This window comes from Paenibacillus sp. PvR133, from assembly GCF_017833155.1.
In the GTDB taxonomy this organism is placed as follows: Bacteria; Bacillota; Bacilli; order Paenibacillales; family Paenibacillaceae; genus Paenibacillus; species Paenibacillus polymyxa_B.
On record NZ_JAFIBS010000001.1, the window covers coordinates 2759215 to 2874557 of the forward strand.

Annotated in this window: 103 protein-coding genes, 6 tRNA genes, 1 pseudogene and 3 riboswitches (2 of these 113 only partly in view); of the genes and pseudogenes, 79 read left to right on the forward strand and 31 right to left on the reverse strand. The window is 46.7% G+C overall.

Annotated features, from left to right (window positions below; translation table 11 throughout):
• The 6 genes from JOE49_RS12070 to JOE49_RS12095 form a co-directional block, all read left to right on the forward strand.
• Positions 1–809, forward strand: partial view of a carbohydrate ABC transporter permease gene (locus JOE49_RS12070; RefSeq protein ID WP_023987573.1) — the 3' portion only. Its footprint begins 157 nt before the window's first position; only the last 809 of its 966 coding nucleotides appear in the window; the start codon falls outside the window, past its left edge; it ends in the stop codon at positions 807–809.
• Positions 806–1627, forward strand: a complete 822-nt coding sequence (locus tag JOE49_RS12075; protein ID WP_023987574.1) for a carbohydrate ABC transporter permease — start codon at positions 806–808, stop codon at positions 1625–1627. The genes JOE49_RS12070 and JOE49_RS12075 overlap by 4 nt, the downstream gene beginning before the upstream one ends.
• 124 nt (positions 1628–1751) lie before the next feature.
• Positions 1752–3116, forward strand: coding sequence for an ABC transporter substrate-binding protein (locus tag JOE49_RS12080; RefSeq protein WP_209941311.1), 1365 nt, complete (start codon positions 1752–1754; stop codon positions 3114–3116).
• A 254-nt stretch (positions 3117–3370) separates the two neighbouring features.
• Positions 3371–3955, forward strand: a complete 585-nt coding sequence (locus JOE49_RS12085; RefSeq protein WP_023987576.1) for a TetR/AcrR family transcriptional regulator — start codon at positions 3371–3373, stop codon at positions 3953–3955.
• A 23-nt stretch (positions 3956–3978) separates the two neighbouring features.
• Complete coding sequence (locus tag JOE49_RS12090; protein WP_023987577.1) at positions 3979–5343, forward strand: HlyD family secretion protein; 1365 nt, start codon at positions 3979–3981, stop codon at positions 5341–5343.
• A gap of 1 nt (position 5344) precedes the next feature.
• Positions 5345–6568: an ABC transporter permease gene (locus JOE49_RS12095; protein WP_023987578.1), complete on the forward strand. Its 1224-nt coding sequence runs from the start codon at positions 5345–5347 to the stop codon at positions 6566–6568.
• Positions 6569–6664: 96 nt separating this feature from the next.
• On the opposite strand, the gene JOE49_RS12100 is transcribed toward JOE49_RS12095, so the two are convergent.
• Both JOE49_RS12100 and JOE49_RS12105 read right to left on the reverse strand, forming a co-directional pair.
• On the reverse strand, positions 6665–9262 hold the full coding sequence (locus JOE49_RS12100) for a glycine betaine ABC transporter substrate-binding protein (protein ID WP_245248373.1): 2598 nt from the start codon (positions 9260–9262) through the stop codon (positions 6665–6667).
• A complete protein-coding gene (locus JOE49_RS12105; RefSeq protein ID WP_028543061.1) occupies positions 9237–10460 on the reverse strand; it encodes a quaternary amine ABC transporter ATP-binding protein in 1224 nt (407 codons plus the stop codon). Before JOE49_RS12105 ends, JOE49_RS12100 begins: the two co-directional genes overlap by 26 nt.
• 514 nt (positions 10461–10974) lie before the next feature.
• Between JOE49_RS12105 and JOE49_RS12110 the strand changes: the two genes are divergently transcribed.
• Entirely contained in the window at positions 10975–11538 is a 564-nt protein-coding gene (locus tag JOE49_RS12110; protein ID WP_028543060.1) for a GbsR/MarR family transcriptional regulator, read from the forward strand.
• A gap of 153 nt (positions 11539–11691) precedes the next feature.
• Complete coding sequence (locus tag JOE49_RS12115; protein ID WP_209943608.1) at positions 11692–13173, forward strand: carboxylesterase/lipase family protein; 1482 nt, start codon at positions 11692–11694, stop codon at positions 13171–13173.
• Positions 13174–13318: 145 nt separating this feature from the next.
• Here JOE49_RS12115 and JOE49_RS12120 read toward each other — a convergent pair whose 3' ends face one another.
• From JOE49_RS12120 to JOE49_RS12145, 6 genes are all read right to left on the reverse strand, one after another.
• A complete protein-coding gene (locus JOE49_RS12120; RefSeq protein WP_028543058.1) occupies positions 13319–15349 on the reverse strand; it encodes a methyl-accepting chemotaxis protein in 2031 nt (676 codons plus the stop codon).
• 240 nt (positions 15350–15589) lie between these two features.
• Entirely contained in the window at positions 15590–16537 is a 948-nt protein-coding gene (locus tag JOE49_RS12125; RefSeq protein ID WP_023987584.1) for a DMT family transporter, read from the reverse strand.
• Positions 16538–16709: 172 nt separating this feature from the next.
• A riboswitch (FMN riboswitch) is annotated at positions 16710–16854 on the reverse strand.
• Positions 16855–16975: 121 nt separating this feature from the next.
• Positions 16976–17671 carry a hypothetical protein gene (locus JOE49_RS12130; protein ID WP_023987585.1) on the reverse strand — a complete coding sequence of 232 codons (696 nt, stop codon included), beginning with the start codon at positions 17669–17671 and terminating at the stop codon, positions 16976–16978.
• Positions 17664–18587: an ABC transporter ATP-binding protein gene (locus JOE49_RS12135; protein WP_209941315.1), complete on the reverse strand. Its 924-nt coding sequence runs from the start codon at positions 18585–18587 to the stop codon at positions 17664–17666. The genes JOE49_RS12130 and JOE49_RS12135 overlap by 8 nt, the downstream gene beginning before the upstream one ends.
• Before the next feature lie 108 nt (positions 18588–18695).
• Complete coding sequence (locus JOE49_RS12140; protein ID WP_023987587.1) at positions 18696–19640, reverse strand: sensor histidine kinase; 945 nt, start codon at positions 19638–19640, stop codon at positions 18696–18698.
• A 1-nt stretch (position 19641) separates the two neighbouring features.
• A complete protein-coding gene (locus JOE49_RS12145) occupies positions 19642–20349 on the reverse strand; it encodes a response regulator transcription factor (protein ID WP_023987588.1) in 708 nt (235 codons plus the stop codon).
• Between the two features lie 268 nt (positions 20350–20617).
• On the opposite strand from JOE49_RS12145, the gene JOE49_RS12150 reads away from it, so the two are divergent.
• The 3 genes from JOE49_RS12150 (at position 20618) to JOE49_RS12160 (ending at position 23374) form a co-directional block, all read left to right on the forward strand.
• Entirely contained in the window at positions 20618–21121 is a 504-nt protein-coding gene (locus JOE49_RS12150) for a DUF6933 domain-containing protein (RefSeq protein ID WP_028543055.1), read from the forward strand.
• A gap of 100 nt (positions 21122–21221) precedes the next feature.
• Entirely contained in the window at positions 21222–21530 is a 309-nt protein-coding gene (locus JOE49_RS12155) for a hypothetical protein (RefSeq protein WP_013309242.1), read from the forward strand.
• A 212-nt stretch (positions 21531–21742) separates the two neighbouring features.
• On the forward strand, positions 21743–23374 hold the full coding sequence (locus tag JOE49_RS12160; RefSeq protein WP_209941317.1) for a formate--tetrahydrofolate ligase: 1632 nt from the start codon (positions 21743–21745) through the stop codon (positions 23372–23374).
• Positions 23375–23398: 24 nt separating this feature from the next.
• On the opposite strand, the gene JOE49_RS12165 is transcribed toward JOE49_RS12160, so the two are convergent.
• Together JOE49_RS12165 and JOE49_RS12170 are read right to left on the reverse strand one after the other, a co-directional pair.
• A complete protein-coding gene (locus tag JOE49_RS12165) occupies positions 23399–25129 on the reverse strand; it encodes an ABC transporter substrate-binding protein (protein ID WP_076158231.1) in 1731 nt (576 codons plus the stop codon).
• Between the two features lie 109 nt (positions 25130–25238).
• Entirely contained in the window at positions 25239–26231 is a 993-nt protein-coding gene (locus JOE49_RS12170; RefSeq protein ID WP_209941319.1) for an ABC transporter substrate-binding protein, read from the reverse strand.
• A gap of 307 nt (positions 26232–26538) precedes the next feature.
• Here JOE49_RS12170 and JOE49_RS12175 point away from each other — a divergent pair.
• The 6 genes and pseudogenes from JOE49_RS12175 (at position 26539) to JOE49_RS12200 (ending at position 33271) form a co-directional block, all read left to right on the forward strand.
• Positions 26539–27094, forward strand: a pseudogene (locus tag JOE49_RS12175) (LysE family translocator).
• A gap of 110 nt (positions 27095–27204) precedes the next feature.
• The gene (locus JOE49_RS12180; RefSeq protein ID WP_028543051.1) at positions 27205–28482 is read left to right on the forward strand and encodes an outer membrane lipoprotein-sorting protein; all 1278 of its coding nucleotides are present in this window, start codon (positions 27205–27207) and stop codon (positions 28480–28482) included.
• Between the two features lie 258 nt (positions 28483–28740).
• Positions 28741–29937, forward strand: a complete 1197-nt coding sequence (alr, locus tag JOE49_RS12185; RefSeq protein ID WP_028543050.1) for an alanine racemase — start codon at positions 28741–28743, stop codon at positions 29935–29937.
• Between the two features lie 293 nt (positions 29938–30230).
• Positions 30231–30512: a CopG family ribbon-helix-helix protein gene (locus JOE49_RS12190; protein WP_007429334.1), complete on the forward strand. Its 282-nt coding sequence runs from the start codon at positions 30231–30233 to the stop codon at positions 30510–30512.
• A 6-nt stretch (positions 30513–30518) separates the two neighbouring features.
• The gene (locus JOE49_RS12195; RefSeq protein ID WP_007429335.1) at positions 30519–30869 is read left to right on the forward strand and encodes a type II toxin-antitoxin system PemK/MazF family toxin; all 351 of its coding nucleotides are present in this window, start codon (positions 30519–30521) and stop codon (positions 30867–30869) included.
• A gap of 179 nt (positions 30870–31048) precedes the next feature.
• A complete protein-coding gene (locus tag JOE49_RS12200) occupies positions 31049–33271 on the forward strand; it encodes a Tex family protein (protein WP_209941321.1) in 2223 nt (740 codons plus the stop codon).
• A gap of 104 nt (positions 33272–33375) precedes the next feature.
• Here JOE49_RS12200 and cmpA read toward each other — a convergent pair whose 3' ends face one another.
• Positions 33376–33510: a cortex morphogenetic protein CmpA gene (gene cmpA, locus JOE49_RS12205; protein ID WP_007429337.1), complete on the reverse strand. Its 135-nt coding sequence runs from the start codon at positions 33508–33510 to the stop codon at positions 33376–33378.
• A gap of 144 nt (positions 33511–33654) precedes the next feature.
• Between cmpA and JOE49_RS12210 the strand changes: the two genes are divergently transcribed.
• From JOE49_RS12210 to JOE49_RS12220, 3 genes are all read left to right on the forward strand, one after another.
• Positions 33655–34179: a SprT family protein gene (locus tag JOE49_RS12210; protein ID WP_209941324.1), complete on the forward strand. Its 525-nt coding sequence runs from the start codon at positions 33655–33657 to the stop codon at positions 34177–34179.
• 44 nt (positions 34180–34223) lie between these two features.
• A tRNA-Asn gene (locus tag JOE49_RS12215) sits at positions 34224–34299 on the forward strand.
• Position 34300: 1 nt separating this feature from the next.
• A tRNA-Ser gene (locus JOE49_RS12220) sits at positions 34301–34389 on the forward strand.
• A 178-nt stretch (positions 34390–34567) separates the two neighbouring features.
• Here the strand turns inward: JOE49_RS12220 and JOE49_RS12225 are convergent.
• Both JOE49_RS12225 and JOE49_RS12230 read right to left on the reverse strand, forming a co-directional pair.
• Positions 34568–35443, reverse strand: a complete 876-nt coding sequence (locus tag JOE49_RS12225) for a Cof-type HAD-IIB family hydrolase (RefSeq protein ID WP_209941326.1) — start codon at positions 35441–35443, stop codon at positions 34568–34570.
• A gap of 69 nt (positions 35444–35512) precedes the next feature.
• The gene (locus JOE49_RS12230; protein ID WP_068939853.1) at positions 35513–36274 is read right to left on the reverse strand and encodes a DeoR/GlpR family DNA-binding transcription regulator; all 762 of its coding nucleotides are present in this window, start codon (positions 36272–36274) and stop codon (positions 35513–35515) included.
• Between the two features lie 244 nt (positions 36275–36518).
• On the opposite strand from JOE49_RS12230, the gene JOE49_RS12235 reads away from it, so the two are divergent.
• From JOE49_RS12235 to JOE49_RS12260, 6 genes are all read left to right on the forward strand, one after another.
• Positions 36519–36590, forward strand: a tRNA-Glu gene (locus JOE49_RS12235).
• A gap of 86 nt (positions 36591–36676) precedes the next feature.
• A tRNA-Lys gene (locus JOE49_RS12240) sits at positions 36677–36752 on the forward strand.
• Between the two features lie 15 nt (positions 36753–36767).
• A tRNA-Leu gene (locus JOE49_RS12245) sits at positions 36768–36850 on the forward strand.
• A 163-nt stretch (positions 36851–37013) separates the two neighbouring features.
• Positions 37014–37469 (forward strand): MarR family winged helix-turn-helix transcriptional regulator, encoded by a 456-nt coding sequence (locus JOE49_RS12250; RefSeq protein ID WP_053324898.1) that lies wholly within the window; start codon positions 37014–37016, stop codon positions 37467–37469.
• Between the two features lie 185 nt (positions 37470–37654).
• Positions 37655–38029, forward strand: a complete 375-nt coding sequence (locus tag JOE49_RS12255; protein WP_023987599.1) for a helix-turn-helix domain-containing protein — start codon at positions 37655–37657, stop codon at positions 38027–38029.
• Positions 38030–38122: 93 nt separating this feature from the next.
• Positions 38123–38506, forward strand: a complete 384-nt coding sequence (locus JOE49_RS12260; protein WP_013309253.1) for a helix-turn-helix domain-containing protein — start codon at positions 38123–38125, stop codon at positions 38504–38506.
• Positions 38507–38630: 124 nt separating this feature from the next.
• Here the strand turns inward: JOE49_RS12260 and JOE49_RS12265 are convergent, their stop codons facing one another.
• Both JOE49_RS12265 and JOE49_RS12270 read right to left on the reverse strand, forming a co-directional pair.
• Positions 38631–38852, reverse strand: a complete 222-nt coding sequence (locus JOE49_RS12265) for a Rha family transcriptional regulator (RefSeq protein WP_023987600.1) — start codon at positions 38850–38852, stop codon at positions 38631–38633.
• A gap of 296 nt (positions 38853–39148) precedes the next feature.
• On the reverse strand, positions 39149–39886 hold the full coding sequence (locus tag JOE49_RS12270) for an urease accessory protein UreF (RefSeq protein ID WP_028543043.1): 738 nt from the start codon (positions 39884–39886) through the stop codon (positions 39149–39151).
• A 263-nt stretch (positions 39887–40149) separates the two neighbouring features.
• On the opposite strand from JOE49_RS12270, the gene JOE49_RS12275 reads away from it, so the two are divergent.
• Positions 40150–40232 (forward strand) — tRNA-Leu (locus tag JOE49_RS12275).
• A gap of 144 nt (positions 40233–40376) precedes the next feature.
• Here JOE49_RS12275 and JOE49_RS12280 read toward each other — a convergent pair.
• Positions 40377–40862 (reverse strand): glutathione peroxidase, encoded by a 486-nt coding sequence (locus JOE49_RS12280; RefSeq protein ID WP_023987602.1) that lies wholly within the window; start codon positions 40860–40862, stop codon positions 40377–40379.
• A gap of 466 nt (positions 40863–41328) precedes the next feature.
• Positions 41329–41501: riboswitch (cyclic di-AMP (ydaO/yuaA leader) on the forward strand.
• 115 nt (positions 41502–41616) lie between these two features.
• Between JOE49_RS12280 and JOE49_RS12285 the strand changes: the two genes are divergently transcribed.
• The 6 genes from JOE49_RS12285 (at position 41617) to JOE49_RS12310 (ending at position 47962) form a co-directional block, all read left to right on the forward strand.
• Positions 41617–42012, forward strand: a complete 396-nt coding sequence (locus tag JOE49_RS12285; RefSeq protein ID WP_023987603.1) for a hypothetical protein — start codon at positions 41617–41619, stop codon at positions 42010–42012.
• Between the two features lie 183 nt (positions 42013–42195).
• The gene (locus JOE49_RS26900; protein WP_071559652.1) at positions 42196–42273 is read left to right on the forward strand and encodes a potassium-transporting ATPase subunit F; all 78 of its coding nucleotides are present in this window, start codon (positions 42196–42198) and stop codon (positions 42271–42273) included.
• A gap of 139 nt (positions 42274–42412) precedes the next feature.
• Positions 42413–44089 carry a potassium-transporting ATPase subunit KdpA gene (gene kdpA, locus JOE49_RS12295; RefSeq protein ID WP_068939857.1) on the forward strand — a complete coding sequence of 559 codons (1677 nt, stop codon included), beginning with the start codon at positions 42413–42415 and terminating at the stop codon, positions 44087–44089.
• Positions 44090–44126: 37 nt separating this feature from the next.
• On the forward strand, positions 44127–46157 hold the full coding sequence (kdpB, locus tag JOE49_RS12300) for a potassium-transporting ATPase subunit KdpB (RefSeq protein ID WP_069080983.1): 2031 nt from the start codon (positions 44127–44129) through the stop codon (positions 46155–46157).
• Positions 46158–46176: 19 nt separating this feature from the next.
• Positions 46177–46905, forward strand: a complete 729-nt coding sequence (gene kdpC, locus JOE49_RS12305; protein ID WP_209941335.1) for a potassium-transporting ATPase subunit KdpC — start codon at positions 46177–46179, stop codon at positions 46903–46905.
• Between the two features lie 166 nt (positions 46906–47071).
• Complete coding sequence (locus JOE49_RS12310; RefSeq protein WP_209941337.1) at positions 47072–47962, forward strand: GNAT family N-acetyltransferase; 891 nt, start codon at positions 47072–47074, stop codon at positions 47960–47962.
• A 78-nt stretch (positions 47963–48040) separates the two neighbouring features.
• On the opposite strand, the gene JOE49_RS12315 is transcribed toward JOE49_RS12310, so the two are convergent.
• Positions 48041–49360: an Nramp family divalent metal transporter gene (locus JOE49_RS12315; RefSeq protein ID WP_023987609.1), complete on the reverse strand. Its 1320-nt coding sequence runs from the start codon at positions 49358–49360 to the stop codon at positions 48041–48043.
• A 642-nt stretch (positions 49361–50002) separates the two neighbouring features.
• On the opposite strand from JOE49_RS12315, the gene JOE49_RS12320 reads away from it, so the two are divergent.
• From JOE49_RS12320 to JOE49_RS12330, 3 genes are all read left to right on the forward strand, one after another.
• A complete protein-coding gene (locus tag JOE49_RS12320) occupies positions 50003–50422 on the forward strand; it encodes an organic hydroperoxide resistance protein (RefSeq protein ID WP_013309264.1) in 420 nt (139 codons plus the stop codon).
• Between the two features lie 123 nt (positions 50423–50545).
• Positions 50546–50872 carry a hypothetical protein gene (locus JOE49_RS12325; protein WP_025722703.1) on the forward strand — a complete coding sequence of 109 codons (327 nt, stop codon included), beginning with the start codon at positions 50546–50548 and terminating at the stop codon, positions 50870–50872.
• 130 nt (positions 50873–51002) lie between these two features.
• Entirely contained in the window at positions 51003–51428 is a 426-nt protein-coding gene (locus JOE49_RS12330; protein ID WP_023987611.1) for a thiol-disulfide oxidoreductase DCC family protein, read from the forward strand.
• Between the two features lie 192 nt (positions 51429–51620).
• Here the strand turns inward: JOE49_RS12330 and JOE49_RS12335 are convergent, their stop codons facing one another.
• Complete coding sequence (locus tag JOE49_RS12335) at positions 51621–52397, reverse strand: DUF3153 domain-containing protein (protein ID WP_075153921.1); 777 nt, start codon at positions 52395–52397, stop codon at positions 51621–51623.
• 236 nt (positions 52398–52633) lie between these two features.
• On the opposite strand from JOE49_RS12335, the gene JOE49_RS12340 reads away from it, so the two are divergent.
• The 15 genes from JOE49_RS12340 to JOE49_RS12410 all read left to right on the forward strand — a co-directional run bounded on the left by JOE49_RS12340 (position 52634) and on the right by JOE49_RS12410 (position 69943).
• Positions 52634–53605, forward strand: a complete 972-nt coding sequence (locus JOE49_RS12340) for a metal ABC transporter solute-binding protein, Zn/Mn family (protein WP_209941339.1) — start codon at positions 52634–52636, stop codon at positions 53603–53605.
• 14 nt (positions 53606–53619) lie between these two features.
• Entirely contained in the window at positions 53620–54384 is a 765-nt protein-coding gene (locus JOE49_RS12345; protein ID WP_023987614.1) for a metal ABC transporter ATP-binding protein, read from the forward strand.
• 5 nt (positions 54385–54389) lie between these two features.
• Positions 54390–55319 carry a metal ABC transporter permease gene (locus JOE49_RS12350; protein WP_028543034.1) on the forward strand — a complete coding sequence of 310 codons (930 nt, stop codon included), beginning with the start codon at positions 54390–54392 and terminating at the stop codon, positions 55317–55319.
• Positions 55316–56203, forward strand: a complete 888-nt coding sequence (locus JOE49_RS12355; protein ID WP_209941342.1) for a metal ABC transporter permease — start codon at positions 55316–55318, stop codon at positions 56201–56203. Before JOE49_RS12350 ends, JOE49_RS12355 begins: the two co-directional genes overlap by 4 nt.
• 219 nt (positions 56204–56422) lie before the next feature.
• Positions 56423–58750, forward strand: a complete 2328-nt coding sequence (locus JOE49_RS12360) for a histidine kinase (RefSeq protein ID WP_209941343.1) — start codon at positions 56423–56425, stop codon at positions 58748–58750.
• Positions 58751–59276: 526 nt separating this feature from the next.
• On the forward strand, positions 59277–60434 hold the full coding sequence (locus JOE49_RS12365; protein ID WP_209941345.1) for a P-loop NTPase family protein: 1158 nt from the start codon (positions 59277–59279) through the stop codon (positions 60432–60434).
• A gap of 15 nt (positions 60435–60449) precedes the next feature.
• Entirely contained in the window at positions 60450–61697 is a 1248-nt protein-coding gene (locus JOE49_RS12370; protein ID WP_071559011.1) for a TadA family conjugal transfer-associated ATPase, read from the forward strand.
• Positions 61694–62485, forward strand: a complete 792-nt coding sequence (locus tag JOE49_RS12375; RefSeq protein WP_028543029.1) for a type II secretion system F family protein — start codon at positions 61694–61696, stop codon at positions 62483–62485. Before JOE49_RS12370 ends, JOE49_RS12375 begins: the two co-directional genes overlap by 4 nt.
• A gap of 6 nt (positions 62486–62491) precedes the next feature.
• Complete coding sequence (locus tag JOE49_RS12380) at positions 62492–63376, forward strand: type II secretion system F family protein (RefSeq protein ID WP_081047457.1); 885 nt, start codon at positions 62492–62494, stop codon at positions 63374–63376.
• Between the two features lie 13 nt (positions 63377–63389).
• Positions 63390–63581, forward strand: a complete 192-nt coding sequence (locus JOE49_RS12385; RefSeq protein ID WP_023987623.1) for a Flp1 family type IVb pilin — start codon at positions 63390–63392, stop codon at positions 63579–63581.
• Positions 63581–64249, forward strand: coding sequence for a TadE family protein (locus JOE49_RS12390; RefSeq protein WP_075153925.1), 669 nt, complete (start codon positions 63581–63583; stop codon positions 64247–64249). The genes JOE49_RS12385 and JOE49_RS12390 overlap by 1 nt, the downstream gene beginning before the upstream one ends.
• Positions 64250–64289: 40 nt before the next feature.
• Positions 64290–66506: a DUF5702 domain-containing protein gene (locus JOE49_RS12395; protein ID WP_209941347.1), complete on the forward strand. Its 2217-nt coding sequence runs from the start codon at positions 64290–64292 to the stop codon at positions 66504–66506.
• Positions 66475–67470: a TadE/TadG family type IV pilus assembly protein gene (locus JOE49_RS12400; RefSeq protein WP_209941349.1), complete on the forward strand. Its 996-nt coding sequence runs from the start codon at positions 66475–66477 to the stop codon at positions 67468–67470. Before JOE49_RS12395 ends, JOE49_RS12400 begins: the two co-directional genes overlap by 32 nt.
• A 94-nt stretch (positions 67471–67564) precedes the next feature.
• Entirely contained in the window at positions 67565–68077 is a 513-nt protein-coding gene (locus tag JOE49_RS12405; protein WP_209941351.1) for an A24 family peptidase, read from the forward strand.
• Between the two features lie 63 nt (positions 68078–68140).
• Positions 68141–69943, forward strand: a complete 1803-nt coding sequence (locus JOE49_RS12410; protein ID WP_209941353.1) for a DUF6382 domain-containing protein — start codon at positions 68141–68143, stop codon at positions 69941–69943.
• A gap of 201 nt (positions 69944–70144) precedes the next feature.
• Here the strand turns inward: JOE49_RS12410 and JOE49_RS12415 are convergent, their stop codons facing one another.
• Entirely contained in the window at positions 70145–71059 is a 915-nt protein-coding gene (locus JOE49_RS12415) for a TIGR01777 family oxidoreductase (RefSeq protein ID WP_028543022.1), read from the reverse strand.
• Positions 71060–71356: 297 nt separating this feature from the next.
• Between JOE49_RS12415 and JOE49_RS12420 the strand changes: the two genes are divergently transcribed.
• From JOE49_RS12420 to ppnP, 4 genes are all read left to right on the forward strand, one after another.
• Positions 71357–72484, forward strand: a complete 1128-nt coding sequence (locus tag JOE49_RS12420; protein WP_209941354.1) for a deoxyribonuclease IV — start codon at positions 71357–71359, stop codon at positions 72482–72484.
• Positions 72485–72506: 22 nt separating this feature from the next.
• Positions 72507–73406, forward strand: coding sequence for a formyltetrahydrofolate deformylase (gene purU, locus JOE49_RS12425; protein WP_023987631.1), 900 nt, complete (start codon positions 72507–72509; stop codon positions 73404–73406).
• 416 nt (positions 73407–73822) lie between these two features.
• Positions 73823–75868: a transketolase gene (gene tkt, locus JOE49_RS12430; RefSeq protein ID WP_069080966.1), complete on the forward strand. Its 2046-nt coding sequence runs from the start codon at positions 73823–73825 to the stop codon at positions 75866–75868.
• A gap of 216 nt (positions 75869–76084) precedes the next feature.
• On the forward strand, positions 76085–76399 hold the full coding sequence (gene ppnP / locus JOE49_RS12435; protein WP_023987633.1) for a pyrimidine/purine nucleoside phosphorylase: 315 nt from the start codon (positions 76085–76087) through the stop codon (positions 76397–76399).
• 108 nt (positions 76400–76507) lie between these two features.
• Here ppnP and JOE49_RS12440 read toward each other — a convergent pair whose 3' ends face one another.
• Positions 76508–77407 carry an NAD(P)-dependent oxidoreductase gene (locus tag JOE49_RS12440; protein ID WP_160789835.1) on the reverse strand — a complete coding sequence of 300 codons (900 nt, stop codon included), beginning with the start codon at positions 77405–77407 and terminating at the stop codon, positions 76508–76510.
• Positions 77408–77658: 251 nt separating this feature from the next.
• On the opposite strand from JOE49_RS12440, the gene JOE49_RS12445 reads away from it, so the two are divergent.
• From JOE49_RS12445 to JOE49_RS12455, 3 genes are all read left to right on the forward strand, one after another.
• Positions 77659–79014 (forward strand): glucose-6-phosphate isomerase, encoded by a 1356-nt coding sequence (locus tag JOE49_RS12445; protein WP_013369975.1) that lies wholly within the window; start codon positions 77659–77661, stop codon positions 79012–79014.
• 148 nt (positions 79015–79162) lie between these two features.
• On the forward strand, positions 79163–79795 hold the full coding sequence (locus tag JOE49_RS12450) for a YigZ family protein (RefSeq protein ID WP_023987635.1): 633 nt from the start codon (positions 79163–79165) through the stop codon (positions 79793–79795).
• 5 nt (positions 79796–79800) lie between these two features.
• Complete coding sequence (locus tag JOE49_RS12455) at positions 79801–80382, forward strand: TetR/AcrR family transcriptional regulator (protein ID WP_023987636.1); 582 nt, start codon at positions 79801–79803, stop codon at positions 80380–80382.
• 172 nt (positions 80383–80554) lie between these two features.
• On the opposite strand, the gene JOE49_RS12460 is transcribed toward JOE49_RS12455, so the two are convergent.
• Positions 80555–80956: a secondary thiamine-phosphate synthase enzyme YjbQ gene (locus JOE49_RS12460; RefSeq protein WP_061829625.1), complete on the reverse strand. Its 402-nt coding sequence runs from the start codon at positions 80954–80956 to the stop codon at positions 80555–80557.
• 219 nt (positions 80957–81175) lie between these two features.
• Here JOE49_RS12460 and JOE49_RS12465 point away from each other — a divergent pair, with 219 nt between their 5' ends.
• On the forward strand, positions 81176–82237 hold the full coding sequence (locus JOE49_RS12465) for a sulfate/molybdate ABC transporter ATP-binding protein (RefSeq protein ID WP_023987638.1): 1062 nt from the start codon (positions 81176–81178) through the stop codon (positions 82235–82237).
• Positions 82238–82402: 165 nt separating this feature from the next.
• Complete coding sequence (locus JOE49_RS12470) at positions 82403–83173, forward strand: MBL fold metallo-hydrolase (RefSeq protein WP_165176278.1); 771 nt, start codon at positions 82403–82405, stop codon at positions 83171–83173.
• A gap of 15 nt (positions 83174–83188) precedes the next feature.
• Here the strand turns inward: JOE49_RS12470 and JOE49_RS12475 are convergent, their stop codons facing one another.
• Entirely contained in the window at positions 83189–84682 is a 1494-nt protein-coding gene (locus JOE49_RS12475) for an aminotransferase-like domain-containing protein (RefSeq protein ID WP_209941356.1), read from the reverse strand.
• Positions 84683–84814: 132 nt separating this feature from the next.
• Here JOE49_RS12475 and JOE49_RS12480 point away from each other — a divergent pair, with 132 nt between their 5' ends.
• Entirely contained in the window at positions 84815–85726 is a 912-nt protein-coding gene (locus JOE49_RS12480) for a DMT family transporter (protein WP_013309297.1), read from the forward strand.
• 136 nt (positions 85727–85862) lie between these two features.
• On the opposite strand, the gene JOE49_RS12485 is transcribed toward JOE49_RS12480, so the two are convergent.
• Positions 85863–86663, reverse strand: a complete 801-nt coding sequence (locus tag JOE49_RS12485; protein WP_023987642.1) for a Cof-type HAD-IIB family hydrolase — start codon at positions 86661–86663, stop codon at positions 85863–85865.
• Between the two features lie 162 nt (positions 86664–86825).
• Positions 86826–87827, reverse strand: a complete 1002-nt coding sequence (lplA, locus tag JOE49_RS12490; RefSeq protein ID WP_053324908.1) for a lipoate--protein ligase — start codon at positions 87825–87827, stop codon at positions 86826–86828.
• Between the two features lie 164 nt (positions 87828–87991).
• Between lplA and cobD the strand changes: the two genes are divergently transcribed.
• The 10 genes from cobD to JOE49_RS12540 all read left to right on the forward strand — a co-directional run bounded on the left by cobD (position 87992) and on the right by JOE49_RS12540 (position 98459).
• A complete protein-coding gene (gene cobD, locus JOE49_RS12495; protein WP_160789839.1) occupies positions 87992–89095 on the forward strand; it encodes a threonine-phosphate decarboxylase CobD in 1104 nt (367 codons plus the stop codon).
• Positions 89085–90056: an adenosylcobinamide-phosphate synthase CbiB gene (cbiB, locus tag JOE49_RS12500; RefSeq protein WP_209941358.1), complete on the forward strand. Its 972-nt coding sequence runs from the start codon at positions 89085–89087 to the stop codon at positions 90054–90056. The genes cobD and cbiB overlap by 11 nt, the downstream gene beginning before the upstream one ends.
• A 38-nt stretch (positions 90057–90094) precedes the next feature.
• Positions 90095–90853, forward strand: coding sequence for a histidine phosphatase family protein (locus tag JOE49_RS12505; RefSeq protein ID WP_481856234.1), 759 nt, complete (start codon positions 90095–90097; stop codon positions 90851–90853).
• A 122-nt stretch (positions 90854–90975) separates the two neighbouring features.
• A riboswitch (cobalamin riboswitch) is annotated at positions 90976–91169 on the forward strand.
• 208 nt (positions 91170–91377) lie between these two features.
• Positions 91378–92385, forward strand: coding sequence for an ABC transporter substrate-binding protein (locus JOE49_RS12510; RefSeq protein WP_160789903.1), 1008 nt, complete (start codon positions 91378–91380; stop codon positions 92383–92385).
• Entirely contained in the window at positions 92382–93428 is a 1047-nt protein-coding gene (locus JOE49_RS12515; protein WP_209941360.1) for a FecCD family ABC transporter permease, read from the forward strand. The genes JOE49_RS12510 and JOE49_RS12515 overlap by 4 nt, the downstream gene beginning before the upstream one ends.
• The gene (locus JOE49_RS12520) at positions 93425–94258 is read left to right on the forward strand and encodes an ABC transporter ATP-binding protein (protein ID WP_209941362.1); all 834 of its coding nucleotides are present in this window, start codon (positions 93425–93427) and stop codon (positions 94256–94258) included. The genes JOE49_RS12515 and JOE49_RS12520 overlap by 4 nt, the downstream gene beginning before the upstream one ends.
• Before the next feature lie 43 nt (positions 94259–94301).
• Entirely contained in the window at positions 94302–95372 is a 1071-nt protein-coding gene (cobT, locus tag JOE49_RS12525; RefSeq protein WP_209941364.1) for a nicotinate-nucleotide--dimethylbenzimidazole phosphoribosyltransferase, read from the forward strand.
• Positions 95369–95935 carry a bifunctional adenosylcobinamide kinase/adenosylcobinamide-phosphate guanylyltransferase gene (cobU, locus tag JOE49_RS12530; RefSeq protein ID WP_053324914.1) on the forward strand — a complete coding sequence of 189 codons (567 nt, stop codon included), beginning with the start codon at positions 95369–95371 and terminating at the stop codon, positions 95933–95935. Before cobT ends, cobU begins: the two co-directional genes overlap by 4 nt.
• Positions 95932–96801, forward strand: coding sequence for an adenosylcobinamide-GDP ribazoletransferase (cobS, locus tag JOE49_RS12535; RefSeq protein ID WP_209941366.1), 870 nt, complete (start codon positions 95932–95934; stop codon positions 96799–96801). The genes cobU and cobS overlap by 4 nt, the downstream gene beginning before the upstream one ends.
• Before the next feature lie 38 nt (positions 96802–96839).
• Complete coding sequence (locus tag JOE49_RS12540) at positions 96840–98459, forward strand: cobyric acid synthase (RefSeq protein WP_209941369.1); 1620 nt, start codon at positions 96840–96842, stop codon at positions 98457–98459.
• A gap of 219 nt (positions 98460–98678) precedes the next feature.
• On the opposite strand, the gene JOE49_RS12545 is transcribed toward JOE49_RS12540, so the two are convergent.
• Positions 98679–100379, reverse strand: coding sequence for a methyl-accepting chemotaxis protein (locus JOE49_RS12545; RefSeq protein WP_209941371.1), 1701 nt, complete (start codon positions 100377–100379; stop codon positions 98679–98681).
• 502 nt (positions 100380–100881) lie between these two features.
• Between JOE49_RS12545 and JOE49_RS12550 the strand changes: the two genes are divergently transcribed.
• The 5 genes from JOE49_RS12550 to JOE49_RS12570 all read left to right on the forward strand — a co-directional run bounded on the left by JOE49_RS12550 (position 100882) and on the right by JOE49_RS12570 (position 107849).
• The gene (locus JOE49_RS12550) at positions 100882–102147 is read left to right on the forward strand and encodes a PTS transporter subunit EIIC (RefSeq protein ID WP_209941374.1); all 1266 of its coding nucleotides are present in this window, start codon (positions 100882–100884) and stop codon (positions 102145–102147) included.
• Between the two features lie 205 nt (positions 102148–102352).
• Positions 102353–103186, forward strand: coding sequence for a BglG family transcription antiterminator LicT (gene licT, locus JOE49_RS12555; protein ID WP_068939930.1), 834 nt, complete (start codon positions 102353–102355; stop codon positions 103184–103186).
• Positions 103187–103356: 170 nt separating this feature from the next.
• Positions 103357–105261, forward strand: coding sequence for a beta-glucoside-specific PTS transporter subunit IIABC (locus tag JOE49_RS12560; RefSeq protein ID WP_209941376.1), 1905 nt, complete (start codon positions 103357–103359; stop codon positions 105259–105261).
• Positions 105262–105504: 243 nt separating this feature from the next.
• A complete protein-coding gene (locus JOE49_RS12565) occupies positions 105505–106902 on the forward strand; it encodes an L-cystine transporter (protein WP_025724316.1) in 1398 nt (465 codons plus the stop codon).
• A 248-nt stretch (positions 106903–107150) separates the two neighbouring features.
• Positions 107151–107849, forward strand: coding sequence for a queuosine precursor transporter (locus JOE49_RS12570; protein WP_209941378.1), 699 nt, complete (start codon positions 107151–107153; stop codon positions 107847–107849).
• Positions 107850–107914: 65 nt separating this feature from the next.
• On the opposite strand, the gene JOE49_RS12575 is transcribed toward JOE49_RS12570, so the two are convergent.
• Together JOE49_RS12575 and JOE49_RS12580 are read right to left on the reverse strand one after the other, a co-directional pair.
• Positions 107915–109003 (reverse strand): M24 family metallopeptidase, encoded by a 1089-nt coding sequence (locus JOE49_RS12575; RefSeq protein WP_209941380.1) that lies wholly within the window; start codon positions 109001–109003, stop codon positions 107915–107917.
• A gap of 72 nt (positions 109004–109075) precedes the next feature.
• Positions 109076–109804: an MBL fold metallo-hydrolase gene (locus JOE49_RS12580; RefSeq protein WP_028543006.1), complete on the reverse strand. Its 729-nt coding sequence runs from the start codon at positions 109802–109804 to the stop codon at positions 109076–109078.
• A gap of 197 nt (positions 109805–110001) precedes the next feature.
• Between JOE49_RS12580 and JOE49_RS12585 the strand changes: the two genes are divergently transcribed.
• Entirely contained in the window at positions 110002–110514 is a 513-nt protein-coding gene (locus JOE49_RS12585) for a GNAT family N-acetyltransferase (RefSeq protein ID WP_209941387.1), read from the forward strand.
• 121 nt (positions 110515–110635) lie between these two features.
• On the opposite strand, the gene JOE49_RS12590 is transcribed toward JOE49_RS12585, so the two are convergent.
• The 3 genes from JOE49_RS12590 to JOE49_RS12600 form a co-directional block, all read right to left on the reverse strand.
• Positions 110636–111070, reverse strand: coding sequence for a threonine/serine exporter family protein (locus JOE49_RS12590; RefSeq protein ID WP_013309318.1), 435 nt, complete (start codon positions 111068–111070; stop codon positions 110636–110638).
• 20 nt (positions 111071–111090) lie between these two features.
• Positions 111091–111846 carry a threonine/serine exporter family protein gene (locus JOE49_RS12595; RefSeq protein WP_013309319.1) on the reverse strand — a complete coding sequence of 252 codons (756 nt, stop codon included), beginning with the start codon at positions 111844–111846 and terminating at the stop codon, positions 111091–111093.
• Positions 111847–111959: 113 nt separating this feature from the next.
• On the reverse strand, positions 111960–112814 hold the full coding sequence (locus JOE49_RS12600; RefSeq protein WP_209941389.1) for a hypothetical protein: 855 nt from the start codon (positions 112812–112814) through the stop codon (positions 111960–111962).
• Between the two features lie 358 nt (positions 112815–113172).
• Here JOE49_RS12600 and JOE49_RS12605 point away from each other — a divergent pair, with 358 nt between their 5' ends.
• Positions 113173–113904: an HAD family hydrolase gene (locus tag JOE49_RS12605; RefSeq protein ID WP_209941391.1), complete on the forward strand. Its 732-nt coding sequence runs from the start codon at positions 113173–113175 to the stop codon at positions 113902–113904.
• Between the two features lie 136 nt (positions 113905–114040).
• Positions 114041–114721, forward strand: coding sequence for a serine/threonine-protein kinase (locus JOE49_RS12610; RefSeq protein ID WP_023987697.1), 681 nt, complete (start codon positions 114041–114043; stop codon positions 114719–114721).
• Between the two features lie 85 nt (positions 114722–114806).
• Here JOE49_RS12610 and JOE49_RS12615 read toward each other — a convergent pair whose 3' ends face one another.
• On the reverse strand, positions 114807–115343 hold the final stretch of the coding sequence (locus JOE49_RS12615; RefSeq protein ID WP_023987698.1) for an NAD-dependent malic enzyme. 882 nt of this gene lie beyond the right edge of the window; only the last 537 of its 1419 coding nucleotides appear in the window; the start codon falls outside the window, past its right edge; it ends in the stop codon at positions 114807–114809.

Genomic DNA, 115343 nt, shown 5'->3' on the forward strand with positions numbered 1-115343 from the left:
TATTTATGTTTTATCCGATGATCAAGTCCGTTTATCTCAGCTTGCATTCTACAGATCCCGCAGGAAACGTTGCAGCTTATGTGGGATTAGATAATTTCACTACACTTTTCAGCTCGGGACTGTTTTTGCAAGGGATTAAGGTGACACTCCTATTTGCACTGCTAACAGTACCAGTAGGTATTTTATTGGCGCTGGTACTGGCTGCACTTACACACAGTAAATTACGGGGAATGCGTATCTTCCAGTTTGCCTTTTCGCTGCCGATGGTGTTGTCGGTCGGTTCATCTGCGGTCATTTGGAAATTTCTTTTTCATCCGACACTGGGGATGTTCAACTATGTGCTTTCCCTGCTACATATCAATCCGGTTCCATGGCTGACCAGCCCGGATTGGGCGCTGTTCTCAGTAGCCATGATGACCATCTGGATGAATCTAGGCTTCAATTACATTATCTTATCAAGCGGACTTCAAGGGATTCCAGATGATATGTATGAAAGTGCCAAAATGGACGGAGCTGGCCCGCTCGTCACGTTCTGGCGTATCTCCATGCCACTGTTATCACCGACGATCTTTTTTGTGACTGTAGTTTCCATCATTGGAGCCTTCCAGTCTTTTGCTCAAATTAACATTTTGACCAAAGGCGGCCCGGTGAACAGTACGAATGTATTCGTGTATTCCATCTATCAGGAAGCTTTCGTTAATTTCCGGTTCGGAACGGGGAGCGCGCAGGCGATTGTCTTGTTTGCTGTCATTCTGCTGCTCACGATGATTCAGTTCAAATGGGTGGAAAGAAAGGTGCATTACCAATGAAAAGACACCTGAATTCAACATTGCTGTATGTGCTGCTTACGATTGCAGCTGCTCTCATTTTGTATCCGGTTATATATACGTTTTTTATGGCAGTCATGTCGCCGGAGGAAGCAAGCGCTTATCCACCAAGCTTTCTTCCACATTCTTTTCATTTGGCGAATTTCACTGAAGTGTTTGAAATTGTACCGATTGCAGCCTTTATTGGAAATACATTTCTCATTTCGGGTCTAACCATGATTGGGCAGCTGATTACAGCCAGCTTGGCGGCCTACGCCTTTGCCAAAATGGAATTCAAGGGGAAAAACTTCATTTTCAGCATGTTTGTAGCGACGATGATGATCCCTTGGGAAGTGACCATTATTCCAAACTACCTGACGGTACGAAGCTGGAACTGGCTTGATACGTATCAAGGATTGACGGTCCCTTTTCTGGCGACGGCATTCGGGACATTCCTATTAAGGCAATTTTTTCTCCAGCTTCCCAAGGAACTGTTTGAGGCGGCTCGTATGGATGGGTGCGGGCATATCCGTTACTTTCTGTTCCATGTGCTTCCGTTATCGCGCCCTGCGCTCGGAACACTGGCTGTGTATTCGTTCCTGAATATGTACAATTCGTACCTCTGGCCTTTACTGATCACCAATAGCGAGAATATGCGTACGGTACAGATCGGAATATCCATGCTCGAATTTCAGGAATCGACTTCATGGAATCTGGTATTTGCGGGTACGGCCCTAGTCATTTTACCGTCTCTGCTTCTGCTGATCTTTGGACTAAAACAGTTGGTTCGTGGAATGGCAGCGGGTGCGCTTAAAGGCTAAGCACATATGTCAAATGAAAAGCAACACCTGCGCAAGCAGCCCATATACAGAGCTTCAACACACAAGAATACGCAAGAGAATGCCAATTCAAGAATCATTTAATCAAAGGGAGAGAAGAGAGATTATGGGATTTTTTCGTCTGAAAAGTGCATTGACCCTGCTTATTCTGACTGCCATGGTGGTTGCAGCAGGTTGTAGCAATAATACTGCTGCAGAGAAGCCGAGTAATGGTAGTGATGGGGGAGCAGCGGCTTCTCCAGTGAAGCTGACTTGGTGGCATTCGATGTCCGGTAACGGTGAAAAAGCAATCAAGCAGATCGCTGCTGACTTTAACGCCAGTCATAAGGACATTCAGGTAGAGCCAGTATATCAAGGCAAATATGATGACAGCTTGAACAAGCTGAAAGCGTCGCTTGGATCCAATAGCGGACCGGACATCATTCAGGTATACGAAATCGGCAGTAAATTTATGATCGACTCCAAAATGATCACACCCGTACAACAATTTATTGATGCAGATAAGTTTGATCTGTCGCAGCTAGAGCCGAATATTACACGATACTACACGATTGATGGTAAATTGAACGCCATGCCGTTCAATACGTCAAACCCGATTTTATATTACAACAAGGACGCATTCAAAGCCGCAGGACTTGATCCAGCTAATCCTCCGAAAACGTATGCTGAGTTCGAAAAGGCTGCAAAAGCCTTGAGCAAGGATGGTAAATCCGGTGCTTCCATTGCCATCTACGGCTGGTTCATGGAGCAACTGTTTGCCAATCAGAACGCGGATTATGTGAATAATGGCAATGGTCGTGATCAAGCGGCAACGGAATCCATGCTGAATTCGGATGCCGGTGTAAAAACGCTGACGTGGTGGAAGAAAATGATCGATGAAAAGGTTGTATCCAATCTGGGACGTAACTCGGACGATACGGCAAAGGCTTTTTCCGCAGGACAAATTGCGATGACGCTGGATTCCACCGCTTCGCTGCGTAATATTGTGGAGCAGGTTGGCGATAAATTTGAAGTAGGCACAGGATTCCTGCCAAGATCCAATGAAGCTAAAGAAGGCGGCGTGGTTGTAGGCGGCGCAAGCTTGTACATCATGAACAACAAGCCCGAAGCTCAGCAGAAGGCAGCATGGGAGTTCATTAAATTCGTCGCTTCCCCAGCTGAACAGGCACAATGGAGTGTAAATACTGGGTACTTCCCGATCACGAAAGCAGCCTATAACGAGAAGGTACTCAAAGATAATATGGTAAAATATCCGCAATTCCAGACGGCGGTTGACCAATTGCACGCATCGGCGCAATCCACCGCTACACAGGGCGCGGTGATGGGCGTATTTCCAGAAGCGCGTCAAATCGTAGAAGGTGCAATTGAGGCCGTGCTGAGTGGCCAGCAACAGCCAAAACAGGCATTGGATCAAGCTGCACAAGAAATTACAGGCAAAATTGCTCAATACAATCAAACCGTAAAAAAATAGTCGCCTTCCCTTAAAATCGGTTGATAATCTGTAGAATGGCCCCCTTATCATCCGATTTTATGACATAACGGATCGAATGAGTGACCCCCTCACTTATTCGATCCGTTTTTGCATTATCATTTTTAGAATGAGTGTTTAGACGAAATGTCTAAAATGTATTATTTTCATTTTTCCTATTGCTGGATAACTAAAAATGGGCTTATAATAAATACATAATTTTTGTACTGGACGGTCAGTTCAAAAAAGGAGGAAGCATGAAACAGCAGACAAAGGAAATTATTTTTAACGGCGCACTCAAAGCTTTTTCCGAACGAGGCTTTAATGAAACAAATATGGAGGAAATCGCCAAGGTATGCGGCATAGCCAAGGGCACCCTGTATTACAATTTTAAAAACAAGCAAGATTTGTACATTTACATTTTGAAGATGGGGATGGAGCGTTTTGTCCGGGATATCCATGAAGCAATGGCTCATACTCCTAAAGATCAGGTGGAGCTTAGGGTTCGTAAGCTGATCCAAGTACATATTGAGTTTATTGTGAGAGAGCCGGACTTTTGCCGTCTATTGGTCAGTAAGGGCTGGGTTTCACAAGAGCAGCATTTTAATATTAGGCAGGTGCTGGCTGATTATTTTGATTTTATGGAGGCAGAGATCGATTCCGGTAAGTTATATGGGAAAATTTCAAGTAAGCTGGATGCCAAAACAACAGCCAATTGCTTATTTGGGATTTACATTTTCGCTCCAATGCGGTCTATGGTTTGGGGCGAAACGATGAATCTGCAAGAGGTTCGAGAAAGTATTGAAGTATTTGTGTGTAATGCATTGGGCATGCAACATTAATAGACAGATGGAGTGATGAGAACATGAAAGCTAAAAAATATACGATTTACGTCGTACTTATTATTTTAATCGCGGTTGGAATATATGCCTTGACTGCTTTTCCACGGGGTGGAAGCAGCTTGTCTGCGGATCAGTCTTCTTCCATTCCTACGGCTTATGTGGAGTCGGATACCCTCAATGCCAGCTTTAAAATGGCAGGACGGATTGACCAGATGCTCGTCAAAGAAGGCGATCAGGTTAAAAAGGGGCAGGTGTTAGCCCATCTGGAAAGTCGCGAGTTGGAAGATAAGGTGAAGCAGGCACAGGCGGCGTTGCTGGCAGCTAAGAGTAATGTCTCCAAAGCAAAAGCCGGTGTGTTGCAGGCTCAAGCAGGCGTAGGTCAGGCACAGGCTACTGTGAGCGCCGCTCAGGCCAAGAAGAGCCAAGGTACGACATCGGTCAGTGTGACCGCAGAGGCTTCCTCCAGCCAGATTGAACAGGCCAAAGCGGCTGCAAACGCCGCCAAGGCAAAACTGGATGCCCTCAAGAGCGGGGCAAGACCGCAGGAGCTTGAGCAATTACAAGTATCTGTGAAGATAGCCAAGGAAACGCTGGACCTGACCGTTAAAAATTTGGAGCGTGCCAAAAAGCTTCAAGAAGCCGGAGCAGCAACCCAGGCATCTTTGGATCAAGCGACATTGGAACATCAACAGGCAGTGGCCAAATATAATGCAGAGTCGCAAAAATTGGATATGGCACGGGAGGGAAGCCGCAAGGAGGAAATTACGGCGGCTGAAGCTCAATACCGTCAAGCCTTGGCTGCGGTGAAGGAAGCACAGGCAGGAGCGGGCAAAGTTGCTGTGCAACAGGAAGACGTCAAAGCTGCTCAGGCTTCGGTAGAGCAAGCGCAATCCGCTGTGAAGGCGGCGCAATCCACAGTTGAGCAGGCACAATCTGCGGTTGCAGGTGCCAATGCTCAGGTAGCCCAAGCGGAAGCCGCGCTTCAAGAGGCTCAGACCTATTTGAGCTACACTACGCTATATGCGTCAGAAGATGGAATCATAAAATCCAAGTCGCTTAGCTTAGGTGAAATGGCTAGCGCAGGATTCCCGGTCTATACCATTGAAACTTCGACACAACGTTGGGCTAAATTCTATGTACCTGAAACGTCTCTGAACGGTCTTCAAGCAGGGGATACAGTCCAAATTAAATTGCTGTCTGGCGGTAAGGAGCTGAAGGGTAAAGTCATTCTGTTAGAATCGGCTGCGGACTTTGCCATTCAAAAACCGAGCCAAAGCTCCGGTGACAAGGATGTCCGTTCCTTCGGTGTTAAAGTAGCATTGCCAGACCTTGCTGCTTCGGTTCCAACAGGCTCCACGGTTCTGTTTACAGGCAAAGGGGCGCAGTAATATGCAGGATTCACAGGAAAGACTTCGTATCCGCGATGTGTTTCGCGAGGAATGGCTGAGCATCTTCCGGGACCGCCGCTTTATGGCTATTCTGCTGATTACGCCGATTGTGTATACGATACTATTTGGCTTCCTGTATTCACATCAGCGGATTACCGAGATGCCTGTCACAGTGTACGACGGAGATAATTCGCAGCTCAGTCGCCAGATCATTCAGGCGTTTGATTCGACCGATTCATTTGCCGTTACACGGCAAGCGACCAATCAGGAAGATGTTGTCCGTCAGGTAGAGACCGGGGAAGCTAAGGTCGGAATCGTCATTCCCGACAACTTTACGACTCGGCTTAAGCATGGGGAAAATCCACCCGTGCTCACGCTGATTGACGGCAGTAATATGATGTATTCCAACAGCGCCAGTCGGATTGCGAATCAGGTTATTAGCAGCGTGAGTGCCGGAGTATCGGTCAATTCCATGAAGCAAAAGGGAATGAACTCCGATCAGGCTGCCGCGACGCTGACTACCATCCCGTTCCGGTCCAGAGTGTTGTTTAACCCGGTATATGATTATAAACTTTTCATGCCACTAGGGGTTATTTCTGCGGCTCTCCAGCAGTGTTTGCTGCTTGGTATTGCGTTGTCTTGCACGCGTGATAAGGAAGCAGGGACTTGGGGGAGATTTGGTGCATGGAGAAATACCCCTTGGCGTATGGCTATTGCCAAACTGGCACCGTATTATGCAGCGGGAGCTTTCAATGTGCTGACTGTATTCAGTATCAGCGCTTTATGCTTCGATATTCCGTTTAGGGGACAGGTATTACCGTTGATTTTAGTGTCGCTGGCCTTTAACTTTGCACTGTGCGGGTTAGGATTCCTATTCAGTCTCTTTTCCAAGACTAGAGTGGATGCGACCCAAACCCTGATGTTGATTGCTGTTCCTTCCTTTATGCTATCAGGCTATACGTGGCCATTAGAGGCAATGCCCGGCTTCTTGCGGGGGCTTGCTGAAATATTGCCACTGACGTATTACCTGGATGCTGTACGGAATATCACGCTCAAAGGACTGGATATCACATACATCTTCAAAGATATGATTGCCTTGGGCGTCATTGGTTGTGTGAGTCTGCTGGTGTCCTTCGCGATCTATCCGTTATTCTTTAGACAGCACCAGACGACAGGCCAGCATGCCGATGTGCCTGCTCAAGAAGGATTCACGCTAAAAGGCTGAGAGCAACTTTAAATATGGATATCGTAAAAAGGCAGATCAGGAGTAAACCCTGATCTGCCTTTTGCTTATTCATATGGTTTAAAAGTGGAAAAAATATTATTGCGGCGGCTTAAGATCCTCGATAGAATCAATCGGTACATAGGATGGAACGACAAGCCCGGACATAACGCCAGTCATGCTGGTTCCGATGTCATCCACCTTATCCTTGTATTGAGCCCAATAATCAACATGCGTCAATGGAAGCCAAGCAGCAGCAGTAGCATCTACACTTCCGCCGGCCACGCCAGTCCACATTGGGCCGATTTCCACTTGCAGGGCTGTTACTTTATAGCCCAATTTTTGTTCCAATACATATTTCAATACGTTCGTACTAGCAATTTCAGAATCCCAAGCAGCGTAGCTCAGCTTCAAAGGATCACCGTTGACGGGCTGTAGACCCTTGATCCATTCCTGAACCTTGTCAGGATGTTTATCAGCCCAGTTCTTAGCAGCCTGCTGTGGGGCGGTACCGTCCTGAATCGCGATCATCACTTCACCCATATCTTCAGCAGTCCACTTAAATCGGCTTAGAAATTCATAAGCCACAGGAGCATCCTGCTTCAAGCCTTTGCGGGCGATGGTATGAATTTCTTCCTTATCACCGTATGCTTTTTTAGGATCTTTCAAGTATTTTAAATCATATTTATTAAACATCCAGTGAGGAGTCCAACCTGTTACGACGATAGGCTGCTTGGCTTTGATAGCTTTATCCAGTGTAGCGGTCATAGCAGCTCCAGAGCTTTCAAGCAGCTTCCAGTCGGATAAGCCATAGTCATTCATAGCTTTAGCGGTTAGCTTCATTAGTCCGGCTCCAGGGTCGGTACCGACAATGCGGTAGCCGACCTCTTTGCCAAAGTCCCCAGTTGTGGCGGAAGCCGGAGCCGCTTCGGCTCCGTTATCCTGCAAATCAGTAATCGATTTAACATCCATGTAAGCTGGAACGACCAATCCGGTTTTAACACCACTCATATTAGCCCCAAGATCGTCGAGCTTATCCTTGTATTTAGCCCAGTAATCCGCATGGGTTAACGGCAGCCATGCCGCAGGTGAAGCATCTACATCACCACTAGCGACACCCGTCCACATAGGACCTGCTTCCACTTGCAGTGCGGTTACTTTATAACCTAGTTTGTTTTCCAAAATATATTTCAGCAAATTCGTGCTGGCAATTTCAGAATCCCAAGCCACATAACTTAGCTTGAAGGTATCACCATTGACAGGTTGCAGTCCTTGAGTCCATTCCTGAACCTTGTCGGCATGTTTCTCCGCCCAATCCTTGGCAGCTTGCTCAGGACTGGTTCCGGCTTGAATGGCGACCATCATTTCACCCATATCTTCTGGTGTCCATTTGAAACGTTTCAGAAACTCATAAGCGATAGGAGCATCCTGTTGCAATCCTTTACGGGCAATCGTATGAATACCCTCGGCTTCACCATAAGACTTCTTAGGGTCTTCCAAATATTTGAGATCATACTTGTTGAACATCCAGTGAGGAGTCCAACCTGTAATAATGATCGGTTTTTTCGCTTTAATGGCTTTGTCCAGTGTGGCCGTCATGGCTGCACCGGAACCTTCAACGAGCTTCCAATCAGACAAATTGTAGTCTTGAATTGCTTTGGCAGTCGATTTCATAATGCCTGCCCCGGCATCAATACCGATAATTTTGTAACCGACTTCTTCGCCAACCGGGTTGGCAGCAGCGTTACCTTTGCCAGATGCGGAATGATCCGTACCAACAAAATATTGAGATGCACCAGCGATCAAAATGACAGCAGTAACTGCAGAAGTAATCCATACTTTTTGCTTGCTGGATACGCGGCTTTTGCCTTTTTGCGTAGGTTTAAACAGGTTTTGCGTAAAACGGTCAAGCACAATAGCCAGAACGACAACAGCTAGGCCGGCTTCAAAACCTTTACCGATTTGCAGCTGTGTCACAGCACGGTACACAACAGCACCGATGCCTTCTGCACCGATCATGGAAGCAATAACAACCATGGACAGTGACAGCATAATCGTCTGGTTAATACCAGCCATTAAGGTAGGCAATGCCAGTGGAAGCTGAACTTTGAACAGCTTTTGCGCAGATGTTGAACCGAAAGCGTCTGATGCTTCGATCAGCTCACCTGATACTTGCATAATCCCCAAGTTGGTCATACGAATGGTTGGGGGGATAGCAAAGATAACAGAAGCGATAACACCTGGTACAACACCTAGGCTGAAAAAGGTAACCGCTGGGAGCAAGTACACGAACGCAGGCATCGTCTGCATAAAATCAAGTAAAGGCGTGATAATGCGTGATGCGGATTTACTGTATGCACACCAGATCCCGATGGGAATCCCGATAACAATGGATACGAGCGCAGACGTGATGACCAGTCCCAGCGTATTCATTGTTTCACTCCAATAGCCGAGATTATCAATTAGCAGGAAGCCGATGACAGTAAACAGCGTAAGCTGAACCCGCCCGATCATAAAGGCGATAATCCCGATAATCACGATGAACACCAGAGGGTGCGGAAGCATGAACAGGCCTGAGAAAAAGCCTACTACAGCTTCTATAATGGAAGAAATAACATTAAACAATCCAGCCAGATGAATACCCATCCAGTCGACAATGGATTGAATCCACTCAGCGATTGGCAGTTTCGGTATCATGGGCATTCACCTCCTTCATAGTGGTAACATCTCCACCAAGTGCGCCGAGCAATGCTCCACGGACGATAACGCCCAGTAGCTTCTGCTTATCATCGACTACAGCCAGCGGTACCTTGGACGAGCTTGTAATTTCAAACAAATCATTAATGACAGTCTCGGCAGGAACCTGCGGTCCGTCAGTGATCAAAATATCTTCAATCTTCAAATTGTTGCGCAGTGCATGAACAGCATCCTCGGCGTTAATAACACCCAGTAGCTTTTTGGTGCGGTCAATGACGAACAAATTGGAAATCCCACGCTCCCGCATCAATTCCAGAGCCACACGCGGACCACGATCCATGGTAATGGTTTCTGGACGAAGCATGACATGAGCAGCCGTCAATACCTTGGACAGATCCACATCCTCGACGAAGCGGGCTACATAAGAGTTAGCCGGTTGGATCATAATTTCTTCCGGTGTACCGATTTGTACGACCGCACCGTCTCGCATCAATGCAATCCGGTCACCAATCCGCAACGCTTCATCCAGATCATGGGTGATAAACACAATTGTTTTCTTCATTTTATCTTGAAGCTCCAACAGCTCATCCTGCATGTCACGGCGAATGAGAGGGTCCAATGCACTGAACGCTTCATCCATCAGGAGCACTTCAGGGTCATTAGCCAGCGCCCGTGCTAGACCGACACGCTGCTGCATACCGCCACTCAATTCATCGGGCATTTTATCGCCCCAGTTTTTAAGACCAACTAGTTCCAGCGCTTGTTGTGCTTTTTCCTGACGCTGTGCTTTTTCTACCTTTTGAATTTCAAGACCATATTCTACATTTTCTAGTACAGTCCGATGTGGGAACAGGGCGAATTTTTGAAAAACCATGCTGATGGTTTTACGACGAACTTCACGAAGTTGTTCTTTGTTCATCTTACGGAGATCTTTGCCGTGGACCAGAATTTCACCGGAGGTAGGCTCAATCAAGCGATTTAGCATTCGCACCAAAGTGGACTTGCCACTGCCCGATAGACCCATAATTACGAAAATTTCACCTTGCTTAATTTCCATGTTGGCCTTATTGACACCAACAGTAATCTGTTTTTCTTTGGCCAACTTTTCCTTGCCCCAGCCTTGCTCCAGGAGCGGAACACCTTGCTCTGCGTGAGGACCAAAGAGTTTGCTGACATTTTTGACTTCCAAAATCGTCATACATACACCTCTTCTTTCTATACTTTGCTTGGTATTAACCCCATGTTGCATTAAGGATTGAGTATAAAAATCATAATTCTGAACATCCTGAACGGTTAATGACAAAATTAATTGTAACAGAAGCATTGCTTACATTTCAAACAAAAAAACTGTTCATAAAGTACGTACAGAAAAAACTGTACAAAGTTTCCTTTGATATGCTCCTTCGTTCTATAGAATGCTCAAACATTCGGAACTTTACAACCGATAGTGCTTTTTTTAAAATAGACAATGAAATATAACCATAAGAAAAAGATTTATGTATATCCATAATTTTAAAAGTTTACTATCATTAGCAATTTTGCGAATTATGATTTTGAACGATCCATGCTGTTGTAATATAGACAGAAGCTTTGTTTTTGAAACATTTCATTTATATTGAAAGATTTCATACATTGCGTCAAAGCTAATCTTTTACGGGTAAATCGTTCATACTAGGTTGTGCAAAATGCTCTAAAATTAGGAGGTTGCAAGCATGAGCTTGTACCAGTTAGGTGATGAGCAGCAGGCTTCGCTGCAAAAAATTCGCAAACGTGTTATAGAAGCTATAGGTAAAAACATGGACCTGTATGGGATCACTTTGTCTGCGGGGCATTTATACGGTTTGCTTTTTTTTGCGGATAAACCGATGACGCTGGACGAGATGGGCCGTGAAATGGAAATGAGCAAAACGAGCATGAGTACAGGAGTTCGAACATTATTGGATCTGAAAATGGTAAATAAGGTATGGAGCAAGGGCTCACGCAAAGACTTGTATGAAGTCGAATATGACTGGCATCAAACCTTCACTGATTTCTTCGCTATTAAATGGAGAAAAGCGGTAGAAACAAATTTACTGGTGTTGCGCAAAGCCATTGATGAGCTGGACAGATTGATGAATCAGGGGGAAGAGTACGAGGAATTTAAGGCGATTCTTCAGCAAGATCGTATGAAAATGAAGCAGGCCGTCGCTTATTACAAGTGGCTAGACCGACTAATTGACTCTATGGAAAGCGAAGAAATTTACAAGCTGATTCCCAAAGAAGAAGTTCGGGATTAATCGCTATTTCTCTATCTTGTTTATAAAAATGCCGGAGCGCAAAAGTGCTTCCGGTATTTTTTGGTTTGGCCGTGTGCAAAGGGTATAATAGAGATATGTAAAGATTGATATTATACCGTTGTGTTGAACATACGAAATAAAGGAGGCTTCATGATGGAGAGTATTACAGTACATACTCGTTTAGGTCAATTACGTGGGGAAACGGGGAATGGATATCATGTATGGAAAGGTATCCCATATGCACAGCCTCCTGTTGGAAAACTACGTTTTCACGCGCCCCAGCCTTTGGAGTCTTGGGAGGGTGTACGGGCTGCGACGAGTTTTGGGCCAATCTGTCCGCAACCTATGCCATCCGCTGAAAGCATGACTGGAAATCTGGTGGAACCGCCTAAGCAGTCAGAGGATTGCTTATACCTGAACGTTTGGACACCTGCTTCGAAGGCACCTGAGAAGGGACGCCCGGTGATGGTGTGGATTCATGGCGGTGCCTTTGTCACGGGGTCCGGGATTATACCTTTATATGACGGGGAACGCATGGCGAAGAATGGCGATGTTGTGGTTGTTACGATCAATTATCGATTGGGGCCGTTAGGATTTTTGCATCTGACTCCAAAGGGAGATGGCCTGACCTCTAATGCGGGACTGCTGGATCAGATCGCTGCGCTGGAATGGGTTAGGGATCACATCTCTGCCTTTGGCGGTAACTCGGACGAAGTAACGGTGTTCGGTGAATCGGCAGGGGCGATGAGTATTGCCGCTTTATTGGCGATGCCAGCAGCTGAGGGACTGTTCCAGCGTGCGATTTTGCAGAGTGGTGCGTCGCAGGTATTGTCAACTTCACAGGCTGAACAAGTGACGGCTGTGTATCTGCAGCAGCTGGGTGTGGACACTCAGCATCCAGAACGGTTGTTTACACTGCCGACAGATGCGCTGATGCTAGCTATGGCGAAGACGCATGAAGTCATCGGACCAGGGATGGCGATGATCTATCAACCTGTCGTGGACGGTGTGACCTTGCCAGATGTACCGCTGTCTGCAATCGCGCAAGGTTCAGCAAAGCAGGTATCCGTTTTGATTGGAACGAACTTGCATGAGGGGGCCTATTTCATCCGAAAAGAATCCCATCTAATGAACAAGTCAACAGCGAGTCAGGCATTGGAGATGATGACGGGCATGTCAGACATCGGCGACCTGATAGAACCATTTCCGGTTACGATTGAGGGACAGGCGCAAATGTTGACTGATCTATTTTTTTGGCGTCCTGCGTTGGCTCTTGCTGTTGCGCAGTCGGCGCATACGCCTGTATGGATGTATCGTTTTGATTGGACATTGCCGGGGCATCCTACCTTTGGACAAGCGGTTCACGGTGCCGAAATTGCGTTTGTTTTCGATAATCTGGAGCTGCTAGGTAAGCTTGGATTAGAGATTCAACCGTCGATGCAGAAGCTGGCTCAAGCTATGCAGCAGGCATGGGTTGCTTTTGCACGTGATGGGAAGCCTGTGCTGTCGGAGGGGGCTTGGCCAATGTACGACAGGGAAGAGCGGACTACAGCTATTTTCCATCAGGATATTAAGGTAGAGCACGACCCCGAAGGAGATAGACGCCGTCAGTTAATCGGTCAGATGACCCTATAAGTAGACAAGAGAGAGAGCATCCTAAGAACTCTAATGTAAAAAGCCTTCGCCCGTAATTTGTATACGGACGAAGGCTTTTGTTAGTCATAAGATGTATTGCTGTTCATTCTTACTTGCATGAAATTGCAACGATGCAATGTGTAAGTTAAATCTTAAATCGCTTAACCAGCTGTTGCAAATCCTGCGCCATGTTGGACAACTCCTGAGACGAAGATGCGATTTCCTCCATAGCTGCCATTTGCTCCTGAGCGGCAGCAGATGTTGTCTGCGAACTGTCCGCCGAATTGCGAGACAGACTAGCCAAATGGGTGACAGTAGCGGAAACTTCCTCTGTACTGGCTGAGATTTGTTCAGCCGCAGCGGACACGCTTTGAATTTGTTCCACGATATGAGATGTAGAGCGTTCAATATTCGTAAATGCACCTTCTGCATCTTGGCTAATACGTAATCCTTCACCTACCTGGTTACGAACATTACCGTTCATGGTAGCGGTGGAGCGTTGAATCAAATCGAGCATCTGAGTAATGATCTGACTGATGGAATCCGCGCTTTCCTTGGATTGCTCAGACAGCTTGCGTACCTCTATAGCGACTACGGCAAATCCACGCCCGGCTTCGCCTGCTCTGGAAGCTTCAATAGACGCGTTCAGAGACAACAAATTGGTTTGCTTGGCAATGGCGGCAATAGCTGTATTCATCTGCTTCGCATCGTCTGAGAGCTGGGATAGCTCATCCATCAGGCTAGCTGTTTGGCTTACAGCTTCCAGAATACGGTCCATTTGTGTCCGCACATGGCTGATCATTTGACTGCCTTGAGCCACATCATGCTCGGTTTGTCCTGCTGAATCCACGATGGAGCTTGCCGATTCGGCAATGGTGCTGACACCCTTCGCCATTTCTTCAACGGCATTAGCGGTTTGCTCGGATGCCTCGGCGCTGGTGGCTGCATTTTCTGCGGATTCCATAACCGTTTCCGCTACGTGTTGTACGGACTCCGTTGTTTGCTCTGTGCTTTCCTTGATCATCAGAGAAGAGGAAGCAAGTCGGGAGGACGTTTGATTGACCTCGGAAACCATCGTATGCAAGGAATGCGTCATTTGGTCAAAATTCTGTGCCAGTTCGCCGAACTCATCCTTGCTGGATAGATTAACACGTTCGGTCAGATTTCCGTCACGGACGATGCGTGTTCCTGCTTGCAGCTTGCGCAGCGGAATTAAGAACGAGCGGACCATAAGCACAATGATGATTGCAGCGGCAAGTATGGAAATGACAATCACAATCAGGCTTTGCTTCAGAATCGGTTGGGCTGCATCACTGTAATCCTCCAGATCCGACAGTGCGATAATGTTCCAACCGGTGAGAGGGTCCTTAAGTGTAAAGGCCAGCATATCTCGATTCATAAATTGAATTTGCGACATGGAAGGAGTATCATTTTCGACGGTTGTCGCCACTTCGGGAAGTCCCTCTATGGCGTCAGCAGGTTTTTTGCCTGCCTTGTTAAAGGCTGTTCCAGTCCCAGATACAACTTTATGTTCAGAATCAACAATAATGAGTCCTCCGCGTTCACCAATCTTAACAGACTGCAGACTTTCACCCATCTTGTCCAGATTCAAAGCCAATGAAACAGCTCCTTCACCGTCCTCCAGCGTTCCCGATATATTAACGACTAAATTCCCTGTCGTGACGCTGGCAACTGGAACACCGACGAATACCTTGCCCTTTTCCAGCATTGCATTTTTGTACCATTTTCTCTCCCGGGGGTCATAATCGTCCTCCTGTTTTTTCGGCGAACGTATGTATTGCCCTTTCGCATTGCCGAGAAGCGCGGCATCTAGCTCGGGATGAGCCTTGACGATGACATCCAACTTTTTCTGAAGGGCCTCTTGGTTGGTACCAATGGAATCAGATTTGATTTCAGTGGTAAGCACGTCCAGGTCTTTCATAATGGGCGCTACATACTGATTGACATTGCTTCGGATCAGATACAGATTCGTGTATACGGAACCGCCCATTTGCTGACTGAGTTGTGTCGTAGCCCCCTGATAGGAAAAGTACCCGATAAGTACGCTCGGAATCAATAACACAGCCAAAAAAGATATTATTAATCTTGTCCTCATTAAATAAAACTGCTTGAGAAACCTGTTCCACCACGGAACTGTTTGTTTTGTTTTAGTCATAGTTATTGCTCCTCTGTGTCTGATGATCACTACATTGTTTTATTCGACAGAAACCGACGAATTTTATAGATGTAATCTTTGAGAAACGAGGAATAATTGCTTGTTTTAGACACTTTTTTCGGAAAATAGGTCTAAAGAACTATGATTTATATGAATACGAATACATAAAAAGCCAAATCAGAGATGCAAAAGCATCTTCACGATTTGGCTTGGGTAAGTCATGAAAGGGACATTGAACTGTTAATTTTTTTGCTGACGTGAAATCATAAAGAGCGTAATCCAGATGAGCATAAAACCAGTCAATTGCGCTACAGTGACAATTTGCTGAAATGCGATCCAGTTAATCACGACACCAACCATGGGAAAGCTTAATTCTGCCATCGTAGCATAAGACGCTTTGGTCGTACTTAAGCCTTTGTAATACAACAATAAGCTAAGAAGACCCGGAAGCAATGCCTGCAATAGCAGATTGATAATCACAGCTGCGCCCGCCCATGTACCGGCAGGCATATTCCATGGCGCATGCTCTACAGAGGTGAGGACAATCAGCAGAGGGAGCGCGACCATGAAGCGGAGGGAGGTTACCGTTTCATATTTCATTGAACGAAGCAAGTAACTTCCCATGACTGTCGAACCGCCCCACAGAACTGCTGCACCGAGTGCAAGTAGACTACCGACCTGGACAAAATCACGAACATGTCCGAAGGGGAGCGACCAACCGAAGGTCAGAAGATACGTCCCGAACAGAGCGACGACAATTAATAATCCAAAATGACGCGGCAACATTTCCTTCAAAATAATACGAGCTAGAATAATAGCGACCAAGGGTTGAAGCTTCTGGAGTAAGAGTACAGCATTCAAATCACCATTGCTGAGTGCCATGGTGAAAATTACGCTGGCCAGAGCCGAGCCACCCCACGAGACGAACAAAATAGCGAAAACTTGACGAAGCCGTACCGCTTTGAGCTCCTCACGATGCTTCCACAACATCGGTGTCAGAGCGAGGAAAAGCAGCACATGCTCCATTAGTACAATTTGTGTTGAGGTAAATGACTTTAACAAAATAATACGAAACAGCGGGTCTGCGCCCCACAAGGCTGCTCCAATTGCGACCAGCCAAAAACCACTTTTCATGTGGGAGCTACGATCAAAACCTTTGGATGTTAGTACAGTAGAAGATTGACTCATACTCAATTAGCTCCTTGCGAATACAGGACCGGTGGCACAAAAACCCCCGTCCATGGCGAAAGGCCATGCAAGACGGGGGTTGATCAAATAAACTTGCCGCTTTACGCAAGTTAAATGAAGTTACTGCAAAACCAATAACGCAGTATTCATCCACTTCGCGGCATGTTGATATTTCGATCTTCTTCCATCCGGACTTTACCGTCGGCTTTGGCATCTCACCAAATCAGTCCGTATCCTGTTGCCAGATACAGAGTCGCGGGCTTAGCTCCATGAGCCATACCGCCGGTTGGGAATCTCACCCTACCCCGAAGATCCTTATTCCGTTTTTAATTTCTCCTATAGGATATACCTGTTTTAGAATGAAGTCCAGTGAAAAATGTGTGTATATCGAACAATGATTTTCATCTGTTTTTTGAAAGCGCTCTACGAAATTACATATTACGAGGTAATATCCTTATACTCAATACCTCGAATCGCCGCATAAGCCACAAGCATTCCCAGTATAGAGAAGCCGATTTGCACGGGGGCAATGGAGCTAAGGGTAGCGCCGTTATTATTGGAGAAAAGCAATGCTACAATCAGGATTGAGGTCACAATGGTGGTGGGTACAGAGTATCTTCGCATCCCCATATACAGCGGAACCAATCCCATAAAGCTGGCAGCAACGGCATTGATTAACGTCCGTGCTGATTGTTGACCCAGTATCGAAAGAGTAAGGTTATCCGGTACAATCAAAACAAACTGGTTGAGCAGATGAATAGCAGCCGTAATGATTATTTCCGAAATAATAATGGACAAGAACGTGAACAGTAATACGACTAAGAGTTTGGCGATCATCAGCTTTTGACGATGAATCGGATACATGAACAAGATCGTAATCGATTTGGACTTAAATTCCCCGACGATAAAGCGGCATAGGAGAACGGAAGCAAACACAATAAATGTAGCTCTTACAAAATTGTCTATTAGATCCAATAGTTGAGTGTACTGTGTGAATTCAGGTATTCCTTCGCTTTGACTTTCCAGCGCAATAACACAGAGCAGCCCAAGAATGCATGCATTGGCGATCAGTGCTGAACGGATATAACCCGTCAGATGAAATTTTTTCAGCTCCAACTGCATCAATTTAAGCATGGAGATCACCTCCGTTTAACAGGCGAAAAAAGTAGTCTTCCAGCGTGCTGCTTTTCTGATGAATGGAATCCACCTCTATATCATTTAAGATGAGCGTCTTCGTAATTTGTTTCTGCGGTACATTTGTATCGTAAATACGTATACTCTGTTCATTTATCACCTTTATATTATTCAGGCTCAAATGATGGGAGAGGACGTAGGCCGCCTTCTTACAATCGTTGGTCGTAAATTCGATGTATTCCGTATTGGTTTCCCGCACCTGCTCCATCGATACTTCCTCAATCAGTCGTCCGTGATTAATCACGCCTACCGTATCCGCAATCTGCTCTATTTCCGCTAAAATATGACTGGACACGAGCAGGGTCATCCCATATTCCTTGCATAGCATGTGGAATAGTTGGCGGATTTCCTTGATTCCCACTGGGTCCAGACCATTAATGGGTTCATCCAAAATGAGTAACTCTGGCTTAGTCGCAATAGCGCGCGCAATCCCGAGACGTTGTTTCATTCCTAGCGAAAAATCCTTTACCGGCTTGTCATCTACATTTCGCAAATTCACTAATTCCAGGGCATCCCGAACAGCCTGCTTATTATAGTAGCCCATATATTCACAATGAAGTTCGAGATTTTGCTGTGCCGTCAGCCTGTCATAAAAAATCGGGTATTCAATAATCGAACCCATCCGTCCGAGCAGATGATACGATTTTGGCGTTAATTTCTCACCGAATAATTCAATTTCACCCGATGTCGGCTTGAGTAAATTCGTAATCATTTTCATCATCGTCGTCTTGCCTGCCCCGTTAGGACCGAGAAAGCCATAGGTTTCTCCCTTGCGCACATTCATACTGACTCCCGCTACAAGTTCGTTGCCCTTCAGGGCCTTTGTCAACTGATGTGTACGTATTACGTAAGTCATGGGTGTTCTCCCTTCGTATACTGCTGATAATTCAAGGATAAAGGGCGAAATGTTCATTTTTCTTTCGTGATTCTTACAAATTTATTAAGTTAAGCATGTTTAGTTCGACTAATAGTTGATTTTCTTCAATGTAAAAGAGAAGACCGTCCGCTCATATGGTCTACTAGTTAATTGAATTTCTCCGTTCATCGCTTCAACCAGGCGTTTGGCAATCGTAAGGCCCAGTCCGCTGCCTTGTACCGCCTTATTGCGGGAGTCCTCCAGTGTGTACATGCGTTCAAAAACTTTATCTTGCTCAGATTCCTGTATGCCTTTGCCACGATCCCATACCTCTATACGCACCGTATCCTGCTGTTCCGATAGAGCCAGACCTAGCGTCCGTCCATCTGCCCCGTAGCGAATGGCATTCGAGATCAGATTGTTCAGCACCCGCGCAATCGCTCCTTCGTTCCCCAAGGCATGAATGGGGTGCTCCGGGATCTCAATATGCACAGTAAATCCCTGTGCGGTCAGCAGGTCATAAAACTCCAAAATGCTGCGTCTGCACAGTTCTCCCACTTCCAGTCGAGTCAACGGAATATCCGTATCATTAGCCTCCAGCTTCGCCAAGCTAAAAAAGCTGCCGATCAGCTCAATCGCTTCGCTTGTCTTTTGATGAATTTTGGATAGCAGCTTTATACGTTCTTCTGGCAAAATAGTCGGATCGCCATCCAGCATCTCGGCATATCCAAGCACAACCGTAAGCGGGGTCTTGAGATCGTGGGAAATGTTCGAAATCATTTTGCGCATAGCGATTTGGCTACGGTTGTAATCTGCAGACACTCTGAGATTCAAGTCCAGTAGTCGGTTAATTTCCGTCATGAGTCGTTGCAGTTCAACGTCACCTGTGACATATAGCAGTTTTTCCGCATGATTCACCGTCACGATCCGCTCTAGTAGGGTTCGGATATCCTTTATTTTGCGCTTATAGGCCACACGCTCCCGCCAAAGCCATACTATAACGATTGACATGATGAGGACGATAATCCATTGAGAAATGTTTTCGATGTTCATATCAACCATTCTCCCATTTGTAGCCAATGCCCCATAGCGTTTTAATGTGGACAGGATGAGAGGGATCTTCTTCGATTTTCTCGCGCAGGCGGCGAATATGGACGTTAATCACGTTCTCGTCGCCCATATAATCGTCTTTCCAAATAAATCCGTATAATTGTGCTTTTGTAAATACTCGATTCGGATTGGCTACAAACAGCTTCAAAATATCGGACTCTTTGGCTGTTAGCTGAATTTCATTTTCATTGCGTATGACTGTAAAATGATCAAAATCAATGCGCAGACTGCCGTAGGTCAAAACTTGTGCTTGCGGCTGTTCCTCCTGCTGTTGCTGACGGGCATATGTAGTAGATCTGCGGATCGCGGACTGAATACGAGCGGTCATTTCCAGCATTGAAAAAGGTTTGGCAACATAATCGTCTGCCCCAAAGCCCAGTCCAAGCGCTTTATCCACATCGCTGTCCTTGGCTGACATAATCAGAATAGGTACGGCGCTGTGGGTACGGATTCGGCGGATCACCTCCATACCGTCCACCTTCGGCATCATCAAATCCACCAGTACCAGATCATAGGTATGACGTTCAAAGGCAAGAAGCCCCTCTTCCCCGTCATAGGCAGTGGTTAGACTGTATCCTTCCTTAGTGAGTGCTTTGAGTAGCATTTCGGCGATGGATAGATCGTCTTCAATAAGTAAAATATGTTGTGACATAGGTGTGGAACACCCCTAATTTTTAGATTAAGCTCGCGTGACGAACTGTACCTGAATTATATAGAGCAGTGGAGGGGATTTCCATAAAAAATATCCAAAGGGAAAATTAATGTGTCTGGTAATATATCATTCCCCTATATTATACTGAAAGAGTTTATAATCGGATGTTTGGAATACGGTGTTATAATATCCGGGACATGCCTCATGTGAGAGATTAGGTATGTCGAATCACGCTGCGGTACAGGACCGTCAATAAAGGAGAGCAACGATGTTTGTTATACGAGGAACACAAAAACTGCTGAAGGAATGGGAGACTGAACCACTTCAAGTTGATATTTATCCGCCTTTGAATAGTTGGCATGCCAGCTTGTTTTTACTTAATCGAAGAAAAAATATAGTGTTTATGCATGATATATCCCGCTTAAGCATCACGCTTTTTGGGATCAAAAAATCGCAGTACAACAACCTGCCAGTTCTTTTTGTGCAAGCTTTGAAGGAATTAATGATCAGTGAATGCTTTGATGAACAGATTGTAAAGGCATACACACAGGAAGGCGAGCAGATGCTGGCTACGACGACGAATAGTCATAGTGTAATGGGAACCTTGGATGAGATTATTTTTATCATGAAGGAACTGGATATGGAGCATGGGTGCGAGCTGGAAAAAAACCAGTGGAATAACCGGATTGTTTTCAAAACTGTTGAATACAAGTACCCTGTTGATGTTTTTAAAGAAATGCTAGAAAAGCATTATAAACTAGAGAGTATTTGAGAAATTTATGATTTTACCGAAATTAAGTTCCATTTATTCCCTCTGTCCTATATAATCTAATATAGTTCTAAAAGACTATATAAAGAGAGGTAAGGGGTAAATGAAGATTAAATTAAGAAATAAAACTGGAATGATCAAGGAACGCAAAGTAGGTTTTTCATGGACTACGCTCTTTTTCGGTTTTTTCCCTGCGTTGTTTAGAGGGGATTGGAAGTGGGCAGTTATTATTTTTCTGGTATCGATCCTTACGAGTGGGGCGTCCAACTTTGTATTTTGCTTCATTTATAACCGCTTACATATTAATGATCTGCTGTCCCAAGGCTATGGTCCTGCTACTAAGAAATCCCAAGCTATCCTGATTTCCAAGGGATTTATTGCTGAAAATTACGCTGCTAACTTTGCAGGTTAATTTGAGAGCTGCTTGTTAAACGAGACGTATCAAAAGAGCATCCACCAAAGTCCATGCGGGCGGGGAATGCTCTTTTTTTATAACTCACATGATAGCAACGCTTGCGATGAAATGAATCATAGCGCAATAAGCGGCACACTTTGGTAAAATAAAACGATACAGGGTTTGGCACCATCAGTCAGACTTATAAAACGGGGGGTACATAACGAAAGATGAAGAGGATTATTGATATAGCCAAAGAAGCAGGAATTGAAGAAGAACATTTGGAGACGTATGGAAAATATAAAGCGAAGCTGAACCCGTCCCTGTGGGAGCAGTTAAAGGATCGCCCGAATGGAAAGCTGGTGCTGGTTACGGCGATGAATCCCACACCGGCGGGAGAAGGAAAAACGCTGACAACCATCGGGCTGTCACAGGCGCTGAATGCGCTGGGGCATAAAACCGTTGCTGCGTTGCGTGAGCCGTCCCTTGGCCCTTGCTTCGGCATGAAAGGAGGAGCAACCGGGGGAGGACAAGCCCAGATTGTTCCGGCAGAAGACATTAACCTGCATTTTACAGGTGATATTCACGCGATTTCAGCTGCGCATAATTTGCTGGCAGCGATGATCGATAATCATTTGTTTCATGGAAATGCTTTGCGGTTGAAACCGGAGCGGATCGTGTGGAAACGCGCTGTCGATATGAACGACCGGAGTTTACGAAATATTGTGACCGGATTGGGGTCAGGTAATGGAGCGGTGAGAGAAAGTGGCTTTCTGATTACCTCGGCTTCAGAAGTGATGGCGGTATTATGTTTAAGTGAAGATATGGACGATCTTAAAGTGCGATTGGGTCGGATGGTGATTGGTTATAACGAAGATGGCGAAACGGTAACAGCTGAGGAACTACATGCGGTGGAAGGTATGGCTGTGCTGCTTCGGGAAGCATTGAAACCCAATCTGGTGCAAACGTTGGAGGGAACTCCAGTTATTGTGCATGGCGGACCTTTTGCGAATATTGCGCATGGATGCAGTAGTTTGATCGGTACGAAGCTAGCCCTGAAGCTGGGAGAGGTGGTCGTCACGGAGGCTGGATTCGGGGCTGAGCTGGGGGCAGAAAAGTTTTTTGACATCAAGTGCCGTCAATCCGGTTTGCAGCCAGATGCGGCTCTGTTGGTCGTAACCGCCAAAGCGCTGAAATATAACGGCGGTGTAGCTAAAAATGAGCTGGACGCAGAAAATCTGGAGCAATTGCAACTTGGATTAGCCAACATGAACCGGCATGTACGGAATTTGCAAAAGTTTGGCGTGCCAGTACTGGTAGCGGTCAACCATTTTGTAACAGATAGCGAGGCCGAGCTGGAACTAATATTCTCGGAATGCCGCAAGCTGGGTGTACCCGCAGAGCTGTCACAGGTGTGGGCACAGGGAAGCCAAGGGGGAGAAAAGCTAGCCCAAAGCCTGCTCAACCTGCTCCAGGAGGACAAAGCCCATTTTGCACCATTGTATGAGCATACACTTGATTTGCAAGCGAAAATTAGTGTCATTGCGAAGGAACTTTACGGTGCGGCAGAGGTAGCTTACACTCCTGCGGCCAAACGGGCGTTGGCCGGTATGGAGCAGCTTGGTTTTGGACAACTGCCTGTATGCATGGCCAAAACGCCGTATTCTTTCTCAGATCAACCTTCTCTGCTAGGTGCACCGGAGGGCTTTACCATTCACGTGTCCCGCGTTTCTTTGTCCGCAGGGGCAGGCTTTGTGGTCGTGGAAACAGGCAATACTATGACGATGCCAGGTTTGCCCAAATCCCCAGCAGCTGAGCATATGTCGCTGGAGGCAGATGGGAGCATTCAAGGTCTAATGTAGTATCTTTAGAAAAATGGCAACTTCTTAAGATGAAGTGCCGAGCAGTTTGGGCAGTGCAGTAAGCAATTTTTGCCGGGTCATGGCATCGCTCCAGTTCCAGCGGTCAGCTTCTACGAAATATACCCGACCTTGACGTACAGCAGGAAGACTGCGCCAGAGAGGGCTGCTGATCATACGTTCCAGCGTACGTTTGGATTCTGGAGCTGTTGGGACAAGCATAAAAATGCGGTCCCCGGCGTAATCAGGCAATTCGTTCGGATCTATTTCTGCGAAGCCTTGTTCCGCGTCGAGCACCTTTTGGATCGGCTCAACGGGCTGAAAGCCCTGTGGGTGGTAGAGGGCCGACGAGAATCCGGACATCCCCATGACAAAGAGCCGATCACCATGATCGAAGATGAAGACGGAGGCCGTTTCTCCGGCTGTGATTTGCGTACCGAGCTGCTGCCACATTGCCAGATTGCGGGCTGTAAAGGTAGACAACCAGCGTTCGGCCTCCCGCTCCTTACCGAGCCAGGCGCCAAGTGTACGCATCCGTTCCTCCAGCGTGGCGAAGGAGTTGAAGGTGACGGTGGGAGCGATACTGGCAATGCGCTCATATTCCTGTTCATCCGAATTGGCGATGATAATTAGATCGGGATCAAGAGCGCTGGTCAAGCGAATATCCAGTGGAAGGCCCACATCGGCGACATTCACAAGACGATGTTTATAGACGCTGTATTCACTGAGTCGCAGACTTCCGCCGATGGCTTTGGTCCCTAATGCCAATAGATCGCCCATCGTTTCTCCATGATAGATGATGCGGCTTGCTCGGCGCGGAATGTGAATATGGTGACCCGTCCAATCCTTGACGCGCACAGAACCGGAGACAGAAAGTGCGTACTTGCCAGGGGGAATCCCGGTCATTTGCCTAAACCGTCGATTAAAATAATATTCGTCAGAGAAACCAACCTGACGGGCAATTTCACGTAAAGGCCGTTTGCATTCCAGCAGCAGCCGCTTGGCATGGTTCAAGCGCAGCTCAGTGAGGTAATGCAGCGGCTTTTTGCCTGTAATTGTACGAAACAATTGGGAGTATTGCCATATGGAAACGTTCGCTTGTTTAGCGAGCTGCTTGACGGTAATGGGCTTTTCATAGTGGTTTTCCATATATGAAAGGGTACCTTCCACCGATGCTGGCAATGCCGGATTAGAGGTATTATTTTGATCAATATGGGTGTGGTCTTCCTGCCACAGCAAGAGCAACTCTTGAAACATGATTTGCTGCCGTAATACAGATGTTTGGTTATGCGGCTGTACCGTTTGTTGGGTACTATGAAATAACTCTTCAGTCAACTGAATAAGTTTGGAGGAAGAAGAGGAGGCAATGTATTCGCGCGGTCCCGGCAGGACAGGTTCATGATATAGGGATGGCATACGTGCTGCGTGTTCAGCCAAGGCCATGTCCGCTTGTAGTTCTGATGGCAAAGCGATGACCTCAAACGTGATTTTGTAGTATTCGGGTACAGTTCCATTCAGGGGAGCGATTTGATAGGATTCACCTGGAGCTAGCCAATACCCATGACCTGTATGGGATAGATACTGCTCTGGGCCAATGTCCACCATACCTGTCCCACCGATGAATATAAGAAGACAGTGATATGAATTGGGACGTGATAATAATTCATCGGTAGGCTCACCAACCAACGCAATTTCTTTAAAATGAAAAAGCAGTGAGCTGAATGGGGGAGGATATACGGACGACGGAGACTGGTTCACGGTATTGCTCCTTTTATTGAGAATGGTTATCATGTATGTATAAGTATACCTCCTTTAGGTTCAACAAAAAAGAAGCCTATCAACAAGTGTCGATAAGCTTCTCCAATTTTTATTTGATGAGCTTGGGCAATTCCTCCAGCAGCCATTCTCGAGTGGAAGCATCACTTTCAGTTTTGCCAATATCCTGAGTGTACACACGTCCCTGTTTGACAGCAGGAAGCTGGAGCCACAGCTTGCTTTTCATTAACTGTTCGGTGGATTGTTGGGCTTCTGAACTTGGTGTTCTTAGTATGAAAATCCGATCTCCAGCGTATTGTCCGATCACTTCCTGAGATATTTGTACAAATCCTTTGTCCTCATCCAGTGCTTTCTGAATAAGAGGAGTAGGCTTGAAACCATTCTTTTCATACAGTATTTGTGACAGTCCTGTCCGTCCCATTGCGAATAAACGGTCACCAGGATAGTAGGTAAACACTGAAGCAGTTTCCCCCGCCTTAACACCCTCTGCGTGAAGCTTGGTCCACATCTCCGCTTCCTTTATTTTATATTGGGCAAGCCAATCTTCAGCAGCCTTTTTCTTATTCACAATGTCTCCGAGATGCAGCAAACGTTCGTTTAACGGGGCAAAGGTATCGAACATAATTGTAGGTGCAATTTTTGTTAACGCTGCGTATTGTTTTTCATCTGTATCGGCGGTAATGATTAGGTCAGGCTGTAGTTCCAAGGTTTTTTCCAAATTAATCGGGAACCCCAGATCGGCCACGTTCTGAACCTGCTTCTCATAAACCTTGCCTTCAATCATAGAAGTCGATGTACCTATAGCTTTTACGTCTAAAACCAATAGATCCCCATAGTTTTCTCCGAAGTAAGCAATGCGCACAGGAGTCGTGGGAATGTTCACTGTATGTCCCTTATAGTCTGTGTAGTCACGAGTTGTGGCAGCTTCCGATGTTTTTGTAGATGCTGTTGTGTTGCTGCTTGCAGTCTGATTGTCAGATGCGCCGCATCCCAGCAGCAATGCCCCCATAAGAAAGAAAAGGCAGATCAGAGCAGTGTATTGTCGAGTAGAATTTTTGTTGATTGTCGAGTTCTTGTTGACCATAGCAACCTCCGTATAATAGAATGATTCAGAATTTTGTAAATGAGAATTATTATCACAAAAGCAATGATAAGCGCTGGACCCTCAATACTCAATGGACAAACTTGGTCAATGAATCCGATTTTGTACAAAATAATTCTCATGTGTTCTTAGCTCATTTCAGGTTTTTCAAATTTTATTGATTTGCCATTTTTTAAGGTATAGAATATCATTTTTATACATTTGAAAGGGGTTTTGAAATGGCATTGTTTATACATATGTTTTACTAGGTTTCTCTATAGCACTACCTGTAGGTACAATTACGGTTGAAATGACGAAGCAAGGGCTAAAGAATGGATTCATGCATGGATGGATTGTGGGCCTTGGGGGGATGACCGTCGATTTGTTATTAATCATTGGTTTATATTTTGGTCTGGCCTCAGTCTTGTCATTACCTGTTGTACAAGTGATTATGTGGTTCGTTGGAGCCCTTTTTTTGTGCTACGTGGGGTACGACAGCATTAAAAATGCGGATCATGATATTGCGCTAGAAGGAGAGAAAAAGACGAAATCATTATTTTCTTCCTATAAAAATGGGCTGCTTGTAGCTGTTTCACCAGGAAATTTAGTGTTTTGGGTGAGTTGGAACTGTGCTGGCAAGCTCATTTGATCGGTCAAATACAAGTCAATTCTTGATTGTTGGCTTAGGTATTTTGTTTGGTATTCTTATCCATGATTTAGGCTTGATGGCCCTTGTTGCGACAACACGAAAAGCGATGAATCGAACCGCCATCAAGTGGGTTACGATCAGTGCAGGCGTGGTTTTGATCGGTTTTTCATTGTATTTTCTGTATGAATTTATAATCACTCTCCAAAAGATTTTATAGCATTACACAAGGATACGTTCAAGCTTGTCATGCCAGTCTGCATAAATCGAACAAGTCCTTCATAGACATGTACTAATTCATTTAAAACATGTGCTGAAGGGGTTGATGACATGCGCCGGATTTCATGGATGCTTGCCATGGTCATGTGTGTAACGCTGCTACTGGCCGGGTGCGGCAAGAAGAGCGCGGACGATGTGGTTAAAGATTTGAGTGACGTGGTGAGCGACCTGAACAGCTACCACGGTACAGCTTTGATGACGCTGCATACCGGCGACACGCCGCAGGAATACAAGGTTGATATTTCCTACCGCAAGCCGTCCTATTACCGAATTGCCATGACGAACGAGAAAAAGGATGTTACGCAAATTGTGCTTCGTAATGATGAGGGTGTATTTGTACTGACACCCAGCCTGAACAAAAGCTTCCGTTTCAAAAGCGACTGGCCAAACAATCAGGGTCAAGTATATTTATATGAAACGTTGGTTCGCAGCATTATCGGCGATGCCTCCCGTCAGTTGGCTACCGACGATAAATCCTATGTGTTTGATGTGGCAGCGAATTACAACAGCCATGCGCTGGTGAGACAAAAGATATGGCTGTCCAAAAATGACTATGCACCGACTCAGGTACAGGTGTCTGATGCGAATGCCAAGGTAGTTGTTGATCTGAAATTCGATCAATTTGCTTTTGATACGAAGTTTGACAAGGACTCTTTTGATATGGAGCGGAACATGGCTTCAGGTAAGACGAGTACGGGTAGCGAAGGGGCGCCATCTTCCGGAGCAGTGGAGCCCAGCGGTCAGCTTGATCCTTCCGGTGCGATAGATGGGACGACTGGCGTGACGTCTGGCGAACCCGGACAAGAGCAAGGAACAGCAGGGGATGCAGTCCAGCAGCCGTCAGGGGAAGCGAAGGTGGACGGTACTGCCACAAATGATACGTCCAAACCGGACGCAGCAGCCAACGCAGATGCGCAGCAACAAACCCCGGGCACATCGGATGCCGCAAACGGAACGTCAGCGGGAACAGATGCGGCAGAAGCTGTGATGGGTGAGTTCGGCTTAATCGAACCGTCCTACACGCCAGCCGGAGTACAGATCAAGGATACGCCGGAGCTGGAGGATAATGGTACACATGCGGTGATGCTGCGGTATAGTGGAACGTATAACTATACCATTGTAGAGGCGCGTCCCAAAGATCGGGCAGTCGCACTAGCCGCAGGCGAACTGGTTGATATTGGAGGAAGCTTTGCCGTTCTGACCGGAGGCGAACAGCAGACGATGACCTGGATGAATGACGGAATCGAGTTCAGAATCACCAGTGCTGACCTGCCTGTGAGCGAAATGATACAAATTGCCGCTTCTATACAGGATCAATCGGGTAAATAAAACTTTATAGACGGATGCAGACGGTCTAGAGTGTAAAAATGCTCTGCTGCCGCCCGTATCCGTCTTTTGTTCATTCGCGGTCTAGGATGTGCACCGCTTGTATGTCGTGTTCATTGTAGAGGATGCAGGCAAACGTCTCCTGCCATTGACAGCCACGTTTTTGAACATTACCATTAACCTTTGGAAGCAAGAACTTTGCCACACTCCGAATGGTAAAAGGTTATGTTACAGGCTAACAATTGAAGAAGGTGACTGGATTTGCAAGCACAATACAGATCGACCCGGGCCGAAATCAACCTGGATCACCTTGGCGCCAACTATGAAGCTTTTCGCAAGGCATTGCCAGCGGATAAGCTGATACTGGTCTGTGTCAAGGCTAATGCCTACGGACACGGTGCCGTGGAAATTTCAAAGGAATTGGAACGCCTTGGTGCGGATTATTTGAGCGTCGCTTTTCTGGATGAAGCGTTGGAGCTTCGTCATGCGGGGGTTCAGCTACCAATTCTAGTACTTGGTTACACCTCACCGGAAGCTGTACAAACGGCTTGGGAGCATGATATCTCATTGACTGTGTTCAGTGAAGAAGTGCTGGAGGGTATCCGCAGACTGGACCGCCAAGGAAACGAACGCAAGCTGAAGGTGCACATCAAAATAGACAGTGGCATGGGAAGACTGGGTTTGCTGCCTGGAGAAGAGGCTATGGCTTTTGTCCGGCAGGCTCACGAATTAGAGCAGGTGCTGCTGGAAGGCATGTACACCCATTTTGCCCGCGCGGATGAAGAAGACAAAAGCTATACACTGCTACAATATGATCGGTTTCGGGGCGTGGCGGAAGCGCTAAGGGAACAAGGTATTACCATTCCCATTATACATACGGGCAATAGCGCCGCCACCATTGATACCCCTTCTCTTTCCCCCAATATGGTGCGGATTGGTATCAGTATATACGGTCTGTATCCGTCTGATGAGGTTAATCGGCAAGCCATTGAGCTGCTGCCTGTATTGTCATTGAAGACGGCGGTGGTTTACACCAAAACGCTTCCTCCCGGCTGGGGAGTTAGTTATGGCACCCGGTATGTAACCTCCAGTGAAGAACGGATCGGTACACTGCCAATCGGCTATGCGGATGGATACTCCCGCATGCTGAGTGGGAAGATCGAAGTGTTGATACGCGGTCGCCGCGTCCCGGTACTCGGTACGATTTGCATGGACCAGTGTATGGTATCCTTACAATCTTTCGCAGAAGATGCGGAAGAAATCCAAACCGGCGAAGAGGTTGTTCTCATCGGCCAGCAGTCCGGCGAAACTATCGCGGCGGATGAGTTGGCATCCAAGCTTGGTACGATCCACTATGAGGTGATCTGCATGATCGCAGATAGGGTACCGCGTGTATACACACGAGGTCATGTTCCTGTTGTTCGAGTGAACTCGCTTCTTCCAACCCGCTGGAATTAATTTCATAACGCAAATTACCGAATAAAAGCAGGAGTTTTCGCAGAACGTCCCGAAATATGTACAAAGGAAAGAAAAGAGCGCTATAACTGTCAAAAGACGCATCAGGCTCCGCTGACACTTGTATTTCGGGGATCAAACGCCTGTACGAAAACGAACTGCGTAGTTTATAATGGAATGCAGCATAGATGATATACGAATATCATATACATTCTCTTGTATTCCGTTTGAATAAATTACCGGGAATAACGTTATAATGGTACAATGGCGACAAGGTTTTGGGGGTGGAAGAGAAGTTGGCCAATTTGCAGAACACCAAAAGAATAATGATCAGTTTGCCAGATCATCTCTTGCAGGAAGTGGACGGGATCGTAGCTATGGAAAATTCCAACCGCAGTGAATTTATCAGGCAGGCCATGAAGCTGTATGTAGGCGAACGTAAAAAACGTTACATTCGTGAAGCTATGCAGCGTGGATACATGGAAATGGCTAAAATCAACTTAACCATGGCATCCGAAGCCTTTCACGCGGAGGAAGATGCAAACAGCACCTTGGGCCGTACAGTTAGCGGGGTGTAATCCATATTGATCGTAAAGCGCGGCGACGTTTTTTTTGCAGACCTTTCACCCGTAGTCGGTTCCGAGCAAGGTGGCGTCAGACCTGTGCTGATCATTCAAAATGATATCGGCAACCGGTTTAGTCCTACTGTGATCGTAGCAGCTATCACCGCTCAGATTCAGAAGGCAAAGCTGCCTACACACGTGGAAATCGACGCGGCGACGCATGGCTTTGATCGTGATTCTGTTGTTCTTCTGGAGCAAATTCGGACGATCGACAAGCAAAGGCTTACCGACAAAATCACCCATTTAGATGAAGAAACCATGCGCAAAGTGAGCGATTCGCTACAAATCAGTCTCGGTTTGATTGATTTTTAGCGTGATGGAACGACGAGTGAAACGGGAAAAGGGCAGCGCTTGGGCGCTGCCCTTTTGCGTGTCCAATGAAAAATGCAGGTAGGGCTTGCTTTAACGTCACCTGCTGGCGCTTTGAATCTTTTTTTGTGATAATGAAAGACATGGTGTACGACAAGAGCTGTGAGGAAGAAGGGATAGGTTTGTCTAACGAGGAAACGAAGACGGAAATCCGGCAGGAGCCGAACGAAGCAGAACGCCAAGAGCGGATTGTCAAACAAGTGGCGAGAGAGCTGTCGCTGGCACTCAAGCAAATCCGGACAACGATCAGTTTGTTGGATGAAGGGAATACAATTCCTTTTATCGCGCGTTATCGTAAGGAAATGACAGGAGAGCTGGATGAAAATCAGCTGCGTGAAATTGAAGATCGTGTGGTGTATTTGCGTAATCTGGAGGATCGTAAGGTAGAGGTCATCCGCATTATTGATGAGCAGGGCAAGCTGACGGAAGACCTGCAGACTGCTATCACCTCTGCGGTTAAACTTCAGGAAGTGGAGGATCTGTATCGTCCGTATCGGCAAAAACGCAAAACCCGCGCCAGTGTAGCGAAGGAACGGGGACTGGAGCCGCTGTCCATCTGGATCTGGAGCCAGCCGAAACAGGGCGATGCTCTGAAAGAAGCCGAGTCTTATGTTAATGTGGAACTGGGAGTGGACAGCGCCGAGGCGGCCATCCAAGGAGCCTTGGACATTTTAGCTGAAAATATAGCGGATGATGCGGCTATTCGCCAATGGGTACGCCGATATACGCTGGACCATGGTATGTTGACCTCCGAAGCGAAGGACGCGGAGCAAGAATCCGTGTATGAAAACTACTACAGCTATCGTGAGCTCGCTAAGAAAATGCCACCTCACCGTATTCTGGCAATTAATCGCGGGGAGCGGGAAGGCATTCTTAAGGTTGGTCTGGAGGTGGCGCCAGATTCCATTTACAATTACGTGGCTGGCCAAGTGATTAAAGGATCGTCTGTCGTGCAAGATCTGCTGCGCAGTGTCATTGAGGATGCGTATAAAAGACTTATCGCGCCATCTATCGAGCGTGAAGTACGCGCTGAAATGACGGAGAAGGGCGAGCAGCAGGCCATCTCCATCTTTGCAGGCAACTTGCGCAGCCTGTTGCTACAGGCTCCGATCAAGGGCCGACGTGTGCTCGGTGTCGATCCGGCCTATCGGACAGGCTGTAAGCTGGCGGTTGTCGATGACACCGGCAAGCTGCTCGAAGTGGCTGTGACGTATCCGACACCGCCGAATAACAAGAAGCGCGAGGCTGCTGAAAAGTTCAAGCAGCTAATTGCCCAATATGGTATCGAATTGATTGTCATTGGTAACGGAACCGCTTCGCGCGAGACAGAGCAATTTGTAGCGGAAGTCATTGCGGACATTGGTGACAGCAGTCTAGCGTATCTGATCGTCAATGAGGCGGGCGCGAGCGTATACTCTGCCTCCAAGCTGGCACAGGAGGAATTTCCCGATTTGGACGTGGCTGAGCGCAGTGCGGCTTCCATCGCACGTCGTGTGCAGGACCCGCTGGCTGAGCTGGTCAAGATTGAGCCGAAGGCTATTGGTGTAGGCCAATACCAGCATGATGTGTCGCAGAAACATCTGGATGAAAGCTTAAAGGATGTTGTCGAATCAGCCGTTAACCATGTCGGTGTGGATGTGAACACGGCTTCCTCTGCGCTGTTATCCTATGTAGCGGGGATCAATGCGACGATTGCCAAAAACATCGTTAAGTACCGTGAGGAAAACGGTAAATTCAGCAGCCGTCGTCAGTTGCAGAAGGTGCCGCGCCTTGGTGCAAAAACCTACGAGCAATCTGTAGGCTTTATCCGTATACCGGGTGGAGAAAATCCACTGGACCGTACACCGATTCACCCTGAATCGTATGCTGTCGTAGACCGCCTGTTAGCGGAACTGGACATCAGCGCCCACGATCTGGGTACTAAGACTGCAATGGAAGCACTGAGCGTGTCCAACATTGACGAATTGGCTGCAAAGCTTGAAGTCGGCGTGCCAACACTGAAGGATATTCTGGACAGTCTCCAGCGTCCGGGCCGTGACCCGCGTGACGAGCTGCCGTTGCCTGTATTCCGCAAGGATGTGCTGAAGATCGAGGATCTCTCACCAGGTATGGAGCTTCAGGGAACCGTCCGCAATGTCATTGATTTCGGCGCATTTGTCGATATCGGTATTAAAAGTGACGGGTTGGTTCATATTTCACAGCTGCGCAGTGGCTTCGTAAAGCATCCGATGGATGTCGTATCTGTCGGTGATAACGTGACGGTGTGGGTGTTAAATGTTGATTTGAAAAAAGGCAGGGTTGGTCTGACGATGAAACCTCCTGCAGAGGCGCAATCGCAGGCATAATACTTTAAATAAAGCTGTACAACCTTCTTGTGAAGGTATAACAAAAGCCGGAATCTCCGAACTGCATCGGAGATTCCGGCTTTCATTTTTGGATGCCTTAGCTTCTACCCGTTGTTGGCATCGAACTCCACGCCAGGTGCTTTATGATAAAAAAACCAACAATCGTTCAACAGTTTAATTTGGCGCCGGTCCTTTTTGTAAAAGGCCCGCATGAGCTGGTTGCTGAGCCATTGAGGCAAGCCGATCTCCTCCTCTGCGTTACTTCTGTATGTTTAGCATATGGGGTGGGTACCTAAAGTGTGCTTATGAATTGGGGGTTAGACTTCGGCCGTTATTTTATAATATGCTTGTCAGTAAGGAGCAAAGGAGGAGAGACCGGAAGGATGGAGTCTAAGTCCCTGAGCAATTCAATGAACCATTCTATGAACCGTTCTATGAGTAATGAAGAGCTTCAAGAATGGGTAGAGCGCATTTCGCTGGAGAGCTTCGGCGTGCCGTTTCGACATCAAGCCACCTTTAATGCGCGCCTGTCTTCCACAGGCGGTAGGTATTTTATGAAAAGTCATCATATTGAAATTAATCCACATCAACTCGCAGCTTACGGACGTTCTGAGGTGGAGAAAATTATTAAGCATGAGCTGTGCCATTATCATTTACATTTGCGAGGGATGGGCTATCAGCATCGAGATGCTGACTTCAAAGCATGGCTTGCCCGTGTAGGAGGGAGCAGGCATTGTCAGACTCTGCCAGGAAGAACGGAACGTAAGTCTCAGCCTTATCGTTACAAGCTAGTATGTGTTTCCTGTAAACAGGAGTATATGCGCAAGCGTAAGATGAATCCTCAGCGGTATCGCTGTGGGAAGTGTGGAGGTAAGCTTCGCCTGTTGGCACTTGACGGCACCCCCTGAATCATGGTAAATTAACCATACTGTAAGATAATTTACAGTAATGTTCCCTGATAGCTCAGTTGGTAGAGCACTCGACTGTTAATCGAGTTGTCACAGGTTCGAGTCCTGTTCGGGGAGCCATGGAGAGGTACCCAAGTGGCTATAAGGGGACCCTCTGCTAAGGGGTTAGGCTGCGAAAGCGGTGCGAGGGTTCGAATCCCTCTCTCTCCGTTGGTATTTTAAGCAGAAAAAGGACGCTCGTATGCATTGTAATGATGCTTGCGAGCGTCCTTTTCATCTATATCTGCTTTGAGAATAACGGTGGACTGAAATCGTTTAAATGGAGAGGCGGACGTGCTGCGTACAGCATGAAGCGACGTTAGCCTGTCTTGTACGCAGCCAATAACTTCTATTTCACGCTGTCAGCCTCGACTGTCTTGAGTATGTTCAACAGAGCATGAGCGACGCCATCTTCTGCATTAGTCAGAGTCACTTCGGAGCAGACGGCCTTGATGTCGTCTTTTGCATTGCCCATGGCAATGCCTGTTCCTGCCATCGTCAGCATGGAAATATCGTTGTAGCTGTCCCCAATCGCTACGGCTTCCTGCATGGGAATGCTCAGATGATTCGCCAGATAACGCAATGCATTACCTTTAGACGCATCCCTATGCTCGACTTCAAAGTTACGGTCTGAAGAGATGACCATGTTCAGGCCCTGAAAACCTCGGTAACGCTCACGGCCCCGATCCAATTTGGCTTGATCAAAGGAGAAACAGAGCACGTTATAAATCTCTACATCCAGTGGAATGTCCTCATATGAAGCGATGCGGGTATGTCCGGTCTGTTCATATTGTTTTTCAGCTGCATGTAATAAAGTATCCAGCGAAATATCCGGGTTGGAGCTCAGCAAGCGGTCCATTTCAACAGCAAGCAGCTGGTGTCCGTTTTGTGGAGAATAAATAGCGCGGTCTGTCATGACCTCATAGTAAAAGTCGTTGTCATGCAGCCAGCTCAGCACTTCAAACGTTTCACTGCGGCCCATAGGAGTAGAGGTTAACTGACGACGATGCACATCGTGTACGGTTGCGCCGTTTGCTCCAATGACGGGAGTTACAAGCTCTGCTTCCTCTAGCTTTGTCCAGGCGTCATAAGCGGCTCTACCAGTGGCAATTGTCACCTGAACGCCTTGCTGCTGTGCTTGGCGTATAGCCTCCGCGTTCACTTTGCTTATTTTTCCTTCCTCGTTCAGCAGTGTTCCATCCATATCAATCGCAAACAGTTTCATTTCTCCCCAGCTCCTGTCTTTCGATATCTCTGTGATAAATCTTGAGCTCTAGCTAATCGGTTTCGTATTTTATGAGGGTACAACAACTTCCACATCATAATGTTGCAAAATTTCCAGCATCGCTGGTTCTGGCAATCTGTCGGTGATCACGATATTAACTTCAGACAGATCGGCAAAACGATATGGAAAATTGATTCCGAATTTCGAATGGTCTGCAAGGACGATCACCTGATCTGCCTGTTTCATCATCTGATGCTTCAACATACCGTCTTCTTCATGAATCAGGCTTAGTCCGTGGGCAGATATACCACCAATCCCGATAAAGGCTTTGTCTACAAAATAGTGAGACAAAGTGGCGATCACGGAGGAGCCATATACATATCGGTGTTCTTTTTGCAGGCGGCCTCCCAGCAGATGAATGGAGACACCGTCTTTTCCAGATAGCACGTCAGCCTGATTGATTGAATTGGTGATGACCGAACATTCCTGCACATTCAGTCTTTCTGCACACGCCTGTACAGTAGTAGAGGAATCCAATATAATACGATCCTTATCTCGTACCATGCTGGCAGCCAGCTGTCCGATCACTTGTTTCTCCTCGGATACAGTAAGTAGTCTTTCATTATAATTTCCAATTGGATCGTGATGAAGTGTAGGGAGAAGAGCGCCGCCGCGGGTGCGAATAATTTTTTGATGCTCTTCAAGTTTTACGAGGTCTCGACGGGCCGTATCTCGTGAAACATTAAAAAATTCACAAATATCATCCACCGAAATACGCTTATGAAGCTGTAAGTAATCAACGATTTTTAACATTCGTTCTTCCTGATACATAAAAAGCTCCTCTGATATATAATTATTTCGGTATCTCGTAAGTGATTATAAGTAAATACAAGTGATATTGCAATCATTTATCGCTGTTTTCAGGATTTTAGTGATTTTAGATAAGGTATTGTAAGTAAATGCGAATTTTGTGCTTATAAAAACTGCTTTTTTAAAAATTTTAGAAATAAGTATTGCCATTCGTTATTCTATTTGATATACTCTTTCTTGTCGCCAAGTTGGCGCATAATAATAAGGCCCGTTGGTCAAGGGGTTAAGACACCTCCCTTTCACGGAGGTAACAGGGGTTCGAATCCCCTACGGGTCATTGTTGTCTTTATAGACTACATGTTGCATGCTTAAGGGAAATTCCTGAGGTCTGGTCTAATGGCGGACAGCTTGGATGAACAGCATGAGCCATTAGCTCAGTTGGTAGAGCACCTGACTTTTAATCAGGGTGTCGAAGGTTCGAGTCCTTCATGGCTCACCATTTATATTTTGTTATGCGGTCGTGGTGGAATGGCAGACACGCTATCTTGAGGGGGTAGTGAGCGTACGCTCGTGGAGGTTCGAGTCCTCTCGACCGCATCAATGGAATAAACGGAAAAGTCTCTCGCGGTAGAGGCTTTTTTTATTTGTGTAGTGATGTAATAAAGTAATGATTATGATGAAATAATGATTCCATAGTATAATATAGTGCCATAATGTTATAGAATGATAAGTATAAACTTATGAAGTGACGGTGAAAAATATGGACACTCAACTGTTAGGAAATATATCAGAAAATATTTTGGGCTTGTTTCCGATTGTGAAGAAGAAATTTTTCACCTACGGTCCGCTCGATTTACCATTACACTTGTCGCCTAATAACTTTCAGGTATTACTGCTTCTGCGTGAGGTGCGCTTGTCTACGGTATCTGATTTATCCAAACAGCTCAATGTCTCACGTCCGAACATGACTCCTCTTCTGGACAAACTGGTGGAGCATGGGTTGGCTGACCGCCAGTCGTGTGATTCGGATCGCAGAGTCGTGAATGTGGCGATTACACAGGAAGGCGATGCTTTTTGTGAACAGGTATTTCATACCTTCTCCAATAAAATTCAAGAAAGACTGGTGTATCTGCCAGAAGAAGATTTATTGCATCTGAGTGAAACTTTGAATGAATTGAAGCATATCTTACTTAAAATCGACAACGCTGCTACGTGATTGGCGTAAGTGAACTGGCTTAAAGACCGCCCTTTCTTCGGAAAACAGGCGGTTTTTGTTGCGTGTTGTGGTATAATGGAAACCAACATACATAATTCGGTAATTTTAGCATACATGATCTTTGAAATGGGAACAGAGAACATGATATCGTTATTTGAGAGCCTGCTAGGGAGGAAGGAACTTCTATGCAATCTATTTACCATCGCATTGAGGAACTCATCAAGGAACGGGGAATGACGAAAAAGGCGTTCTGCCAGCAGTTAGGCATTAGTACAGGGAACTTCGGGGATTGGAAAAGAGGAAAAACGACGCCGGGCACGAATAAACTCATTGAAATTGCTTCGTTTTTTGATGCCAGTCTGGATTGGATTATGCTGGGTCGAGATGTACAGGGTGAGGTGCTGAAGGAGTCGCAAGACCCTTATTTTTTTGACGCTTCAGGGCAACTGAATTGCCAGGAGGAACCGCTAAGTGAGGCGGAAAGAAATTTTATACTTGAGTATATTGAATTTACCCGCTTTCGTAAAGAGAAAAACCAGCGCAATTCTACTATGGGGTAATGGTTGCTTAGGATTTGATGAGGATTACTAATGAGTAAGGCTGAAAAATGAAAATTATTTCAGAAAAAGTTACTGTGTCGGAGGGGAAACATTTTGGGAGATCAAACTATTTATCAGCGGATTGAAGCTTTGATTAAGGATCGCGGAATGACCAAGAAGGCATTTTGCGAAAAACTTAAAATCAGTTCAGGGAATCTCGGTGATTGGAGAAGAGGTAAAACAACGCCGGGTACCACCCATTTGATTCAGATTTCGGACTTTTTTAATGTATCGCTTGATTGGTTAATGAAAGGGATTAAGCCAGGGGAAGGCGTACTTCAGGAGCAGAAGGCTGCTTATTTTTTTGGAGTGATGGGGCCACTGAATTGCCAGGCAGAAGATCTTGAGACGGAAGAACAGAATTTTATTTTAGAATATGTTGAATTTGCGAAATATCGTAAGCAAAAAAGTGAGAAGGATAAAACAAAGCCGGAATAATTTTTTGGCTAAAGATCGTCTGGGTTGAAAACCCGTAAACGACCTGGAGGGGTTCGTTTTACGGGTTTATTTGGTTTCTTGGTGATATGGAATGACCTATATGTAACTGGAATGCTTGTTGGGTTTAGAGTGGCGGTGCCTCCTTATAATCGTTATCGTCGATGTTCAGAATTGCAGAAACTTGTTTTCTGTACCTTTGTGCTTTGCGGGTGCCGTGAATCAGATTGGACAAGCGTGAGGGCGGAATATTGTGTGTCTCACAAAATGTTTTCTGATCCAGTCGAAGTTCGACAAGCCGTTGTTTGATGGCCCACCCGAAGGAGGTGACAGGCATTTTGTTATTCAAGAGAAATCGCCCCTTACGGATTCTTGCGGAATAATTGGTGTGTTATAATAATCATCAGTAAACATGTTAGAATTAACCATCTGACACTATGATACACTTTTATACGTGTTTTTACAATCGTAAATGCGTCTTTTCGTTGAATTAATTACTTAATTAAGTGCTAGGTGGTTCTGATAATCCGTCTAGAGTCTGCTAATGGTGTGAATTGCGATTATATGTGGATAAAAAACACTCTGCCACCTGAGGAAAGGGACAGAGTGTTTTTCGTGTTGTGACCACATTGGCGAAGCTACGCATCAGGGAGATGCTGGAAGGCGTTTGAATAGACCTGAGGAGGAAAACAGTCTAGGTTCATCCAATTGGTTATTATGGCTCATATAAAGAGGTAGAGTGATGTAGGAGCTGGACCAATGTCTGTGAAGAAAGCGACGCTGAGATGCAGTTGGCTCAGGTTGGTTAAGCTTCTTCCAGGCAGAGAGGAGCTCGCTTGTCATACGCTCCATAAGAGGGTTCTTTTCCTCATAAGGAGGATTGAGTAGCTTGAAGGCATCTTCCACACAGAAGGACACCGCTGCGCTAAGATAGCCGTGAACGGTCTGTTCTACATCGTTTCCGAGGAGGAAGTTAATCCAGGTGTGAACGGTAGCGAGTGTGCCAATCGCATTGTATTGAATGAGTATGGATTCCAACTGGTCAAATTCAAGCCAAGGATAAAGAGCCTTAGCGAGCTTGAGCAGACGCTGACCGGATAGACGAAACTCCTTCACATGCTGCCAGGAGGGACGTTGGGTATGCAGCATCTTATCAATGAGGGCGATCCGCCAACTGTCATTCTGCTGGATGGCGACATACAGACTTTTGATAGCCATGCCGTCAACGGTTGTAAATTGAGGATACAAATCATCCAGCATGTAATGTTCCAGGTCTTGTAGACTGTTCAAATGTCCGTTACGCGATAGTTTCTCCAGTCCGTTAAAACGGGTGAAGCCACCAACAGGTAGGGAAGGGTCCAACAATAATGCATAGTTCAGCAAGCGGTTGCCTTTATGCAAGGTGGTTCGCCTCCTCGAAGTGAATCCTTATGTTATGTTATTTTACTTTTTACTTGGGGATAACGAAAAAAATTCGAAATATATGTAATATATATTTACATTTAAATAGCTTTTGTGTCAAATTAAATATTCTTATCGCTCATATATGTTAGTTAAAATAACGTATAAAATAATTATTATATTTTTGTTTACAAATAGTTGATGAGAGAGTATAATAAATCTGTTGCCTCATTACATTATGATTTGCGGTCGTGGTGGAATGGCAGACACGCTATCTTGAGGGGGTAGTGGGCGTACGCCCGTGGAGGTTCGAGTCCTCTCGACCGCATTATATGCAAGACTCAGTTAAAAAAGCATCCTGACACGGTTTACGTGAAGGGATGCTTTTTTTGTTAAGCATTTTTCGTTATATCCTTTAGCCACAGAAGCAACGGTAGACAATAGGTCGTTTATTAACTGATAAAGAAGGATGTCAGTTTTGCTGCAAAAGCTTCTCTATATCTCCCGCCAGCTTATCTGGAGTGGTTTGCGGTGCATAGCGCTTAAATACGTTACCTTCTCGTGTAATTAAGAATTTAGTAAAATTCCATTTGATCGCTTTGGACCCTAATACCCCCGGAGCAGTTTGGGTCAGGTAACGAAATAAGGGGTGCGCTTGATCGCCATTGACATCTGTCTTGGCGAACATCGGAAAGGTAACACCATAATTGATCTGGCAAAACTCGGAAATCTCCTCGCTGGAACCTGGCTCTTGTTTGGCAAATTGGTTGCTGGGAAATCCCAAAATTTCGAGCCCCTGTTCATGGTACTGGTCATATAGCTCTTGTAGCGCTTTGTATTGGGGGGTTAACCCACATTTGCTGGCAGTGTTCACGATAAGCAGAACGTTCCCTTCATATGTGGATAACGGAATTTGTTTCCCTTGCAGGGTGTGCGCATCATATTCATAAACGGTCATAGTATCTCTCCTTATTCAATATTCAGCAATTAAATTGTAAGCAATTAAAAGCAAGGTTGCAAGTCTGGAAAAGCTGTATCAAGCCTTTAGCCGCTGTAAAATCGTATTTTGTTCAAAACAGTAAATCGCACCGCAAATGGAGCGAATTAAGGTGTTTCTTCTTATAAAAGCGGGTTCAATCGGTGTTTAGCTGGTACATATAGCGTATTTTCTTCTCTTTTTACAAAAAAAGGCCAAAAACGCTCTACCCTACGCCAATATTGACATGCTTATCATTTTCGAAAAGGGATGAAAAACAGAGATTGAAGGAGCTGTGAGAAGCATAGTTGCATTGTAAGCGCTATTATTAATATCCTAGGCTCTAAAGGCCGATTTATAACCCCGCAGTTGAGCTTTACAGTCTTCCATGCGCGGGTGTATGATTCAAGACGTAATTTCAAATTAACTTGAATGAAGCAACAACGAAATGTCTATAGCGCTGAATTTTGCAGTTGCAAAAGCGGGGGAACCAATCGAGATTGTACGGCTTCGGAAGCCGTGTGTCTCATGGGGTGAATTTTCAGGTCAAGTGCCAGAAATAGGGCGACTCTCACGTCCGAATCCGACAGCTAACCTCGTAAGCGTACAGGGAGAGGCAACAAACCGCCGTGTGCAGCCATGGTTTATTTTATCATGGATATGTAAGAAGCCGGAGGAAAGCCTTTTTCCTTCGGCTTCTTTTTGTTGTCTTTTTATACCGGGAGAGGAGCTACTGATGGAAGGTCGGTTAATTATTGTCACTGCACCGAATGAAGCGGGCAGAAGTTTTGTGAAATTGCTTATTTTCAAAAAATTGGCGTTTGCAGTTCTCACGAATAGCGCCCAGGAGGAACGACAGCTCAAAAAAATGGGTGTGGAGCACATTGTCCGCATCAATACCATGCAAGCGGGAAAATGGAATTTTCCAAAAAAAGAAATTGGTAGTGTGTATTTGTTCGAGAACAGCTTGAATCTGACGTGCCGTTTCCTGCAAATATGTCGGCCGCTAACATCGGAATCGATCTATGTTATTACGCACGGCTGTAATCCACAAGGAATTTATCGGGGATTGGGAGCGGATCATGTGATCTACACATTGAACGGAGAGGTGGGTTTTCTGCTGAACGGATAAGCACTTATAACATAGTTGTTTTATGATTTTATGATCAAATAAGAATGGCGATCTGAGGACCGATACGGAGGGTATAAACATGATGGATATATACATGCTGCTCGTCATGGCTGTGAGTTATGGAGTGATACTGCTGTTTGTACGCTGGTGTGATGCGCAGACCTCTAAAGGAGGACGAAGAGGATGATCGTTATACTTGGGCTTACGGCTATTGTGTTTATGTATTTAATCTACGCACTCCTGAACCCTGAAAAGTTCTAGTCAGCTATAGGGGATAGAGCGGGCGGGAACAACAGATCTGAATATTAAGCATTATAGGTAGCGGGTTTGCACACAATTGGTGCTCTGGAAGCAGGTCTGTTGTTCCAAACGCAGGAGCATTTTGAAGGAGGAATAAAGGATGGAGCTGCTTCAAATTGGAATTGTGATCGTCATATTGCTGCTCTTGGTAAAGCCAGTGGGCACCTATATGTATCATGTATTCTCGAATGAACCCAATCGGACGGATCGGATTTTTGGCGGAACAGAAAAGCTGATTTATAAGATAGTAGGATTGAAGAAGCTGGAGAGCATGCGTTGGACTACGTATGTTATGAGTTTCATTGCAACGAATGTCGTGCTTGTGGCGATCAGCTACTTGCTGTTGCGTTTACAGGGAATGCTTCCTGGTAATCCGGCTGGAAACAGTAATATGGAAGCATCACTAGCTTTTAATACGGTAATCAGCTTTATGACGAATACGAATCTCCAACATTATAGCGGAGAAAGCGGGCTTACGTATCTGACACAGATGGCGTTCGTCACGATGATGATGTTCACTTCGGCTGCTTCCGGTTTTGCGGTTGCTGCGGCTTTTATGAGAGGATTGACACGGCGCGGTGAAGGGATGGGCAATTTCTTTCAAGATTTTATTAAAGCCATTATAAGGATTTTCCTGCCGCTGGCCTTTGTGCTTACGCTGGTGCTGGTTGGATTGAAGGTACCACAGACGCTACAGCCTACGGCGGATCTTACGACGCTGAGCGGAACACAGCAGCAGATTTCTATGGGGCCCATTGCTTCTCTGGAGTCCATCAAGCATTTGGGGACGAATGGAGGCGGTTATGCGGGAGCTAACTCTGCGCATCCTTTTGAAAATCCAAGTCCTTGGACGAACGTGCTGGAAATTTTGGCAATGTGGGTAATGCCGGCTTCGTTGCCGTATACCTTTGGACTGTTTGCCCGTAATCGTAAGCAGGGCTGGATTATTTTTAGCTCCATGATGGTATTGTTTCTTATTTTTCTATCTATTACGTACGTGTCTGAAAAGACAGGTAACCCGTTAATCCAGACACTGGGTGTGGATGCTTCTCAAGGAAGCATGGAAGGGAAAGAGGTTCGTTTCGGCATTGGACAATCGGCTTTATTCACTGCGGTCACAACAGCGGCAACGACAGGTTCGGTCAATAATATGCATGATACACTAACCCCACTGGGTGGCATGGCTGCTTTGGGAGAAATGATGCTAAACGTCATTTTTGGCGGCAAGGGTGTCGGGCTGATGAATATGCTGATGTATGCGATTCTGGGTGTGTTTATATGCGGACTGATGGTCGGGAGAACTCCGGAATTTATGGGAAGGAAAATTGAAGGCAAGGAAATGAAGCTGATCGCGATTGCCATTTTGGTACATCCGTTTCTCATTCTCGCCCCAACTGCGCTTGCGTTTATGAGTCATTGGGGATACGACGCGGTCACTAACCCTGGCTATCACGGGTTGACTCAGGTGCTCTATGAATATGCGTCATCTGCTGCAAATAACGGTTCGGGATTTGAAGGTCTTTCGGATAACAACGTATTCTGGAACATGACAACAGGGCTGGTTATGTTCTTCGGACGATATGTATCTATGATTGCATTGTTGGCTGTGGCGGCTTCATTGAATGCCAAAGCACCGACTCCGGTGACGACGGGGACACTGCGTACGGACAACAAGTTATTTGGAGCCATTCTGATCGGGGTCGTGCTGCTGATTGGTGCGTTGACCTTTTTACCCGTTATTGTATTGGGACCTGTTGCTGAATTTTTGACCATGTGAAGAAGAAAATGAGAATGGATGAACGGGGTGTTTGATCATGAAGGAACAACGCAAACACATGCTGGACAGAAGCATCTTGAAGCATGCGATCAAGGATAGCTTTATAAAATTAAATCCGATGATTATGATGAAGAATCCTGTCATGTTCGTCGTGGAGATCGGTACATTGGTCGTGCTGCTAATGTTACTGCTTCCCGGTTATTTTGGAACTGGCAAGGAAATGGGCTTTAACCTGGCCGTGTTTGTTATTCTGTTGTTTACGTTGCTTTTTGCTAATTTTGCCGAAGCGCTCGCGGAGGGGCGGGGTAAGGCACAAGCTGCCTCTTTAAAAAAATCCAAGCAGGATACGCAAGCTAACAAGCTCATCGGAAATGACATTCAGGTGGTTAGCTCAACCGAATTGCGTAAGGGAGACGTGGTTATTGTCTCCCAGGGCGAAATGATCCCAAGCGATGGTGAGGTCATTGAAGGTCTGGCTTCGGTGGATGAATCTGCAATTACGGGCGAATCGGCTCCGGTCATCAAGGAATCGGGTGGTGATTTTTGCTCGGTAACCGGCGGGACGCGAGTGGTCAGTGACCGGATTAAGGTGCGGATTACGACAGAGCCGGGCGAGACATTTATTGATAAAATGATTTCGCTCGTGGAAGGCGCACAGCGGCAAAAAACGCCGAATGAGATTGCACTGAACACTTTGCTTATTAGCTTAACGATTATTTTTCTAATTGTAGTGGTTACGCTAGCGCCGATTGCCCGTCATTTTAACATTGATTTGCCTGTTCCTGTGCTGATTTCGTTGCTAGTCTGTCTGATTCCAACCACGATTGGAGGACTGCTGTCAGCCATCGGGATTGCCGGTATGGACCGGGTCACCCAGTTTAACGTGCTGGCCATGTCAGGCAAGGCGGTAGAAGCTTCTGGGGATATCAACACGATGATTTTGGATAAAACAGGTACAATCACCTTTGGGAACCGAATGGCGAGTGAATTCGTGCCTGTAGAGGGCGTGGAGAAGGCAAAGTTAGTGAAGTGGGCAGCGATTAGCTCTATGAAGGATGAGACGCCAGAGGGTCGCTCGGTTCTCGAATTGATGCGCAAACAGGAGCATACGCTGGATGCATCCTTGGCAGCAGGTGGAACCTTTATCGAATTCAAGGCGGAGACCCGGATGAGTGGTCTGGATCTGGCCGATGGACGAAAGGTACGCAAAGGCGCGGTGGATTCTGTTCGGCAATGGATCGTCTCGCAAAACGGCAGTGTTCCAGCCGATCTGGAGGAAAAAGCGAATCAGGTAGCCTCTGAAGGAGGTACACCGCTGGCAGTCGCGCTGGATGATCAGATATACGGCATTATTTATCTGAAGGATACAGTGAAGCCAGGCATGAAGGAACGGTTTGATCAGCTCCGGGAAATGGGTATCCGTACGATCATGTGCACCGGAGATAATCCACTGACAGCAGCTACAATTGCACGAGAAGCGGGTGTGGACGACTTTGTAGCTGAGAGCAAGCCGGAGGACAAAATAGCGGTTATCCGACGTGAGCAGGAACAGGGTAAGCTGGTTGCTATGACCGGAGACGGCACCAATGATGCACCTGCGCTGGCGCAAGCGGATGTCGGTCTTGCCATGAATAGCGGCACAGTCGCGGCCAAAGAAGCGGCTAATATGGTGGACTTAGATTCCGACCCGTCCAAAATTATTGAGGTGGTCGCGATCGGCAAGCAGCTGCTTATGACGCGCGGAGCATTGACAACGTTCAGCATTGCAAACGATGTTGCCAAATATTTTGCCATCATCCCGGCGATGTTCATGCTGGCCATTCCACAAATGGGCGCTTTGAACGTCATGGGGCTTGGCTCCCCGCTGTCCGCTATTTTGTCGGCGCTGATCTTTAACGCGGTTATTATTCCGCTTCTGATTCCGCTGGCCATGAAGGGCGTGAAGTATAAGCCGATGAGCTCGGATCGCCTGCTGGGACGGAATTTGCTGATTTACGGTCTGGGCGGTATGGTCGTACCGTTTGTTGGCATTAAGGCCATTGATTTGCTGGTGCATTTGTGGATTTAGCGCAGAAAGGGTGAACGACATGAGTGGTTTTTATCGGATGATGTCTGGACGCAGATTTGCTGCGCACGAAAAAGCCGAATCTGGTGGGCAAGGTCATAACAAACGTACAGGGACCGGGACAGTGTCAGAAGGACAACCGGAGAGACAAGAGATGCGAGGAAGTACAGTTATTGGAGTGGCTTTGCGAACTTCGGTGCTGATGATTCTCTTATGCGGTTTGGCATATCCGCTAGTCAGTACAGGAGTAGCGCAGGTTCTGTTTCCACAGCAAGCAAACGGCAGTATGCTTCGTGACGCGGAGGGGCGGGTGGTCGGCTCCGAACTGATTGGGCAGTCCTTTGCCGATTCGGCGTTTTTTCAAGGTCGGGTATCGAGCGTTGATTACAATGGGGCTGGTTCAGGCTCAAGTAACTACGCGCCATCGAATCCAGCCTTGATACAGCGAGTCAAGGACTCTATTGCGGATTGGCAGAAGCATAACCCGGATGTACCCGTTAGTCAGGTTCCGGTGGACCTGATTACGAACTCCGGCTCCGGTCTGGACCCGCACATCTCGCCACAGGCGGCACGGGTGCAAATTCCGCGCATTAGTGGCTTGACGGGTATCCCGCAGGATCAACTGAGAGCACTGGTGCAGGAGCAGACAGAAGGCCGCAGCGCAGGGGTGTTCGGCGAGCCACGTGTGAATGTGCTCAAGCTGAATCTCGCGCTTAAGGCGCAAATGAAGGTAGAGCCTGCCAAGCGTTGAGAATATAATAAATTGATTTGTCTGATAATTAAGTTAAAATAGTACTCATATATGATCAAGGAGGCGGTCCAAATGGTAACGATGAATAAGCGGACAGACTATAGAAGGACAGCGCCTACTCGTCCATAAACTGCGTGGTTTCTTCTTGATGAGGGTAACCAATAATATGCAAGATTATAAATTTTTTAAAATGAATGATTTTTCAGATCATCAGATTGCTCGAATACGAATGTTGGAACAACTATGCAAGAATTTCGACGGATCAAGTTTAAGAGTGGGCATAGAAAGCCTTAAAGAAAACGGTGGAGATAAAGCGATCCTTTGCCAATTGGGCAACCAGTTGATTGGCTATCTCAGTTGGTATACATCAGATGAAATCGAAGCTAATATTAACGCTATGGTTCATCCTAATTATCGGCGCCAGGGTGTATTCCGCTCCTTAGTGTACAATGCTGCAGCTGAGATAGAATTACAAGGCATCAAAGCATGTCGCATCAGAATCCCGTCCAATTCAATGCCTGGAATAGATTGTGTGAAGCACTTGGGGGCCAACTTTAGTACGTCTGAATTCTCCATGAATTTAAATCGGTTCCAATCTGATAGGTTACATCAATCCGGCTTAGTTTTGCGGCTAGAAGAAGATCAGGATTTTGATTTTATGGTTGAATGTTCATCGCAAGCTTTTGGTGATTCCGAGTCTTGGACAAAGAACTATTTTAAGCATACGAGAGAACCAGAACGTGTAACTTACCTCGCTGTAGATAGACTGACACCGGTCGGAATGATTCGAGTCAATCATGTTCATACGGATGCAGCTGTTATTCATGATTTCTGTGTCCATCCATTATACCAAGGCAAAGGGTATGGCCGTGAAATTCTTGCTTGTTTGGTGAAAATCTTGCTTGCCAAGCAGTACACTAAGATTCGACTAGGAGTAGTTACGCAAAATGAGCGTGCCTTGAACCTCTATCGGTCAATAGGGTTTGAGATTTCTGCCGAGTCTCATTATTATGTGAGTGCTATACAAAATTTAATTTATACAGGACAAATAAAATAGGATGAACAAAAAAAAGGTATCTCGCTGCCATTGGGGCAAGTGAGATACCTTTTTAATATATTCATATTTGGCTACCGATTAACCTGAAATCGTTTGGATGATGAGCACTACATTCAAGATGATAATGACAGCGGTCACGATCCAGGTTAATACTTTTTGCCACATTTTATTTGCGAATTCACCCATAATCTTTTTGTCGCTGGTAAAGAGCAGTAATGGAATGATGGCAAAGGGAAGCTGGATGGACAGGATGACCTGGCTCAGCACAAGCAGTTCCTCCGCACCTTTTTCACCTGCGATTGCAGTGACGATAACCGCTGGAATGATCGCGATGAGGCGGGTCACTAGACGACGCAACCAAGGTGAAAGACGAAGATTCAAAAAGCCCTCCATCACGATTTGTCCAGCTAAAGTGCCTGTTACGGTTGAATTTTGACCTGAGGCGAGTAATGCCACCCCAAATAGTATGCTCGCCAGTGTGGTTCCCAGTAGTGGCGAAAGCAGATAATAGGCATCACTAATTTCGGCTACATCTGTTCTTCCTGCCGTATGGAATACAGCAGCTGCCACGATCAAGATGGCGGCATTAATAAATAAAGCGAACATCAGCGCTATACTGGAATCCCAAGTTGCAAATGTAATAGCTTCCCGTTTACCTGCTGAAGTCTGCTCAAATTTGCGAGTTTGTACAATAGAAGAATGCAGATACAGGTTATGCGGCATTACCGTAGCGCCCATAATACCGATGGCAATATACAGCATGCTTGGATTCGTCAAAATTTGCGAGTCTGGTACAAAGCCGCCCAATACGCCGCCCCATTCCGGTTGTGCCAAAAGGAGATTAATGCCAAAACAGCCGGCAATCGTCGCCATCAGCACAATGACGAGTGTTTCCAATGCCCGAAAACCTTTGTTTTGCAGCAGTAAAATGAGCATAACATCAAATGCTGTAATGATAACTCCGTATAGTAACGGTAGACCGAACAGCAACTTCAGCGCAATGGCTGAACCGATGACCTCGGCCAAATCCATGGCTGCAATGGCAATTTCGCACAATAGCCATAAGCCGATCGCGACAGGACGACTATAGGCATCACGGCACATTTGAGCCAAATCTTTACCTGTGGCAATGCCAAGCTTGCCAGATAAGGCTTGCAGCAGGATGGCCATCAGGTTGGAGATTAGAATGACACTAAGCAGCGTGTAGCCGAATTTCGATCCGCCGGCGATGTCTGTGGCCCAGTTGCCGGGGTCCATATAGCCGACTGCGACCATATAGCCGGGTCCAGCAAAGGCAAGAAACTTCCGAAACCAGGTCCCGTCTTTCGGGACGCTCAAGGAACGATTCACTTCCGACAGTGAAGCGATTTCCGCGAAGTTGCCCTTTGTATTTTTCATACGCTTCACCTTCTTTATTGATGTTGAAATATATTATTAGTGACATAACGATTGTGTTATCCCTATTGTACACCCACAATAGTTTTTGTCTAGTGCAACTTTTGTGTGGTCAAGCAAGTTAATCGTATTTTTGAAGCAATATAGCCATCGTATAAAGCTGAACAATAGAAAAACCAAGCTATATCACTCTGAGGGGAGCAGCTTGGTCGTTTTGGATTTTTTTTGAATTACATCTTTTAAATATTGCGGGAGAGCCGTGCAGCCAGTTCCTCAATTTCTTCCGAGGATAGTCCTAGGGAGAACATTTCTGGCTTTTCCTCCAAATCGGGGATGGAGCTCCTTCGGGAGGACCGTCTTTAACATACAAAGGTTGTCCATCTTCCGGGTAAACGCCGTTCCATATTTTATCAATTTCCTTGTAGTCATTCGGACTGAAACGATAAATAGCCCAGTGCAATCCTTTTTCTTCGAATTTACGCGTTTCAGGTGGGATTAAACGGTAAATAAATCAGTTAACTTCCATGTTTTAAATGATTCATTTTGTGTAGTTCGTTTAAAGTACATACGAGAAGGAAATCATGTATTAACATGACGATAGATTCCTGCGGAATGCAAATAATATAGAGAAGGAGAGATGAAATCATGGAAGCATTATACACAGCATCAGCAACGGTACATGGTGGAAGAGACGGTTCAGTCGCTTCATCTGATGGGGTTTTGAAGCATAAGCTCAGTACGCCGAAGGAACTGGGTGGCGCAGGTGGAGAAGCTACGAATCCGGAGCAATTGTTTGCGGCAGGTTATGGCGCCTGCTATGAGAGCGCATTGGCTAACGTGGCCCGAAAGGCTAAGGTGAAGGTGGATAATGTTGAGGTCACCAGCCACGTATCTATCGGCAAGGACCCAAGCGATGGCGGCTTCCAGCTGGCGGTACGTCTGGATGTGAAAATACCTGGTATTGAACGCGCCCAGGCCGAAGATTTGGCACGCCAAGCACATGATTTTTGTCCATACTCCAAAGCAACACGCGGTAACATTGATGTCGAGCTCAATGTCATTTGACTGCATTTCTATAACTTTTACACTCTGGCCGCCGATTTATTGGCGGCTTTTGCACATAGATCTTGATTAGCTGAGATTCGCGACCATTTGACATCATCGCCAAAATTCATTAAGATGGCTTAGGTGATTCTGGTCATCAGGTACGAAACAAATTTGAAAAATACGGGTGATATGATGTCTTACAGACCGAATATTGTTAATTTCACGCTGGCTGGCAGCAACGAAAAAGAAGGGCTTTATGAGTTTAAAATGAGTTTGGCCGATGGAACGGAGTGCCGCGTTTTTTCTCAACGTAATCCGGAGTGGACCTTGACGAATATTAGTCGACTGCTAACGACGCCTTGCCCGGTATGCCATAAGGATTTTATCTGCAAGTGTATGGATAAGTTCCATGAGGAGTTTTTAGAGCAAATTAATACGAAACAGCTGTTTGAGAAAGCATTGAGCTAGTTTTTCGAACAGGTAAAGACTATACATTTCTAAACAAGCGTCGGATACTTTCGGCGTTTTTTTGTTTATATTCATATGGTTGCGTTGCTGGTATTCATGCCGTTGATTTCTCTGGAGGTGAAATGCATTTATGAACCAGTCTGATCATGCCCATTCAGATCATTCCATTGTGTTGGTGGATGGGGTATGCCACTTTTGTCAGGGAGCGGCCCGCTTTATTATCAAGCGTGACCCTAAGGGAACATTTCATTTTGGTTCCCTGCAATCTGAGGCAGGACAAGAACTATTACGTGCAGGAGGACTATCTACAGATCAGTTGGATACGTTCGTGCTGATTGAAGACGGTACGTATTATACAAGGTCAACCGCAGCTTTGCGAATTGCCAAACGTCTTCGTTTTCCATATCCGCTGGCCTATGTGTTCATCCTGGTTCCCCGCTTTGTGCGCAATGCAGTCTATAACTGGGTGGCGCGTAACCGATATCGTTGGTTTGGCAAGGATGAAGAGGATCAATGTCAGATCCCCCCACCAGAAATCAGACAACGATTTTTTTAGAGGTTGTTCAAAAAGTCGTCTTTCCATAACGAAGCTAATCAAGAAGCGGATTCGACGTCGAATCTTGAATTCAGCCGGGCCTTCCGTTGCTCACGTAGATCTGTCTACGCTCCGCTACTCAGTCCCTAGCTTCATCCAATCTTCTCGGTCCTGAAAAGCCGACTTTTTGAACACGCACTTTTAGTTACTTTTTTAAGTTTCTTTTTTGGAGCGATGTCTACGAATTAGTAAGATCACAGCGATCACGATCAGTATCAGGCTCGTAACAGCTACATACACGATATGTCGTACATTGGGTACGTTAACAGACAATTTTAGCTCGTTAGATTCCAAAGGAGCAATGTCCCAATATAGTGTTTTTCCGTCTTCCGACACACGGTCCGCATTATTGGTAGCAGGTTGGATGGGTAAGGATAGGCTGAAGTTAAGATCCAGCTGCCGCTCCAGTAATTTGCGCGCAAACACATTCATTTGCTCAAATTTGTCACTCAGTCCTTGAGCTTCTTTAGGAAGCATCCGTGGTAGATCGAGCTTCATGGTAAGATCAATATTCGTTGTGAAAAAATGTTGACTCACAGCACGCTTTATTTCTAATCCCTCAGGTAGATTTAATCCCTGACTGGGATTTTTTTTGTTTGTGCTCCAATCTCCTTGATAATGTCCCTTGATTTGATATCCCTTTCTTCCCTGTTCAGCTAGCGGCTGTACATCTACATTGTTGCTTTGAATACGCTTGACTAATCGATCTAGCAGCCCGGGATTGTCCAACATCATCAGTGTCTGGTTGTTTACACTGAACGTTGCATCCATATCTACACTTTGATCGAGATGAACATCTACATGGATGTCACCTCGAGCACAGGAAGTTAGGGCAAGCAGACAGCACACCAGCATAAAAATGAGCAGTATTTTTCGTATCCGAACTTGCCGACGTTTGTTCCGATAAGGGCTGTATCCTGTTGGCTCCATGACCTGCACCTCTTTATATGTATTCTTTGGTTTAATGACTGGATATCTTCTATATATTACACATTGGGAGAACGAAAATCGAACGGTATAACGAAATACATAAGAATTATATTTTATAAAATGTTTCCCTAGGTAAAAACTTTAGTGTATACTCTAAAATATAGTATTGATAAAAAATAATTGAATCAAGGAAATAGTTTGTCCCAAAACGAATATTCAAAGGAGGATTTTAAAACATGAACAAGCAGTTTAAGAAGGCTTTGCCGCGATGGGTAACGACGGTTGGAGTGTTGTCTCTAGCTCTAGTTCTAGCGACTGCATGTACCGATGCTAAGAAGAAGGAGCAGGGAACTGCGAGAGAGGCGGGACAAAAAATAAAGGCTACGGCTACCATCGGTATGATCTCTGACATTGTCGGCAAGGTCGGCGGTGATCATGTGGAGGTCACGGGAATTATGAAGTCAGGCGTTGACCCGCATTTGTACAAGGCTTCTCAGGGAGATATGCGCAAGCTGGATCAGGCCGACGTTATTTTTTATAACGGGTTGCATCTGGAAGGAAAAATGCAGGACATTCTGGAGAAAATCAGCAAGCAAAAACCCGTCATATCCGTGTCCAAAAACATCGCCCAGGATCACTTGCGTGCAGGTAGCCCGGAAATGGGATCTGAGCATGATCCACATATCTGGTTTAACGTACAGAATTGGATGTCTGCGGTAGAAACCGTCAGAGATGAATTGTCGGCGCTAGACGCTGTTCATGCGGAGGAATATAAGGCCAACGCAGAAGCCTATCTCACTGAGCTGCGAGAGCTGGATGATTACACGAGGGAGCAGATTGCCAGTATACCGGAAGCCCAGCGCGTGCTTGTCACGGCACATGATGCTTTCGGCTATTTCGGAGATGCCTACCACATTCAAGTGAGAGGACTTCAAGGTATGAGCACAGAATCAGAAGCGGGTTCTCAAGATGTGACCAAGCTGCGAGATTATCTGGTCGAACATAAAATCAAGGCTATATTCGTAGAATCTAGTGTTCCGAGAAAGGCCATAGATGCGGTTATTCAGGGGGCCGCTCAGCAAGGTCATATAATTAAGGTTGGTGGCGAGCTGTATTCGGATGCCATGGGTGAAGAGGGCACAGAAGATGGAACATATATTGGAATGGTCAAGCATAACGTTAATACGATTGTTAAAGCTCTTAAATAAGGAGGCAGAGATACATGGGGCATTCACCACTTGTCGTTCGTGATTTATCGGTAGCTTATCAAAAAAAGCCCGTTTTGTTCGATGTTTCCTTTGAGGTGCCGGAAGGCAAGCTGATTGGTATTATCGGTCCGAACGGGGCTGGGAAATCTACACTGATCAAGGCAGCGCTTGGACTGATTCCAAAGCTTAGGGGCGAGGTGCTGGTCTATGGCAAGCCCTACAAGCAACAGCTACTCAAGGTTGGCTATGTACCACAGCGGGAGTCGGTGGATTGGGATTTTCCGACGAACGCATTGGATGTGGTTATGATGGGACGGTATGGCAGATTGGGCTGGTTTAAGCGTCCGGGAGCAGCAGATCGTCAGGCTGCGATGGAGAGTTTGGACAAGGTTGGAATGAGCAAATATGCAGACAGGCAGATTAGTCAATTGTCTGGCGGTCAGCAACAACGTGTTTTTTTAGCCAGAGCACTTGCGCAGGATGCTCAGCTTTATTTTATGGATGAACCGTTTGTCGGTGTGGACGCTGCAACAGAAAAAGCCATTATTTCATTGCTCAATGATCTGAAACAGCAGGGTAAAACCGTGCTTGTCGTTCATCATGATTTATCTACGGTCACGGATTATTTTGACCAGGTTATGCTGTTGAACGGGCATCTGATGGCGTTTGGAGAGACGACAGATATTTTTACCGAGGAAAATCTGCAGCGTACGTATGGCGGGCGTCTGAGTATACTCAAAACAGGCCCGGATTCCGGTACGATACTCGGAGTGAGGTGAGCAGTATGACAAGCTTGGCAACGCTTTTGACCGACCCAAACATGCAGTGGATTTTGCTGGGCTGCATTTTGCTCGGTTTAAGCAGCGGGGTGATTGGCAGTTTTATGTATTTGCGCAAGCAGTCGCTCATGGGAGATGCTTTGGCACATGCGGCTTTGCCGGGGGTATGTGTGGCTTTTATGATCACAGGTACAAAATCCGTGTTTGGATTTATGATTGGGGCCGCTATTGCGGGGATTGTTGCTACCTTTGCCATCAGTGCATTAACCCGGTATTCACGAATTAAAAGCGATTCCGCGATTGCAGCGGTGCTGTCGGTATTTTTTGGCTTCGGCATTATGTTGTTGACCGAAATCCAGCATAGTGGCGCAGGAAACCAAAGCGGGTTGGATAAATTTCTATTTGGTCAAGCTGCGGCAATGGTATTGTCTGATGTCTATACGATGGCGGTAATTTCGGTGGTACTCATCGGAATATGTATATTATTTTTCAAGGAATTTAAGCTGCTCAGCTTTGATCCCGGCTTTGCCCGCGGTCTTGGTTTTCCGGCAGGTTTGCTGGATAAGTTGTTGATGCTATTGATTGTCATTGCGGTGGTTGCTGGCATTCAGGCCGTGGGAGTCATTATGATGGCTGCTCTGCTGATTACCCCGGCCGTGTCGGCAAGATACTGGACGGAGAAGCTGGGTGTCATGGTGTGCCTATCAGGCTTGTTTGGTGCTATAGCAGGCCTTGGTGGGACGGTCATTAGCTCTCTGGGACAAAATCTGCCTACAGGACCGTTATGCGTGTTGTGTGCGACTGTGGTGTTTGGAGTGAGCTTGATTTTTGCGCCGCAGCGCGGGATGATCTCCAAGGCTATCGTTCGGTTGAACGCCAGAAAAAATCTGGAGCAGACAGTCGGAACACAGCCAAGGGAGGAGCGTGCCCTATGAGTTCATTTTATGTAATTTTGACGGGAATGTTAGTGGCAGGGGGATGTAGTATCGTCGGGTGCTTTCTCGTGCTCCGAAAAATGGCTATGATCGGTGATGCAATCAGTCATGCGGTATTGCCGGGGATTGTCATTGCCTTTCTCATCAGCGGATCGAGGGATTCGGTGTGGATGATGTTTGGTGCGGCAGTGTTGGGTCTTTTAACGGTGTACCTGATTCAGCTATTCCAACAAAGCGGTCTGCAAAGTGATGCTGCTATTGGGGTAGTGTTTACGACATTGTTTGCTATCGGTGTTTTGCTGATCAGTGTGTTTGCTTCCAATGCCCATCTGGATATGGATCACGTTTTGTATGGGGAAATTGCTTATGTGCCGTGGAATACGTTAGAAATAGCCGGCTTCGATGTCGGTCCGAGGGCTGTGTGGATTACGGGCGCGATGTTTTTGATCAATTTGCTCGTGATAGGGGGCTTTTTCAAGCAATTTAAAATCACTTCCTTCGATCCCGCCTTGGCAGCTTCATTAGGCATTCCAGTTGTTTTTTTTCATTATCTGCTGATGAGCCTCGTCTCACTAACGACGGTGGCGTCATTTGAGAGCGTGGGTGCAATTCTGGTGGTTGGCATGCTCGTAGTACCGCCGCTTACCGCTTATTTGCTGACAGAAAAGTTGTCTCGTATGATTGTATACAGCGTCGGATTTGGGACGATCAGTTCGGTCGTAGGCTTTTACACAGCAAGTGTATTGGATGCTTCTATTGCAGCATGTATGCTGTGTGTATCGGGTGTGTTGCTGCTCTTGGCTTTCCTCTTTTCCCCGTCTCACGGTGTGGTATGGCAAAAGTTATTTCAACAACGGGGGATCGTTGGCGAAGATAGCAAGTGATTGTAGGAAGTGATCCCATATGAGTTACCCAAAATAGCGTGCATTCAGGCATAAGAGACCTGAATGCACGTTTTTTTGCACTTATACTGCCCTGTGCGGCTTTTTTTGGGGCAAGCTTGATTGATCATCTTGAATTGATTGGGACACGGGAGTACATTCATTACAACCATATAAGAATGGACGGAACAAACAAGCGGCACGCTGTGGGGAGGAACGAAAGTGGAGAGCTTCAAACGTAAATCACCAGAGGAAATACTGGATTCGATTAACAAACTGCATCGAGGCAGACTCAAAATATACATGGGTGCGGTCAGTGGCTCGGGCAAGACGTATCATATGCTGCAGGAGGGACAATCGCTGCAGCATGAAGGTATTGATGTTGTGATTTGTGCGGTCTCAACCATGCAGCGGCCTGTGACCGTGGAACAGGTCGGCACGCTGGAGCGAGTGCCTAGCATTCATTGGATAAAAGATGGTGAGGAGCAAAAGGACCTGAATGTGGAGGCTTTGGTGGCACGAAATCCCGAGGTGGTACTGGTGGATCATTTGGCACATCATAACCGGAAAGACGCCCTATTTCCAACACGGCTGGAAGATATTCGGTATTTGCTGGAGCAGGGAATTAGCGTCATTACGACGGTCAATGTTTATGAACTCGAGGGAATTACGGAGTGGGTGTATCAGCTGACAGGCTTTGAAGCGGAATATACGGTTCCGGTTGATACACTGGAGCTGGCGGATGAAATTCGTCTGATTGATGCTACCCCGGAAATGATTTTGGAACGGCTGGCGAAAGGCTACATGCATACGCCGAATCCTGAGATGTTTCACCGGGGAAATCTGGGTAAATTGCGTGAGCTTGCCCTGCGATTGGTAGCAGAGGATGTGAACGATTCGCTGGAACGGCACCGGGAGGAGTTAGGCTTACACGGGGCGTCAGGAGCCGCAGAGCGTATTTTGGTACCTGTCCAATATCATTGGAATGGGTCCATTTATGTACGTAGGGGGGAACAGGTCGCCAAGCGGTTGGGTGGAGATATGCTAGTAGTCTCCTTTGTCAGCTCGAAGCGCAAGCTGTCCAAGGAATCAGCAGCCTTCAAGCGTTCAATTGAGAAATTGGCTGACAAGATCGGATCAACATTTGAAGAAATCCCGCTTTTTTCCCGCAGAAGGTTGCCTCGTCAACTGATTCATTATGCGGTGACGCACAATGTTACCCGAATTGTTATGGGGCATTCTCGGCAGACGCCGTGGCAGGAGCTGATGAAAGGATCGCTTGTGAACGGGATTTTAAAACGAATGAAAAATATGGATTTGCTGCTGATTGCGGACCGGGCCGAGCAGGAGGGTGAGCGGATTTTGCCAACAATGAGACAGGAGGAGGGAGATAACGATCCGTATCATCGTTTGAGCGTTGAGGAAGCACAGGCTGAGGCAGCCAAAATCCTGCGGGGCAAGCTCAAGGTATACATTGGCGCTGCTCCGGGGGTCGGCAAAACATACACGATGCTGAGAGAGGGGAATGATCTGCTGGAGAGTGGGATCGATGTAGTTATCGGATTGTTGGAAACGCACGGAAGAGCAGAAACACTGGCCCAGGTAGGATCTCTGAAGATGATACCCCGTCAGTCCATCGAGCGCCATGGCGCACACTTGGAAGAAATGGACACGGAATCCATTCTCAGGCGTAATCCCGAGGTGGTGCTTATTGATGAGCTGGCACATACCAACGTTCCCGGAAGTATGAGATCTAAGCGCTATGAGGATGTGCTTACCATTTTGGAACAAGGTATTTCTGTGATATCCACAATGAATGTACAGCATCTGGAGAGCTTGAATGATGCGGTAGAACAGATTACTGGCATACGAGTGAGAGAAACTGTTCCCGACCATATGATGCGTCTGGCCGATGAAGTACAGCTTGTTGATGTGGCTCCTAAATCTTTGCAGCAGCGTATGCGTGAGGGCAAAATATACGATCCTGCGAAGGTGGAACAGGCACTTAGCCACTTTTTTAAACTGGGCAATCTGATTGCGTTGCGTGAACTTGCTTTGCGGGAATTGGCAGATGATGTAGATGAGCGGCTGGAATCCTGGGATCGACACGAATCACTTCGGGGACCGTGGCGCAGGGAGGAAGTGATCTTCGTAGGCGTGACGCTAAGCGAAAATGCTGAAAGGCTGATTCGCCGCGGTTTTCGTATCGCCTTTCGTCTGAAGGCTGTGTGGATTGTGACTTATGCTCATGTTGGTGAGCGTATACCCGAGAGACTGAACCCTCGTCTGGAACAACTAAAGTTGCTGACCCACCGACTGGGGGGAACCTTTGAGATACGGCTTGTTTCCAGCCGAAGCGAGATTGCCGACATTTTGATTGCTCCAGTGGAAGGATATTCAGGTACGCAGCTCATCGTGGGGCAGTCTTCCCGAAGTAGCCGTTGGGGGAAGGCCGCGGTTGTGCCGAGGATTCTCCGTCAAGCACGTCATATGGATGTTCTAATTGTGGCGGATTATGATCCGGATATTAAGCTTGAGGTAGATCATTAATTCGCCCAGTAAATTCATAAATAGACATATGATGGTTACCGATAGTTCGCTGCTTCCATAGTATATTCTATCTCAAAGAAATGGAGGCGAATTAAAAATGTTTAAACATTGTCATTTGCGTAAGCCAAGAAAACGTATCTTTAAGAAGATCATTAAGGTGACTGTCATTAAGTTTAAACCTAAATTTAAACATGATCACCGGAAACATGAAGATTTTGATAAGAAATGTCATTGCCGGAAACGTCGCCATCACCGCCATCATCGCCATCATGACTGTCATCGTCGTCACCACAAATTCTACTAAGATGAAGATGCTAGGAGGCGGGGCTAGACTGCCCGCCTTCTCCTAGTACGAGGATTTTGGAAGATACTTGCACAAAAAATACTTGCTCTAATATAAGCGCTATGCTATTCTACCAGTAAATAGATTGCACGTGACGGAAGCACCGTTCACCAACCGTATGTATTTACGGATGGATGAACGGTGCTTTTTTGCGTTGTTGTGTTAGGGAAAGGGATGAGCGTTATGGTTCCAGTGAAAGTGGTATTGGCCGTAGAAGGCCGGGATTATATTGAGCCGCTGCTGAATTATATTCACGGAAGCGAGTACGCCAGAAGGCTGAGAATCACGGCTTTTTCGCAACCGGAGGCATTTCATCAATACATGATGGAAACCAGTGGAATGAAAAGACCGGATGTGGTGGTAGGTGAAGCGGCTTTTTTGAATCTATGGACAGACAGGGAAGCTGCTGATATTCCTTGTTTGGTATTGCATGAGGGAGAACAAGTGAGCGAATATGGACAGCCTTTATTAAAGTATCAGCCTTTATCTGAGCTGGTCGGTTTTATTTTGGAAACGGCTAGACAGAGGTCGAACGGTCGGAAAAGTGTAAACAGTCGGGAAGGTGGAATGATTATCGGCATCGTAGCAGCTTCCGGTGGACTAGGCAAGACAACGGCCGCACTCAATATGTCCAAACAGCTGGGGAATGAGGGATATTCGGTATTCTATCTGAATCTGGAGACGGTGGATTCAAGCTCGTTGTTCACTGGTTCAGGCAGTGCTAGCGGAGCAGAAGGACAAGGGCTGTCCAGGCTGCTCTATGATCTCAAGGCGGAGGGGAGTGAGGACACTCCATTATCCATGGCTTCCTACTGTATTCGTCGCCCTGAAATTCAGGCGGATACTTTTCAGCCTGTCTATAATCGCAAGGAGCTGACGGACATGACTTGTGATGAAGCGAAAGAGCTGATTCGAACGGTTGCCGAAAGTGGGCAGTATGATGTAGTGATCGTAGATGGCGATTCTGAAAAAGGTGATCGGGCTCAAGCCGTGCTTGAAGCTAGTCATAAGCTGATTTGGCTGCTGGCAGACGATTTAATGAGCATGCACAAGTGCGGATTATGGCTGGATGTTTTAGAAACCACGCAGCCTGAAGGGCTTGAAGACATGATATGCAAAACCAGCTTTGTGGTGAACCGCTATATGGGAACTATGATCAACTCATTACCTCGTGACTTCATGGAGATAAACGGAGCGTTACCCTATATACCTTCATGGAAGCAGATGCAGCACCATGAGCTACTGCTTAGTTCACCGATTTATCAGCGGGAAATTCGTCATCTGTGCCACGAGCTGCTGAATGTGGACAGTGTAACACATCCGCCCGCCGTTTGGTCTTAAAAGGGGCTGATGAACATGAATGAGGAACGGTTTAAGGCATTGCGAGCAGATATCCGAAACGGGCTGGACGTAACGTCTTCGGTAAAGGATGCAGATCTGGTACGGCATATTGAAAATCGAATTTTACACGATGTAGAGCTGGTGGGCTTAACTTCCCGTGAGAAGCATGCACTCGTCCGCAAGATTTTTAACTCTTTCCGTGGGCTGGATGTACTCCAGCCATTGATTGATGACCCGACCGTTACGGAAATTATGATTAACAGTCACCGGGAAATTTTTGTGGAACGGGCTGGTGAAGTGATGCAGGTACCTGATCAATTTGAGTCCCGCGAGCGGCTGGAGGATTTAATCCAGACGATTGTAGCCGGGGTGAACCGAATTGTGAATGAGGCTTCCCCCATTGTGGATGCCCGGTTAAAGGATGGGTCACGCGTAAATATTGTGTTGCCTCCAGTTGCTCTCAAGGGTCCGACGATGACAATACGGAAGTTTCCCGAGCGTCCTATGACGATGGATGACTTGATACAAATGGGTGCGCTTGATGCAGAAACCGCTGCTATGCTCAAGGACTTGGTACGTAGCAAGTACAACATTTTTATAAGCGGAGGAACGGGGTCTGGTAAAACAACTTTTCTGAATGCATTATCCCAGTTTATCCCGTCGTCTGAACGGATTATTACCATTGAAGACTCAGCAGAGCTGCAAATTGTGACGGTCCCTAATCTAGTTTCCATGGAAACACGGAATGCGAACACCGAGGGGAAGGGAGAAATCACAATTCGTGATCTGATTCGTTCCTCCCTGCGTATGCGGCCCAACCGCATTGTGGTGGGTGAGGTCCGGGGAAGTGAGGCATTGGATATGCTGCAAGCGATGAATACAGGACACGATGGATCTTTGTCAACTGGGCATGCGAATAATATCCGCGATATGGTCAGCCGGCTGGAAACGATGGTGCTCGGAGGGGCAGAGCTTCCGCTTGGAGTAGTACGGCAGCAGATCAGCTCGGCCATTGATATATTCGTTCATCTGTCACGGATGCGCGACAAATCCAGACGAGTACTGGAAATTAGCGAAGTGATTGGTTTTGAAAATGGTGAGGTGACGCTTAATCCCCTTTATCGTTTTCAGGAACGAGGAGAAAGTAACGGGCGAATCGTAGGAGGTCTGGAACGTTGTGGCGAGGGTCTGCAACATACTTTGAAGCTGCAAATGGCCGGGATCAATCCGGAAAGCTGGCACAGGGGAGGAGTATCAGCGTGAAGCCAGGAAAAACGACTGCCAAGCAAGTATCACATGAGGTCCCTTCTCTGCCAGATTATACGGTGTATACATTATCGACAGTACAAAAAAGTCTGTGCATATTCTTTAGTGGCGTGCTGTTTGCGATGATCGGCTTTCTATTTTATCACCAATGGATATTATCGTTGCTGTGCGCTGCCGGGGCTGTGGTGACGCCTCGTTATTTTAGGCAATTTTTGCTGCAACGACGCAGGTCTGCTCTAAGCATCCAATTCAAGCAGGCGTTATATTCGCTCTCGTCTTCTCTTTCAGCGGGAAGGTCGGTGGAGAATGGTTTTCGTGAGGCTGTAGAGGATTTGAGATTGCTTAGTCCGGATGGAGATCACGACCTGATTTTTGAATTTAACATTATTACCGCCTGTCTCGAAATCGGACAGCCTGTGGAGGCTGCTTTGCAGGATTTGGCCCGTCGGGCGCAAATGGAGGATATTACGAATTTTGCGGACGTATTTGCGGCTTGCAAGCGAACCGGAGGTGATCTGGTGGAAGTCGTACGACGAGCTTCAAGTGTCATTGGTGAGAAGTTGGAAATTCAGCAGGAGATCGGTGTAATGATTGCGCAGAAACGTTTTGAATCGAGGGTTATGTTTGCAGCGCCTTTTTTGTTTGTATTGTTTATGACGATGACAGCGAGTGATTACATGATGCCCTTATACAGCGGTACAGGTATGATTTTATCAACCTTTTGTTTATTGGTGCTTGGTGGGTGTCTTGTGTGGATCAATCACATTATGAAGATTGAAGTGTAAGGAGAGATGGGTGTGGTGATGTTGGTTTGTCTGGTCATGCTGGTTCTGCAAGTGGGAGGCTGGGTGGTGCTGAACCAGATGCATGGTGCTAAGTATGCGCATTTTCGCCATATGAAGCTGGAGGGACTGCGGCTGCAAAGACTTTCAGTCCCATTTGTACACATGATTCATGCTTCACGTGCTACTCACAGGCTGCCTTTGCTGATGTTCAAGCTCCAGCGTTCGGTGCAGAAGCTGTATGGTATGCGCAACAGCGGAGAAAAAACGATGCTTTTTCTGACAGAAATGTTGGGTTACGGATATATAATGGCTGCTGGTGGAGCTTTAATATCGCTTATGCTGGGCGGGGATGCGACCGGGCTGGTGCTCGGATTGGGACTTGGTATTCTGGTACCCATCGCGCTGATCAAGGATTTGCATGGGAAAGTACAGAAGCGGGATCAGCAAATTTTAATGGAATTGCCTGAACTGTTGAGTAAAATGATGCTTTTAGTAGGTGCAGGTGAGACGGTACAACGGGCATTGCTACATTGCGTGGAACGTAAAGGGGCGGATACGGAACATCCGTTGTATCGAGAACTGAGGCAGACGGTGGCGGAATGGGAAAGCGGCTATTCCTTTCAACAGGCATTTGAGCACCTGAGCAAACGTTGTGGTATTCAGGAAATGACAGTATTTACGACGACAGTTTTGTTGAATATGAGGCGCGGCGGGAGCGATTTCGTGATGGCTTTACGTGAGTTATCCCAGACGTTATGGGGCAAGCGGACTTCAATTAGCCGCACAAGAGGGGAGCAGGCTTCATCTAAGCTAGTATTCCCGATGGCGCTGATTTTGCTAACGGTAATTGTGCTGGTGGGCGCTCCGGCTTTAATGATGATGAATATGTAGGAGGAATACAACGATGATGATATTAGTAACAGGCAGTATTCGTAAGTTGTACAAGGATGAGGATGGTCTGGGTACGTTAGAAATGATCCTGATCATTGCCATTCTGATTGCGGTGGCAATTATTTTTAAGGATCAGATCAAGAAAATTGTAGAAGGGCTTTTGAAAAAGGCGGATAAAAAAAGTAACGATTTTATGGATTCATAATGCTGCGTAAATTAGCACAAAAAGAGGACGGGAGCTTCTCCTTGGAAGCTTCCCTCGTCTTTCCCATTCTACTGCTGGTCATTTTTGTGATGTTATTTTTTTGCCTGTACATATATCAAAAATCTATATTGGTGCAGGTCGCTGCTACTGCTTCGGAAAGGGCCGCTTACAGTTGGGATAACAGCTTCAAGGACCCACGTACGGGAGCATTTACACAAGGGCAACGGGATTCTCTCTATTGGCGCCTGAAGGATGATGTTATGTTGGGAGCCCTGTTTGGCTGGACCGGAGCCAACAATCAGGAAAGTGTACAGGTGCCGGGCGGCAATGGGGGAGGCTCGTTACCTGCTCAGAAGCTGTCCAATGCAGAAAATAGAATGCCTGCGGGCATGCAGGGGCAGATGACATATGAGAACAGTATGATTCACCGTAAGGTGACCACAAAGTTAAATAAGATAGTGAAGGTACCTTTGTTGAATCAGTTTTTAGATCAGACGGATTTGCAAGGGAAAATGAGCTCTGGCGTGGTCGAACCTGTGGAATGGATTCGTACGGTGGAGTTGGTCCGTTATTATGGTGCGAAGTTTATGGGCAGAGGATCAGGTGAAAAGGTAGATTCGGCAGTTGTAGGGAAAGTACTGATGCAATATGGTCAAAACGGTCATTGAGAAGTAAGTAACGGGAATGTAACTGGAAAGGAGGAAGCGGGTGTTTGGTAAGAGACACAACACAAAGGACGGGGAATCAGGTGCTGTCACGGTCTTTTTAATTCTGATTTTGGCGGTCATGTTCGGTTTTATTGCTGTATTTATTGATTACGCGAGAATTGCTGCATTGCATGTGCAGACCGAACGGCTGACCCATGCGGCGGTTCGTTCAGTGATGTCTGCTTATGATCCGACATTACAACAGGAGTACGGTTTGTTTGCTTATGGCGAAGGCGGCGGAGAACAAATTATGGTCAAAGTGCTGAATGACAGCGCGCGGCGTACGGCACGCACAGAAACGCTACCGCTTATGAATATGAAGCTGGATTCTAGTTCCCTGCAAATGGAAAGGGAGCTTGGTAAATATGCCATATTTAACGAGCAGATCCGTGAAGAGATGAAGTATAAAGCACCTGTCGATTTTACGTTTGAAGTGCTCGAAAAGCTTAAGCCGCTCTCTCAAAATATGAAAGAGGCTTCTCATACGGTAGATTTGCTGAAAAGGCTGCAAAAGCTGTACGACAGACGAGAGGCCAAACTGGATGACATGCTGGAGAAGCAACGTAAGGCAGGAGCTTATATGGAAGAGGTTCGCAAGCGGATTATTAAACAGAGGGGCACCTATATGCCCAATCAGTATATATGGGACCCGCTTGAGGTTGTAGCCGATATTGCCGGTCAATATAAGCATTACGTACATGTATATGAAGACAATAAGAAGAGTGTGGACGATGTTAAAATCATGCAGATGGAAAAATATGCACGTAGAGCGAGGGCAGCGCTTGATCGCCTGCGTCAGATCATGGTTCAGGCTGGAGAAGAACATGATAAGCTGCTTCTGGAAGCCAAGGAACCGTTAAGTGAGGCCCGACAGATTAATGAAGAGATGCGCAAAGTCATTGCCCAATATAAGCAGAGGGCGGCCAATGCAGGCTACGATGAGGTTTCAGCAGCCCCTACTCCAAGCGGAGCAGGCTCCAACGCAGATCCGTCGGTAGGAAGCGCACGGCAAAAAGCAGAGGATTTGTTGATTCCAGACAAGGAATTTGAGCAATGGGAAGCAGAAATCGAAAAGCAACGGACTTCTACAAATACTGCTAACAATAGAATAACGAGCATGATGCGTACCTTATCCTTTTATACAGATCCATTTTTGAATGCAGACATGCTCAAGCAAGAAGTCGCATCAACGCTCAAAGAGATAGATAAATACTTGAATGCGTATGCTTGGGCGGGACCTGCCAATGTACTCGACGGTGAAGTCAAAATGATGGATACGCGACGTGGACCGGACAAAGAACGCAAGAAAATGGAAAAAGAGGCGAAAAACAAGCTCAAACAAGCCTATCGGATCATTGAGGTTCTTTCCAAAGGTAAACAAAGTGCAGAACAATTCCAAAACCTGGAGCGGTATTACAATGAAAGTATTTCGTTTAACCAGTCTACATCCAGTCCATCTGTATCCGCTGATTTGCCCTATGACACCTATGATGCTGCGGGAGCTTCCATGGATAGTATGGATGGTCTATACGGGTCGGCATCCAATTTACTGACTCAACTGGGAGACGAGTTTTACCAGAATGAATACGCACTTTCTTACTTCCATCATGTGGATTTTAGCCGTTTTGGCAGCTTGGCCGGATCGGGTGGAAATGTGGGAAATGCTGCACAGATTTTGGGAGATCAGCTGGAGGTGAATAATCAGGAAGTTGAGTATATCCTGTATGGCTTCCATAATCCGACGGGTAATCTGGCATCCGCCTATGGAGAAATTTTTGCTATGAGACTTGCCATTCGAACAATGGAGGGATTGGTTAAAAACAGCTCAAAAGGTAATCCGCTGGTCGTTTTGGCGGCAGCTTTGTTATATGGAGTAGAAAAAGCGATAGAAGATATGATTATGCTGGCACAAAAGGGAGACGTGCCATTGTCTGATTTTCTGAAATTTCGAATGACATACAAGGATCATTTGCGATTGTTCCTGATGCTCCATAGCAATAATGAACGAAAAATGTCCCGTATGCTTGCTCTGATCCGCCTGAATACAGATGTCAATCCTGCTGAGCGGCAAACGTATGCAACGGGTGAGGTCAAGAATGGGATGAGGCTGTGGTTTCTACCTGGGGTAATGAAGATGCTCGGAACCGCCTCAAATGAAGGCGAGAGTCTTAAGGGAAGTGTGTACTATGTCACGAAAACAGCGCATTTTTCCTATTAATCGGTGTTTACGGAAAGTTTGTGGGCAGAAGCAATGTGAACAAGGAAGTATTGTTTTAGAAGCGTCACTGGTGTTGCCAATGTTTCTGTTTTTTATTATTTTTCTCATTTATATGGTTCAGATGACGCTGGTATCCACAGCCTTGCAGAACACCGCTTCAGAAGCGGTTAAGCAGGTTTCGACTAAAATTTACCCAGTTTCTCTAGCCGTGGAGGCGGCGTCCGCGAAAATAGATGCAGTCCGTGAACCGCTGGATGAATTGCCCAAGTTATCTGTGAGTGAATATGCAAGCCAATTCGCTGCCCAGTTGCCACCTCCAATTGGTGATTGGGTAGAAAGCGCTGTTCAGGGCGGTCAAAAGCCGATGGAGGAGCTGCGGGGGCGATTTACGGAAGCTGCACTCGATCCTGTTCTGAAGCCGATGCTAAAGCCTTTTATGGAGGAAAGCATTCTGGAGTATGACCGTATTCATATAACGAGTGTACATGTACCTGCTCTTACAGGAACTAAGGACCCTTATTTTAGAGTAGAGCTATCGTATGAACTGCCGATGAAGGTCCCCTTTTTGTATCGCAGCATTGTTCTTCAAGCGGCGGCAGAGGAACGTCTCTGGATTGGGGACACAGGGGAGGGGACAGGTACAGGAGAGGCAACAGCGGATAAGGATGCGCAGCATTCCATACAGTTGCTCGTCAAGCCTGAACCTGCTGTGAAGGGTGTGTACAATTTGATCAAGGCCAAGGTTGAGCCTGGGACGACTGCTAATCTTTCTGTACTTTATAAGTCGGGTGAAAGCACGGCCCAGCATTTGGGCTGGACCTCTGCCAGTGCGGACGGGATTATTGAATGGAACTGGTTTGTGGGAACGAACACAACACCTGGTCAATGGAGCTTTGTGATTGAAACGGAGGACGGTCAACGTATAGAAGTTCCGTTTACCGTGGAAAAGCCAGCTGATGGTTAGATAGGATCGACTCGACATAGACGGACAGGAATAACTACGATGGAAAGTGATTTGGTAGTCTGCTAGTTCTATTTTATAAAGGGGGAAGATCGCATTGACGTGGATGTATATTGTATGCGGAGTTCTGCTCGCGATTGCGTTAGTTACGGATTTACGTAGCATGAAAATCCCTAATAAGCTTACATTGCCCGGCATAGTGGTAGGCTTGGTGTTCAATACTCTGTTTGGAGGGTGGCACGGTTTTTTATTTGCTGTTGCTGGACTGGGTACCGGATTTGGGTTCATGCTGATTTTGTACTGGATGGGAGCTGTTGGTGCAGGAGATGTAAAGCTGTTCGGCTTGATTGGAGCATGGACAGGTGCTGCTTTTGCATGGCAGGCAGCTTTATATTCGATTTTTTTTGCAGGTATTATTGGCATAGGGATTTTGCTATGGAAGAGGGAAACCATCATGAGACTGCGGCGCGTGGCTTTTAATTTAGGAGGATTTTTTCTATTTCGCAGCGGCAAAGCGCTGACCGGTGGAAATGAAGCGCACCTCAGGTTTCCTTTTATGACGGCAGTCATTCCGGGAGCGATCAGTGCTTATCTTTACTTCTTGCCATGACATGTCCGCTGGGGGAGATCATGCTACCTCACGGAGATAGGAAATTGTTAAGGAGGTCATGAATTGTTTGGTTTAAGCAGGGATTTTGCCCGGAACGGCGGGACATTTATGATTCTAAACAAGGAAGACGGGCTCAAGACCGATGATTTAAATTCCGTACAGACCGGCATGATGACTGGTAATCGGATTCCCGGTCTGCTGGAACTTAGAATAAAGGAAGTCGATTTTCAGATAGAGTTACATTACGATATTTCGGGGCAACGCATGCTTTCCCAGTTATGGAAAGGTGGGAGCGTGTCGACTTCTGATTTCTACCGGATTCTTTTTGAAGTGGCAGATACCCTCCATCGCAGCCCGCAATATATGTTAGATATCCGCCAGTTTATTTTGCACGAGGATTATATTTTTCTAAGTGGTTCAGGTACAAGGGAAACCGCCAGTTTAACCTATGTTCCTTTACGCAGTGTACAGTATGCAGGGCAAACAGGCAGTCAATTTAAGCAGATGGTTATTCGTTTAATGACTCGTGTGGCCCACCTTCAGGGAGAATATATACAACGCATACTCGATCTGTGTGATAGAAATGAATTTGAATTGGGATTGCTAAAGGAACTGCTATTGCAAGGAATGAAGGCTGGTACAGAGAGTGCTAGCGTGAAGGGAGAAAGTATGGAAGGGCGAGCTTTTTCATCAGCCGACCCTATCATATCTGCTCATACCTCACAGGGGAACTATACTGATCGTGGCGGAACATACGGGCAAGAGCATCGGGAGACTCTGCAGGAGATTCAGGAGCTTAAACGGATCAATCGGCTCAAACCGTTCGTGAAACCAGAGGAGAATTCTGAGCTTGTAACAGAAAACGAAGTAGAAGATGTGGAGCCTGGATTGCAAAAATATAAAACCTACATTACTCTCGGATGTCTGCTCGCTTCGGCCATCGTGTGGCGTTATATTTATCTGGATCATCCAGAGACGGTACCGTTGATCATTTCCGTGGTGCTGACCTTGGTACTTGCCGCTGTTGCTTATATAAGCTGGACGGGGAAATGGGAGCGCAATCGAGCTTCATCTCATATGTACAGCGATTCAGTACCTGTATTGGATTCGGAATGGTTAGGAACTACTTCTTCCTCAGCACAGCGGAAAAATGATCGTTATCAGGTAGATAAGCTGACCGGATTTGTAGCGGGACGCCATCATCAAGACAAGCAATCTTCCGATTCGAGTGATCAAGGGCAGGAGAGCTGGAGATGGACTTTTCCAAACTCAGAATCTAAAAGCGCGGGAAACCGAGTTACGGAAGATAGGGAGAACACTTCAGCAAACTATGACTTACACGAGCCATCGTGGAAAGGTGCGGGACGGGGAAATGAATTGGAAGCCAGTGATACCAGTGAGGCTTATTATAAGTCTCTCTCCGGGGTAACGGAGCTGCTAAATGCTGCATCTAAGCAGGAAACGATGCTGCTTCGTCCAGATCAAGAGATACAGATTTCACCTGTTCAGCAATCACCGATTGCTTGCCTGGAACGCAAGCCACTAGGTAGTGGAGGGACCGAGCGCATCCGGTTGCAGCCAGACCAATTCGTTGCAGGCAGCTTTATCATCGGGAGAGATCCGCAATTGGTCCAGTTTGTGGAGCATACGGATGGAGCTTCCCGTTCTCATATTGAGCTTTGCATAGTTACAGGAGAACATAGCCACATTGTTAAGGATTTATCCTCGACGAACGGAACTGCTCTGAATGGAGAGCCTATGGTGCCTTATAAGGAGTACATCCTGAATGAGGGAGACACTTTTAAAATTGCTGGAGTCTCTTATACTTATCGGTTGGACTCTTTTAAATCCTCCAATGCATCATAAATGAAGGTTATATGGATAGATGTCAAGAAGAGGCCTGTTATATTTAGGGCTTCCTTCTTTATGAATAGTGGACTATTAATAAGAATAAAATGAGGCATCTTAAAAACTTGCAGTCTGCTCGATAGATTGTGTCTGACTAAAAAAATGAACCCTAAGCTGGTAGTGACACTACCTACCAGCCTGGAGTTCCTCTTTTTAAATTCAATGCTGTTTTTGGGAAGAGTGGAGTTCCTCTAGAGCGTCCTTAAGTGAAGGATAGTTAAACTTAAATCCGTGCTCCAGCGCTTTGTGCGGGAGTACTTTTTGGCCATCCAAGACAAGGGTGCTCATCTCACCGAGCAGTTTTTGAACGAGAATGCCTGGAACGGGAAACCAATGCGGACGGTGGTATACCATAGCTACTGTCCTCCCAAACTGGTCGTTCGTCAAGGGATGTGGTGATGAAGCATTCACTGCCCCGACGATTTCCGTCGTATGGATGCAGTACGTGATCAGACGAACGATATCCTCAATATGAATCCAGCTCATCCATTGATGACCGCTGCCTATTTTGCCGCCGAATCCGAAGCTATAAGGTATCTTCATGAGTGGGAATGCCCCTTTTTTTCTGTCCAGCACAAGGCTAATGCGTAACTTAATTAAACGGGCATCAGAAGGGTAGGCATTAGCGGCTTCCTCCCATTGCTCAACCACCTGAGACAAAAAATCTTCCGAACGACGCGGGCTCGTTTCATCGAATGTTTCGGTCAGGGATGCACCATAGGCGGCAACAGCCGAAGCCTGAATGATAACTTTCGGTTTTTTTTGTAGAGCATTCAATGCTTGAGCCAAACGGGCAACAGATAGCAGTCGTGATTGAAGAATTCTTTGTTTGGACTTATCCGTCCAGCGCTGATTCAGCGTTTCGCCTGCTAAATTAACGACCGCATCTGTGCCTTCCAGTACTTCAGGCTTTTGTTTTAATTCGTTCCAACTCATATATTGCAAGCGGGGGCTCGCTTCGTGTCCTACCAGTGGCTTGCGGGTAACGACTTTCACGGTGTATCCGTCGTCTAGCAGGCTTTTGACCAGTGCACTCCCCACCAATCCAGTTCCTCCACATACGATGATGTTCATGGAGTCAGCTCTCCTTCCGATTCACAAAAAAATACATCTGTTATAGAATATAACCCTTTTTGAGAAAAAAACTTCATATGAATGTACCTTTATACGGTTAAGGATGTCAATCCATGATTTTATTTACCCTCGTTTGACTAACATAAATTCTGATGTGTACTTTATCTACGTGTTCCCTTAATAGAGTCATTTAAGAAAGCTGCCATAAAAGCTATGTTGTTTGATTTCAATAATCACGTTAAAATGATTAAATTAAAATAAGACAAGCATAACAGGATAAGGGGATGAATCAGGATCATGCTGAAAATTGGTTCTCATGTGTCCTTCTCGGACAAAGGTCTGCTCAGCGCTACAAAAGAAGCGTCTTCTTACGGGTCCAGCTCCTTTATGATATACACGGGAGCACCGCAAAACACGCGTCGTAAGCCGATGGAGTTCATGTATTTGGAGGAAGGCAAGCAGTTAATGGCTGAGAAGGGAATGGAAGATATCGTGGTGCATGCCCCGTATATCATCAACCTTGGCTCTTACAAAGAAAATACCTATGAGCTTGCGGTCAGCTTTCTTCAGGAGGAAATTCGACGCACACACGCGATTGGTGTGAAAAATATCGTGCTGCATCCAGGCGCTTTTACCGATAAGGATGCAGAATACGGAATCGGGCGTATTGCGGATGGTTTGAACGAGGTACTAAACGGCGTGAAGGAGACAGATGTTAACATTGCGCTTGAAACGATGGCAGGCAAAGGAACGGAAATGGGTCGTAGCTTTGAGGAGATTGCCTCCATTATAGATAAAGTAGAGCATAACGAGCGTCTTACGGTTTGTATGGACACCTGTCACATTCACGATGCGGGTTATGATATCGTAAATGATCTGGACGGTGTATTGGAGCAATTCGACCGTATTGTCGGCTTGAACCGCATCGCAGTTGTTCACATCAATGATAGTAAGAATCCGGTTGGCGCTCATAAAGACCGACATACTCCGATCGGATCAGGCTGGATTGGCTATCAGACCATTCATAATGTGGTGCATCATGAAGCACTTCAAGGACGTCCGTTTATTTTGGAGACGCCATGGATTGGTAAGGAAGCCAAAACTCAGCGTCCGATGTATGAGGTTGAAATTGCCCTGCTTCGCGGAAATGTAAAGGAGCGCTTTGGGGATGAGTTTTTGGGTCAGGTAGAGCAAGTGCATTCGTTTTTCAAAAAACAGGATGTGGATGTCCGCAGATTTGTGCTGGACACCTGGGCTCTGCTAAAAAATGATGCCAAAGCAAGAAAAGCCGATCCACGTGAGCCGTTGGAGCGTCTGTATGACATGATAACGGAAGCAGCACTATTTCCAGATTTGAGCGAAGAACACATTAATCAACGGTTGATTGCCTGGTTTGCCGGCAGTCATTTGCCAGTGACGGTATAAGCTAAGGGGGATTAATAGCCACATGGAAATTCACGTAAAACATCAGCCAAATAGCACTCTATCAGCCCATGAAAATCGCGCGCGTATGCTTGTATCTTGTCCAGACGGACCAGGTATTGTAGCAGCCGTGTCCCGTTTTTTGTACGAGCATGGGGCCAATATCGTTCAATCTGATCAATATACAATGGACCCGTCCGGCGGTATGTTTTTTATGCGGATTGAATTTGATCTGCCGAATTTGAGTGCAACCCAGCCACAGTTGGAGCAGGATTTTGCCGCTGTTGCTGAGCAATTCCGTATGGAGTGGACGATTTCTGCGGTTAGCCGCAAGAAAAAACTGGCTATTTTCGTTTCTAAAGAAGATCACTGTTTGGTAGAACTGCTGTGGCAATGGCAGGCAGGGGATCTGGACGCGGATATTTCATTGGTGGTTAGTAATCATCCGGATATGAAGGAGTATGTGGAATCATTTGGCATCCCGTATCACCATATTCCGGTAACAGCCGATACCAAACCGGAGGCGGAGCGCCGCCAACTAGAGGTCATTGGCGAAGACATTGACGTTATCATTTTAGCCCGTTACATGCAGATTATTTCTCCCAAGTTTATTGAGCATTATCGCAACCGGATTATCAACATCCATCATTCCTTTCTGCCGGCATTCGTGGGTGGGAAGCCATATGCCCAAGCCTATAATCGCGGTGTGAAAATTATTGGTGCTACTGCGCATTATGTAACTGAAGAATTGGACGGCGGACCGATCATTGAGCAGGACGTGCAGCGTGTAAGCCACGGAGATGATGTAAATGAGCTAAAACGGATCGGTCGCACCATAGAGCGGGTCGTTTTGGCAAGAGCCGTGAAGTGGCATGCAGAGGATCGTATTCTGGTTCATGAGAACAAAACGGTCGTTTTTAACTAATCTTAAAATTTTAGAAAAAATTTGTGAGTATATATTTTTTGTTGAACAAAGCCCGCTGTATAACGGGCTTTGTTTTTTTATGTAAGGATTTTGCAAAATCCTCATGTGAGTTACTCGCCTTAATAAACAGTCAGTACATAATATTTTTTTGTGATTTTATAATTTTTTAAATGAGGTTAATACATTACGGGTATATTTATATGAGGACTCGGTACTACATTTCCACAATCATCTTTATAAACGATCTGGCAAACTTTCACGGCAGATGGTACAATACTTAAGAATGTATAAGTCATATTGAAACATTCAAGCAGATTCACTCACTTCAATAGACATCGTTTCTATATCGGACGGTGATGTTGGAGAGTATGACCGAATGCAATTGACATACTTTATACAATATGAGGAGGCAAACCATGACTGACCAGAACCAAGCGATTCAAAAGGATGAAAACTCCACGATCGACAATTTGTCCATCACAACTATTCGTACGTTGGCAATTGACGCCATCGAGAAAGCAAACTCGGGACATCCTGGGATGCCGATGGGCTCCGCGCCAATGGGATACCAACTTTTTGCTAAAACGATGAATCATAATCCCGATCAACCTACATGGGTTAACCGTGACCGTTTTGTATTGTCCGCAGGACACGGTTCCATGTTGCTATACAGCCTTCTGCACCTGAGCGGCTATGATCTTCCTATGGAAGAACTGAAACAATTCCGTCAATGGGGCAGCCTTACACCCGGACACCCTGAGTTTGGGCACACTGCTGGTGTAGATGCTACAACTGGACCTCTGGGACAAGGTCTCGCAATGTCCGTAGGTATGGCAATGGCTGAAGCTCAACTGGGTGCAACATATAATAAAGACGAATTTAAAGTTGTAGATCACTTCACGTATGCAATCTGCGGCGATGGCGATCTGATGGAAGGTATTTCCCACGAGGCTGCTTCGCTGGCTGGTCGCTTACAACTGGGCAAGCTGATTGTATTGTTTGATTCCAATGATATTACACTGGACGGCAAGCTTAATCTGTCCTCTTCCGAGAGTGTTGCCAAACGCTTTGAAGCTTACAACTGGCAAGTACTGCGCGTAGAAGATGGTAACGACCTTCCAGCCATCCAAAAAGCCATTGAAGAAGCGCAAGGCGACTCGACACGCCCTACGCTGATTGAAGTGAAAACAGTTATCGGCTACGGAAGCCCGAACAAACAAGGTAAAGGCGGACACGGTGGTACTCATGGTTCCCCGCTGGGATCAGAAGAAGCCAAGCTGACTAAAGATTTCTACAAATGGGTATACGAAGAGGACTTCCACGTACCACAAGAGGTTCGCGAGCATTTTGCTAAAGTAAAAGAGCGCGGTATCGCGGCGAACAAAGCATGGAATGAACAGTTCGCGAAATACAAAGCTGCTCACCCTGATTTGGCAGCGCAGTTCGAAACAGCTGTAAACGGCGATCTTCCAGAAGGCTGGGATCGTGATCTTCCGAAATACACGACTGGAGACAAAGCCGTTTCGACTCGTGTAGCATCTGGTAATGCTCTGAACGGACTGGCTCCAAACGTACCTTTCCTGACAGGCGGATCTGCCGATCTGGAGAGCTCCACGATGACACATTTGAACAACCTGACGAACTTTACGCCAGAAGACTACGCCGGCCGTAACATCTATTTCGGTATCCGCGAATTTGGTATGGCTGCTGCGATGAACGGCATGGCGTTGCACCAAGGTGTAAAAGTATTCGGCGGTACATTCTTCGTATTTACAGACTATCTGCGTCCAGCCGTTCGTCTGGCAGCTCTGATGGGATTGCCTGTAACTTACGTTCTGACTCACGACAGTATTGCTGTGGGTGAAGATGGTCCGACTCATGAGCCGATCGAACAATTGGCTTCCCTGCGTATTATCCCGAACCTGACAGTAATTCGTCCGGCGGACGGTAACGAAACTTCTGCTGCTTGGGCTTACACGCTGGAAAACAAGAAAAACCCGGTTGCTCTGGTATTGACTCGTCAAAACCTGCCAATCCTGGCTGCTAGTGCTGAGCATGCACGCGAAGGTATCAAACGCGGTGCTTATGTGGTTGCAGATGCAACTGACGGCAAACCGGTTGCTCAAATTCTGGCTACAGGCTCAGAAGTACAATTGGCTGTTAAAGCTCAGGAAGCACTGGCAGAACAAGGTATTCAAGTACGTGTTATCAGCTTCCCAAGCTGGGATCTGTTCGAAAAACAAGACAAAGCATACAAAGATTCCGTTCTGCTGCCAGAAGTGAAAGCTCGTTTGGCTGTAGAAATGGCGTATCCACTGGGCTGGGAAAAATATGTTGGCGACCAAGGCGACATTCTCGGTATCAGCACATTCGGCGCATCCGCACCTGGCGACCGCGTGATTAAGGAATACGGCTTTACAGTAGAGAATGTTGTTAGCCGTGTGAAAGCTTTGTTGAAATAAAACACAGAGCATCTAAAACAGACAGTCGTAACCTGAGAAAGGCTTACGGCTGTTTGTTTCATACAGTTGATGTTTTGCAAAAAAAAATCACTATTGAATTCCAGTGTATAGCATACGGTGATACGGTGTGTATTTTCATACTGAAGCTGGATTCAAATCTATGTTATGATGCACCAATATTCATTCAACCATTGAGAGCAGATGAGGGGATAACGAATGACACAGTTTGATGGAGTAAGCGTAGTTAAAAAAGCAAACGTTTATTACGATGGTCAGGTTACAAGCCGTACAGTCATCCTGGGTGACGGCAGTAAGGTTACACTGGGTATTATGCTGCCAGGAACGTATGAGTTCGGCACGGATTCCCGTGAGATCATGGAGATTTTGGCAGGGGATTTGAGAGTGTTGCTTCCAGGTACTGAAGAATGGCTGGAAATACAGGGGGCGGCAACCTTTCACGTACCTGCAAAGTCATCATTTAAGCTGGAAGTACGAAGTGTAACTGATTATTGCTGTTCTTATCCCGAATAATAAGCCAAAACGGGTAAGTACACTCAGCTTTCAAGCCAAGTGTGCTTACCCTAAAGCTATGCCATATGTACACAAGCACAGCCGTATGGTTACAAAGAAAGGTACAGCTTATTCGATAGGTTGACCACCAATGGTGCGGCCAATCCATGCTTCGTATGTCTTCACGACAGCGGATAGATCCTCGTCGCCGTAGCCTTGTGTTTGCCCGGCTTGAAACAGGCTTTTGGCAATGGATAACATAGGTGCAGGGATGGACAGGCTGTCTGTTAGTGAGGAAGCAAGCTTCAAGTCCTTAAGCATCAAGGCAAGTGAGAACTGGTTGCTAAAATCATGTTCAATGATTTTGCGCCCTTTCAGGTCAGCGGCCTTGCTGCCTGCCGATCCGAGTTGTACCAATTCAAGGAAGCTGTCTGCCGGGATGCCGGATTTAGCCGCGATAGCAAAGCCTTCAGCCAGAGCGAGGTTATGAATACCAACCATCGTATTATGAGCGAGCTTGGCTACGGCTCCGCTGCCATTAGGTCCCATATGAAGTACCTTTTTGCCCAACGTATCAAAAACATCTGATTGTGCCGCAATGGCTTCTGCATTACCGCCAACCATGAACACGAGTGTGCCGTCTACAGCGGCAGGCTTACTGCCTGTTACGGGTGCATCAATGAAGGAACAGCCCAGCTTGTCCGCTTCGGCGGCCAGTTGTTTAACCAGCTCAGGTGAAATCGTGCTGTTGTCCATCACAGTCATGCCGGCCGTAAGACCGGCAAACACGCCGTCTTCGCCGTAATAGATGTCACGAATGGAGTGATCATCGCTGACCATGGTAATGACCAAGTGCTGACCTTTAGCTGCTTCACGAGGAGTTGAAGCTGTACGTGCGCCTTGCTCTGCCAGTGGTTCGCAGCGCGAAGCGGTACGATTATAAACTGTGACTCCGAATCCCTGCTTTAGCAGATTGGATGCCATCGGGGCGCCCATGGTGCCCAGTCCGATAAATCCGATGTTTTTCATTGCTAATCACCTTTCTTGTTGGAAGTTGCCGTCCGATGCAGATTGCGAGTTCGGCTTGAATTGAATATTGAAACAGGTTGATCTCAGTTAATTGTAGCATGGGCATGCTACCCTATCTACAAGAAGGGCTGTCAAGCACAGGATACACAGGTAACGCAAGCTTGTCAGGTCCAGCAAATTAAAGTATCCTATTCCTAAGTCCTTATGTTCGTATTCATGGTCTTAGTAATACCAAACAGGAGGTTCCAAACATGTCTAAAAAAGTTATTTTTGATTACACTAAAGCACTCTCCTTTGTAGGTCAGCACGAAATTGATTATTTTGCAGAGCCTATCAAGTTGGCTCATGAGCAACTGCACAACCAAACCGGTGTAGGTTCCGATTTCTTGGGTTGGATTGACCTGCCTACTAATTATGATAAAGAAGAGTTTGCGCGCATCCAAAAGGCTGCTGCTAAAATTCAAAGCGATTCCGAAGTACTGATCGTAATCGGTATCGGCGGTTCTTACCTTGGAGCACGTGCTGCGATCGAAATGCTGTCGCATTCTTTCTACAATGCGCTGCCTAAAGATCAACGCAAGGGTCCAGCTATCTATTTTGCAGGCAACAACATCAGCTCTACATATGTAAATCATCTGTTGGAACTGATTGAAGGAAAAGACTTCTCAGTGAACGTCATTTCTAAATCAGGTACCACAACAGAGCCAGCTATCGCATTCCGCGTATTCCGTGCAGCTCTGGAGAAAAAATACGGTAAAGAAGAAGCACGCAAGCGTATTTATGCAACGACGGATAAAGAACGTGGTGCTTTGAAAAAACTGGCTAACGAGGAAGGCTACGAATCCTTCATTATTCCTGATGATGTGGGTGGTCGTTATTCCGTGCTGACAGCAGTAGGCTTGTTGCCGATTGCTACTGCAGGCATTAACATCGAGGAAATGATGCAGGGGGCGGCAGACGCTTCCAAAGAGTACAGCAACCCGAATGTAGCTGAGAACGAGGCTTATCAATATGCAGCCGTTCGTAACGCTTTGTACCGCAAAGGTAAAGCAATTGAAATTCTCGTAAACTATGAGCCGTCTCTTCATTTTGTATCCGAGTGGTGGAAACAGTTGTACGGAGAAAGCGAAGGCAAGGATTACAAAGGCATTTATCCTGCTTCTGTTGATTTCTCGACAGACCTGCACTCCATGGGACAATTCATTCAGGAAGGCAGCCGCAACATTTTCGAAACGGTAATCCAAGTTGAAAATGTACCTAGTCACATCACCATCGAAGCAGATGAGGATGATCTGGACGGACTGAATTTCCTGGCAGGCAAAACTGTGGATTTTGTAAACAAAAAAGCATTCCAAGGTACATTGCTGGCTCACACAGACGGACAAGTACCGAACCTGATTGTAAATATTCCTGACTTGAGCCCTTACTCTTTCGGCTATCTTGCTTATTTCTTCGAAAAAGCTTGCGGCATCAGCGGCTACCTGTTGGGCGTAAATCCGTTCGATCAACCGGGCGTAGAAGCTTACAAGAAGAACATGTTTGCGCTGCTCGGCAAACCAGGCTTCGAAAAAGAAAAAGCTGAGCTTGAAGCGAGATTGTCTGAATAAGAGTGCTGTAATCTCTGATGCGAAACAGGATTTCGGTCAGAAGTGTTATAGTGTATAGCATCAATTAAAGTACAGGAAAGCAGTTCACCAGCTGCCAGAAGCGGGGGACTGCTTTCTTGTAAAATGAAGTAAGGAAGGTTATACGTGTATGTTGGAACAATACCGAACCGTACGCGGTGCCGGCAACAAGGAAATTGTGATCCGAAAATCCCGTTTTATCGGTCATATTCAGCCTGTTCAAACTGAGGAAGAAGCAACTGCTTTCATAGAACGTATCAAAAAAGAGCATTGGAACGCTACCCATAATTGTTCTGCTTACATGATTGGGGAAAGAGACGAAATCCAAAAGCAATCGGATGACGGAGAACCGAGTGGTACGGCTGGAAAGCCTATTTTGGAGGTGATCCGCAACCAGAAGCTGAAAAATGTCGCTATTGTTGTTACCCGTTACTTTGGTGGGATTTTGCTGGGAGCAGGCGGTCTGATTCGCGCATATTCAGATGGTGCTGTTGCAGCAATCGAGGCAGGGGATGCAATTACGCGTGTGCTGCATCGCGAAGTTTTTGTAGAATTGGATTATACCTGGTTGGGCAAAGTGGAAAATGAATTACGCAATCGCAGCATCCGCACTGGAGAAACAATGTTTACGGATAAAGTTACCTTAACCTGTCTGCCGCTGGCTGGTGATGCGGAATCCTTCAGCAACTGGATAACAGACTTGACGCAGGGGCAATCGCTTGTGTCGGAGGGAGAGCAGCTTTACTTTATTGAAGGGGAATAAATAATATGGCTAGAAGAGCAGTAGAACAGGAGTTGTCAAGAGGGCGGATTCTGGAAGCGGCCAGGCACTTGTTTATTACCAAGGGCTACCGTGCGATTTCAATGCGCAGCATTGGCCAGCATCTGGGTTACAGTCATGGTTCGTTATATTATCATTTTAAAGAGAAGGCTGAACTGTTCTATGCCATTGTGATTGAAGATTTTAATACATTGCGTGGGATTCTACTGCAAGCAGCAACAGGTACGTCTGATGATGGCTTGAGCAGACTGGAGTACTTGATGCTGGAATTTATCCGTTTTGGTTTGGAAAATCCATATCAGTACGAAATTATGTTTATGATGCACGATGAAGAACTATTTGCATACTGTCGCACAGAGCAAAACCGTTGTGTGGAACTATTTGCGTCCATGATCCGTCAAGAATTGAGTGGTCAGGGGCATTCGGAGGAAGATTGCTCTAGGGTACCGAAAAGTCTGTTTTTATCCATGCATGGCTTTGTATCATTTTATATTCAGGACGGTTTAACATTTGAAGAAATTAGGCCCGCTGCTTTAGCACATGTAAAGCTGCTGTGCAGACACCTATGAGCGTACCTGCATTCACACACTTCAGCCATGAACATGTAGGGCGCTTTTCTGGGTGTATACACTTCATGACGGTGACTTATCATTACGTTACTTTGCGAAAGCGACTAAGAATTTAACAGACGATGATGCATCCAGTAGGAAAACATCATGGTCTGTTTTTTTACCCGGTCCGTCAGCCTTTCATGATCTTTACATGGTATTGGCGTCTGCGTGGTCCGTCGAATTCACAAAAATAAAGTCCCTGCCATCGTCCGAGCAACAGCTTTCCATCATGGATGATGATCGTTTGTGAGGGGCCTGTCGTAATGGATTTTAGGTGGGAAGCTGTATTTCCCTCCATATGGCGATATTGGGGATGCTCCCACGGATAAACTTCATCTAGTCTTAATATCACATCATGTTTGACGTCTGGGTCTGCATTTTCATTAATGGCGATGCCGGCTGTCGTGTGTGGACAATAAACAAGTGCGGTTCCTTGTTGGACCCCGCTTTTTTCGATCAATGAAGCAACCTCTCGTGTAATATCGCGCATTTCATCTCGCCGTGTAGTGGATAATTCTAAAGTATGCAACAATAACTCCATCTCCTTTCTTCCTAATACTTTACCCTTTTAATTCCTAATATAATATATAGTTGACGAAAATTACTTTCCTTTGATAAAGTATCACATAAGAAAAAACATAGTATATACATTGGAATAATTAAATGATTTCAAATGAGGTACGTGCTTTGCGGGAAGCAAGGCTGCTGCTGTTCCTGAACAGGTCCAGAAGCGGAAAGGAAGTGTACGGATATGCATGTGGAAGTAAGAGGATTAAACAAGCATTTCGGTAATTTTCATGCAGTAAAGGACGTATCTTTTGATATTCAGGCGGGCCATCTTATTGGCTTACTCGGTCCAAGTGGTGGGGGGAAAACTTCCATTCTTCGCATTTTGGCGGGTCTGGAGCAACCGGATGCGGGAGAAATTCATTTTCATGGAAAAAGGGTAAACGAGCTGTCCCCGCAGGAACGTGGAATCGGATTTGTATTTCAAAACTATGCTTTGTTCAAGCACATGAGCGTCTACGACAATATTGCCTTTGGCCTGAAAGTGAAAAAAAGCTCCAAAACCCGCATCAAGGAACGGGTCACAGAGTTGGTCGAACTAACGGGGCTCAAAGGTTTTGAGCATCGTTATCCGCATCAGTTGTCAGGTGGACAACGACAGCGGGTTGCTTTTGCGCGTGCTTTGGCACCAGAGCCTCAACTGTTGCTGCTGGATGAGCCTTTTGCGGCTATTGATGCCAAGATTCGTCAGGAGCTGCGCACCTGGCTGCGAGAGTTGATTGAGCGGGTGGGCATTACTTCAATTTTTGTCACCCATGATCAGGATGAGGCGATTGAAGTAGCGGATGAAATTATGGTGATTAATCAGGGACGACTAGAGCAGAAAGGAACGCCTTGGGATATTTATAAAAAACCGGGTACCCCGTTCGTGGCTTCCTTTATTGGGGAATCTACAGTGATTGAACAGGCAGGCAGTCTTAGAGGCTTCGAAGAAGCTGCTGGAGTGGGAACACGTGCCTTGATCCGTCCGGAGTATATTGATGTCGGGCCAAGCGAGGAATTTACGCTTCTGTCGGCGACCGAGGAAGGCATAGTGAAGCATTTGCATTTTCGTGGAAGTGAGTGGATGGTTGAAGTACAGGTCGGGGATCATCGTCTCATGACATACCGCTCACTGGAGAAGTCTACGCTGGAACCTGGTCAGCAGGTGCGAGTGTTAGTGCATCGAGCCTATCTCTATAATGACCAGTCCAGCTGGATGGTGGAAAACCGCCTGAAGGAAGATCCAATGCCTATCATCATCTAAAAATAAATACGATCACGCATGAGGGGATGTCTAGCCGGATTTCACGGCTTTGGGCATGCTCCTTTTGGCGTTGGACGCTGGAAGGATTTACGCAGATGATTTACGTAGAATCGGTCTGTTCGTTATAATAGTAGTAAAAAGACCCATATAGATAGGAGTTAAACCATGAATCGGCTTATTTTTCTTGGCACGGGGGATGCAATGGGGGTTCCGCGTGTATATTGTGATTGTCTCGTATGCACAGAAGCTCGCACGACAGGGGCGAATGTAAGATTGAGATCGTCTGTGCTGATCGAAAGCGAGACGGAGGACTTTATGATTGATTGTGGCCCGGACTGGCGCAGACAGCTAGAATTGCGCGGTCTGCGTTTTATCCCTACGATCCTTGTGACACATGCACATTTTGACCATATTGGAGGATTACCAGAATGGGCAGATGCCTGTCGCTGGACTGGGAACAGAGGTCGCTTGTACGCGCCACAGGAAGTGATTGACACGATCTTGCGTCAATTTTCCTGGCTCTCTGGAAACTTGGATCTTATTCCAGTAGACCAGGGAGCCCAACTTGGCGGATGGAATATCCGGGGATGGCGTGTGAATCACGGGAAGAACGGATATGCCTACGCTTATCGTCTGGAAAAGGACGGCTTCTCGTGGGCTTACTGTTCGGATTCGATTGGATTGAATGAGGTGGAAATTCTGCCCTTGCACAATCTGAATTTGCTCGTCCTGGGAACGAGTTTTTATCATGAGGAGGCCGAGTATGCCACCCGTTCCGTATATGACATGCTGGAGGCTCAGGAGCTTATAGGAAGGCTTAAGCCTGAAAGCACGGTATTTACACATATGTCCCATGATGTGGATGTCACACGCAACTATGGGCTTCTGGAAGGGATTAGCTTGGCACACACCGGCATGAGTTTGCCGTTAGAATAAAGGTGCCCTTTACCTTTACATCGTTCGACTGATACGTAGAAGTGTGGAGATTCCTTCTTTGATTTGTAGCTCGTTGGCGTATGAATAAGACAGCCGTATATGCGTTTTACCCTCTGCGCCGATGGGATCAAACACATTGCCGGTGACAAAGGATACGGACTCTTGTATACCTTTGGCAAGTAATTCATTAGGTTTCAACGTAGAAGGCAGCTGGAGCCACAGGTTGAGTCCCCCTGCCGGGCTGGTCCACGTCCAACCGGAGTCGCGGAGACTGTCTTCCATCGTTTCCTTACGAATCTGGAGCGCGATACATAGCTTTTTAATATGCTGCTGCATACGTGGAGATTGAAAGTATTCTAAAAACAGCTTTTGATTCAGCAGTGGCGATCCATTGTCCACTAACGCTTTGACGTTCAGCAGGCTGTTCATGAGCTGTGGTCGGCAGGTCACGGCTGCGATTCGTAGACCGGGTGCGACATATTTACTGTAACTTCGAATGTAGACGGCGCTTCCCGAAACATCATAGGCGAAAATCGGAGAAGGGGGCTTTTGCCCAAAGCTAATGTCATAGGTGCTGTCATCCTCAACAATAAGGCAGCCATAGCGCTCGGCTAGTTCAGGCAGTCGTTTGCGCTGCTCATCGGGGACCGTAAAGCCCGTCGGGTTGTGGAATGTTGGATTCATATAAAAGAGGCGTGGTTTTTCCGTTTTCATGCACCACTCAATCTGGTCCATATCATAACCTTCTGGTCGAATATCAGTCATAGTCAGACGTGCGCCTAGTCTACGGAATATTTCCATAGCGGGGCCATAGGCAGGGCGTTCGATCAATACACGGTCTCCTGTACGGAGCAGAGATCGGGCAATTAAATCAATGGCTTGCTGTGCTCCAGAGGTAATCAGCACTTCATCCGGTGATAAAGCAAAATGCTTATCCACGCTAAAATGCTGCGCCATGGCCTCCCGAAGCTCGGCATCGCCCTGTACAGCGGAATAGGTGGCCGCTACTTTTGGATGCTTTTCAAATACCTGCATCATCAGCTCTCCCCAGAATCGGTTGGGCAGGAGAGAGGGGTCAATCAGCGCTTTGGAAAACTGGAAATTCGCATTTACCGATTGAACGCGGCTAAGTCCATCCATTCCTCTCCAGGCTGAAACTGACGGATCATCTGCCGCATGGGCAGATTCGGAGTGAATCGTGAGGTCAATGGACGAATGTCCCGAGTAGCCAGCATATTTTGCATGCCCAGTCGCTTGGGAAGCATGAACGTAATATCCTGATTTGTCTTTTACATAGACCAGTCCCCGTTGCTTCAACTCCTGATATGCCCGGAAAACAGTTAGCCGATGTACACCCAGCTCCTGAGCCAAGCTTCGTACGGACGGCAGCTTCATGTCTGTTTGCCAATCCCCGCGATCAATCCGCACAGTTACATAATGGATAACCTGCTCATACAGCTTTAAGGCATGATCGGCTGGAAAGAGTAGTTCGCTGTTGTTCTTACCCATGCTGTCCACGCTCCTTTCTGTGTATTGTACTATATAGCACTTTAAAAACGTATACAACTGTTCTGTAGTTATACATCTGTTCTGTTCGTCCCCCTGTATGCTTAAAAGCAACTGAAGGGAGAGGGACGTATCATGATAGGTATCGCGTTTACAGTAATGTGTCTTATTTTTGGCACAACGTTTTTGGCCATAAAAGTGGGAGTGGAAGCCGGACTTCCACCATTCCTATCGGCAGGTGTACGTTTTTTCGCGGCAGGGGCGATATTGTTCATTGCTATGAAGCTGACCGGAAAAGTACGATGGTCGTTATTATGGCGTAAGGAAATGTTGCTGATTGGAGCAGGAACGACCTTCGGTACATTTTCAGCCTTGTATTGGGCAGAGCAATATGTCAGCTCGGGGATCGGAGCTATTTTGTCAGCTACCGGGCCGATGATGATCGTCATTTTGCAATCTGTACTGCTACGGCAAAAAACGTCACGGATTACGGTCGTTGGCTGCATGATCAGCTTTCTTGGTGTGGTACTGGTTGTGCTGCCCGGATTGGCGGTTCAGATCAGTGGTCTGTGGCTGGCGGGATGCCTTGTCATTTTGCTGGGGGAGCTGTGTTATTCCGGGGGAGCTCTTTATTCCAAGCGAGTGATGGATGTATTTCGTGAAACGAACCCAATTGCCCTGAATGCGGCGCAAATGATCCATGGGGGATGGATGCTGCTGTTACTGTCTGCGATCACGGAACCGTGGAGTTCTGAGGGGTGGCAGTACCTTCCTGCCATGGGGTCTTTACTTTATCTGATCCTGTTTGGTTCAATGATTGCACATACACTGTTCTACTGGCTCATGGAGCGTACAAATCCCCTGTTTCCGACGACGTGGCTGTATATATCACCGCCGATTGCGGTGGGCTTGGGAGCGTTGTTGTATGGAGAGCATGTAAGCTGGTGGATGCTGGCTGGGGTGCTGCTCATTGTGACCGGACTAATCCTTATGAACAATGGAATTATCCGTCTGGTGAACAGGCGCAAGGTACGTTCTGCTGCCTGATATTTTATAGCGGTCAGGTTAATATGATCTGACAGAAAAGGCCTCCAAACTGTCGTATGTTACTGATCATGCGACGTTTGGAGGCTTTGTTGTTGTATTACTTTATTTAAGTATTATGGGAGCAGGCACTTTTTGCTTATTCAACATTGAGTACGAATTTGTCGATGGCATGCTTAACACCGTCTTCGTTATTGCTACGAGTGATGTAATCAGCCAGCTTTTTCAAATCAGGAATGGCATTCTCCATCGCTATGCCGAGACCAGCACATTCAAGCATTTCATGGTCGTTCCAAGAGTCGCCGATAGCAATCGTTTCCGACAGTTCACAGCCAAAATGGTTTGCAAGGAAGGTAAGCGCATGGCCCTTGGTGCCTTCATGATGCATAATTTCCAGAAAATGAGGCTTGGATTTTGTAATGTGAACCTCATTGCCAAGCAGTTCGCGAAGTTCAGGAATTAATTCATCTAACACTTCCGGCTCGTCGATGATCAGCAGTTTAGGAGCCGGCTGCTCTATAACTTTACTGAATACAGGCTCTACAAAATATTCCGTGTTGTTCAGTTCTGTGTAATCTTTGATTTTCTGATTATCTTCACGTGTGTACAATTTGTCATCTATATACGTTTGCAGATGCAGATTGCGTTCTACGCAGAATTCATACAGGCGACGTGCAGCCACGAGTGGAACATAACGCTCATACAGCACGTTTTCGTCCAGCAGGTTTTTAACCAAAGCTCCTTGGTACGTAATGATTGGCACGTTCAAACCAGTTTGTCGAGCAATTTTGTGTGCGGAGGCATAAGCTCGTCCAGTAGCGAGGGTAACCACCACACCTTTCGCTACAGCAGCTTCTAATGCCTGTTGTGTCGCCGGTGTAACTTCTTTCTGGTCGTTAATGAGTGTATCATCAATATCAATGGCAATTAATTTATACATATCGGTATTCTCTCCTTTATCTCTATCATGGGGCAATGTTAAAATTGTATCTTATAATATTCAAAATGACAATATCGCAATGAAAAGGGGACGGCCCCTATAAGAGCCTGTCCCCTTATAACCACTGAAGTGTTGGCTTGAAACGATGGGAAAAAGTAACGGTTAGTCTTCCAAAAATACAAGTCCAACAAAATCGTCCAGCTCAATATTACCAAAATAGTGCTTCAAATCGAGAGAGGATAAGGCTTGACGTACCTCACCTTCATCATAGCGCTTGCCACGCAGGATATTTTCAATATCAGCAACGTCACCCACGCCGAAGAAATCCCCATAGATTTTAATATCACGGACATAGCCTTCCTTAAGATCCATGCGGATATCAATAATGCCGACCGGAAATTTACGTGTGTGCTTGATATTGCTCTCGGGGGATAGACCGTAGTTCCAATCCCACGATTGGTAGCGTTCTTTGGATATTTCATGGATTTTGGCCCAATCGGTATCGGTGAGCTTATATTGAGGTACCTGATCCAATTCTGCACCGAATATGAAACGCAGCAGTTCCTCGCGAAATTGCTCTATGGTCATCTCACGGTCCATCAGTTCGCTGATGTTAGCCACGCGACTGCGGACGGATTTAGTGCTTTTGGATTTGAATTTTTCGGGATTGGCATGCAACGATGCAGCCACATTGTCCAGATTCAGGTTAAACATCAATGTACCGTGGCTGAACATCCGTCCGCGTGTGGCAAATTGGGCGTTTCCTGAAATTTTACGTTCTCCGACCTGCAGATCGTTGCGGCCTGTCATTTCAGCTTCTACTCCCATTTGGCGCAGAGCATCAATAACGGGTTGCGTAAATTTGAGGAAATTATGAAAGGACTCCCCGTTATCCTTGGTAATAAAGCTGAAATTTAAATTACCGAGGTCATGATATACAGCACCGCCGCCGGACAGGCGACGAACGACTTGAATATTGTTATCTCTGACAAACTCGGCATTGATTTCTTCAATGGTATTTTGATGCTTGCCTATAATAATAGAAGGCTGATTAATGTAAAACAGCAGATAGCTGTCGTCCAGCGGAAGATGCTTGAGCGCGTACTCCTCAATGGCAAGATTAATGGCTGGATCGTGTATGCCCTGGTTGTCGATGAACAGCATGTCCATTCCTCCGTATATACAAACTGTGTAATTTTATGTGTGCCTCCTTCTATTGTAACCCAAGTGAGCCATGTACACAAAAGCTCATTTGCATTGACGGGACGCAAAAAGCAGCCTCATAATGGAGCTAAATGATTGGAAACGGCCGGAAAGGATGAGAGGTAATGATAGAGGTTTACGGTCATGGCGGGGACAGGGAAACAGCTGCAGCGACATTCGGCGGAGCTGCTGCGGATTTTGTAGATTTTAGTGCAAATATTAATCCGCTTGGTCCACCACCGGAGGTGCTTGAGGCGCTGCAACACTCATTTGACACTGTGATTCGCTATCCAGATCCTGGGCATCGGAATTTTAAAAATATGCTCGCACGGCGACTACATGTTCCACCGGAGTCGTTAAGTATCGGAAACGGAGCGGCTGAAAGTATGGCGCTCCTGCTATTGGGACTGGCTCCTAAGCGTGTGGGTACAGTGGAGCCGTGTTTTTCAGAATATGCGGAGCTGGCTGGCAAATTCGGAGCTGAGGTCAACCGGGTGTACGGGAAGGCCTCGCTTCAATGGAAGGCGGACGTGGAGGACATCCTTCAGCTCATGGAGCAGGTAGATGTTTTGTTTCTTGGGCAGCCGAATAATCCAAACGGTGTGCAATATGGTAAGCAGGAGCTGTGCGAACTGGCAGAAGCGGCTGGCAAAACGGGTACCGTGCTGGTGGTGGATGAAGCATTCATTGATTTTATCCCGCTGGAACGGCGAATCTCACTACTGCCTGTGCTGGATCGTTATCCTCATGTGATTTTGATCCGGTCAATGACCAAATTTTATGCCATTCCTGGCTTGCGATTGGGCTATGCGATTGCTCATCCAGATTATATCCGGCGAATGACGGCCAAACAGGTGACCTGGAGTGTGAATGGATTGGCGTTGCTGGCTGGGGAGGCGTGTTTGAGAAGTGGGCAAGCATATGAGCACCAAACACAGGAGCTGATTGCTACGGAGCGCAACCGCCTGTTGACCGCCTTGGCGGAATGGGGCTGCGGTGTTGTTCCCGGCGAAGCCAATTACGTGCTGGCAAGGGCGCCGGGTACGTGGAGCGCATCGGCGATTCAGCAGGCGCTTGGACAACGCGGAATTCTTATACGTAGCTGTGCTATGTATCCGGGACTGACGACGAGCCATTTTCGAATTGCGGTCAAGGATGCAGAAGCCAACGCCAGGCTGCTGTCTGTATTGGGTGAAGTGCTGGAGGAGGAGCAGCGGCGTGACAGTTAGCTTGATTATCCTGGCAGCCTATCTTTTGGACAGGCTGATCGGTGACCCGAGGTGGTTGCCACATCCAGTCATCGGTATGGGACATGCCATTTCAGCATTGGAAAAAGCGATTCGCCGCCAGGCCCGAAGTGACCGGGGGTTGAAACGTGCGGGTATACTGCTTCCACTCATTGTGGCGGGAGGCTCCTTTACGCTCGCCTGGGCGCTATTGCACTTGCTTGCCTGGATTCATCCGTGGTTGTCTGTCGGCGTAGAAATGGTGCTGATTGCGACCACGATTGCTTCCAAAGGACTAAAGGACGCAGGAATGGCAGTATACCGAGCGTTGCAGGCGGATGACCTGGCTGCGGCACGGCGGGAGCTGGGCATGATAGTTGGGCGGGATACGCAACAGCTTGATGAGCCTGAGATTGTACGCGGTACCGTCGAAACGGTCGCTGAAAATATCGTGGACGCGATTATTTCCCCGCTTTTTTATGCCTTGATCGGGGGAGCACCCTTGGCGCTGGCTTATCGTGCTGTGAATACGCTCGATTCCATGGTTGGCTACAAAAATGAAAAGTATCTGCATTTAGGCTGGGCTTCAGCACGTCTGGATGATGTCGCTAACTACATTCCGGCACGCCTGACAGCGGCAATGCTTGTGGTAGCGGCGTGGATGTACAAGCGAGATGCTGCAAGAAGCTGGCGCACAGTCAAGCGAGACGCTCGTCTGCACCCAAGCCCGAACAGTGGCTTCCCGGAATCGGCTGTTGCCGGTGCACTGGGGATTCGTCTTGGAGGCTATAATGTGTATCATGGCGTGCGCTCCTTTCGTGCATACATGGGCGATTGGATACGACCGCTAGAGTCGAAAGATATACGGCATACGATCCAGCTGATGTTCGCCGTGTCCAGTATGTTTGTAGGATTGTGTTTGTTAGGAGCCGCAGGTTGTTTTGCCTTGGGATGGGTGCGGTGAGGAGTGACACACTGAATAATGATCGAGCAGGAAGTGACATGATCTTGAAACAAGATATAGCAGCAAAAAGGACAGTAGAATACGCACAAAGTCCGAACTCACAGGAGGATAAGGTGCCGTATGATGCTAAAGAAGATCTGCATTGGGACATGGAACTCGTGTTAGTTCGTCACGGCACAACCTTATGGAACAAGGAACGTCGATATCTAGGACACTCCGACTTAGGTTTGCTACCGGGAGCAGAGCAGGAATTAAAGCCTTTGCAAGAAAAATTGCAAGGGCAGTCCTTTGCTCGAATCTATTGCAGCGATTTAATGCGATGTCGCCAGACCTTGCAGATCATTGTGCCGGAATCAGAATTGACGTCTGGAGGTTCCCTATCTACTATGTCTCCTATGATGGAACCACGTCTGCGAGAGCTTCATTTTGGTGAGTGGGATGGAAAAACGTATGACATGCTCAAGGATGTGTCGTTGTATCGCGCTTGGATTGATGAGCCGCAACGGATAACCCCTCCTGGAGGAGAGTCTTGGGCAGATTTAGTGAATCGTCTACGGAAATTTCTTGACTCTCTGTATGAATGGCGTGTTGCTATGGAAGTTCAACCCATGGATTTGACTGCTGCGCCACCCTCTGTTTTGGTCGTTACGCATGGTGGCGTAATTCGTCAGTTAGCTTGCATGCTGATACCGGGCCATGATTTTTGGAGTTTGAATCCGAAGCCGGGAGAAGCATTTAGGATTCAATTGAGGCTGGCAGGACGGCACAATTACATAGCAGAAATGCTTCCTCATTAGGTTAGACACCAGCGGATAAAGAGGCTGTTTGGGTTGTAAGCCGCCTCTTTTTAACCTATAATCATCAAGTAAAAGAACGGCTTGACTACCACTACATCAAATATCCAGCAGACGAGGTCGGCGCAGCGTGATGAAACTATGGTTTCCCTTGCCTGCGCTGTTAAAAGGGAAGTCGGTGTGAGTCCGGCGCGGTCCCGCCACTGTAAATGGAAACATGCCCGTTAGTCCTGCTTTATGTGCTACTAAGCATATGAAAGAATTTCAGGACATGCATTTTACCATAAGTCAGGATACCTGCCCGTCCGCCTGTCACCATAATCCTTCGAGGAAAGGATGACGTGTTCGCAGTGACTGTCCATGCGGAAAGAAGCTGCCGCCTGCGCACGATCTGCGCTAACGTGACCCCTGTGTCCTGATATGAGGATGCGGGGTTTTTTTGATAGGAAAAGAAGGCTGGATTTAGAAGATATCTGATGATGTTCAAGTAACGCTCTTAACGATTTTTTTATGAAGGGGTGCAAATCATGGCAGGAAAAAAAATAAAGGTTTGGACAACAGGTCTATTGGTTCTGATTTTGGCAGTTGTGCTGAGTGCATGTGGAGCTAATGGGAAAAATGCTGAAAATAAAGAGAACCAGACTTCTTCACAGCAGCCGGGACAGACCGTAACCGCACAAGAGCCTCCGGGCAAAACAGTTTACCCACTCACAGTTAAGGATGCAACAGGACAGGAATTTACATTCAAAAAAGCGCCGGATAAAATCGTTTCCGTCTCCCCGGCAGAAACCGAGGCGCTGTTCGCCATCGGGCTGGATAAGGAAATTGTCGGTGTCTCCGACTACTCTGATTACCCAGAAGCAGCTACGAAAAAGCCTAAAGTGGGCGGTATTATGAAACCGAACGAAGAGGCGATCATTGCTGCTAACCCGGAAGTCGTTTTTGCAGGGATATCACTTAGTGAACAGGCTACGACCAAGCTGCGCGATATGGGAATTATGATTTTTAAAACGGAACCGAAGACAGTTGAAGATGTCATGGCTAACATCGAATTGTATGGGAAAATCACCGATCATCAGAAAGAAGCGAGAGCGGTGACTGACAAGATGAGAGCAGATGTAGCTGAAGTGAAAGAAGGAATTAAAAATATCGGTAAAGGGCAGAAGCTGCGGGTATACGTCGAGTTTTCACCAGGCTGGACAGTTGGTAAAGGCGAGTTTATGGACGAGCTGATCACGTTAGCGGGCGGCGAAAATGTAGGTGCCACGCAGAAGGGGTGGTACCAAATTAGTGAGGAAAATATTATTGCTGCGAACCCTGACGTGATTTTGTACAGCAAAAGTGTCAAGGACGACAAAACTGGTCAAACGCTCGGCGAAATCATTAAAGCTCGCAGTGGATGGGATCAAATATCGGCTGTTCGCCACAACCGGGTATTTGCCGTGGATGATAATTTGATTAGTCGTCCGGGTCCACGCGTAACGGAAGGTCTCAAGGAAGTGGCCAAGGGCGTGTATCCTGAAATTTTCAAATGAACCGTAAACTGATCGGCTTTGGAGGAACAGGTCTTGTCCTGCTGTTACTGACGCTACTGCTCTGTCTTGGCATCGGCTCGGCCAAGCTTCCGGTCAGCCAGATCACGGGCATTCTGGTTAACCACCTTCCATGGTTAGGCGATACGTTTACACCGGATTGGAATACATCCTCAGAGCAAATTATTTTGAAGGTCAGATTGCCACGAGTGTTACTGGGAATGTTGGTAGGAGCAGCGCTGGCGCTGGCGGGAGCCGGATTTCAGGGTGTGCTGCGTAATCCTTTGGCTGATCCGTATACACTGGGGGTATCCTCGGGGGCTTCGGTAGGAGCGGCAGTACTGATTTATTGGGGCCTTCAATTTTCATTTGTTGGCATATGGACGCTGCCGCTAGTGGCATTTACGACCGGAATGCTGACGCTGTGGATGGTGCTGACGTTGGCACGGGAAGGTGGAAAAATTCCGACACAAAGTCTCATTTTGTCGGGTGTGGTGATGCAATCCTTTCTGGGGGCGGTTGTTTCCTTTCTGACAGCCATGTCGAAGGAGACGGTCAATGAAATATTGTACTGGACGATGGGAAGTCTTAGCCTGCGCGGTTGGTCATATACAGGAATCCTTTTACCTTATGTGGTCATAGGACTGGTATTTCTATGGAACCGGGCACGTGTGCTGAATATTTTGGCTTTGGGTGAACGTCAGGCGGCTCACATGGGAGTTCATGTAGATGCGACGAAGCTATCTGTTCTGATCATTTCCACGCTGCTGACAGCAGCCGCTGTCTCGGTATGTGGAGTGATTGGCTTTGTGGGACTCGTTGTACCGCATATCATTCGTCTGGTGACAGGACCTGATTACCGGATGATTGTTCCATTATCTGCGCTCGGTGGAGCTATTTTTATGGCTTGGGCAGATACGGCGGCTCGCACGTTGTTAGCCCCCACGGAAATTCCTCTGGGCGTGATGACGGCCTTTGTTGGGGCACCGTTCTTCGCATATCTCCTGTACCGGAACAAGAAGCTGCGCAGGGGGGAAATGCTGTGACAGAACAAAGTGAATCACAGAAGGTACATGATCGGGCGTTAGAGGTAGCGGGTCTAACACGTGCCTATGGAGAGTTCCATGCGTTAAAGAATATAAGCTGGAGCGTCGACGAAGGAACTTGGTGGGGGATTATTGGTCCGAACGGCAGTGGAAAATCCACCTTGCTGCATTTGCTTTCCGGTGTAGATCAGCCAACTTCGGGAAACGTGCATATCTATGGCAAAAAGGTCGGTAGCTACAGCAGAAAAGAGCTTTCCCGACTCATAGCCGTACTCCAACAGGAAGGGCTTCCTCCAGTGGGATACACCGTCAGGGAAGTCGTAGAAATGGGACGTTTTCCTCATCAGGACTGGCTAGGCAGGGAAAAGGGTGTTGATGTGGAGGCGATCACGGATCGCGTGCTAGAGCGATTGGGTCTTACCACGCTGGCGGACAGAGCATTGGACCGCTTGAGTGGGGGACAGCGACAGCGTGTAGCTTTGGCAAAAGTAATGGTGCAGGAGCCACGAATATTGCTGCTGGACGAGCCTACGACCTATCTGGACTTGCGCTATCAGCTTGAATTTATGGAACTGCTGGCAGATTGGCGCCAAGAAACGGGTGTGACGATCATTGCGGTCTTGCATGATCTTAACTTGACAGCCCAATTTTGCGAAGATTTGCTTGTACTCAAGGATGGAATGGTTGAAGGATTGGGAGCTTCATGGAAGTTATTAACCGAGGATCGGATTCGACGAGTATACGGTGTTGAGCCTGTGATGCTTCCGCATCCCGATAGCGGTGTGCCGCAGCTCTTGCTGCGCAGGAGTGCTTCGGATACAGCAGATTAAATAAACGATGAAATACACTTAAAAAGAGCAGGGAGTGGAAGTTATGAACAACAAGCTGCGTCAGCTGATCGATAGCATTGCCCAGCCGGATGGGGTGGCGGCCTCGGCAGCTTCAGCCCATTTGGACCAATTAACAAAGCCACCGGGAAGTCTTGGAAAGTTGGAAAGTGTGGCCATTCAGCTAGCAGGAATTACAGGAGTGGATAAGCCTGAATTTGATCGTAAAACGGTTATGGTCATGGCTGCGGATCACGGGGTGTGTGAAGAGGGAGTCAGTGCCTTTCCGGCTGAGGTTACACAGCAAATGCTGTATAACATGCTGTCAGGTGGCGCGGCAATTAATGTGCTGGCACGCCATGCGGGCGCAGATGTCAAGGTGGTAGATGTTGGCGTGAATGCGGATGTCGCTCACGCGAATCTGGTGGACCGTAAGGTACGCATGGGTACTTCGAATATAGCTAAAGGGCCAGCGATGCTGCGTACGGAAGCGGAACAGGCGGTTTTGGCCGGAGCTGAAGCCGTAGCAGAAGCGGTCAAAGGTGGCACACGGCTATTCGTTACCGGAGAGCTGGGCATCGGGAATACGACAGCCAGCGCTGCGGTCGTATGTGCTCTCACCGGACTGGAGCCGGAAGTTATCGTAGGCCGGGGGACGGGTGTAGATATGGCTGGGCTTACCCGTAAAATATCGGTTGTCTGCCGTTCATTGGACGTGAACCAGCCAGATGCAAATGATGCGTTCGACGTACTCACTAAGGTCGGCGGTCTGGAGATTGCCGCCTTGGCAGGAGTCATCCTCGGGGCAGCCGCACATCGCTGTCCAGTCGTGTTGGACGGCTTTATTTCAGGCGCAGCCGCCCTCGTAGCGCGTGCACTTGCGCCTGCTAGCGCTGCGTACATGCTCGCTTCGCACGCCTCGGACGAGCGCGGGCACGCGGCGGTGCTCCGCCAGCTCAAGCTGGAGCCCATGCTTCATTTGGACATGCGGCTCGGGGAGGGCACAGGCGGTGCGCTTAGCTTGCACCTGATTGATGCGGCGTGCCGCATTATGCGCGAAATGGCGACCTTTGCCGATGCAGGCGTATCGGACGGTCAGGGAGCCGCGCAGCGATGAAAGCGCTCGTGACTGGCGGGGCACGCAGCGGGAAAAGCGGCTTTGCCGAGCGATTATGCATGTCGCGCGCGCCTGGCGCCTGCTACATTGCAACGGCGCAAGCCTATGACATGGAGATGAAGGAGCGCATCGCCCTTCATCGGGTCCAGCGCGAGTCTGCCGGATACGACTGGCAGACGCTGGAGGAAGCGCAGGCGCTGCCGGAGCTGCTGCGACGGCTTGGCGGCGATCAAGCGTCGCAGCCATCACCCGCGCCTATGGTGCTAGTCGACTGCCTAACCCTGTGGCTGTCGAACGTGCTACTGGCCGCAGGCGAGGACGGCGAAGCTGCGTCCAGAGCTGCCATTAATGAACTGGCGGCAGCTGTGGAGCAGTATCCGGGGCAGCTCGTCATCGTGACCAACGAGGTTGGTGACGGTATTGTGCCCGAATATCCGCTTGGTCGGCTGTATCGGGATTTGAGTGGGGTTATGAATCAGCGGATTGCCCGTCTTTGTGATGAAGTATTTTTGGTGACGGCGGGCATTCCCGTAGAACTCAAACAGTTGGAATATAAGCTATGAGCCGCGAACGTCAGGCTGTTGCTGCGGCTTTTCAATTTTTAACGCGTCTTCCGGTGAAGGCGGAATTGGATTTTTCCCCGGATTTGCTTAAACGCAGTGCAAGTTATTATCCGCTGGTCGGAGTGGTTATTGGCATCATTGTCTGGGGCTTTGCGGCGCTTACTTCTATGGTGTTGCCGCCGTTGCCGTGTGCGATTCTTACGCTTGTTGTCTGGGTTTGGTTGACGGGCGGATTGCATTTGGACGGGTGGATGGATGCGGCTGATGCCTTGTTCAGCTACCGATCCCGTGAGCGGATGCTGGAGATTATGAAGGATAGCCGTGTAGGAGCAATGGGCGTTATTGCTTGTGTGTTGCTACTCATGCTCAAGGCTTCTTTGCTGTATACAGTGTTGGTTGAACGGAATGTGTCTGGCTTACTGCTGCTTCCGATGGTTTGGAGCCGCTGGTTTATGGTACATGCAATGAAGCGCTGGCCTAAAGCCCGTAATGATGATGGGCTGGCTGCGCGTTTTGCTGATATGAGTGGTGGCCGCGTAGGGTTAGCCGTATTCTGGGCTGTATTAGTGACCCTGAGTGCTGCCGTAGGACAATATCTTCTGGCAGGTTTGGCTACAGCAACAAGGGATACTGGGAATCTGTCGTTGGCAGGATCAACCATACAGACGTTCCTTTCATATTCTCAGAGCCTTCCAATCTCGATAGGTTTTGTGTTGATTCCGGTCTTGGCTTACGGTGTTGGAACCTTCACGGCAAACCGTATTAACCGCCGCTTGGGTGGACTTACGGGAGATATATACGGAACTTTAAACGAATTGCTGGAGACTGTTTTATTGTTGTTTATTGTAATTTTGTACGGGTTGTGACCAGATTTGAAATGAATTCGTTAAAGGGGAAGAGGCAATTGTCAACTTTCGAACCGTCCTGCACGAACCCGGCAGCCGTATTGATGCTTCAAGGAACAGCGTCGGATGTGGGCAAAAGCGTGGTGACAACTGCGCTTTGCCGTATTTTTACGCAGGACGGATATCGTCCCGCACCGTTTAAGTCGCAAAATATGGCGTTAAACTCTTATGTTACCGAGGACGGCAAGGAAATTGGACGCGCTCAGGGGGTGCAGGCTGAGGCCTGCGGTATTGAGGCCACGACTGACATGAATCCGATTCTGATTAAGCCAGTCAAAGATATGCACTCACAAATTGTTGTACACGGTGTACCTTATGCCTATATGAGCGCCTCCGATTACCGGAAGGATTTTTTGCCAAAAGCCAAACAGACCGTTATGGATGCTCTGAATCGGTTGCGTGATACCTATGATATTGTCCTTATGGAAGGGGCAGGCAGCCCGGCAGAGATTAATTTGAAGGACCGAGATATCGTAAATATGAATTTAGCAGGTTGGGCGGATGCACCAGTGTTGCTTATTTCAGATATCGACCGGGGCGGTGTTTTTGCCTCTCTCGTAGGAACCATCGAGTTACTGGAACCCCATGAAGTACAGCGTATCCGCGGATTTATCATTAACAAATTCAGAGGTGATCTGTCTCTGCTTCAACCGGGATTAGACTGGCTGGAAGAACGGACGGGCATTCCTGTACTCGGTGTATTGCCCTATCTACCAGACATTCGCATTGAAGCAGAGGATTCGGTAGTACTGGATAAGAAGCCCAAGCGATCAGCAGAGGATAAAGAACTGGATATTGCAGTGATACGATATCCGCGGATTTCCAATTTTACGGACACGGATGCTCTGGCCGCAGAGCCGGATGTGAGTGTTCGTTATGTCACAGAATCCGGACAGTTGGGCGTACCGGACGCCATTATCTTACCGGGGACCAAAGACACCATAGGAGACCTGCTGGAATTGCGTGAGAGAGGTCTGGAGAAAGACATTCGGCAGGCTATGAATACTGGACGCACACAGCTAGTTGGCATTTGTGGAGGTTATCAGATGCTGGGTACAGCGCTATTTGATCCCCAAGCCGTCGAATCTGGGTTGCCGCAGCAGGCAGAAGGGTTAGGTTGGCTGGCTCTATCCACGACCTTTTTAAAGGAAAAGCAAACCGTACGCGTACAGGGAACCCTGTCTAATCATTGCCCGCTTTTGCTTAGTACTGCGCCTGATTCGGGTTCTGCCTCTAAGCCAAGCATTGAAGGCTATGAAATACATATGGGCGTTACGGAGTATGTTACGGAACCATACGAACCTACAGATATAACTTTTAACCTAAGCGAAATGAAAAGGCTATTCCATATCCGGCGTGGCGAAGGAACAGCTTTTGAGGAAGGCTGGGGTACGACAGACGGTAAAGTATGGGGAACCTATTTGCACGGTGTGTTTGATAATGACCGTTTTCGTCGGTGCTGGCTGGATGGATTGCGACAAGCTAAGGGCTTGGCACCTTTAGAAAGCACTTTTACTGTACGTGAAGCCAAGGAACGAGAGTTTGACCGTGTCTCAGAGGTGGTACGGGCTCATTTAGATATGGAGCAAATTTATCGTATTATGGGAATGAATTCATAAACTTCATGGATGATTATTAAAATCGCTTTTAAAAAATAAAGAGGTATCTCTACAGCCATTTTCAAGACTGTGAGATACCTCTTTTTATTCAGGATTTTGCAAAATTCGATTCCAGTCGCTCTGAAGTGCAAGATATAGACGAACTAAACCATTTCGATCTACATCTTGTCCATTGGAAGTCGCTTATGGGATTTTTGCAAAATCCTCTATTGTATCGGCTTACGTAATTTTAAATTTTTGAACTGCCTTTTGCAGCTCGGTTGCTTGTTTGCTTAATTGGCGAACAACCTCGCTGTGGCTTTCCATTTCATTTAGTTGCTCATCGGCGTTAAAACCGATTTCTTGAATCATATGCTGTGCATTGGCAGCGATGAGAGCTGTCTCTTCCACGGAAGCAGATACTTCCTCCGAGCTGGCGGATACTTGCTCCGTTGCTGCAGATACCGTTTGAATCGTAGCATTGATCTTTTGCATAAGCTCACTTAGCTGGTTAAAGGCTGAGCTCGCTTGTTGAACCATTTCCGTTCCCGAATGAATTTCACGGCTAACCTGGGTCACAGAGTCCACAGATTGTTGCGATACTTCTTGAATGGTAACCAAATAGTCAGAAATTTCTTGTGTGGCTTCTTTAGATTGCTCGGCAAGCTTGCGTACTTCTCCAGCTACTACGGCGAAGCCCCGTCCATGTTCGCCCGCACGGGCAGCTTCAATGGAGGCATTCAGGGACAACATTTGAATTTGCTTCGTAATATCGAAAATAGCCGAAACGATACTGCCAATGGCTTCTGAGCGCTCATTCATACTATGGATGTATCGAAGCGATTCATCGGCAGCATGTCCTACCTGTGACATTTGAGCTACAGCTTTTTGAGCGAGCGTATTACCGTTAACCGTTTCTTTCGTTGCTTCACTGATTTGATCGGATACATCATTGGCAGAGGAGGCGATGTGCTGAACACCTTGAGCGATTTCCTCCATAGCCTGTGCATTTTCAGCAGCAGTTGTAGCTATGCTGGTACTGCCCTTTGCTACTTCCTCTGCGGCAACTGTAGAGTCCTGCACTTTTACACTCATAGCCTCAGTCCGACGAAGCAGCTCGTCCGATCCTTCAACAACCGCACTGGATGTAGAAAGCACATGGCCGATCATTTCTTTCAAGTTATGAGACATTGATTGGAAGCTGCGGGCAAGTTGGGCAATTTCATTGACTCCATGAACCTTCGCTTCTTGTGAAAGATCACCTTGAGCGATTTTTTCGCTATGACGAACCAATTCAGCAATGGGTTCTACAACTTTACGTATCACGAGGGTAGAAATAATTCCGCCCAGCAGGAGCGTTGCCACTGTAATACCTATGCAAATCCATAAAATTTGTTGGGATTTTTCCTGTACGAATCCGACATCTTCGTTCACGCCCAGAACTAGATTACTACCCGATATAGCAAAGAAGGCGGTTTTGTGTACTCCGTACGAATCGCTGTAAATTTCACTGATATTCATCTCGCCTTGTTTTGCTTTTTTAATATCCTCTACAGGAATGAGTGCATCCTTGACCTTGTATACTGATTTTACATTCCGTGCGACGACTTCGGCTTTACCATCCTTTACTACTGCGATATATGCCGATTCTAATTTGAGAGTATCGACCTTCTCCTGAAGATAGGATTCCATCTGTATAGCGGAGCCGGAATCAGAACCGCTTCCTTGTTGGGCCTGAACGGCTAAGGAAATATTGAGATCCTGATACACATTTTTAGCTCCAGTTTCTAGCAATTGGTCTACCTGAGGCATGACACTGTTATTAATGATACTCATGGATATTGCATAGAAACTGATGCTGAATAAAAGGGATGCAAAGAGCTGAATCAGCAAAAACATAATTCGTAATTTCGCGCCAATGGAACGATTAAAACTCTTCATGAAAATTCTCCTCTCACATGATGGTAATAAAATCAGACGAATTTCCCTGCTTGATGTAGGCCGCTTGTCCAATAAGATACTAGACACGCCATGATCTACTTGTTTTCCTCTCCTTGCTTGAAGAAAAGACTGAAAATGTTCGGATTCTATGTATATTTCAGCTGTATTCAAGGGACAAGAATGTGAAAGGGAAGTAATCCATGATTTACTAAAAAGTAGGTTAGACCTATTTTACATAATTAACAGGCGGTTGAATAGTCATATTTGCCCAAAAACAAACAAAAAATATATAACTATGGTCTTAGGTGTTTAGATGTAAGTTAGATGTAAATTATCAGGTGCATAAAAACGAATAGATTACTCCTTCTTTAAAACTATTGTATAAAAGAAGTAATATAAGTAGCATAAGGAATACCGCTTTTATGACAATATTCTTCTAAGCTTGGTTTGGTAAGTTCGAAAGTGGTCTTCAATATACATATAAAAAGGGGAAAAGGTAGTTATGAATCGGGATTTACTTTCCAAAGAAATGATTTCGCAGGTCAGGGGAGAAGATGAACAGGAGCAGACTTCCGGAAGTTACAGAGCTGCCACAGGGAGAAATCCGATAAGTCGTCTATTAGATTATGTATCAGGCGTATTCACTCCGATCTTGCCGGCAATGATTGGGGCGGGAATGATCAAGGTATTAATATCTATTTTCATGTCCTTAGGTTTTTTGTTTTCAGACCAACAGGTATTTACTAGTTTGTTATCTGATCAACAGGCGTATACCATTTTATTGGTTATCAGCGATGGGGTATTCTATTTTTTGCCCATTCTATTTGCGGCAAGTGCGGCAAGAAAGCTGAACAGCAATATGTTTGTTGCGGCTGCCATCGGAGCATCAGTATTGCATCCCCGCCTGACAGAGTTGTTCCAGTCTGGTGAGGAGGTTCGCTTTGGCGACTTGTCAGTCATAGACGGGCAGTCTGCTTCTTCCATAATACTAATGCTTGTTGTCGTTTGGATGGCGTCGTATGTGGAAAAATGGTTAGACAAGCATACCCCCTATTGGCTTAAAGTAGTGGCTGTCCCGACTTTGACTCTGATGATTTTTATACCTTTGATGATGTTCGTTCTTGGCCCGTTGTGGGGTTATCTCGGTCAACATTTATCGGATGGACTCGCATGGTTATTTGATAATGCAGGAGTGTTTGCAGGGCTGCTGCTCGGGGGCGCGATGTCATTGCTTATTTTGGCAGGTATGCAATATATAATGGTACCGATTATGATCAGCTCGCTTGCAACACTGGGCTACGATCATGTCTTTCCTGTGGTAGTGGCAGCGGTACTTGCTCAGACAGGTGCAGCATTTGGCGTGTTTTTTAAATTCAAAAATGTCAAAGTGAAAACGCTGGCCTTTTGGACAGGCTTGCTTGCCATGATGGGGGTGGTTGAGCCGGCGATGTATGGAGTCACAATGCGCTTTAAGAAGCCTTTTGTTGCGGCGTTGATCGGAGGGGCTCTCGGTGGTGCATTTATGAGTTTATTTGGAACTGAAGCAACGGCTATTGGTGGTATATCAGGTCTGCCCAGCTTGGGATTATTCGTCGGTCCTACATTTATATATGCTATTTTGGGAATGTTAATCTCATTAATTACAGCTGGCGTAATTACGTATTTTATGGGCTTTGTGGATGAAAAAGATGAGCATTCGCAAGTAGTGTCCACATCTGGCATGAATGCTTCTCCGAACTCGGTTGTGGAAAAGAGCCCTGGCAGCTAAGGCGTGCCAATGCCCAAAAGCCTCATGAAAGTGTTTACAAAAAAACTTGTCACCTCAGTCTTTATATGATATTATGGTGTCAGTTATTCAAAACTGCACAATCGTGGATTGTTACTGAGCGTATCGGGCAAAACCATAAGCAGGCACTATGTGTCAGTTTTGGTATTGCCTTTTTTTACTACTCCAAGCGGCTTAAGGTGATGGAATGAAGATAGCAAAGGTGCTGAATAATAACGTCGTAACGGTCACTGATGAACAGCAGAAAGAATTAGTCATTATGGGAAGAGGAATTGCTTTTAAAAAAAACACAGGCGATGAGATTGAAGAAGAGAAAATCGAGAAAATTTTCAAACTTGAAAGTACCGAGGTTTCCCGCAAACTCATGACCCTGATGTCTGATATCCCTATTGAATATGTTGAAATTTCTGATGAAATCATCCAATATGCCAAAACGATACTTGGTGTAGAGTTGCATGACAGCATCTATATTTCGCTGACGGATCATATCCATTTTGCCATAGAGCGTTATCGCTTGGGTATGGATATCAAAAATGCACTTTACTGGGAAATCAAGCGAATGTACCGCAAGGAATTCACGATTGGGACCAAAGCACTGCACATGATTCAGGACAAGCTGGGAGTTACACTTCCAGATGATGAAGGAGCATTTATCGCCTTACATTTGGTGAATGCACAGCTTAATAGCGAAATGCGCGAAACGATAACCCTGACTAACATTGTCAAGGATATCATAAATATTGTAAGTCGCTTTTTTGTAATGGATCTGGATGAAGAGTCGTTAAGCTATTACCGCTTTATTACACATCTCAAATTTTTTGCTCAACGGGTAATGAATGGGACCCCTGTACAAAATACAGATAATTCCCTTCATGATATGGTTAAGGTTCAGTATAAGAATGCTTACGCCTGCGCGGAAAAAATAAGAGATTATACCACTAAAATCTATGGTCGAAGCTTGTCCCAGGATGAGATGTTGTATCTCACCATTCATATCGAGCGTATCATTAAAAATCAATGATTTCATGTATGATCAGGGATTTAGGATTGCTACTTCTAAACCAGAAGGCAAAACCTGAATGCTGAAAGAAGATTGGCTTTTTATAAAGCTGTCTGCTTTCTGTATTCAGGTTTTTTTATTGCCCATTTGCGCATTTTATTTTATACCTTAAAAGAAAAGAGGAACACCTCATGGATCGAAATCAATTATCCAAAGAGATACTTACACTGGTTGGTGGTGAAGAAAACGTAGAGCAGGTCATTCACTGCATGACCCGCTTGCGCTTCAACCTTCATGATGATAAGAAAGCTCAAAAAGAGCAGTTGCAGAAAACGGATGGCGTCATGGGAGTCATGGAGAGTGGCGGCCAGTTTCAGGTTATTATCGGTAATGATGTAGCTAACGTGTACAAATCGTTGGTGAGCAACATGTCCAAGGCTCCGCAAAGTGACTCAGGAGCAAGTACTGCATCTAAGAAAAAACAAAACCCGATCAGCAAACTGTTCGACTTTATTGCGGGTATGTTTACACCGATTTTGCCAGCGATCACCGGCGCAGGTATGATCAAAGGGATCATTGCTCTTTTAGTGGCCATGAACTGGATGTCCGATAAGAGTCAAACCTATACGATTTTAGCGGCAATAGGTGACGGTGCGTTCTACTTCCTGCCTATTATTCTGGCTGTCAGTGCTGCTAGAAAACTCGGCAGTAATATGTTTATTGGTGCGGCGATTGGTGCTTCCATTTTGCACCCGACGATTACAGCTTTACTGGCATCTAACGTGAAGGTTAGCTTTATTGGTCTTCCGGTGACAGCGGCCACATATTCTTCGACCGTGATTCCAATCGTTATTGCGGTCTGGCTGGCATCTTATGTTGAAAAATTCATTGATAAGTATACACATGCATCACTGAAGTTGCTCGTTGTTCCGACATTGACTTTATTGATTATTGTACCTTTGACTTTGGTTGCTGTAGGGCCGCTCGGCTCCATTATTGGTAATGGCCTGTCAGGCGGTATCTCTTGGTTGTTTGAAAATACAGGTGCACTTGCAGGTCTGCTGCTAGGCGGTACCTTCTCCCTGATCATTATGACAGGTATGCACTATGCGTTGGTTCCTATTATGATTGGATCGATTGCAACGTTGGGGTTTGACTACATGATTCCAATTATGGGAGCAGCCAACTTGGCACAGGCTGGTGCTGCACTGGGTGTATTCTTAAAATCAAAAAATGCCAAAGTCAAAACAGTGGCTTTCTCTACGAGCTTGACAGCTATTATGGGTGTAACTGAGCCTGCAATGTATGGTGTAAATATGCGGTTTAAAAAACCATTTACTGCTGCGTTGATCGGCGGAGCCGTCGGCGGGGGCTTCATGAGCTTGTTTGGTACAAAAGCGTATGTCATGGGTGGATTGGTTGGTGTGCCTGGTCTGGCGATGTTTATTGGGCCGACTTTCTTATACGCAATCATGGGTCTCATTATTGCATTTGTGGTTGCTACGATTGTTACCTATTTGATCGGCTTTAAAGATGAAAAGAACGAAGAAGCACCACAAGCAACAACAGACGCTGCCGGAAACATCTCTACTGATGAAATAGCACAATCTGCTGTGTCCTCACTGCCGAAAGGTGAGAAAATCCCAGTATACAGCCCGATTATGGGTGAAGTTAAGCCGCTCAGTGAAGTCAATGACCCTGCATTTTCTCAAGAAATCATGGGTAGAGGTTGGGCTATTGAACCATCCGAAGGCCGGGTTGTTTCCCCTGTGGACGGCACAGTGTTCTCCATTTCCAAAAGTGGGCATGCTGTTGGATTGGTGAGTGATTCAGGACTTGAAATGCTCATTCACGTTGGGATGGATACGGTTAAACTAAAAGGACTTCATTTTACGCCTCATCTTAAAGCAGGAGATCGCGTAAAGGTAGGAGACCTCGTGCTGGAGTTTGATCTGGTGGAAATCCGCAAGGCTGGTTACGAAACGATAACGCCTGTTATTGTTACGAATGTAGCTCAGTTTAGCGAGTTGGAATCCGCTGATAATCAGCATAAAGTGGTTAAGGAACAGGAACTGCTATACACAGTGATCGTCTAACGGCTGATAAAAATTTTACGCCTAAGTTGAATACATGTCGTTGTGTTCAGGACAAAAAACAGCAAGTCTTCGAAAGATGAAGGCTTGCTGTTTGGCATTTTCAATAAAACCCAAAGTGGAAGCTACTTAACTATTTTATTGTTATAAAACCTACAAAAATAGTTGGTTTTGTGATATAGTAATCTTCGGATTGAAGGATCACCTTATAAAACATATTAAGTATAAGTTTGGAGGAAATAATACATGGATACCTTCTTTATTATTTTAAATGTTATTGTGCTGCTTTTGCTGCTAGGCGTATTGGTCTGGATGCAGAAAAAGCACATCTCCTTTACAAAAAGGGTATTTGCCGGACTTGGCTTCGGACTGATCTACGGGGCTGTTCTACAATATGCCTATGGGGCAGGCTCAGAGGTCATTACAAAATCAGTTGATTGGTTCAACCTCGCAGGTAATGGTTATGTCCGTTTGCTGCAAATGGTAGTTATTCCGCTTATCATGGTGTCGATTATTTCGGCTATTATGAATTTGAAGGGAAGACAGAACCTTGGCAAAATCAGCGTGTCCATTATTGCAGTACTACTGATTACAACGGCAATTGCTGCTTCAGTTAGTATTGTAACCAGCTTGTCGTTTGATCTAAAGGCAATTGAGATTCAAGGTGGGGAGAAGGAACAAGCACAGGGGTTGAAGATGGAAGAGCGTCTTGGAACAGTTCAGGACATGACCATTCCACAGCAGGTGCTGGAATTTATTCCTTCAAATCCTTTTGAGGATATGACGGGAGCACGTCGTACGTCGACGCTGGCGGTGGTCATTTTCTCGGCCTTTATCGGTGTGGCTGTGCTCGGATTGGATCGTAAAAAACCAGAACAGGCGCAAACCTTCCGTAAAGTGATCGATGCAGTGTACGCTGTAGTGATGCGGATTGTAACTCTGGTGCTGAGATTGACTCCTTACGGCATTTTAGCACTGATCACTAAAGTAGTAGCTACGACCAATCCGGATGAAATTTTGAAGCTAATCAAGTTTGTGCTCGCTTCTTATGTGGCTCTGTTGGTCATGTTTATCATTCATCTTATTTTGCTGGCCTTGTTCGGCTACAATCCGGTGACGTATGTGAAAAAGGTATTGCCTACACTGGTTTTTGCTTTTACTTCTCGTTCCAGTGCGGCGACCATTCCGTTAAATGTTGAAACACAAACGAAAAAGCTTGGTGTGTCCGACGGCATCGCGAATCTGTCTGCGACCTTGGGAGCGACTATTGGGCAAAACGGCTGTGCTGGTATTTATCCGGCAATGCTGGCGGTCATGATTGCTCCAACCGTGGGTATTGATCCAACGAGCTGGGATTTTATCCTCACGCTTATTCTGGTAGTTACGGTCAGCTCGTTTGGCGTGGCGGGTGTAGGCGGTGGTGCCACTTTCGCTTCCCTGATCGTGCTTTCCACCATGAATCTTCCAGTGGCATTGGCAGGATTGCTCATCTCAGTCGAACCGTTGATTGATATGGGACGCACAGCGTTAAATGTCAATGATTCTATTACCGCAGGTCTCATTTCAGGCAAGGTGCTTAAGGAGAACGATCAAGACGTGTTCAACAATCATGGCATGGATTTGGATGCAACGGCACACTCCTAAGTGAATGATAAACGAAAGGTGTACGATGCATTCCCCTATCGCATCTGTAGCCTATATAACACACGTACAGTGTGTACTCAGCAAAGAGCCGACCTTAAGGTCGGCTCTTTGTATCGAGTTTAGGACAGTGTAAATTATTGCTGTTCACGAATCCTAATCTATGATACATTAAAATAATGTTTTTCCGGCTTGCTTCGGATGAACCGCGGTTCGCAACCATCCCGCGCTATCAAAACTAGGAGGATTTCATGTTTAATCTGTTATGGGGGGCAGCTTTTGTCCTCGTCAATTTTATGTTCTTTTTGTTATGTTATCGGTTGTTCGGTAAAAAAGGGCTGTACGCCTGGATTGGTGTTGCTACTGTACTAGCCAACATTCAGGTAACCAAAACGATTGATCTGGTCGGCATTACCACGACATTGGGAAATACGATGTATGTTTCTATGTATATGGCCAGCGACTTACTGAATGAAAAATATGGGCCTAAAGAGGCGCGTAAAGCTGTGTGGTTCGGCTTCTTCACTCTGATTATGACGACGATAACGATGCAAATGGTGCTGCAGTTCCAGCCTACTGCAACGGATTTTGCCCAGACACCGATGCAACAGCTGTTTGGATTGTTGCCAAGGCTTGCGCTTGCCAGCTTGACAGCCTATGCGGTCAGTCAATTGCTGGACGTGCGTTTGTATGCCTGGATTCGCAAGTTTTTTCCGGAACGTCATCAGCTCTGGATTCGCGGCAATGGCAGCACGATGATCAGCTCGTTTATAGATACGCTCATTTTCTGTACTATTGCCTTTTACGGTTATGCGTGGGGCATATGGCTCGAGATATTATTCACCACCTACATCTTAAAATTTGTACTGACCGCGGCGGGTACACCCATTTTGTACATCGCACGCAATTTTCGCTTTATAGAAGAGGAGGAGCAAACCCTCAAGCCATGATGGCTTGGGGTTGCCCCTCCTTTTTTCATACTTTTTACATACCGATATAATGAATAGCGATGTTTTTATCCCAGCACTGTCAGTTCTTTTGGAAAAGAGGTAAGCACTTCAACACCATCAGAGGTGACCAGAACGTCATCTTCAATCCGCACACCGCCGAGGCCTGGCACATAGATACCGGGTTCGATTGTGAACACGAAGCCTTCATGAAGCAGATCGCTATTGCCTCCGTGTACAGATGGATATTCGTGAACACTCATGCCAAGGCCGTGTCCAACTCGATGGTTAAAGGCAGGACCATATCCAGCGGCTTCAACAACAGCCCGTGCTGCCTGATCTACGGATGCGCAGGAAACTCCCGGGCGAATGGCGGCAATTCCCGCTTCGTTCGAGCGAAGAACCGTATTATAAATCGTTTCCAGTTCAGCCGATAGCTTTCCAAAAGCAAAAGTGCGTGTAATATCCGAAGCATAGCCATCGGAATATACGCCCATATCAAACATGAGCAGATCGCCAGGCTGTAGCTTGCGGGTGCCTGGAACACCATGAGGCAAGGCTGTTTTGGGTCCAGACAGCACTGTTGTGTCAAAGGACGGGCCATCTGCGCCGATTTTTTTCATCTGATATTCGATTTCTGCCACCAGTTCGACTTCCGTCACCCCTTCACGCACATGGGTGAGACCGTGGCGAAGAGCATCTTCCACCAAACGAGCTGCATGTTTCAGACGTTGTACTTCTTCAGGAGTTTTTCTCACACGCATTTCTTGAAGCACAGGACCCAGATCCACATATTGAGCCGCGCCAATAGCAGTATGTAACTGTTCATAACGGAGGACGGAGACGTGCTCCTTTTCCAGCGCAAATGTTTTCACTCCGGTGCCTGTACGTTGACGCAACAGATCATATGGATTGTCCGTATCGGTGTGGGTGGATATACGAGTCACAGAAGAAGCAGCTTGGGCGGCTTCTGCATCCAGGGCGGGTACGATCAGTTCTGGTTCTTGGTCCCGAAGCAACACCAGACCAAGAAAACGCTCATGCGGATCACTGGCAAAGTCCGTCAGGTAGTAAATATGTTTAGGATCGGTCACAAGCAGGCCGTCCCAAGACTGTGACTTCAGTTCATCATACAGTCGGGTTATTTTCTCATTCATAAAGTCTCATTCCTTTCTGTCTATTTATTCATTATAGCTCTTCATACATAATTATTTATAGCATTGAATGACTTATTCTCTTTCCTGACATAATGTTTGCAGTCGTGCCTGTACATTCTGATCATAGTAACCACCATGGTAGCAGAGTACCTTCTCGACATCCAATACAGTTAGTTTATCGAGGCTCTTCAGGGCCAGCGGCATATCCGGCGTAGCCGACTCTGCAGGACCGACCAGTTCACCTTCGACTACCAGCAGTTCATCTGCTGCCAATAGTAGCTTTTGTGCGGGCACATACAAGCTTATATGCCCGGGCGTGTGACCGGGTGTATGAATAATCTGTATGCCCCCACCATAAGGCAGATGCTCACCGTCCTCAAGAATATGAGCAAAGCGCAAATCTGGTAGGCGGCGAATCATATCCTCTGCTTGCTGCTTAAGCACAGTATCCATTTGTTTAATCCGTTCGGGCGTCAGCTTCACAAACGGTCGCTCTCCTGTCATGTAAGGAACGTCATCCTTATGGGCTAACAGGGCAGTATTCGGCAGCAGATCCAGCAGTGCATGAACATTTCCGATATGGTCAATATCCTGATGTGTTAAAATAATTCTTTTCACGCGGCTGATATCCTCACCCACATCTGAGATAGCCTTGCGTAATGGCTCCAATTGGCCGAGCATTCCCGTGTCAATCAGTGTAAGTCCATCCTCGTCCTTGAGCAGTACAGGATAAATGGTCGTTTTTCCAAAAAAAGATTCCATAGGTATTTCTAAAATCAAGAGTTGAGTTCCAATATTCATATTAAGCTGCTTCAGAATCCCTGACTCTGAAACATACCTCCCGTCTCATTGTGTTAAATCACTTACCTCGTTTTTGTTTTTCTTCAAGCTCTATTATAAAACCCTTTGGGACTAATCCGCAAAACAACTCGATATGGCTGATCGGGCGCTTGTCTTGTACAATAAATAAATCACACAATAGGAGGCGGATACGAATAATGAATAAGGACCAATCTTTTTCCATTGAATTTGCGTGCAGAGAGGATCTTCCCGATATTGTGGACATTTATAATTCTACGGTCGCAGGACGAATGGTCACAGCAGATCTGGAACCGGTGACAGTGGAGAGCCGTATTCCATGGTTTGAGGCTCATCAGGAAAACCACCGCCCTTTGTGGGTATTAAAACAAAAGGGTGCAATTGCCGGATGGGCCAGCCTTCAGTCCTTTTATGGGCGTCCAGCTTATAACGGTACAGCAGAAATTAGCATATACGTCCATGAGGATTCTCGTGGAACCGGAGCAGGGAGTCGACTGGTACAGCACTTGCTAAATGAATGTCCGAGACTGGGGATTACAACGTTGTTGGGATTTGTTTTTGGTCATAATGAGCCAAGTATTGGGCTGCTGCGGAAGTTTGGTTTTGAGCAATGGGGATACTATCCGCGTGTAGCTGTGCTCGACAGCATAGAGCGAGATTTAGCGATATTGGGCAAGCGAGTGGATGAATAATAGCTTATGACAGTTAAATATTTTTTGTAATGTGTACAGAAAAAGGCTGTTTCCAAAATCGTCTCATACACTGCGGATGATTTTAGGAGCAGCCTCTTTTACTTTGCTATTTTCATCGCTTTTAGCGCTGTGGTTTAAAACGTATGCTGTGAAAAATTTGATTAAGCACCTCAGACAGCACCAAACCGACAGCAATAGCACCTGCGATCATCAGCGTGCTCATGGCCAGCTCCAGTGCCTGAGGATAATGTTGTTGTACGAACTGGCGCATGGCATTATAGGCCATTCCCCCTGGAACGAGCGGAATCATGCCTGCCACACTGAAAATAATCACAGGCATTTTGTACAGCCGCGCAAAGCCTTGACTGACGATGCCGATGAGAATCGTTGCCAAAAGGCTGGCGCTCACAGGCCCCATGCTGTCCGTGGTTGAATAATAGACAAGCCAGCCTAGCATACCAACAAAACCGCATTGCAGTAGTGAACGCCGGGGGGCATGGAAAAGTATGCCGAAAGCAGCGGTGGCAATAAAGCTTGTGAATAATTGTGCAAGCATAGACTTGAATCTCCTCCGAATCACATATAAGAAATGATAACCGCAACGCCAGCTCCAATGCCGAAAGACGTCAGGCAAGCATCGGCTCCCTTGGAAAGACCCGAAACAAGGTGCCCGGACATTAAATCACGGATGGCATTTGTAATTAGCAAGCCTGGAACCAGTGGCATGACAGAGCCAATAATAATTTTATCCATCATCTGTCCCCAGCCTACTATCGTTAATAGAGCCGCCAGCAAGCCGATTAGAAAAGATGCAGAAAACTCTGAGAAAAACTTAACCTTAACGAGCCTGTGAAAATACTGTACAGCTGCAAATCCGATACCTCCGCATAACACAGCTGCGGGGAAATCTCGCCACACTCCACCAAACATGATCATAAAGCAACCGCTGGCCAACGCAGCAGCCATCAGCTGTACACGGTTGGAATAGCGGAGGGGGCCACGTTCAATCTCCGAAAGCTCCTTGACGGCAGCGCGAGGAGACAAATCGCCTGTACTGATTTTACGTGAAATGGAATTGACCTCTGTCACCTTGTGCAAATCGGTGGTCCGCTCTACGATGCGGATGAGCTTGGCAGGCTCCGAATCATTAATGGCAAAAAAAATCCCAGTTGGTGTTACATAGCTATGGGACTGGGATATGCCATAGGCTGAAGCAATGCGGGACATCGTGTCTTCAACACGATAGGTTTCGGCTCCATTTTGCATCATCAGTTTGCCCGCCAACAGACAAACTTCAATGATTTCAGGAGTAGGATAGGAATGATTATTCATACTCGCTCTCTTTCATTCGTACCGGGCCGTTTGACCCTATTATTTTCATTTATTGTAGCACAAAAAGCCGCCTTTTCAGAGGCGGTCATGTTAGGCGGAAGCCAAGGATTTCGTCAAGATTCTATCATATCGGGAATAACGGTATAGTAGGACTCTTCCAGATATGTTGCGGCCTCAGACAGACCCATCACCTTAAGCTGTCCAGCTACAAAAGCACGAAGGGCAGAATGGGTGAACAAATGCCGTGTCTGGGCATCCCGAATAAAAGCCAGTCTGGCTTCTCGCGAACTGTTGTGGAACAACTCACGCACAGCTTCGCCTTGTTGTTCCCAAAGGAAAGGCTCCGTTACGGTCAAGAGGGCACTCTCCATAGAAGAGCTATGCTTGGCAGAAGAAGATAACTGGATGCCCAACCCGTTTAGCGTAGGAGCTGCTTCATTGTGCTTCCGTTCTGTTCGCAAGCTGTCGATATACGCAGCCATATCCTGAATCGGTTCGATACCAAAGCGTTCGCGAAAGCATTCGCGTACAAACGCGGTGCGTTCATCTACAATCTGAGGCAGTCGCTGACCTGCATGTCCAGAATAGTCATCTCCACTGGCGTAGTATCGTTTTAATGAACTGTTCTCTGTATAAACAACGCTTAAAAAATCCTGCAAATGACGGGCAACCACCCACACACCCGTCCAATCGACGGGAGATACACATACTATAGGGGCCCGGGAAAGGTCCTTTTCAAGCCCAAAATCCGTTAAAAAGCCATAATGTATTCCGTCCACCCCTGCGTGGGCAAAAGGAACAACATCTGGTGGTGTAGCCATATATCGTGGCGCGCGGCCCTGCTCCATAATCAATCCCAAATCAAAACTCAGAGAATGCCGGTTCGCTTCGAGCTCTTTTTCAAATTCTATAAGTGCCTCAATCAAAGGTGTAGCTGATCCATAGGCTAGGTTAGAACCGGAATCCATCGTGTATGCCTCCCTTATCCAAGTACATCCGTAAAGCGTTCATCCCTAAAAGGTACGTGATTTTACACGAAATGTAAACCTGTATGACGAATATTTTCAAAAATGTGACCTTTTACCCGTGTGTTGTCAAATAAAACGCTTTCGGGCAAAGCAGGACAAGATACCTATGTTAGCTCGTTAGAGAAGTAAAGTGAGTTTGTGAAAATGCGGTCTTTTCAGTGTATGTTAGCAAACGTGAAGTGTGATTGCAGGATGCGCAGTTGAAGGACAAGGTGCAACGTAACAGGCCAACGGGTATAATATCAGGACAAGGTGAAAAGGAGCGTCATCCGAAGATTTAACAGAAAGAAGTGGGCATATGAATTTGCAAAAGAAGGCTGTTTTTTTTGATGTAGATGATACGATGTACGATCATTTGCACCCTACACGCGATGCATTGCGTACAGTATTAGGATTGAGTGAGCGTTTTCCTTATGAGAAAGCCTACCATCGTATTCGCTATTACAGCGATGTACTATCGGCTAAAGGAGGACTATTGGAGGGGAAGGCAGGGCCGGATGAACTGGATGAGATGAGGGAAGGCCGTTTCATTCTGGCTTTACAAGAATTCGGGGTAGAAATTACCCGTGAGCAGGCAGTAGATGTTCAACAAGAATACTTGGATCGTCAGTACCGAATTGAGCCTTTTGAGGGGGCGACCTCGTTAATAAATGATTTGAGCTCGGCTGGCTTTTTAGTTGGATTAATTACAAACGGTCTTGAAGAACACCAGATGAGCAAGATCAAGGCCATGGCACTGGAAAATCATGTTGCAGCAGAGCATATCTTTGTATCTGGGACCGTTGGCTATGCCAAGCCTGATCCGCGCATTTTTGAAGTAGTGAACGAACGGACAGGAACGTTAGCAGAGCACTGCTGCTACATTGGGGATTCCTGGCGTAATGACGTGGCGGGAGCTATAGCTGCGAATTGGCAGGTGATCTGGTTCAATCACAGGAACGCTCCCCCGGAGACTGACGTGCTGGGGATCTATAAAACAGCAGCAAGCTATGCAGAGTTAAGAAGGTTGCTTCTGCCGGACGCTCGATAGACACGGTATATACCGTATTTATATAAGAATCAACCTATTTTGAAGCCATTCCAAAAGATAACCCGTAATACTATTTATCTGTTATAGAACTAACTTTATTGGTATTGGTTTAGAACAGAGAAGGAGGGGATCGCGCATGGTAGAACAATGGAGGCAGGCAGAAGACATCATAAGTCAAGTGACCGTATACAGTACGGAGGATAATGATCCGGTTACCATTAAAACAGGCACTCAAGACGTCCGCTGTATTGGCATCGGGACAGATGCGGCCGTATTTACGCTCGATACGTTGCCAGGCTACGCGTTCAAGGTGTACTCAGACATGGCGATCGAGAAGAAAGATGCGGAGGCCGACGTATATGAGCGTTTGCGAGGGTCTGACTTTTTTCCTCATTATTACGGAAAAGGCGACAAGTATATTGTCATAAGTTATGAATCCGGTATTACGCTGCTGGATTGTCTGCTGCAAGGAATTCCTGTGCCAGAGCAGGTCATTCTAGATGTGGAAAAGGCGAGGGAATTTGTCCGATCCAAGGGGCTGAATCCCCGTGATATTCACCTCAAGAATGTACTCATGCAAGACGGACGTGCCAAGGTATTGGATGTATCTGAATACGTGAAGGAAGGCGATGACAAGCGCTGGGAGCATTTGGTGTGGGCGTATCATACGTTTTATTCTGGTATCTCGGAGGTTAAGGTTCCCTCATGGATTTTGGATACGATTAAAAAATGGTACTACAAGCTGGACAACTCCAACTTTAATCTGGAGGAGTTTGCCCAGCGTGCCAGTCAATTGTTCTCTAAATGGAGGTCATAACCGCTGTAAAGAAAACGGATATGCAGACTGACCTTTCCATAGCAAAAAGGATTGCACCCGTATTTAGGGGAGCAATCCTTTTCTTTTATCTGAAATCCCGAGGCACTCTTCTGGCTGTACCGCTCGCAATCGCGGCTTGAATCACCTTTTCACGCACCCGTTGAACTGCACTCTCGTTAAATACACCAGGGATAATATACAGCTTGTTTAGTTCTTCAGGACGGATCGTGCCTGCGATGGCCTCTGCGGCCGCCAGCTTCATCTCTTCGTTGATTTCACGGGCACGGCAGTCGAGCGCCGCTCGAAAGATGCCAGGGAAACAAAGCACATTGTTAATTTGGTTAGGATAGTCCGAACGTCCGGTGGCGATGACACCCGCAATGTCCTCGACGTCCTCTGGCGCAATTTCGGGAACCGGGTTAGCCATAGTGAACAGCACAGGGGCTTCTTTCATACGTTTCACGTCTTCTCGTTGCAGTAGTCCACCTGCCGACAGCCCGATAAACACGTCAGCATCCTTCAGAACCTCGGACAGCGTGCCCGACAGCCGTTCAGGGTTGGTATGCTGCGCATACCAGTTCCACATCGGATGCTCGTATGTTTCATCAGCTGTAAGCGCTCC

What these genes read in the sequence shown, in the direction of transcription:
- JOE49_RS12085 (WP_023987576.1), top strand. Translation starts at nt 3,371, where the DNA reads ATGAAACAGCAGACAAAGGAAATTATTTTTAACGGCGCACTCAAAGCT.
- JOE49_RS12135 (WP_209941315.1), bottom strand. Translation starts at nt 18,587, where the DNA reads ATGACTTACGTAATACGTACACATCAGTTGACAAAGGCCCTGAAGGGC.
- JOE49_RS12115 (WP_209943608.1), top strand. Translation starts at nt 11,692, where the DNA reads ATGGAGAGTATTACAGTACATACTCGTTTAGGTCAATTACGTGGGGAA.
- JOE49_RS12285 (WP_023987603.1), top strand. Translation starts at nt 41,617, where the DNA reads ATGGAAGGTCGGTTAATTATTGTCACTGCACCGAATGAAGCGGGCAGA.
- JOE49_RS12570 (WP_209941378.1), top strand. Translation starts at nt 107,151, where the DNA reads ATGTTTAATCTGTTATGGGGGGCAGCTTTTGTCCTCGTCAATTTTATG.
- JOE49_RS12565 (WP_025724316.1), top strand. Translation starts at nt 105,505, where the DNA reads ATGGATACCTTCTTTATTATTTTAAATGTTATTGTGCTGCTTTTGCTG.
- JOE49_RS12340 (WP_209941339.1), top strand. Translation starts at nt 52,634, where the DNA reads ATGAACAAGCAGTTTAAGAAGGCTTTGCCGCGATGGGTAACGACGGTT.
- JOE49_RS12250 (WP_053324898.1), top strand. Translation starts at nt 37,014, where the DNA reads ATGGACACTCAACTGTTAGGAAATATATCAGAAAATATTTTGGGCTTG.
- JOE49_RS12510 (WP_160789903.1), top strand. Translation starts at nt 91,378, where the DNA reads ATGGCAGGAAAAAAAATAAAGGTTTGGACAACAGGTCTATTGGTTCTG.
- JOE49_RS12595 (WP_013309319.1), bottom strand. Translation starts at nt 111,846, where the DNA reads ATGAATAATCATTCCTATCCTACTCCTGAAATCATTGAAGTTTGTCTG.
- JOE49_RS12075 (WP_023987574.1), top strand. Translation starts at nt 806, where the DNA reads ATGAAAAGACACCTGAATTCAACATTGCTGTATGTGCTGCTTACGATT.
- JOE49_RS12475 (WP_209941356.1), bottom strand. Translation starts at nt 84,682, where the DNA reads ATGGGTAAGAACAACAGCGAACTACTCTTTCCAGCCGATCATGCCTTA.
- JOE49_RS12130 (WP_023987585.1), bottom strand. Translation starts at nt 17,671, where the DNA reads ATGCTTAAATTGATGCAGTTGGAGCTGAAAAAATTTCATCTGACGGGT.
- JOE49_RS12150 (WP_028543055.1), top strand. Translation starts at nt 20,618, where the DNA reads ATGTTTGTTATACGAGGAACACAAAAACTGCTGAAGGAATGGGAGACT.
- JOE49_RS12125 (WP_023987584.1), bottom strand. Translation starts at nt 16,537, where the DNA reads ATGAGTCAATCTTCTACTGTACTAACATCCAAAGGTTTTGATCGTAGC.
- JOE49_RS12380 (WP_081047457.1), top strand. Translation starts at nt 62,492, where the DNA reads ATGGGTGTGGTGATGTTGGTTTGTCTGGTCATGCTGGTTCTGCAAGTG.
- JOE49_RS12315 (WP_023987609.1), bottom strand. Translation starts at nt 49,360, where the DNA reads ATGAAAAATACAAAGGGCAACTTCGCGGAAATCGCTTCACTGTCGGAA.
- JOE49_RS12155 (WP_013309242.1), top strand. Translation starts at nt 21,222, where the DNA reads ATGAAGATTAAATTAAGAAATAAAACTGGAATGATCAAGGAACGCAAA.
- JOE49_RS12455 (WP_023987636.1), top strand. Translation starts at nt 79,801, where the DNA reads ATGGCTAGAAGAGCAGTAGAACAGGAGTTGTCAAGAGGGCGGATTCTG.
- JOE49_RS12310 (WP_209941337.1), top strand. Translation starts at nt 47,072, where the DNA reads ATGCAAGATTATAAATTTTTTAAAATGAATGATTTTTCAGATCATCAG.
- JOE49_RS12225 (WP_209941326.1), bottom strand. Translation starts at nt 35,443, where the DNA reads ATGAAACTGTTTGCGATTGATATGGATGGAACACTGCTGAACGAGGAA.
- JOE49_RS12255 (WP_023987599.1), top strand. Translation starts at nt 37,655, where the DNA reads ATGCAATCTATTTACCATCGCATTGAGGAACTCATCAAGGAACGGGGA.
- JOE49_RS12575 (WP_209941380.1), bottom strand. Translation starts at nt 109,003, where the DNA reads ATGAATGAGAAAATAACCCGACTGTATGATGAACTGAAGTCACAGTCT.
- JOE49_RS12170 (WP_209941319.1), bottom strand. Translation starts at nt 26,231, where the DNA reads ATGGTCAACAAGAACTCGACAATCAACAAAAATTCTACTCGACAATAC.
- JOE49_RS12120 (WP_028543058.1), bottom strand. Translation starts at nt 15,349, where the DNA reads ATGACTAAAACAAAACAAACAGTTCCGTGGTGGAACAGGTTTCTCAAG.
- JOE49_RS12485 (WP_023987642.1), bottom strand. Translation starts at nt 86,663, where the DNA reads ATGTATAAATTAATTGCCATTGATATTGATGATACACTCATTAACGAC.
- JOE49_RS12590 (WP_013309318.1), bottom strand. Translation starts at nt 111,070, where the DNA reads ATGCTTGCACAATTATTCACAAGCTTTATTGCCACCGCTGCTTTCGGC.
- cobT (WP_209941364.1), top strand. Translation starts at nt 94,302, where the DNA reads ATGAACAACAAGCTGCGTCAGCTGATCGATAGCATTGCCCAGCCGGAT.
- JOE49_RS12390 (WP_075153925.1), top strand. Translation starts at nt 63,581, where the DNA reads ATGCTGCGTAAATTAGCACAAAAAGAGGACGGGAGCTTCTCCTTGGAA.
- JOE49_RS12440 (WP_160789835.1), bottom strand. Translation starts at nt 77,407, where the DNA reads ATGAAAAACATCGGATTTATCGGACTGGGCACCATGGGCGCCCCGATG.
- kdpB (WP_069080983.1), top strand. Translation starts at nt 44,127, where the DNA reads ATGAAGGAACAACGCAAACACATGCTGGACAGAAGCATCTTGAAGCAT.
- JOE49_RS12480 (WP_013309297.1), top strand. Translation starts at nt 84,815, where the DNA reads ATGATAGGTATCGCGTTTACAGTAATGTGTCTTATTTTTGGCACAACG.
- JOE49_RS12580 (WP_028543006.1), bottom strand. Translation starts at nt 109,804, where the DNA reads ATGAATATTGGAACTCAACTCTTGATTTTAGAAATACCTATGGAATCT.
- JOE49_RS12105 (WP_028543061.1), bottom strand. Translation starts at nt 10,460, where the DNA reads ATGACGATTTTGGAAGTCAAAAATGTCAGCAAACTCTTTGGTCCTCAC.
- JOE49_RS12365 (WP_209941345.1), top strand. Translation starts at nt 59,277, where the DNA reads ATGGTTCCAGTGAAAGTGGTATTGGCCGTAGAAGGCCGGGATTATATT.
- JOE49_RS12545 (WP_209941371.1), bottom strand. Translation starts at nt 100,379, where the DNA reads ATGAAGAGTTTTAATCGTTCCATTGGCGCGAAATTACGAATTATGTTT.
- cobS (WP_209941366.1), top strand. Translation starts at nt 95,932, where the DNA reads ATGAGCCGCGAACGTCAGGCTGTTGCTGCGGCTTTTCAATTTTTAACG.
- JOE49_RS12100 (WP_245248373.1), bottom strand. Translation starts at nt 9,262, where the DNA reads ATGATACCGAAACTGCCAATCGCTGAGTGGATTCAATCCATTGTCGAC.
- JOE49_RS12210 (WP_209941324.1), top strand. Translation starts at nt 33,655, where the DNA reads ATGGAGTCTAAGTCCCTGAGCAATTCAATGAACCATTCTATGAACCGT.
- JOE49_RS12445 (WP_013369975.1), top strand. Translation starts at nt 77,659, where the DNA reads ATGTCTAAAAAAGTTATTTTTGATTACACTAAAGCACTCTCCTTTGTA.
- JOE49_RS12330 (WP_023987611.1), top strand. Translation starts at nt 51,003, where the DNA reads ATGAACCAGTCTGATCATGCCCATTCAGATCATTCCATTGTGTTGGTG.
- JOE49_RS12355 (WP_209941342.1), top strand. Translation starts at nt 55,316, where the DNA reads ATGAGTTCATTTTATGTAATTTTGACGGGAATGTTAGTGGCAGGGGGA.
- JOE49_RS12230 (WP_068939853.1), bottom strand. Translation starts at nt 36,274, where the DNA reads ATGTATCAGGAAGAACGAATGTTAAAAATCGTTGATTACTTACAGCTT.
- JOE49_RS12345 (WP_023987614.1), top strand. Translation starts at nt 53,620, where the DNA reads ATGGGGCATTCACCACTTGTCGTTCGTGATTTATCGGTAGCTTATCAA.
- kdpC (WP_209941335.1), top strand. Translation starts at nt 46,177, where the DNA reads ATGAGTGGTTTTTATCGGATGATGTCTGGACGCAGATTTGCTGCGCAC.
- JOE49_RS12350 (WP_028543034.1), top strand. Translation starts at nt 54,390, where the DNA reads ATGACAAGCTTGGCAACGCTTTTGACCGACCCAAACATGCAGTGGATT.
- JOE49_RS12400 (WP_209941349.1), top strand. Translation starts at nt 66,475, where the DNA reads ATGTCACGAAAACAGCGCATTTTTCCTATTAATCGGTGTTTACGGAAA.
- JOE49_RS12160 (WP_209941317.1), top strand. Translation starts at nt 21,743, where the DNA reads ATGAAGAGGATTATTGATATAGCCAAAGAAGCAGGAATTGAAGAAGAA.
- JOE49_RS12465 (WP_023987638.1), top strand. Translation starts at nt 81,176, where the DNA reads ATGCATGTGGAAGTAAGAGGATTAAACAAGCATTTCGGTAATTTTCAT.
- tkt (WP_069080966.1), top strand. Translation starts at nt 73,823, where the DNA reads ATGACTGACCAGAACCAAGCGATTCAAAAGGATGAAAACTCCACGATC.
- JOE49_RS12550 (WP_209941374.1), top strand. Translation starts at nt 100,882, where the DNA reads ATGAATCGGGATTTACTTTCCAAAGAAATGATTTCGCAGGTCAGGGGA.
- JOE49_RS12095 (WP_023987578.1), top strand. Translation starts at nt 5,345, where the DNA reads ATGCAGGATTCACAGGAAAGACTTCGTATCCGCGATGTGTTTCGCGAG.
- JOE49_RS12385 (WP_023987623.1), top strand. Translation starts at nt 63,390, where the DNA reads ATGATGATATTAGTAACAGGCAGTATTCGTAAGTTGTACAAGGATGAG.
- JOE49_RS26900 (WP_071559652.1), top strand. Translation starts at nt 42,196, where the DNA reads ATGATCGTTATACTTGGGCTTACGGCTATTGTGTTTATGTATTTAATC.
- JOE49_RS12180 (WP_028543051.1), top strand. Translation starts at nt 27,205, where the DNA reads ATGCGCCGGATTTCATGGATGCTTGCCATGGTCATGTGTGTAACGCTG.
- JOE49_RS12585 (WP_209941387.1), top strand. Translation starts at nt 110,002, where the DNA reads ATGAATAAGGACCAATCTTTTTCCATTGAATTTGCGTGCAGAGAGGAT.
- cobD (WP_160789839.1), top strand. Translation starts at nt 87,992, where the DNA reads ATGATAGAGGTTTACGGTCATGGCGGGGACAGGGAAACAGCTGCAGCG.
- licT (WP_068939930.1), top strand. Translation starts at nt 102,353, where the DNA reads ATGAAGATAGCAAAGGTGCTGAATAATAACGTCGTAACGGTCACTGAT.
- cobU (WP_053324914.1), top strand. Translation starts at nt 95,369, where the DNA reads ATGAAAGCGCTCGTGACTGGCGGGGCACGCAGCGGGAAAAGCGGCTTT.
- JOE49_RS12335 (WP_075153921.1), bottom strand. Translation starts at nt 52,397, where the DNA reads ATGGAGCCAACAGGATACAGCCCTTATCGGAACAAACGTCGGCAAGTT.
- ppnP (WP_023987633.1), top strand. Translation starts at nt 76,085, where the DNA reads ATGACACAGTTTGATGGAGTAAGCGTAGTTAAAAAAGCAAACGTTTAT.
- JOE49_RS12450 (WP_023987635.1), top strand. Translation starts at nt 79,163, where the DNA reads ATGTTGGAACAATACCGAACCGTACGCGGTGCCGGCAACAAGGAAATT.
- JOE49_RS12600 (WP_209941389.1), bottom strand. Translation starts at nt 112,814, where the DNA reads ATGGATTCCGGTTCTAACCTAGCCTATGGATCAGCTACACCTTTGATT.
- JOE49_RS12505 (WP_481856234.1), top strand. Translation starts at nt 90,095, where the DNA reads ATGATCTTGAAACAAGATATAGCAGCAAAAAGGACAGTAGAATACGCA.
- JOE49_RS12420 (WP_209941354.1), top strand. Translation starts at nt 71,357, where the DNA reads ATGCTGAAAATTGGTTCTCATGTGTCCTTCTCGGACAAAGGTCTGCTC.
- JOE49_RS12140 (WP_023987587.1), bottom strand. Translation starts at nt 19,640, where the DNA reads ATGAACATCGAAAACATTTCTCAATGGATTATCGTCCTCATCATGTCA.
- JOE49_RS12470 (WP_165176278.1), top strand. Translation starts at nt 82,403, where the DNA reads ATGAATCGGCTTATTTTTCTTGGCACGGGGGATGCAATGGGGGTTCCG.
- JOE49_RS12080 (WP_209941311.1), top strand. Translation starts at nt 1,752, where the DNA reads ATGGGATTTTTTCGTCTGAAAAGTGCATTGACCCTGCTTATTCTGACT.
- JOE49_RS12110 (WP_028543060.1), top strand. Translation starts at nt 10,975, where the DNA reads ATGAGCTTGTACCAGTTAGGTGATGAGCAGCAGGCTTCGCTGCAAAAA.
- JOE49_RS12605 (WP_209941391.1), top strand. Translation starts at nt 113,173, where the DNA reads ATGAATTTGCAAAAGAAGGCTGTTTTTTTTGATGTAGATGATACGATG.
- kdpA (WP_068939857.1), top strand. Translation starts at nt 42,413, where the DNA reads ATGGAGCTGCTTCAAATTGGAATTGTGATCGTCATATTGCTGCTCTTG.
- JOE49_RS12610 (WP_023987697.1), top strand. Translation starts at nt 114,041, where the DNA reads ATGGTAGAACAATGGAGGCAGGCAGAAGACATCATAAGTCAAGTGACC.
- purU (WP_023987631.1), top strand. Translation starts at nt 72,507, where the DNA reads ATGGAAATTCACGTAAAACATCAGCCAAATAGCACTCTATCAGCCCAT.
- JOE49_RS12280 (WP_023987602.1), bottom strand. Translation starts at nt 40,862, where the DNA reads ATGACCGTTTATGAATATGATGCGCACACCCTGCAAGGGAAACAAATT.
- lplA (WP_053324908.1), bottom strand. Translation starts at nt 87,827, where the DNA reads ATGCTGTTCATCGACAACCAGGGCATACACGATCCAGCCATTAATCTT.
- JOE49_RS12415 (WP_028543022.1), bottom strand. Translation starts at nt 71,059, where the DNA reads ATGAACATCATCGTATGTGGAGGAACTGGATTGGTGGGGAGTGCACTG.
- JOE49_RS12370 (WP_071559011.1), top strand. Translation starts at nt 60,450, where the DNA reads ATGAATGAGGAACGGTTTAAGGCATTGCGAGCAGATATCCGAAACGGG.
- JOE49_RS12145 (WP_023987588.1), bottom strand. Translation starts at nt 20,349, where the DNA reads ATGTCACAACATATTTTACTTATTGAAGACGATCTATCCATCGCCGAA.
- JOE49_RS12515 (WP_209941360.1), top strand. Translation starts at nt 92,382, where the DNA reads ATGAACCGTAAACTGATCGGCTTTGGAGGAACAGGTCTTGTCCTGCTG.
- JOE49_RS12090 (WP_023987577.1), top strand. Translation starts at nt 3,979, where the DNA reads ATGAAAGCTAAAAAATATACGATTTACGTCGTACTTATTATTTTAATC.
- JOE49_RS12560 (WP_209941376.1), top strand. Translation starts at nt 103,357, where the DNA reads ATGGATCGAAATCAATTATCCAAAGAGATACTTACACTGGTTGGTGGT.
- JOE49_RS12320 (WP_013309264.1), top strand. Translation starts at nt 50,003, where the DNA reads ATGGAAGCATTATACACAGCATCAGCAACGGTACATGGTGGAAGAGAC.